This window comes from Pseudomonas sp. R5-89-07, assembly GCF_003851685.1.
In the GTDB taxonomy this organism is placed as follows: Bacteria; Pseudomonadota; Gammaproteobacteria; order Pseudomonadales; family Pseudomonadaceae; genus Aquipseudomonas.
In genome coordinates this window covers 1,144,004-1,258,112 of record NZ_CP027727.1, presented here as the reverse complement: position 1 = coordinate 1,258,112, position 114,109 = coordinate 1,144,004, and the positions used below count along the sequence as shown (strand labels likewise).

Sequence of the window (114,109 nt, the reverse complement as noted above, 5' to 3'; positions counted from 1 at the left end):
GCAAGGCGCTGAGCATCAGCACCGCGCACCACTCCACCAGGCCCTGGCCCCACCCCATCGCGACCACCGCAGGCCACGGCGACAGCGTCAGCAGCAACCAGCCGGCCCCGCGCAACACCAGACGCCGTGCAGGCGAGGGTTTGCGGCGCAGCAACTCGCCGTGATGACGGTCGGTCGACAGGCACAGCGCGGTAAACCCGGCGTAACACAGGAGCAGCGCGAGCAGCATTCAGCCGGCCTCCTGCTTGAGCGTCAATGAACGGGCGCGTTCAGCCTTGGGCTGCAATGCCGTGCGATGCCACATCTTCCAGGCTGCCCAGGCCAGGAACACGCCGCTGGCCAGGCACGTCAGGTCGAAGCCGGCCATGGCCCAGTCGCCCTGCACCAGTGAAACGCCCAGATGCTGCGAAGTGGTCAGCGCATTGACCAGCGGGAGGGCGACAAACAGCAGCGCAGCCAGGCTCAATTGCTCGACCCACGCCTGAGCGCCGCGACGCACCAGCGCGTGCAGCAGGCTCAAGGCCCAGGCGATGAAGAAGGCTTGCACCTCCCAGTCGGAGCGTTCGGCGAAGCGCACCGGCAACCAGCGGTTCGCCCAGAAGAACGCTGCGATGGCGATCACCAGGCCGGACATGCTGGCGATATTCAGCACTTCTACCAGGCGCAGCTCAAACGGCATGACGCCGGTTTTGGCGTGCTTGAGTTGGCGCTTGCCGAGCCAGATCACCAGCCCGGTTCCAATCATCGCCGTGCCTGCCAGGCCGCAGATAAAGTACAGCCAGCGCAACACCGGGCCAGCGAAATGGCCCATGTGCAAGCCGTAAAAACTGCCGCCAATCACCGCCGGCAAGGACGGCTCGCCACTGGCCCGCAACAGCTCGCCGGTGGTGCCGTTGAACGAGACGCTGCTGCCGAAATCATGCACCAGGCTGTCGGACCCGGCGCGGAACACATTCACCGAGGCATTGGCGTCACTCGGATTATTCACCGCCAAACGCTCCACATGCCCACCCGCCCACTGTTGCTGCGCCTGTTGGTACATCGGCCATAACGGCAGCAAGGTGCCCGGCTGGCCAAGGGCCGGCGCATTCTCGGAATTGGGGAATACCTCGTTGAAGAACGCACGGCCGTCGTTGCCATAGGAGGCCAGGATCGGCGCCGGCATCACCATGTTCATGAAGATCACCAGGCTGCTGTAGGTGATCATCAGGTGGAACGGCAACACCAGCACACCCACCGCGTTATGCCCGTCCAGCCAGGAGCGCTGGCCTTTGCGCGGGCGGAAGGTGAAGAAGTCCTTGAAGATTTTCTTGTGGGTGATGATGCCGGTGATCAGCGCGACGAACATCACCATGGCGGCAATCGTGGCCAGCCAGCGGCCCCACGGGTAAGGCATTTGCAGCTGGAAGTGAAAACGGTAGAAGAATTCGCCGCCCTTGCTCTCGCGGGCCTGGACTGCCTGCCCGCTGACTGGGTCGAGGACTTTCTCGATGAAGGCGCCGCGCTTGCCGGGCTCGACCTTGTCTTGCCACATCACTGACAGGCCGGGGTCGCGGTGGGTGGGCAAGGTGATGAACCAGCGCGCGGCCGTGGGCGCCTGTTGCTGCAGATAGCGTTGCGCCACGGCGAGGCTGCGTGCGTCGTCCAGCGGATGGGCCTGTATTTCTGGCTGCATCCAGTGGGTTATTTCGTCTTTGAAATAGGCCAGGGTGCCGGTCAGGAAAATCGCGAACAGCAACCAGCCGAAGATCAACCCCGCCCAGGTGTGCAGCCAGGCCATGGCTTGGCGAAAGCCCTCCTTCATGTGCGCACCATCCAGAAGCCAATGCCCGCCAGGGTGGCGAACAGCGCACTGGCCAGCATCACCCCCGCCCATGCGCGCCACGCCGTGCGGCAGGCGAAGCACCAGAGCACCGCCAGCAGGTAGAACACGAACGAACTCATCATGCCGGTGATCACTGCATCGGCGCGGGAGGTTGGCAGCCACAGCGCGAGGCAGATTGCCGCCAGGGAGGCCATCAGGTAACCGCCAACCACAGCTGCCAGCACCCGCGAGGTGACGGCGAGGCGATAAGCGGCGGGCAGTGAGGTTTTGCTTTTCATGCGGCAGGCGCCAAGTTCATCAGCGCGCAATATTAATGATAAATATTCTCATATGCAAAAGAGAACGGATGAATCACCGGTCATGGCCGATTGCCGAACCGCGTCTCCGGCCCTACAATGCGAACAATTCTTGTTCTCTAAAGCACGCCGATGCTGATGGAGTGATCACGTTGCCGCCGTCCAACACCGTCGAAGTGCTCTACAACGACCATCACCACTGGCTTACCGGCTGGTTGCGACGCAAGCTCGGCTGCCCGGAAAGCGCGGCCGACCTGGCGCAGGACACTTTCATCCGCCTGCTCAGCGCCCGCGAAGCGCCAACGCTGAACGAACCCCGCGCCTTTCTCGTCACCGTCGCCAAGCGCGTGCTGTTCAACTTCTACCGTCGCCAGGACCTGGAGCGCGCCTACCTCGATGCCCTGGCGCAAATGCCGCAGCACGTGGCGCCGTCGGAAGAAGACCGCGCCATTATCCTGCAAACCCTGCTGGAGCTGGACCAACTGCTCGACGGTCTGCCGGTGCAGGTCAAACGCGCCTTCCTGCTGGCCCAGCTCGATGGCCTGACCTACGCGCAAATCGGCGCACAACTGGGCATCTCCATTGCCACCGTCAAACGCCACCTGACCAAGGCCGCCCTGCGCTGTTACTTCGCCCTATGAACGTCTCCTCTCAAGTGGCCGAACAAGCCGTGCTCTGGTGGCTGGAAATGCAACAAGGCCGGCTCACCCCACGCCAGCAGTTGGCCTGGCAGCAATGGCTGGAGGCGCACAGCGAACACCAGCGCGCCTGGGACCAGATCCAGCGCGTCAACCAGCGCCTGCGCGGCATGCCTTCGCCGCTGGCGCATGCGGCGTTGAATGCACCCACATCCAACAGCCGGCGTCAGGCGCTGAAGCTGCTGTTGATTCTCGGCGCCGGGTCGGCGGCAGCCTGGAGCCTGCGCCAGCAACATATCCTGCCGCCGCTGACGGCCGACTACCGCAGCCCGGTTGGTCAGCGCCGCACCGTACAGTTGGCCGACGGCAGCCAGTTGCAGCTCAACACCGGCAGCGCCGTGGACGTGCATTTCGATAGCCAGCAGCGCCTGGTGCGCCTGCTCGAAGGTGAAATCCTGCTGACCGCCCGCGCAGGCGCCACGCCGCTGCGCGTCCTCACCGGCCAGGGCCTGCTCAGCAGCCAGGCGGCGCGCTTGAATGTGCGGCAGTTCAACGACCATTCCCAACTGTCGGTGCTCGACGGCCACGTCGAGGTAATGCCCAACCACTACAGCGGCCTGCCGCTGACCGTCACCGCCGCGCATCAGGTCAACTACACCCGCAAAGGCTGGGACAGCCCTCGCCCCACCGACGCCAACAGCGGCGCCTGGGCTGACGGCATGCTGGTGGCCGCGCACATGCGCCTGGAAGATTTCCTCGGCGAACTGGGGCGCTACCGCCGTGGCCAGCTCAAGTGCGACCCGCAGGTGGCCAACCTGCTGCTGTCGGGCAGTTATCCACTGGAGGACAGCGAACGCATTCTCGACCTGCTGGAGGTCAGCCTGCCGGTCACCGTGCGGCGTTTTACCCGCTATTGGGTGACGGTTCAGGCCCGTGCCTGAACGTTTTTAAAAAACAGTGAGCTGTTTTCCAGCCCTCGCGTGACAGAGAAGGAAAGCCACCTTGACCCTTCCTTCTCAGGACCGCCCTTCATGCCCCTGCAACCGACGCTTCTTGCCCGCACCCTGCGCCAACTCCTGCTCGGCGCCAGCCTCAGCCTGACCGTACTGCCCCCGGCAATGGCGGCCGAAGCGAAGACCTATCACATCGCGCCCACCAGCCTGGAAGCGGCGCTGAACCAGTTCGGCCGCGAAGCCGGCGTGCTGGTGTCGTTCGGTTCCGAGGTCACCGCCGGCCTGCAAAGCCCAGGCTTGTCGGGCAATTACAGCGCCGCCGAGGGCCTGCAAAAACTCTTGGAAGGCAGTGGCCTGCAAGCCCGTGCCGAGGGCGACAATGCCTACAGCCTGCAACCCGCCAGCATCCCGGCCACCCTCGAGCTGCAGACGTCCAACGTGGTCGGCGACTGGCTCGGCGATGCGGCGCAGACCAACGTGTTCGAACACCCCGGCGCACGCGACGTGATCCGCCGCGAAGAATTCGAACGCCAGGGCGCCACCCAGGCCCGCGACGTGCTCAACCGCATCCCCGGCGTCAATGCCCCAGACAACAACGGCACCGGCAGCCATGACATGGCGCTGAACTTCGGCATTCGCGGGCTCAACCCACGCCTGGCCTCGCGCTCCACGGTGCTGATGGACGGCATCCCCGTGCCCTTCGCACCTTACGGCCAGCCACAACTGTCCTTCGCCCCGATCAGCATGGGCAACATGGACGCGGTCGACGTAGTACGCGGCGGCGGCGCAGTGCGCTACGGCCCGCAGAACGTCGGCGGCATCGTCAATTTCGTGACCCGCGCAATCCCGCAGGCGCCCACCGTCAAAGGCGGCCTGCAGACCGAAACCAGCCCGTCCTCCAGCCACGATGGCTTCAAGACCACCGGCAACCTGCTGGCCGGCGGCACCGCCGACAATGGCCTGGGCGGCGCGCTGCTGTACTCCGGCACCCGCGGTGGCGACTGGCGGGAAAACAGCGACACGCGCATCGATGACCTGATCCTGAAGGGCAAATACCAACTGGATGACGCCAACAGCTTCAACGCCATGGCGCAGTACTACGAAGGCCAGGCCGATATGCCCGGCGGCTTGAACGTCAAGGACTACAAGGCCGATCCCTACCAGTCGACCCGCCCCTACGACAAATTCTGGGGCCGCCGTACGATGTTCAACTTAGGCTACCGCTACGAGCAGGATCGCCGCGAATTCACGGTCAACAGCTTCTTCACCAAGACCCTGCGCAGCGGTTACCTCGATCAGGGCAGCTTCCTCTCGCTGTCACCGCGCGAATACTGGGTACGTGGCCTGGAAACCCGCTTCGCCCAGGGCTTCGACCTCGGCCCCACCCGCCACGAAGTGGGCGTCGGCTACCGCTACATCAACGAAGCCGGCCACGAGTTGCGCTACCGCACGCCGATTGCCGCCAACCAGCCAATGCCGAGCACCGACAGCCGCAACGACCGCGACACGCGCGGCGGCACCGAAGCCAATGCCTTCTTCATCGACGACCGTATCGATATCGGCAAGTGGACGATCACGCCGGGCATGCGCTACGAGATGATCAAGTCCCAGCAGAGCAACAACCTCACCAACGTCAACTACAAGGGCGACTACAACACCGCGCTGCCGGCGTTGAACGTGCTCTACCACCTCACCGAGGACTGGAACCTCTACGCCAACACCGAAGGTTCGTTCGGCAGCGTGCAGTACAGCCAGATGCCCAACCGCGTGAACAGCGGCGAAGTGAAACCGGAAAAAGCCCGCACCTGGGAGCTGGGCACGCGCTATGACAACGGCAGCCTGCGCGCGGAAATCGGTGCGTTCCTGATTAATTTCGACAACCAGTACGACAGCAACCAGACCAATGACACCGTAATCGCGCGCGGTGAAACCCGGCACCAGGGCATCGAGTCGAGCATCAACTATGCCCTCGACGGCCTGAGCCCGGCGCTGGCCGGTTTCGATGTGTACGCCACTTACGCGTATGTCGACGCGACCATCCGCGAAGACGGCCCGAACAAAGGCAACCGCGTGCCCTTCTCGTCCAGGCACAAAGGCACTCTTGGCGTGGGTTACACCGAAGGGCCGTGGAAGCTCAACCTGGACAGCAGCTACCAGAGCAGCCAGTTCGCCGACAACGCCAACACCCAGGCCGAAAGCGCCGACGGTGCGAATGGGCGCATCCCCGGCTACATGCTGTTCAGCAGCCGCGCAGCCTATGACTTCGGCCCGCAGCTGTCGGACCTGAACGTAGCGGTGGGGGTGAAGAATATCTTCAACAAGCAGTACTACACACGCTCATTCGACGATAACAACAAGGGCAAGTACGTGGGTGAGCCGCGCACGGTGTATGTGCAAACGTCCATCGCGTTCTGACTGGCTGCCTTCAATTTGCAGGCCACCACACATCCAAATGTGGGAGGGGGCTTGCCCCCTCCCACATTTGATACCCAGCATGCTCAGGAACGAAAACGGGCCTGCATGTGCAGGCCCGTTCATGGGGGGTGGAAAAACCGTCAGCTGTTAATGGCAGCGTTTTCGTTTTCCAGAAATTCCTCTTCAAGCGCGTCTTCATTCACTTTGTTGATCGGCTGGTTTTTACCGGCAGCGCGGGGCTTGCCTTGCAGTTTGCCGAACAGATGCTCCAGGGCGTGATCGAGCTTGGTGGCCGCGCCATCGATCGCTTGTTCCAGCGTATCGGCTTTATGGCAGACCGAAACTGCTTGATGGCCCTTTGGCCGTGCTTCCAGACGGCAACTCAGATCATGGGGGCCAGGCTTGTCGCCGTTCTCATCGCGCAGGTAAACCTCAACGCGGGTCAAGTCTTCTTCATAACGTTCGAGCGTGCTCTCAATGGTGGTACGTACCCACTCCTCCAGTCGGATGCTGCTTTCAATATGGTTATCGCTATTGACTTGGATTTGCATAGTTCTTCCCTTATTTCAGCTAGCTCGCCAGAGATCACAAACTGCAACACCGGGGTGGTGAAACCATGACCTCTTGATTACACAATTGAGCACTCGCTGAAACAATTCAACCCCTTTGCAAAGATAAATCCTACATTACAAATTAACCCTGACGACAAGCAAAAACGCTGTTAGGGTGGGGAGTTAGTTACATCTTCCTGCGCTCCGTGATCCTCACAATTGCCCCTCTCCCAGGGGGTGCAATGCACGAAAAATCCCCGCCTCCTCCACCAGCCAATCATGCACCGCGCGTACGCCCGGATGGCTCAGTGCGCCTGGCGCATACAGCAGCACATAGCGTTTATGGTTGGGCACGGCCAGGCCGAACGGCACGATCAGGGTGCCGCGTTCCAGTTCGTCGTTGAGCAAGGTGCGCCGCGCAATCGCCACGCCCATGCCCGCGATGGCGGCTTCGATGGTCAGGTGGTTGCGGTTGAAGGTGTGCCCGCGGCGCACATCGGCGTCGTGGTAACCGATGGCATTCAGGTAAAACTCCCACTCGGCGTACTCATAGCTCCCACGCCAGGCGGTAATGTCGTGCAGCAGCGGGAAGTGCGCCAGGTCCGCCGGCCCATGCAACGGCGGGCGCCCGCGCAGCAGGCTGGGGGCGCACACCGGAAAAATCTGCTCGTCCAGCAGCGCTGTGGATAACAGGCCCGGGTAGCTGCCGTCGTTCAGGTCGATGGCCAGGTCGAAATCGCCCTCATGCAAGGCGATGCTGCTGTCTTCGGCAACCATGCGCAGCTGGATGTCCGGAAAGCGCTGTTGCAGACGTGGCAGACGCGGGGTCAGCCACTTGCCGAGAAACGATGGGATCGAACGCAGGCGCAAGGTGCCGCTGATCATCCCGGCGTCCAAGCGCTGTAACTCGGCATCAATGCTGCCGTAAGCCTCCCCCACCACCGCTGCCAGGCGCTGCCCTTCGGCACTCAGTTCCACGCCCCTGGCCCGCCGGTGAAACAGCCGGAAGCCCAGGCGGTCCTCCAGTTGGCGAATCTGCTGGCTCACCGCCCCCGGCGTGATGTGCAGTTCTTCGGCGCAGCGGGTGAACGACAAATGCCGTGCAGCGCAGGAAAACACGTGCAGCCAGACGTACGTCTGGCCATGAAGCGGGCGGGTCATAGCGTTTAGTCCTGCTAAAGGGTGTCTTAGGATAATTCGTTGGTCAGTGCTGATCCAGAGGCTCAGTATCGCGCCAATTCCGCCTGCTCTACAAAACATGGCAGCGATTTCTACTCCATTGCTTGTAAGGCTTTAGCATGGCTATCAGTGTTTTCGATCTATTCAAAGTGGGCATCGGCCCATCCAGCTCCCATACCGTCGGCCCGATGCGTGCTGCGGCAACCTTTGCCCAGGCGCTGACCGACCAGCAGTTGCTTGGCCAGACCCGCCGCGTCGAAGTGCGTTTATACGGTTCGCTGTCTGCGACAGGCGTCGGTCACGCCACCGACCGCGCCTGCGTGATGGGCTTGATGGGCGAATGGCCGGATCGCGTCGACCCCACCTCGATCAACGCACGCATCCAGCAACTGCGCGAGTCCGGCCAGTTGCTCCTCGCCGGCCACCACGCCGTTGCCTTCAACTGGCACACCGACCTGCTGCTGCTCGATGAAAGCCTGCCCTACCACCCCAACGCCATGTCCCTGCACGCCTATGGCGACAGCGGCCTGTTAAGCGAGCAGACCTACTATTCGGTGGGCGGTGGTTTCATCATCGAGGCTGCCGAAGCCGCGTCAGGCATTGCGCCGACCAGCGACGTGCAGTTGCCCTACGACTTTTCCAGCGCCGTCGAGCTGCTGACCTTGTGCAACCAACACGGCCTGCGGGTTTCGGAACTGATGATGGCCAACGAACGGGCCTGGCGCAGCGACGAGGAAATCCGCAGCGGCCTGCTGCACATCTGGTCGGTGATGCGTGAGTGCGTGGAACAAGGCCTGCGCGATGAAGGCATTTTGCCTGGCGGCCTCGACGTGCCACGCCGCGCGGCGAAACTGCACCGCAGCCTGCTGGAAATCGGCAAGCCGAACGTGATCACCTCGACCTTGTCGGCCATGGAGTGGGTCAACCTGTTCGCCCTCGCCGTCAACGAAGAGAATGCCGCCGGTGGGCGCATGGTCACCGCGCCGACCAATGGCGCGGCGGGCATCATCCCGGCGGTGTTGCACTACTACATGAAGTTCAACACCGACGCGTCCGACGACGACGTCGTCAATTTCTTCCTGGCCGCCGCCGCCGTCGGCATCCTCTGCAAGAAGAACGCCTCGATTTCCGGTGCCGAAGTCGGCTGCCAGGGCGAAGTCGGCTCGGCCTGCGCCATGGCCGCCGCCGGGCTGGCCGATATCCTCGGTGCTACCCCGGAGCAACTGGAAAACGCCGCCGAAATCGGCCTGGAACACAACCTCGGCCTGACCTGCGACCCGGTCGGCGGCCTCGTGCAGGTGCCCTGCATCGAGCGCAACGCCATCGCAGCCGTCAAAGCCATCAACGCCACCCAGATGGCCTTGCGCGGCGACGGCAAGCACTTCATTTCCCTGGACCGGGTGATCCGCACCATGCGCGATACCGGCGCCGATATGCATGACAAATACAAAGAAACTTCACGGGGCGGCCTGGCGGTCAGCTGGGTGGAGTGCTGATCGGAGCACTTTCACCCGCCCCAACGTGAGCCCGCGCAAAAATAATAACGAGGCAATATCGATGACTGATGTACGTACACCTGCTGCCGAAAATCCCGCTGTAGAGAGCACTGTCACCACCGGCTGGACCAAACACGACACCACCTGGATGCTCGGCCTCTACGGCACCGCCATTGGCGCAGGCACCTTGTTCCTGCCGATCAATGCCGGCGTCGGCGGCTTCTGGCCGTTGATCGTGCTGGCGCTGCTGGCCTTCCCGATGACCTTCTTCGCCCACCGTGGGCTGACGCGCTTCGTGCTGTCGGGCAAATCCGGCGACATCACCGAAGTGGTTGAAGAGCACTTCGGCGTGGGCGCAGGCAAGCTGATCACCCTGCTCTACTTCTTTGCGATCTTCCCGATTCTGCTGGTGTACAGCGTGGCGCTGACCAATACCCTGGGCAGCTTCATGCAACACCAGTTGCACATGACCCCGCCGCCGCGGGCGATCCTGTCGCTGGTGCTAATCCTCGGCCTGATGGCCATCGTGCGCTGCGGCCAGGGCGTGATCGTCAAGGCCATGAGCGTGTTGGTGTACCCGTTCGTCGCCGCCTTGCTGTTGCTGGCCGTCAGCCTGATCCCCAACTGGAACGGCGCATTCTTCGCTTCCGCCAGCGAAGGGATGCCGCTGCCGCTGTTCTTCAAGACCCTGTGGCTGGCGATCCCGGTGATGGTGTTCTCGTTCAACCACTCGCCGATCATCTCCGCGTTCGCCGTCGACCAGAAGCGCGTGTACGGCGCCCAGGCCGAACGCAAAAGCAGCGGCATCCTCGCCACCGCCCACGGCATGATGGTGGTGACCGTGATGTTCTTCTGCTTCAGTTGCGTGCTGGCGCTGTCACCGGCTGACCTCGCCGCGGCCAAGGCACAGAACATCTCGATCCTGTCGTACCTGGCCAACCACTTCCAGACCCCGGTGATCGCCTACGCCGCGCCGTTGATCGCGCTGGTGGCGATCACCAAATCCTTCCTCGGCCACTACATCGGTGCCAGCGAAGGCTTCCAGGGCTTGATCGTCAAATCCCTGCGCGGGCGCAATCGCTCCCTGTCGTCCAAAGGGCTGGAGCGCTGCACCGCGCTGTTCATGGTGCTGGCCTGCTGGGCCGTGGCCACCTTCAACCCAAGCATCCTGGGCATGATCGAAACCCTGGGCGGGCCGATCATCGCGTGCCTGCTGTTCCTGATGCCGATGTACGCGATCCAGCGCGTGCCAGCTCTGCGCCAGTATTCGGGCCAGGTGTCGAATGTGTTCGTAGTGGTGATCGGCCTGATTGCGCTGTCTGCGATCGTTTTCTCCGTGCTGCCCTGAAACGGGTCACCGCCCCCAGGAACAACCCAGGTCTGATGTGGGAGGGGGCTTGCCCCCGATAGCGGTGTATCAGCCAACAAATACTCGGCTGGAACACCGCAATCGGGAGCAAGCCCCCTCCCACATTTAAAGCTTCAGCGCCTGTACGGCACGGCCCTTGCTGTACAGCCTGTGAGGAAAACGGACTTTGGCCGGTGGTCAGGCAACACGAACTATTCCCGACACCGGTCGTCAATGACTGCATGTTCTTATCAGGCGGTAGCGCACCATGGACAATCCTTTTCAGATCATCACCGACACCTTCAGCCCGCAATACCGCGTCAACCTGAGCATCCAGCGGCTGGACGGCAGCATCATGCTCACCCTCTCGGATGAAACCGGCGTGGTGGCCAAGCGCATGATCAGCGCCGAACAGCGCAACGACCCGCAGCGGCTCAAGCGCCTGGTGCAAAGCATTCAGTTCGGCATCGCCATCGAGCAGGGCCACAGCGCCATGGAAATCCTCGCGGTGATGACGGATGGGGACAGCCACGAGCTCCTGCAGCGCCCGCCCACCCGTGACCTGCCGTTCAGCGTCGGACTTTAAAGCTCGCCCTTCTCCGTCTCCAGGCTCGCCTCGCCCTTGCGACGCGGGCCTTCGACCTTCACCGACGGAAAAGCCGACGACGCATAGCGCACCACCAGAATCGCGAAGGCCAACAGCAGAATCCCACCGCACAAATAGATAATGCCCACATCGGGCGGGTTGTGATGGGACACGTTGGAAATCAGCAGACGCGTCAGCGCAGTGATCGCCACGTAGATCAGGAAGCGCACCGGCATGTGGTTGGTCTTGAAATAGATCCCGACCATGGCGCCCAATTCCAGGTAGATGAACAGCAGCAAGATGTCATCGATCTTGATGTGCCCGTTTTCCAGCATCCCCAGAAACTCCATCACCGCCGCCCAGGCGGTCACCGCTCCGATGGCGAACAGCGCCAGGTAGTGGAACGACTCGACAAATAGATTGCCCAGCGACTCGGCCAGCCCATGGACTTGCTGGCGCAGCTTTTCGGCCCAGTTGATTTTCACGATGATGCTTCCTTAGGTCGGCTCGACCGGATAATGCGGGGTGGACGTGACGATTGTTCTGTATGCAGAAAAAAGGCCAGAGGCAGGGTAGTGAGATGGTGGCAGGCTGATATTAGGCACTTAATCGGCTTGATGGAGGGAAAGCTTCGACTCGATGAGTGCGTTCATCTCGCTCATGACTTCTTCATGAGAAATGCCTGAGCATGGGTCATCCAAGGCTTTTTGCACCTTGGCTCGAAACCATTGGTCGTAGGCCGAATCGTCATTCCAGCTTTGAGGGCTTTCAAAACACTCATTTTTCATATGAACGCCTCTTGTGTGGCGAGGGAGCTTGCCCCCGCTGGAGTGCGAAGCGCCCCCACAAACTGTCACTGGGATTTTTTCTGAAAGCACACCTTTGCCTGAATTGGGCTGCTACGCAGCCCAGCGCGAGCAAGCTCGCTCGCCACGTCCAACGCATTCGGCAAAGGTGTCGTTGGGACTCAGACTGGTGCGACGTGTTCCAGCGCTCGGTCGACTAACAAGCCTCCCAGCTCCACCAGTTGGTGAATCCCCAATACCAAGCTTCGCTGAGGACCTTCAAGGTCGAAGGCTAGCGTGTTGGCCATTTCACAGGCGCTGCGCAAGGTTTCGCTTGCGTTAGCAAGCAAGGCCTCTGTGTCAGTGTTGGGCGTTACACTGAAAAGCGTGACAGGCGGCTCTGGATTCAGATGGTCGGTATTGACTGAGGTATTTCTTTCCATGGTACGACTCCAAAAGTAAACACGTAGGTTCTCCTTCCCTTAAATCGAGCCGCCAAGCTCGGCCATGCGAATGCACAGCTCGTGAAAGGTAAGCCACCGTAGGATTGCTCAGCAACCTCGACGTGCTGTGCGAAATTTCCGCTGTAGCAAACCCCCATTTCCCAACTACATTAAAAAACCTACTATCCAAACCCCAGCGTTTGGCTTATCCTTTTCACTGTATGTAAATACAGTAGTCGCAAAGACAACTATCGTGAAGGCATGTGAGGTGGTGAATGGCCGTCGAAGTGGTATACCGCAGCAGCCGAGATCTGGAGCGTTTGTTCATGGATAAAGCCGAAGCTGACCGTCATGACAAGATGCTTGAACTCGCTGAGTTGCTGGCAGAAGTGTTGCAAAAAGCCGTGCCATCCCTGAGTGAGCAGCAGGTGGAAGAAGCCGGGATCTACATGGCGAAGAACCGCGATGTATTTGCCAAGGCGTTCAAGAGCCAACCGGACGCGCTGTCCGAGTTGCTGAACGCGGCGGCGGAATAAAGCCCGAATTGAACAGGCCCTGAATCATGGATTCAGGGCCTTTTTAATGCCCGGTTATTGGTAAAGCAAGCGCTCGGCAAGCTCGTCCGCAACCCGCGCCGGAGAGCGTTTTTCCGCCTGGGCATGGGCGTAGATTTCGGTGAGGCGCCGGGCGATGTTGGACAGGTGCGCGGTGATGCTCGGCAGCTCGGCGCCGCTGTGTTTGAGCGCGACGTAGATCAGCCCGCCGGAGTTGATCACGTAGTCCGGGGCGTAGAGGATGCCGCGCCCTTCCAGTTGGTCGGCCACTTGCAGGTTGGTCAATTGCGCACTGGCGGAGCCGGCCACCGCGGCGCAGCGCAGTTGGCCGACGCTCTGACGGTTGAACACCGCCCCCACGCCGCAGGGCGCGAGGATATCGCACGGGGTGCTGAGCAAGGCGTCGTTGGCGATGGGGTGGGCGCCCAGTTGTTCCATGGCCAGTTGCACCTTGCCGTGGTCGATGTCGCTGACCAGCAGTTCGGCGCCCGCCGCATGCAGCTGTTCGGCCAGGGCGTAGCCGACGTTGCCCAGGCCCTGCACCGCCACGCGCAGGCCTTCGAGGTTGTCGCTGCCCAGGCGGGCCATGGCGGTGGCGCGGATACCGGTGAACACGCCCATGGCGGCATGGGGCGCCGGGTCGCCGGCGGCCGTGGTGCTGGTGACGAAGCGGGTGTGCTGGGCGATGCAGTCCATGTCGGCGACCGAGGTGCCGCTGTCGATGGCGGTAATGTAGCGCCCGCCCAGTTGTTCCACACAGCGACCGAAGGCTTCAAACAGCGTTGCGCGGCTCTCCACATGGGCCGGGCGCAGGATCACCGCCGTGCCGCCTCCCACCGGCAAGCCCGCCAGGGCGGCCTTGTAGCTCATGCCTTGGGCCAGGCGCGCGGCATCGGCCACGGCGCTGTCATCGTCGGGGTAGGCAAGGTAGCGGCAGCCGCCCAGAGCCGGGCCGAGGCGGCTGTTGTGAATGGCGATGATTGCCTTCAGCCCGCTCACCGGGTCGACGCTCAGGTGCAGCGATTCAAGGCGGGTGCTGTGCATGAGCGCAAACATCAAGGGCTCCCGAATCACTTCTGGTAGTGGCCCAAGTATAGGCTTACGCCAGCAATCTGCTGGATTGCGCTGGAATAAGCGCCCCCATTTCATGGGACCTGCGGCATAAGCGCGTGGGATATTTACTTAAGATGCTGGACGAAAATTCGCAGCAAGGCTAAAACGAGGCATACGCCGGAGAACGCAATGAAGCCCCGCCAAGCCTTTTTCGCCTGCCTGGACCGCTCGCCCCCAGCGCTGTTTGAAGCCGCGCTCTGGATTGCGGCCGAGCATGACGCCGCCGTGCAGCCAGCGCTGATCCTGCAGGCGTTCGGCGCCCTGCAACAACAGGTCAGCCTGGGCATGCCGCTGCTGCCGGCCGATGAATTGGGTCAGCCGCTGCTGCGGCGCATGAACGACCTGGGGTTTGCTCAGGATGATTTCACCCCGCTACGCCCCGCCGCTGCATTGCTGGATAAGGTGTTGCAACGTAAACGCGGGCAACCCCTGGCCATGGGCCTGATCGCGCTGGAGCTGGCGCGGCGCCTGGAAATCCCCATGGTCGGCGTGAATTTCCCCGGCCACTTCCTGTTGCGCGTGCCGGGTGCCGATCACCTGCTGGACCCGTGCGGCGGCCGGCGTCTATACCCCAACGACTGCCGCGAACTGCTGCACCGCCAGTACGGGGCCAATCTCAAGCTGCAGGCCGAGCACCTGCAGAGCGCCGAGCCCCGCGCGATCCTGCAGCGGCTGTCACGCAACCTGCGCCAGTTGTACCTCGCCAACGACGAACCGCTGGCCGCCCTGATAGATGCCGAGCGCGTGCTCGAACTGGGCAATGCCAGCGCCGCCGACTACCTGGCGCGGGCCAGCCTGTATCAGCGCCTGGACTGTCCCAGTGCTGAACGCTTCGACCTCGAACATGCGCTGATGCTCAGCGAAGACCCTATCCAGCGCCTGCGCCTGACCGAGCGGCTGGGCCATCTGCCGCCCAATTCAGTGGTGCATTAGGGCGCCTTGAGAATATCGCCCTGCACCGGGTTGACGGGCGCGCTCACGCTGGGCGAACGCACCTGGATGATCAACAGTGCGGCAATCACCGCCGGAATCCCACAGAAGAAGAAAATCTGCTGCACCGGGATATGCATCGCCAGCAGCATGCTGCCCAGCAACGGCCCCAGGATCGAACCGAATCGACCCACCCCCAATGCCCAGCCCGTACCGGTGGCGCGTACGTGTGCCGGGTAGAAATTACTGGCGAACGCATTGAGGGTCAGTTGCCCGCCGATGATGCAGAACCCGGCGGCGAACACACAGGCCACCAGATAACGCGGGTTGTCGTGATTCAGGCCCAGCAATACCGTGCACACCGCCGCCGCGGCCAGCACCGCGGACAGGAGGCGCACTTTGCTTTTGAGCCGGTCGGCGAACCAGGCCATGGCGATGGCGCCCAAGGTGCCGGCGAACAGGAACATCGAGGTCACCAGGTTGGCCTCGTTCAGCGCCAGCCCGCTTTCGAGCAACAGCGAAGGCAGCCAGCTGATCATGAAATACAGCAGGATCAGGCTGACAAAAAAGGTCGCCCAGATCAGCACGGTCGGGCGGGCATAGCCGTTACGGAACAGTTCCACCACGGTCAATGGGCTGCCCTGCTCCTGGCGGTTTTGTGCCTCGCTCGCCAGGGGCGCCCGCCAACCGGGCAGCATGCGCGCCGTGACCTTGTGCAGCCGCACATAGGGCGGTGCATCGCGCAGCAAGCGCGGCAGGGATTCGGGCAACAGCCACAGCAAAAACGGAAACAACAGCAGCGGCGTTACACCGCCCGCCAGGAACACCGCCTGCCAGCCAAACCCGTCGATAAACCCCGCCGCCACAAACCCGCCGGCCGCGCCGCCGAACGAGAAGCCACATGCGGCCAGGGTCACCATCAAGGTGCGCAGGCGCGGCGGTGAATATTCCGACATCAACGCCATGGCGCTCGGCATCGCGCCGCCCATGCCGATGCCGCAGATAAAGCGCGCGGCCATCAACGTCGTCAGGGAGTTGGCGAACACCATCAATACCGTGAGGCTGGCGTAGATCAGCACGCAACCCAACAGGATGCGCCGCACGCCGAACCGATCCGCCAGCGGCGTCACCAGCAGCGAGCCGAAGGTAAGACCGAGCAGGTTGGCACTGAACACCGGGCCGAACGCGGCCTTTTCCAGGCCCCAGTCCTTGGCCAGCGCCGGCACCACATAGCCCAGCACCTGGGCGTCGTAACCGTCGGTCACCAGCAGCAAGGCCAGCAGCAGGAGAATCAACCACTGATAGCGCGACACCGGACGGGCGTCGAGTGCCGCGCGAAAGCTGGCAATCTGGTTGTGCATCGCAAGGTACCTTTAATTATTTTTATTGGCCGAGGCTGATCAAACATGTGGGAGGGGGCTTGCCCCCGATTGCTGTGTGTCAGTCGGCACATTCATAGCTGACCCACTGCTATCGGGGGCAAGCCCCCTCCCACATTGGCCTGAGTGTTTCAGGGGGTATCGGGTTGATTGGCAGGGTGCGCCTGCACGAAGGCCGGATGCTGCGCCGCCAGTGCCGCGACCCTGCCGATACGCGGGTACGCCGCCAGCGACACCTTGAAACGCTCGGCCGCGTAAAGCTGCGGGATCAGGAACGCGTCGGCCAGGCCCGGCTGCTCGCCAAGGCAAAATCCATGGTCGCCGATCAACTGCTCCACCGCGCCAAGGCCCTGGCTGATCCAGTGCCCGATCCACTCAAGCAGTTGCTCCTCGGTGTGCCCCCACTGGCGCAGCAGGTTCTGGGTGCTGGAGTTGTGCAACGGGTGAATGTCGCAGGCGATGATCGACGCCACGGCGCGCTCATGGGCTCGGACTGCAAGGTCCGTGGAGAGCAGCGGCACCTGTGGATAACGTTCGTCCAGGTATTCGATGATCGGCAATGACTGGATCAACAGCTCGCCGTCATCGGTGCGCAAGGCCGGCACGCGCCCTTGCGGGTTGATCGCCAGGTACTCGGGCTGGCGATTGGCGCCACCCGCCGGCACCAGCAGATTGACCGGCACAGCCGTGAAATCCAGGCCCTTGAGCGCCAGGGCAATCCGTACCCGGTACGATGCGGTAGAACGGTAGTAAGTATAGAGTTCCATCACCCTGCCCTCTCAGCGTGCGGCGACCACGGTGCCGCGGCATTCACCGAAACCGATGGAGGCAAAGCCTTCGCGGTTGCAACGCGCGCGCAGAATGATTTCGTCGCCGTCTTCGAGGAACTTGCGCACCTCGCCGGACGCCAGCTCAATCGGCTTCTTACCGCCTTCGGTGATCTCCAGCAGGCTGCCGAACTGCCCCGGCTGCGGCCCCGACAACGTACCCGAGCCGAACAGGTCACCGGCCTGCAGTTGGCAGCCATTGACGCTGTGGTGCGCAACCATTTGCGCCACGGTCCAGTACATATGTTCGGTGTTGCTCAAGGTCAGGCGATGGGCCGGCAGGTTCTGTTCACGCATCGCTGCGGTGGTCAGCAGCACTTGCAGTTCGATATCGAAGGCGCCCGCCTTCTGGTCGCGAGGGTCCAGCAGGTACGGCAACGGTTGCGGATCGCCTGCGGGGCGTGCCGGTTGGGCCTTGCGGAACGGTTCCAGCGCTTCGGCCGTTACCACCCAGGGCGAGATGCTGGTGATGAAGCTCTTGGACAGGAACGGCCCCAGCGGCTGGTATTCCCAAGCCTGGATGTCGCGGGCCGACCAGTCGTTGAGCAGGCAGAAACCGGCGATATGCTCGGCCGCATCGCCGATGGCAATCGCGTCGCCCATGGCATTGCCCTGGCCGATCCAGATGCCCAGTTCCAGTTCATAGTCCAGGCGAGCGCAGGGGCCGAACGTCGGCTCGGCCTGGCCGGCGGGCAGGGTCTGCCCTTTGGGGCGACGTACCTCGGTGCCCGACGGGCGGATGGTCGAGGCGCGGCCGTGGTAACCAATCGGCACGTACTTGTAGTTGGGCAACAGCGGGTTGTCGGGGCGGAACAATTTGCCGACGTTCTGTGCGTGTTCGATGCCAACGTAGAAGTCGGTGTAATCGTTGATTTTGGCGGGCAGGTGCATCTGGCAGTCGGCGGCGCGGTGCAGCACCTGCGCCTCGCGGGTCTTGAGCTTGCTGCCTTCGGCAAGCAGTTCCAGCAGGCGCTCGCGCAGGGCCACGCGGGGGCCGCGGCCGAGTTCGAAAAACGCGTTCAGTTGGCCGCCGGCAGTCGCCTCAACGGCACGTCGGGCTTCACCGTCAAATTCATCCAGCGCGGCGTGCAGGTCGAGGATCGCTTCGCCAATCGCCACGCCACTGCGCGGCGCCGAGCCGTTGATACTGAACACCCCCAGCGGCAGATTCTGCAGGGGAAAATCCGCGTGGCCGTTGGCGGAGGCGACCCAGCTGCGGGCGTGTGTGGGTTGAGTCATGGGTTATCTCCGATTCGGGTTGAAGGTGGCGGGCAGCGAAGCCCAGCACGCGTCATAAGCGGGTTGCAGTTGCGGGCATTCCAGCGCGAACTGGGTGGGGCGCAGCACCTGGCTGGTTTCGAACATGAACGCCATGGTGTTATCGATTTTGTGCGGCGCCAGCTCGGCGTTGATCGCCTTGGTACAGGTCTCGCCATCAGGCCCGTGGGCGCTCATGCAGCTGTGCAGCGAGGCGCCGCCAGGCACGAAGCCCTCGGCCTTGGCGTCGTAGGCACCCTGGATCAGGCCCATGTATTCGTTCATCAGGTTGCGGTGGAACCACGGCGGCCGGAAGGTGTTCTCGGCCACCATCCAGCGCGGCGGGAATATCACGAAGTCGAGGTTGGCCAGGCCATGCACGCTGGTGGGCGAGGTCAATACGGTGAAGATCGACGGGTCCGGGTGGTCGAAGCTCACCGTGCCGAGGGTGTTGAAGCGGCGCAGGTCGTATTTGTACGGCACGTTGTTGCCGTGCCAGGCCACCACGTTCAGCGGCGAGTGGTCGAGCTCGCAGGCCCATAGCTCGCCGAGGAATTTCTGCACTAGGGTGGTCGGCTGCTTGAGGTCTTCGTAGTGGGCGACGGGGCTGAGGAAGTCGCGCGGGTTGGCCAGGCCATTGCTGCCGATGGGGCCCAGGTCCGGCAGGCGCAGCGGCGCGCCGTGGTTTTCGGCGATATAGCCGCGCGCCTGGGCGTCGAGCAATTCGACCCGGAACTTGAGCCCGCGTGGCAGCACGACGATTTCCAGCGGCTCGACCTCGAGCACGCCCAATTCTGTCGCTATACGTAGGCGACCCTGCTCGGGCACGATCAACAACTCGCCATCGGCATTGAAGAACACCCGCTCCATCGAACGGTTGGCGCGGTAGTTGTAGATGCTGATGCCCGAGGGGTTTTCCAAGCCCGAATTGGCCACCGTGCGCACCAGCCCGTCGATAAAGTCGGTCGGCTCGCCGGGCATGTCCAGCGGGTTCCAGCGCAGGCGATTGGGCGTCACGGCGCCCAGCGGCCCGCCTGCCAATTGCCTTTGCAGCTTGATGAAGGCCGGGTGATTGGCCGACGGCTGGATGCGGTACAGCCAGGTGCGCCGGGCTTCGCTGCGGGCCATGGTGAAGGCCGTGCCGGAGAACAGTTCGGTGTACAGACCGTAGGGGGCTTTTTGCGGGGAGTTCTGGCCAACGGGCAATGCGCCAGGCAGGGCTTCGCTGGCGAATTGATTGCCAAAGCCCGATTGGTATTCGAGGTTCATGGACCATCCTCAGGCGGAAGTTGTTTTTATCGTAATCCGGTTACGCATAACGTAATTTGATCACTGTCGACCGTCAAGCTATAAAGACGCCCACTCATCTCTCGGATTCCCGCTCCCCCATGGAAAAGCCCCGCGACACCGGCAAACAGAAAGTCCGCTCGGCCGAAGTGGGCACCGATATCCTCAAGGCCCTGGCTGAGTTGTCACCGGCCACGTCGCTGTCGCGCCTGGCCGAGCATGTGCAGATGCCGGCAAGCAAGGTCCACCGCTACCTGCAGGCCCTGATCGCGTCGGGTTTTGCCGAACAGAACGCCGCCACCAACCATTACGGCCTGGGCCGCGAAGCCTTGCGTGTAGGCCTGGCCGCGCTGGGCAGCATGGATGTGTTGAAGGTTGGCGCGATGCCCTTGGCGGAGCTGCGCGATGAACTGAATGAAACCTGCTTCCTGGCGGTATGGGGCAACCAGGGGGCGACCGTGGTGCAGATCGAACCGGCGGTGCGCGCCGTGACGGTGGTGACCCAGCTAGGCTCGGTGTTACCGCTGCTCAGTTCTTCCACAGGGCTGGTGTTCAGCGCCTACCTGCCCACGCGGGAAACCGTGGAACTGCGCGAGCGTGAGATTCAAGCCGGCCTGGCCCACAGCCTGGCGAATGACGCCGCCTACGTCACTGTCTGCGAACAGATCCGCCGCCGAGGCCTGCACTTCGTGCATGGTTTGCTGATGCCGGGGGTGGATGCGCTGTCGGCCCCGGTGTTCAACGCCATCGGGCACGTGGCGGCGGTGATGACCGTGGTCGGCCCCACCTCGCTGTTCCATGCCGATGAAGACGGCCCGGCGGCCCAGCGATTGCTGGCGGCGACCAAGGCCGTGAGTTGGCGCATGGGCTATCAGCCCTGAATCAATCGTCCCAGCCTGACAGGGCCACCGCCACCCGGTTCTCCAGCGCCTTGACCTGCGCGCCGGCGACCACGTAGTTGTTGGCCACCATGGCAAACGCCAGCTGGCGCCCGTGGGCATCGGTGACATAGCCACTCAAGGACGACACGCCGCTCATCGAACCGGTTTTGCCATGCAGATTGTTTTCCGCCGGGGTGCCGCGCAGGCGATAACGCAAGCTGCCACCGCTCATGCGCTCGCTGTTGCCGGCAATCGGCAGTGCGTTGTACCAGGCGTCGAACCACGGTTGCTTGCGCGCAGCCAGCAGCAGGTCGGTGAGGGTTTGCGTCGACACCAGGTTGCGGCGCGACAGGCCGGAACCGTCTACCTGGCTCAGCGTCGTCGCATCCAGGCCCTGACGCTTGAGGAACCCCGCCACCGCCAGTGTGCCCGCCGCCGCCGTGCCGCTGTTGGCGGTCTGCCGGCCCATGGCCTTGAGCAAGGCTTCGGACATGGTGTTGTTGGAAAGCTTGAGCAGCGGCGTGATCAACGCCTGCAAGGGCGCCGATCGGTGCTCGGCCAGCAGCGTCGCCGTGGCCGGGCTTGCCCCGCCCATCACGCGACGGCCCTGCACTTTGATGCCCTGTTGCGCCAGCGCCTGTTCAAACAAATTGGCCACCCATTGCGTCGGCTCCCATACGCTGACCAGTTGCTCGCTCTGCTTGCCCGGCGCAACAGTGCCACTGAACTGCAACAGGTTGGTGCCATGCCGGCGATTGATCCCATAGCTGTTGCCCGGCCCACTGACGGCGCGGTTACTCAATTGCAGGTAATCGCTGGGCGGGAACAGGTCGACGCTCACCGGCAGGCCAGCGAGTACCGGCGCCTTGGCCGTGACCAACACACTGCCCGCGTCAAAGTCCGTATTGGGGGACACGGTCAGCGCGGAGATCTGCGCACCGTAGTAGGTGGTTTCATCATCGTGGGACCAATCGACGCCCAGGCGTTCGGCGTCGAACCAGGTATCGTCGAACACCAGATCGCCCTGCACCTGGCGCACGCCCTGGCTGGCCAGTTGCGCCGCCAGCGCTTGGTAGTCGGCGTACTGAATGCTCGGGTCGCCCAGGCCGCGCAGGTAGAGATTACCGGTCAGTCGGTCGCCCTGGCGGATGCCATCGCTCAACAGTTGCGTGGCAAAGCGATATTGCGGGCCCAGCACATCCATGGCCGCCGCGGTGGTCAGCAGCTTGAGGTTGGACGCCGGCACCAGGCGCGTGCCAGGGTTGTGCTGGTAGAGCGTGCTGCCGCTGCGGGCGTCGCGCACCATCAGCGAGACGCTGGCGCCGTGCAGCGCCGGGTCGGCCAGCAGTTTGTCCAGCGTGGCGGGGGTGGAGGTGGATGAAACGCTGGCGCAGCCGCCCAGTAGAACGCTCAAGCCGACCAGCAGGGCGCTGGTGTGTAACCATCTTCCAAAGTGCATCAGTAGCGTTTTCCGTAGGCGTCGAATGCCGGCAACGCTAACAGCTCAGGTGTCAATGTGGGAGGGGGCAAGCCCTAATGCAGGTCAGTTAAGCGAAAGAGGTTCACTGTAGGAGCGAGCTTGCTCGCGAAAAACGTCCAGGCAACGCGTTCATTCTGGATAAACACGGTGGCCTTGAGTTCTTCGCGAGCAAGCTCGCTCCTACAAAAAGCACATCCGGTCAGAAGGTAAGAGTGCTGGACACCGATACCTGCCGTGCATCGCCGATGGACACGAACTGGGTGTTCACTGACGAGGTGTAATAGGTACGGTCGAACAGGTTCTTCACGTTGAGCTGGAACTTGACCTTCTGCCCGTCGAGCCGGGTGTCATAACTGGCGAACACATCGGCCACGGTGTAGCTGGGCAATTCGAAGCTGTTGGCCGCGTCCCCTGCCCGCTCGCCCACATAGCGCGCACCGGCCCCGACGCGCAGTTGATCGCCGCCCAGGAGGCTGCCGAAGTCATACACGGCCGACAACGAGGCGGTATTTTTCGCCACGTTCTGCAGGCGGTTGCCCTTGAGGGTCGGGTCTTCGGTGACCTCGGCATCGGTGTAGGCGTAACTGCCGATCAGGCTCCACTTGTCGCTCAACTGGCCACTGGCATCCAGCTCCAGGCCACGGGAGCGAACCTTGCCCGCCACGCTGTAGACCGAGGTCAACCCCTCGCCCACCTGCACCAGCACGTTGCGCTTGTCGATGGTGAACAGCGCCGCGCTCGCGGTGATGCGCCCCGGCAAGTCGAACTTGGTGCCCAGCTCCCAGGCCTTGGATTCTTCCGGCTGGAGGCTGCCATCGAGCACGGTTTTGTTGGCCAGCGGCGCGATGGTGGAGTTGGGTTTGAACGATTCGGTGTAACTGCCGTAGAACGAAAGCTCATCGGTGTAGCGATACACCAGCCCGGCACGCGGCACCCATTTCTGGCCGTTACCATCGGTGTTGGCGGTGAACGGCACGCCCTTGCCGGCATATTGGTCGTACATCTGGTAGCGCGCGCCGCCCACCAGGATCCACTGGTCGTTCAGGTGGATGGCATCCTGAAAGAACAGCGAATCGCTGCGCAGCAGATCGGTCTGGTTGCTGTCCGGCGCGCTGACGTTGGTGCCCGCCACTTCGTTGCCGTAGACCGGATCGTGGTAGTTGAAGTTGCCGCGTGGCGCCTGGCGGATCAGGTCGGCGCGGTAGATCTTGCGGTACTCATCGTCCAGCCCGAACACCAGGTCGTGCTGCATGCCGGCAACGTCGACCTTACCTTCGAGGCTGGCGGTGGCGAAGCGGTCGGTGGTCAGCGCGCCCTGGGTGCCATCCATGCTGCGGGTCAAGGTGCCATTGGTGTTGACCTTGACCACACGCACCTGGCTGGCGTCGTAGGTTTCGCGGTTCCAGCTGTAGCCAAAGTGCGCTTTCCAGTCGTCGTTGAGGTCGTGATCGACCGTCAGGCGATACAGGTCGGAGCGGCCTTCCATATTGTTGAAGGGCTCATCCAGGCGGCGCGTTGCGGGGATGTTCAGCGGGTGATTGGTTTTTGGGTCGATGGCTGTGCCACGGTCGAACGGCGACAGAAACTCGCGGTGTTCATAGGCAAACACCACTTGGGTGACGTCGCCATACCAGCCCAGCGACGGCGCCACCAGGGTTTCGCGGTGGGTGCCGTAGTTGCGCCAATAGTCTTCGTCTTCATGGTCGACGATGAGGCGATAGGCCAGGCCGCTGTCGCCTATCGGGCCCGTGGTATCGAGGTTGCCGCCACTGCCGTTCTTGCCGCTGCCGAAGGTGGAGCCGCGCGCGGTCAGGGAAGTGGATTGTACCAACTCGGGCTTTTTACTGACGATGTTGACCACGCCGCCCGGGTCCTGGATGCCGTACAGCAACGACGACGGGCCCTTGAGCACTTCCACGCGCTCGGCGGTGGCGTTCAACGCACGGCCCTGCACCAGCGGCATGCCGTCCTTCATGATCGAGCCATTGCGGTTGTCGCCGAAGCCGCGCAGCATCACCGCGTCCTGGGTGCTGCCCAGGGTGTTGGACTGGGTGATGCCGCTGACATTGCCCAGCGCATCGTCCAGGTTGCGCGGTTGCTGGTCGCGCAGTACCTGGGCGGGCACCACGTTGACGGTTTGCGGGGTTTCCAGCAGCAAGCCGCGCGAGCGCATCACCGAACTGGTCGGCGGCGGCTGGTAGCTGGTGCTGTCCTGGCCAGGGCTGGCGGCGCTGATGGTGGTGGCCCCGAGATTGACCGCGCCATCGGCGGGCAGCGGCTCCAACGCCAGGGTACGGGCGTCGATCTGGCGGAAGGTGAAGCCGGAATTGCCCAGCAGGCGTTGCAGCGCCTGGGTCGCGCTCATGTGCCCGTTGAGCGCCGGGGCGCTGAAGCCGTAGGGCGCTTCGTCGGTGTAGATCACGCTGATCCCGGTGACCCGGCTGAAATCACTCAGCGCCTGGGGAAGTGGTTTGGCCGCCAGGGCAAAGTTGAACTGGGCGCTTTGCTGTTCCTGCGCCTGCGCCACGGCAAGGGGCAGCAACGCCAGACCCGAGACTGAAAATACCGAGGCTCCCAGCCACTGTTTGACCCAACCGCCCGCCGTCGATTTCATGCTGTGAGAACCCGTGTAGAAAATGTTGTTAATGCGAATAAATCGCAGTTTCAAGCACTACACGGATGGGCCTGGGGTTTACCTCACTCCGGTTTGAAAATAATTGCGGGTTCCGCAGCGCAGAGCGCCTCAGTCATATCGAAGAGCCGCTGGCCGCCAGGCATTCCTTGGCGCTCTTCTTGAGTTTCTTGATCAGCCGCTCCTGGCGCAACGCCTCGCCTTTGCTGGCGCATTGCTCGGTGTACACCAAGGCAACGGCAGGGCTGGACAAAAAGAACCGCGCGCCCTTGCCGCTCTGGTGGGCGGCAAACCGGCGGTGCGGGTCATTACTGATGCCGCAATACAGCGAGCCGTTGGCGGCACGCACCAGGTAGACGAACCAGGGTTTGGCTTCAGTGGGAGTCGTCACGGATCGATTCGGCGGGCCAGAGGAGCGCCAATCTTATCAACGACCGGCCTGAAATGCCTTCAGGCCTTTGAGGGCCTGGGCGCGCACGGCGTTTTTCAGCGCCGGCGACCAGCCCAGCAGCAGCCCCTTGATGCCCAGCGCCTGGCGAGACCAACGCCACAGGTCGAAGTGATCGTGATGCTCGCAGATCTTGCCGTCACGAAACACAAAGCGCGCACCGATATCGTTGACGACGGTATTGCCGGTCGCGCTGAACAGGTAAGTCGCCACCCAGTGCGCACTGCCGTGGGTGTCATCGCTGCGCACGTGGTCGAACGTCAGCGAGAAGTCCTTGGCCCGAGTGGTCAGCATGCGCCACATATCACCGGCATCGCGGCCGCGCAGTTCGCCGAACGCCGGGTCGCTGAACAGCACGTCATCGGTATAGCAGGCCGCCATGGCCTCGGCGTCCAGGCGCTGAAAAGCGCTGTAGAACTCGGTGATCAAGGCGTTATGGGCATCACTCATGGGCAGGTTCCGGGCGTTGAAAAGGTAGGCGCACGATAAGCCGCCCGCGCCGCCAAGGCTACCGACATTCGCAGCGCAAATACTTGGGGTCAGGGCACCATGCCACTGTGCCGGGCATAGGCGAATAGATCCACGTCCGTGGAAATGCTCAGTCGGCTCATGGCCGTGCTCTTCTGCTTGCTGATGGTCGAGATGCTGCGATTGACCCGTGCCGCGATCTGGCTGACGGTCATGCCGCTGGCCAACATGCGCACCACCTCGCGTTCCTTGCCGGACAACTGCGGCTGCAGCGCCGGGTCAGTCTCGCCGGCCTGGGCCATTTGCGCGCGCAGGGCCTCACTGATAAAGGTCCGCCCCCGGATCACTGCGCGGATGGCCAGCGGCAGCTCCCTGGCGGATGCGCTTTTGGCCACAATGGCCCGGGCGCCGAGGGCAAAGGAGGCACGCAGGGTGGCGATATTGGCGAACATGGTCACCAGGATCACCGGCACGGTCGGATGGTTGCGATGCAACAGCCCGAGCAGGCTGTAACCGTCGGCCTGGTGGTCGCCCGGCATGGCGAAGTCGGTGACCAGTACATCGCAAAGGGTATCGCGCATCAGCGCCAGCAGTTGATCGGGGCCGTCGGCCTCGCCGACGACCTTGTAAGTACCCGAAGCTTCAATCACCACTTTTTGCCCGATGCGAACGATAGGGTGATCGTCAGCAATAATTACGCGAATCATGGAGAACCACTCGTGATGGTTAGTTGAATCAACGCAAAGTACCGCCCTTGACGACAGGCAACAACCGTCGCCAATCCGCGGCCTGTGGCTGCACCCAGCGTTTGCGGGAAAGATTGTTGTTTCCCACAAAACAAAGAGAAAAGGCCTACACGAAGAGTTAATAAACCGCGTACCGACTCCGACGATGCCGATTGCCAAAAACAGCTTTCACAGCTCTGCCAGGTAGTCGAGGTAGATACAAACGTCCTTGAGCAACTGCTCCAGAACCGACCGGTTGGCCCGCACCCCCTTGCTGCGCAGGTCCGCCATCAGTGCCTGGCAACGCTGCTCCAGCTCCACCGCGCCGAGAAACGCCAGGCTGCCCACCAACCGGTGCAAGCGCTCGCCGACCAGCCCGGCGTCAAGGCTGATCTGCCCTTGCAGCAAAGCCTGCTGATCGGCCCGGGCTTCCTGCACCAGACTCTTGAGCATCGCATCGACGACGCTCTGGGAGCCGAATGTCTCGATCAACTGTGCGCGCGTCGGCCAATCGGCGCAGGCTCCCACCACCCAGCGACCCGACGTCGAGCGCTGGCCGTGAGCATCGGGCAGCCAGCTTTCGAGCAACTCGCGCAAGCGTGGCAGACTCAGGGGCTTGACCAGGCAGGCGTCCATGCCGGCGTCGAAACAGCGTGTGATTTCATCCGGAGTCAGGCTGCCGGTAAGTGCCACGATCGGCACCCTGGGCAGATCCAGCGCGCGCTCGCGACGGCGTATCTTGTTGCTCATGGTGTAACCGTCCATGACCGGCATCCGGCAGTCGCTGATCACCAGGTCTACGCGCACCGAGGCCAGCACTCGCAGCGCCGATTCCCCCTCGCCGACCACCACATGCCTGACGCCCAGTGTGTCCAGGAAAGCCTCCATCAGGCTGCGATAGGTGCAATGGTCCTCGACCACCAGCACCCACAGGTGCTGCCAGTGGGCGGGAGGGTTAGCTGAAGGCATGGTTTTCTCGAAAGTGGCGGTGGCGGCGACGCCCCAGCGCACTAGAGATCGACCGAGCAGCAAGAAAGCGAGTTGAACTATTCATTCGAATAATTCGCGGTCGGAAAAACGCAGGAAAATACAAAAAAACACACCAATTCCACGATACAACTATTACGAAAACCCGCGATTTGCCATCACTGTGCCATTCTCGTAATTGTTGTATTTCCCGGTGCAGCGCCAGGCTATAAATTTTCTCCATCCCCATCGCGGGAACCGAACGCGCCGGCCGATGCCGCGCCGTCATTCAATCAACCGCCACGGTCGCTCTCCCACGCCAACCCATGCGGGCCAGGCGCTGCGAAGCTGTACCCGGCACACCGCACTGCACCGGAACCTCATCATGAAAGCCTCCCTGATAACCCTGAGTACCGCCCTGCTGCTGGGCAGTATTTCTTCAGCCTTCGCCACCAGCACCGTCGAGCTGACCGTCAAGGGTTTGATCACACCCAGCGCCTGCACCCCCAGCCTGTCCAATGCCGTGATCGACCACGGCAAGATTTCCGCCAAGGACATCGATCAGGATCGCGGCAAGGTCTTCAACAACATCCTCACGATGCGCGTGAACTGCGATGCCCAAACCCTGTTTGCGCTACGCGGCATCGATAACCGCGCCGCCTCCTCCAGCTTGCCCACGGTGGGCTATGGCCTGGGGCTGATCAACGACACCCAGAAAATCGGCTATTACACCTTCGAAGTGCGCGAAGCCAACGCTGACAACACCCCTGTCATGCCGCTGGAGTCGATCGATGACGGCATCAGTTGGAGCGATATCGACGGTGCCGTCTGGCAACAGGCCAACCTGGCGGGTTTTGGTGATCGCGCCAGCGGCCAATGGTCGCCAGTTGCTATTAAAGACCTGATCAGCGAACTGCATGTACAGACCCGTATTGCCCCTGCCCGCGACCTGGACCTGAGCAATGAAGTGTTGATCGACGGTTCGGCCACTATCGAAGTGAAGTACCTGTAACAGCCCCGCGCCCAAGCAGGCGGGGCCCAGGCCATCGCCCGTTGTACTCACCACAGGAACACGCCCAGTCATGGATACCTCAACGCCCTATCTGCTGGCGCCGCTGCTGCTTGCCTGCGCCTTGCAAGCCACTGCCGCTAGCTCTGCGCAACTGGCCGTCCAGGGGGCCATCACCCCGAGTGCCTGCCTGCCCACCTTGACCCATGACGGCAACATCGATCACGGCAAGATCACCGCCAAGGATCTCGACCCGGAAAAACCCACGGCCCTCAAACAAGGTGAGCTGGGGCTGCAGGTGGTTTGCGAAGGGCCGACGTTTTTCGCCCTGAGCACCATCGATAACCGCGCCGGTAGCTCGGCGATGAATGTCGCGCACCACGGCCTGGGCGTCATCAACGGCAACGAGCGCGTAGGCAGCGCAGCGTTCGGCCTGATGAACGCAGTGGCCGATGACAGCGTCGCCGTGCGCACCATCCTTTCCAGCGACGCGGGCGTCAGTTGGCATGAAGCGATGGTGCTGGGCCATGGCACCTTGACGGCCTTCGCCCTCAAGGACGGCCTGCCGCGTCCAATTGCACTGACCAAGGTCAGCGCCGAACTGCGGGTGTACACCACTATCGTCGGGGCCAGTCAGTTGACTCTCACCGACGAGGTGCCTATCGACGGGCACGCCACGCTGGAAATGAAATACCTGTAACGCCCTGCACCCCTTCTTCTTCCCGGAGTACCTCAGCATGTTTTCCCGCATCAAATTCCTGACCGCCACCGCTACCCTGCTGGCTTGCGTTCCCGGCGCATTCGCCGCATCCACCGTGGAGCTGACCGTCAAGGGCCTGATCACGCCCAGCGCCTGTACACCCAGCCTGTCCAAGAACGGCGTGATCGATCACGGCAAAATTTCGGTCAGTGACCTGGCACCTGACCGACACACTATTATCGGCAACGATGTGCTGAGCTTGAGTGTGCTCTGCGATGCGTCAACGCTGATCGCCCTGCGGGCTATCGACAACCGCGCCGGTACCGCTATCGGTACCACCGACAACAAATATGGCATCGGCCTGGTCGACGGCAAGAAACTGGGCGGGTATTTCCTGACCTGGAGCAACTCACTGGCGGACAACGTGCCCGCCCAGTCGATCGGCTCCGAAGACCAGGGCCAGACCTGGTACAGGGAGTGGGTCTGGTACCCCAACACTTATATGTCCGCAGCTGATCCAGCCGACCTCAGTGCGCCAATCGCCATGCAAAAGCTCGACGTTGAACTGGGCATACAAACCATTATCGACCGCACCGATGGGCTGGACCTGAGCAACGAAGTGCCGATCGACGGTTCCGCCACCCTCGAAGTGGTCTACCTGTAGAAGGCCACCATGAACCTCTGCCCACCCCTTGCGTTGATGCTGCTGTGCCTGACCGCCAGCCATGCCGCCCTGGCGCAGACCACGGACCTGCAGGTCAGCGGCCTGATCACCCCGGATGCCTGCACCGTCCAGCTCTCCAGGGACGGCCTGATCGATCACGGCACAATTGCCGCCAGCAGCCTGGACCCGGACCAGTACAACGTGCTGGTCCCGTACATCCTGGAGATAGATATCACCTGCAGCGGCCCGATGCTGTTTGCCCTGATGGGCGTCGATAACCGCGCCGGCTCGTCCCAGGCGCCGGACTACTTTTATGGCCTGGGCATGAACCCCCATGCGCCGACGGAGCGCCTGGGATCGGTGGCCTTGTCCTATCGCGAACCGATGGGCGACGGACAGCCTCTGCAATCAATGGCCTCCCGGGATTTCGGCGCCAGCTGGTTCGCCGAGACCAACGCCTACCCGCGCGCGCTGATGGGCTTTGCCCGGCCGGGCGGGCGCATGCCGTCGCCCCTGACGCAACTGACCACGCTGCTGCGCATCGATACGTCGATCAACCCGGCCATGTACCTGACGCTGGACCAGGAGGTGCCCCTCGACGGATCGATCTCGCTGGACCTGCACTACCTCTAACCTCGCACTATGAAGGAGCCCTGCGATGACTTGGTTTTTCTCGCCCATCGGCCTGCTGGCACTCGCCCTGTGCACGACCGCCAGGGCCGACGGCATGGTGCCGGATACGTCGGTGGTCATCGTCCACGAAGCCGAGGGCGAAACAGCGATTTCGGTGACCAACACCGATGACAAGCTGGCCCTGCTGCACGTCACCCTCCAAGATATTCCCGAAGACCCCGAGCCTCTGCTGTTTGTCACGCCGCCACTGTCGCGAGTGGAGCCGTCGAAAAGCCAACTGGTGCGGTTCATCCTGCAATCCCCGCAACCACTGCAAACCCAGCGCCTCAAGCGCGTCACCTTCGAAGGCATGCCCCAGGGCCGCGCGCCGACCCAGGCCGGGCACGCCCGGGTCGGCGTGACCGTACGCCAGAACCTGCCGGTGATCCTGCACCCCAAGGGGCTGGCGCCCAACCGCACGCCGTGGGAAGGCTTGCGCTGGTCGCTGAACCACCAGCAATTGCAGGTGCACAACCCCAGCGCCTATGTGGTTCGCCTGGCACAGGAGCTTCAACTGCAACCGGGCAGCGGCCGGGCCATGCTGCCACGCACCTACGTACTGCCCGGCGAAACCCTGAACATGGCGGCCACGGCGGCGGGTGCGCAGTCGGTACGCCTGCAACCGGCGACGATCTACGGATTCACCGTGGCGCCCTACGATGCGCCGCTGGTTCAAGGCAACCATGAACAACCGTGAAAGCCGTGTGCCAACCTCGCTGGCCCGCGCCTTTGTGCCATTGATCAATGTATTGCTGGCCTGGGATGCCTGGGCTGAACCTGACGCCAACGCCGCCGCCTTCGACGCCCAGACCCTTGGCCATCGCGGCATCGATCCGCAACTGGCCGAGCTGCTGCTGGCCGCGCCGCGCTTCAGTCCCGGGCAACATGCGGTCAATCTGATGGTGAATGGTCAACGCCGGGGCCGGGTGCAGGCAACATTCGATGCGCACGGCACGCTGTGCTTCAACACCGCGCTGCTGGACGCCGCGCGCCTGACTGTCCCTGGCGCAAAGGCTGCCGCACCGTGCGCCGATGTGCTCGGCACTTATCCCCAGGCGCTGGTGGAGCAGGACCCCGCCAGTCTGACCCTGTCGCTGGTGGTGCCGACACAAGCGCTGCGCACCCGCGAACAGGACATCTCCGGCTACCAGACCGGCGGCTTCGCGGCCCTGCTCAACTATGACCTCAGCGGGCTGTACAACAGGGATGAAGACGACAGCAGCGGCTTTGGCTCAGCCAACACCGAAGCCGGGGTCAACGCGGGCGACTGGATCCTGCGCAGCCGCCAAGTGCAGACCTGGCAGCAAGGCCGTTCGCGCAGCACCCACTTGGAGGCATACGCCCAACGCACCTTCGCCCGCCAGCAGGCCGTGCTGCAGGCGGGCCAGATCAACCTGTACAACCCGGTGCTGGCTGGAGCGCAGATCACCGGCCTGCAGGTGTTCACCGAACAGGCCCTGCAGGACCAGCAACCCGGCGCGACCATTACCGGCATCGCCAACAGCCCGGCCCAGGTGGAAATCCGGCAGAACGGTGCGTTGATCCATTCCACCGTGGTGCCCGCCGGGCCGTTTTCCCTGAGCGATGTGCGCCGTCTCAACAGCCGCTCAGAGGTGGAAGTGACGGTCAAGGAAAGCGTCGGCGGCGAGCGGCGGTTTACCGTCCCGGCAGCCATGCTCGGCATGAGCCTGCCGGCGCCGGGCTATTCGATGGGCGCCGGCCGGGTGCGCAGCACGGGCGCCGATGCTGGCCAGGACCCATGGGTGGTCAGCGCCGGCTGGAGCGGCGCGATGTATCGCCAGGCCAGCCTGAGCAGCGGGTTGCTGGCAGCCGAGGATTATCGCTCGGCGGGGCTCGGCGTGACGTTTCTGCCATGGCTCGACAGCCAATTGCAAGTGACCGCACAGCTCGCCGACAGCCAAGTGTTCGAACACACCAGGGGCATGCAGACAGACCTGGGATTTTCCCAGCGCCTGGGCGAGCAGTGGTCAGTCAGCGCCGGGATGTCCTATCGCACCCCTGGGTACCGCGAGCTGGAGGACGCCAACTCCGCGAACGAACAGGATGATCGACGCCGTTCGCGTTACCGCGATCAACAAAGCGCCAACCTGTCCTGGTCCCACCCGTGGCTCGGCGCCTTCAGTGCCGGTGTTTCCCGCTCCAGCACCTACGACAACCAGCCCAGCAGCCGCGCCCTCGCCGCCTGGGGCACGAGCGTGGGCGGCGTATCGATTGCCACCAGCGCCGAATGGCAACTGGACGGGCGCGAGCAGCAGGAAGACGGCTTCTACCTGAACCTCAGCGTGCCCCTGGGGAGCAATCGCCGGGGGCGCAGCTGGGTGCGCAACTCCGGCGGCGAGCATCGCACCGGCGTGGGCCTGAACGAGCAGGTCAATGAACAATTGAGCTACCGGGTCGGGGCCGAGCACGACACACGCGACGGGCAGGTGGAGTCCTCCTTCGGGGTATCGATGCTGCCGCGCTACGCCCAGCTGGACCTGAACTACACCCGCTCGGACGCCGAACGTTCCAGTTACCAGGGCGCAGCAAGAGGTGCCGTGGTAGTGCACGGCAATGGCCTGACGCTGTCGCCCTACCCCGTACGCGATACCTTCGCCGTGCTGGCGGTGAGCGACATGCCCGGTATTCAGGTTTCGACGCCCAGCGGCCCGGTCTGGACCGACTGGCAGGGCCAGGCCATCGTGCCGCAAGTGGCCGCCTACGGCCGCAGCCAGGTTCAGGTTCAAACCCGCTCTCTGCCGCGCAACGCCGACATCGATAACGGCCTGGCGACGCTGAGTACCGGGCGCGGCGCGGTGGATCGCGTTGAATTCGGCGTGACCATGACCCGTCGCGCGCTGTTGCAGGTGCAGACCGAACGGGGTGCGCCGCTGCCCCGTGGCGCCAGCGTCAGCAGCGCGGACGGCGAGTTCATCACCCTGGTCCAGGAAGGCAGTCAAGTGTTTCTGGGTAATATCCTCGACCTGCCGCCCTTGTGGATCAAGGCGCCCGGCCAACCGGCCTGTCGCTTGCGGTTCGAGTTGCCGGACAAGGCCGATCCCGAGCTGTACTACGAAACTGCGCCGGCCCGCTGCGGGCAACCCTGAGGAATGCACTGATGAAACGTCTGCCGGCGGCCTGCGCCGCCCTGCTGGCCTCGACCGCCATGGCCGAAGACTGCCGCCTCACGCTGAGCGAATCGCGCATCGACTTCGGCCTGATCAGCCGCATGGGCGCGCTCTACTCAGGCCCCGAACGCCTGCTCGGTGAAGGGCGTTTGAACGTCAGCCTCAACTGCCCTGACACGCGCGACATGAGCCTGTTCTACCGCGCCGTGACGGCTGGCGCGCAGCGCTTGCGCTTTACCGAGCGCGGCAGCTACGGCCTGCAGGTACAAGACGCTGTGCTCGATGGCCAGGCCGTTGAACTGGGTGTGCTCAACGGCAGGGGCGTGGCGCCGACGGCTCGCGGTAATGCGCTGTCCTGGCAGGCCGGCCAGGCTGTCGCGCCGTTGCGCGACGGGGTACCGGCGATGGGCAAAAGCTTGGCTCTGACCCTTCAGGTAAAGGCCTGGGCACCCCATGAAGCAACGCAGGTGCGCGATGCGACCACCTGGGAAACCATCGGCCTGATCGACGCGCCGGGCACTGGCCAAAACCGCGAGCTAAGCCTGACAGCCCGTTTTGCCCCGGCATCGTGCGAGCCGACCCTTTCCGACAACGGCCTGGTGGACTATGGCCTGATGCACGCCAGGGACCTCAACCCCGACAAGGATACAGTGCTGCCAACCCGCAGCCTGCTGTTGAACATCGCCTGCGACGGCCCGGCCCACTACGCCTTGCGCATGGTGGACAACCGTGACGGCAGCGCCACCGGCGGCACCAGTGAAACAGCCTATGGGCTGTCGCTGGACAACAGCCAAAACAAGATCGGTCGTTTCTACGTGTACATCGACCCGCTGCAAACCCGCGCCGACGAACTGCCCCAGGTCTACCGCACCGACTCCACCACCGCCGGCAGCGCCTGGAGCAGCGCCAGCGCGTTCCAGATTCCGCTGGGCGCTCGCAGTTACCTGGGCTTTACCGACACCGCCGGCAGTACCCATGGCCCGGTGGCGATCCAACACCTGAACACCACCCTCAGCGTGAGCACATTCCTGGCCCCCATGAACAGCCTCGACCTGACCGCCGAGGTGGAGCTGGACGGCTCGGCCACGCTGGAAGTGATCTACCTATAAGCGCTCACTGCGCACGTTGACATACAACGCGCGGCCCGCGCCAAGCCCGGCGATCATTGCGCCCACGCCGAGCACGGCGAACACCCAGCCGGTCGCGCCCCAGCCGCCGGTCCAGTCATGGAGCACACCCACCGCCAGCGGCCCCATGGACGCCAGGGTGTAGCCAATGCCCTGGGCCATGCTCGACAAGTTGGCAGCCACATGGGGATCCCGCGAACGCAACACGATCAAGGTCAGCGCCAGGCTGAAGGTGCCGCCCTGGCCCAGGCCCAGCACAATCGCCCAGCCCCACAGGCCATCGAGTGGCGCATACAGGCAACCGAACAGACCGCCCAGCGTGAGCAGCATCACCACCACGATCGCCAGCCGCTGGTCCTTGCCCCGTGTGGCCAGCCATGGCGCGGCCAGGGAACTGAACAGCTGCACGATGATCGAGCCGGACAGCGCCAGCCCGGCCTCGGTGGCGCTCAGGCCGCGACCGATCAGGATCGACGGCAACCAGCCAAACACAATGTAGGCCAGGGAGGATTGCAGGCCCATGTACAGGGTCACTTGCCAGGCCAATGGGTCGCGCAGCAGGCCTTTGACTCCGTAGGCAACTCGGTGGGCGCCGTGTTTGTGCCCAATTTGCGGCAGCCAGAACAGCGCCGCCACCAGGGCCGGCACGATCCAGAAGCCCAGGCCCATCGTCCAGCTGTCGCCGAAGTAGTGGCTCAGCGGCACAGTGGCGCCGGCAGCCAATGCGGCGCCCAAGCACAGTGCCATGGTGTAGACACCGGTCATGGCGCCGGCCTGCCTTGCGAAATCACGTTTGACGATGCCGGGCAGCAGCACACCGATAATGCCGATACTCGCACCGGCAATCAGGCTGCCGGCAAACAATCCCACTTCGCCGAACGAACTGCGCAGGATGATCCCGGCGGCCAGGGTCAGCAGGATGCCGAGCACCACGCGCTCGGCACCAAAGCGTCGCGCCAGGATCGGCGCCGTGGGCGCGAACAGCCCCAGGCACAGCACCGGCAATGTCGTCAGCAGCCCGGCCCTGGCCGCCGACAACCCCAGGCTGCTTGAGACCTCGGCCAGCAACGGCGACAGGCTCGATAACGCCGGTCGCAAGTTCAGCGCCACCAGCACCAGGCCCAGCAGCAACAGCCAAGGGCGAGCGACGGTCGGATGCGCCTGTTGCACCGCCTCATCGTCGGCCTCGGCGTCGATCAACAGTTCGTCCAGGTCGGGCATGGATTTGGTTTCAAGGTTCATTGATCAACTGCCGGCAGAGGGATTTGGCGCGTTGCGGGTCTTGTTGTTCCACCGCATCGAGCAGGGCGCCGTGCAGGTCGAAGACCGCCTGGCGTCGTGGCGAGGTGTTCAGGGTCTGGCGCAACTGTGCGCCGACGATGGCGGAAAAGTAGTGGTACAGCTCGCTCAAGGCCGGGTTGTGGGCTGCGTCCACCAACTGTTGGTGGAACAGCAGGTCGGCACTGATATAGGCCTCCAGGTCACCCTGAAACAGCTCGGCACTGGCAGTGAGTGCTTTACGCAGCCGGTGCAGATCCTCATCGGTACGGCGCAGCGCCGCGAGCCCGATGGCCTCCACCTCCAGAATCCCACGGGTCTCCTGCGCCTGCTCCAGGGTGCAATGGGACAACGCCCGCATCGTCCCCAGCGGATCGGTCATCGAACGCAAGTAACTGCCGTCGCCCTGGCGAATATCGATCAGCCCGGAAAACGCCAACACCCGCATGGCTTCACGCACGGTATTACGACTAATGCCCAGCTCGGCGGACAGCTCCGGCTCGGTGGGCAATCGCTCGCCGATCGCCCACACGCCCTGGGCAATGCGCAGGCGCAGTTGCTCAAGGGCCTGGTCGACCAGGGAACGTTTGATCAGTGGGGCGATGTCTGTCATGGATTTTTAGCTTTCGTCCAATCATAGGATGAATTTTCCTACAGCCTATTCGGAGTGGCCTACAAAGGCAACGCACTAGGGTTCCTAAGCAGGAAAACGAGCAGTATTTTCGATTGGTAAAATTACCCTTAAAGGGTAATTATTGGACTCAGGTGTCTTATGGAAAAGTACACACCTCATTACGATCTGGCGGTGATCAAGGCGGATGTCAGGCGGCTTGGGCGCAGAGCCTTTACCCACTCGGCACAACGCTGCGGCTGGGAACTGGGTTTTAGCCTTGAGGAAATGAAAGATGTCATCTATGAGCTGCAAAACTGGATGTTGTACAAGTCGATGACCACGTATGGCGACCATCGGGTCTGGCAGGACGTGTACCACGCTCATTCTGAAGGCAGGGAGATTTACATCAAGGTCACTTACCGCGCAGACGGTAGGCCTCCGGTAATCTCCTTCAAGGAGAAAAACCCATGAAAAAAACAGAGCTGTGCTACATCTGTGGCGCGCCTGATGCGTTGGTCTATTTCGAGGGCCACAGTGAAACCATCAGCATCAAAGGCATGGAACGTCGAGTCGACGACCTTGCTGGCTGGAAATGCGAGGTATGCGGCGACGGCTTCTGGGACCCGGATACCGACAGTGCCGATCGCTATGGAGAAGCAGGTGAAGAGCTAGCCCTCACCGCCAGGAAAATGATCGGCGCGGAGATGAAGCGCATCCGCCGAAAACTGCACCTTACGCAAAAGGAAGCAGTGAATCTGCTGTCCGGTGGCGGCCACAACGCATTCTCGCGGTACGAACGCGGCGAACTTTTTGCCCCGAAACCCTTGGTGCTGCTGATGCGGTTACTGGATCGGCATCCGCATCTGCTTGTAGATGCAAAAGCCCTGGCAGAAGGCGCTGATATGCGTGATGCATTCACTTACACAGTCAACGACGTGCCTGAAACACTTGAAGCGTCGTAGCCCCCCAATAAATAAACCCGGCGCGAGGCCGGGTTTATTCTTTCAAGCATCCATCAATGCAGAATCTGGCTCAGGAACAACTTGGTCCGCTCATTCTGCGGGTTGTCAAAGAAGTCATTCGGCGCCGCCTGCTCCACGATTTCGCCCTTGTCCATGAAGATCACGCGGTTGGCCACGGTGCGGGCAAAGCCCATCTCGTGGGTCACGCACAACATGGTCATGCCGTCTTCGGCCAGGCCGATCATGGTGTCCAGCACTTCCTTGACCATTTCCGGGTCGAGGGCCGACGTCGGCTCGTCGAACAGCATGATCTTGGGCTTCATGCACAGCGCACGGGCGATTGCCACGCGCTGTTGCTGGCCACCGGACAGTTGCCCCGGAAACTTGTGGGCCTGTTCCGGAATACGTACGCGCTCCAGGTAGTGCATGGCAATTTCTTCGGCCTTGCGCTTGGGCATCTTGCGCACCCACATCGGCGCCAGCGTGCAGTTCTGCAGGATGGTCAGGTGCGGGAACAGGTTGAAGTGCTGGAACACCATGCCGACTTCACGGCGGATCGCCTCGATCTGCTTGAGGTCGTTGGTCAGCTCCACCCCATCGACCACGATGCGGCCTTGCTGGTGCTCTTCCAGACGGTTGAGGCAGCGAATGGTGGTGGACTTGCCCGACCCCGAAGGGCCGCACAACACAATGCGCTCGCCCTGCTTGACGTTCAGGTTGATGTCTTTCAACACGTGGAACTGGCCGTACCACTTGTTGACGCCCTGCATCTGGATAATGCCTTCAGGGCTCACAGGCTGTTTGATCGCTTCGCTCATCACATCAACTCCTAACGCTTGTGGCCTGTGTCGAGCTTGTGTTCCAAATGAATGGAATAGCGCGACATACCAAAACAGAAAATCCAGAACACCAGGGCGGCGAACACATAGCCTTCAGTGGCCATGCCCAGCCATTTCGGGTCGGCGGCGGCTTGCTTGACGCTGTTGAGCAGGTCGAACAGGCCAATGATGATCACGAGGCTGGTGTCCTTGAACAACGCAATAAACGTGTTGACGATCCCGGGGATCACCATCTTCAAGGCTTGCGGCAGGATCACCAGGCCCATCGAACGCCAGTAGCCGAGGCCCATCGCTGCGGCCGCTTCGTACTGGCCCTTGGGAATCGCCTGCAAACCACCGCGCACCACTTCGGCCACATAGGCCGACTGGAACAGGATCACGCCGATCAACGCCCGCAACAGCTTGTCGATGCCCATGCCTTCGGGCAGGAACAACGGCAGCATCACCGAGGACATGAACAGCACGGTGATCAACGGCACGCCGCGCCAGAACTCGATGAAAGTCACGCAGACCACACGAATGGCCGGCATGTTCGAACGCCGCCCCAGCGCCAACATGATGCCCAGGGGCAAGGCGCCAGCGATGCCGACGGTGGCAATCACCAGGGTCAGCATCAGCCCGCCCCATTGGCTGGTCGCCACGTTGGCCAGGCCGAAGATCCCGCCGTGCAGCAGGAAAAACGCGATGATTGGGTACAGCACCAAAAAGCCCAGGCCATAGATCGCCTTGCGCGGGAAGCGCGAGATGAACAATGGCGCCACGCCGACAATCGCCAGCCATACGGTCAGGTCCACGCGCCAGCGCAGGTCGCCGGGGTAGTAGCCGTACATGAACTGCCCGAAGCGCTGTTGGATGAACACCCAGCAGGCGCCCTCCTTGGTGCAATCGGCGCGCGTGGTGCCGACCCAGTTGGCGTCGATGATCGCCCAGCTCAGAATCGGCGGCACCACCAGGTAGATCAGGTAGAACGCCAACAACGTCAGCAGGGTATTGAGCCAACTGGAAAACAGGTTGGCGCGCATCCATGCCATCGGCCCGAAAACTTTGCTCGGCGGCGGCATATCAGGTTTGAACGTATGCGAACTCATGCAGGTTTCCTCACCGCTCGATCAGCGCAATGCGCTTGTTGTACCAGTTCATCAGCAGGGAAATGCTGATGCTGATCGCCAGGTACACGCTCATGGTGATGGCAATGACTTCGATGGCCTGGCCGGTCTGGTTGAGCACCGTACCGGCGAACAGCGAAACCATTTCCGGGTAACCGATACCGGCGGCCAGCGACGAGTTTTTCGCCAGGTTCAGGTATTGGCTGGTCAGCGGCGGAATGATCACCCGCAACGCTTGCGGGATGATGACCTTGCGCAGCGTCGGCCCGGGGCGCAGGCCCAGGGAGCGTGCGGCTTCGGTCTGGCCGTGGCTGACGGACTTGATGCCCGAACGCACGATCTCGGCGATAAACGCCGCGGTGTAGACGGTAAGCGCCAGGGTCAGCGCCAGCAGTTCCGGGATCAGCACCCAGCCACCGACAAAGTTGAAGCCTTGTAGCTTCGGCATTTCCCAATGCAGCGGCGCACCGAAGATCAGCGCGCACAGCGCCGGGATCAGGATGAACAGTGCCAGGCCCGCCCAGAACTTGTGGAACGGCACACCAGTGGCTTCAAAGCGCTTATTAGCCCAGCGGCTCATCAGCACAATGGCGACAATCGCCACCACGACGCTGGCCACGAACGGCCAGAACCCGTCGGCGGCCAGCGCGGCCGGCATGTTCAGGCCGCGGCTGCTGACAAAGAAAGTGTCACCGAAGTTATGGCTGTTGCGCGGCCCCGGCATGGTCAGGAACACCGCGAAGTACCAGAACAGGATCTGCAGCAGCGGTGGAATGTTGCGGAACACTTCCACGTACACCGTCGCCAGCTTGTTGATCATCCAGTTGGGCGACAGGCGTGCCACGCCGATGATGAAGCCGAGCAGGGTCGCCAGCACCACACCGATCACGGTCACCAGCAAAGTGTTGAGCAGGCCGATCACAAAGACGCGGGCATAGCTGTCCGATTCGGTGTAATCGATCAAATGCTGCGCGATGCCGAAGCCGGCACTGCGCTCAAGAAAGTCGAAACCCGAGGTGATGCCCCGGTGTTGCAGGTTGGTCTGGGTATTGTTGAAGAGGTACCAGCCCAGCGAGACCACCGCCACTATCGTGATGATCTGGAAGAGCCACGCACGCACTTTGGGATCGCTGAAGCTGAGCTTCTGCTTTGGTGCGCCGATTTGATTTTGCATGAAGTGCCCCGGAAAGAATGGAACAGAACATCACCCGGCGGTTGGCCCACCGGGTGACAGAACCATCAGCGATCAGCGCACAGGCGGTGCGTATTGAATGCCGCCGTTGTTCCACAGCGCGTTCAGGCCACGGTCGATTTCCAGCGGGGTGCTCTTGCCCAGGTTGCGCTCGAACACTTCGCCGTAGTTACCCACCTGCTTGACGATCTGTACGACCCAGTCCTTCTTCACTTTCAGGTCTTTGCCGTATTCGCCGTCGGCACCGAGCAGACGTGCGACGTCCGGGTTCTTGGTGGACTTGGCTTCAGCTTCGACGTTTTTCGAGGTGATGCCGGCTTCTTCAGCGTTGAGCATGGCGTAGCCTACCCAGCGCACGATGGCCAGCCACTCGTCGTCGCCGTTACGCACGACCGGGCCCAGCGGCTCCTTGGAGATGGTTTCCGGCAGTACCACGTAGTCCTTCGGCGAAGCCAGCTTGCTGCGCTGGGCGAACAGCTGGGATTTGTCGGAGGTCAGCACGTCGCAACGCCCGGATTCCAGCGACTTGGCGCTTTCGTCAGAGGTGTCGAAGGTGATCGGGGTGTACTTGAGGTTGTTGCCGCGGAAGTAATCCGAAACGTTCAGCTCAGTGGTGGTACCGGCCTGGATGCAGATGGTTGCACCGTCCAGTTCCTTGGCGCTTTTTACGCCCAGCTTGTTGTTTACCAGGAAACCGATGCCGTCATAGTAGGTGATGAAGCCCGGGAATTTCAGGCCCATGCCCGCATCGCGCGAGCTGGTCATGGTGGTGTTGCGCGACAGGATGTCGACTTCGCCGGACTGAAGCGCGGTGAAACGCTCCTTGGCATTCAACTGGCTGAATTTGACCTTGGTCGCATCACCGAAAACGGCGGCGGCCACGGCGCGGCATACGTCGGCGTCGATCCCGAGGATCTTGCCGCTGGCATCCGGCACCGAGAAGCCCGGCAAGCCGTCACTCACGCCACATTGCACAAAGCCTTTCTTCTGCACGGCGTCCAGGGTGGCGCCAGCCTGGGCAAAACCACTGACGCCCAGTACAGCGGCCGCGGTCACGATGGCCAGGGTGGATTTCAATACCTTCATTCAAACCTCCAGTTGCTCTTGTTGTGTCGAAGCTCGAACCTCAGCGCACCCTTATGAGGCGATATCGACCCGTGTTGGCTTTTTTTAGGGTCAAGCGGCATGAGGCTGTCGCGGTAATTCCAGTGGCTATCCCACAAGCGGCAGTCACTGATAGTGTTACCGTCATCGGATAGTCCTGACATCGAGCTACACATAGCAAGCCCCGTACCAGAGTGCCGGCTGACTCGTTTCAGCCCGTGGTCAATAGAAAAAGATTCAACCGTGCGACATTCTCTTAACAGATCAATCCGTCGCGCACCGTTCCGACGCACCCAATCGGAGCGCCCGCACATCTATGGAGCAGACATGACCGAACCCTTGATTCTTGAGCCCGCCAAGCCCGCCGACGCCTGCGTTATATGGCTGCATGGCCTGGGCGCTGATCGCTACGATTTCCTGCCAGTGGCCGAAGCGCTGCAGCAAAGCTTGCTGTCCACGCGCTTCGTATTGCCCCAGGCGCCCACCCGTGCGGTGACGATCAATGGTGGCTACGAGATGCCGAGTTGGTACGACATCAAGGCCATGAGCCCAGCCCGTTCGATCAGCCTGGAAGAGCTGGAAGCGTCGGCAAAAATGGTTACGGATTTGATAGAGCGGCAGAAGAGAACCGGGATAGACGCTTCACGCGTTTTCCTTGCGGGGTTTTCCCAGGGCGGCGCGGTGGTTTTCCATACAGCGTTCAAAACCTGGCAGGGCCCCTTGGGTGGCGTGATCGCCCTCTCCACCTACGCGCCGACCTTCGATGATGAGCTTGAGTTATCCGCCAGCCAGCAACGTATCCCCACCCTGTGCCTGCATGGCCAGTACGATGACGTGGTGCAGAACGCCATGGGCCGCAGCGCCTATGAGCATTTGAAGCAGCGTAGTGTCACCGTGACATGGCAGGAATACCCAATGGGCCACGAAGTGTTACCCGAAGAGATACGCGATATCGGCACGTGGCTGGCCGAACGCCTGCGCTGAAACGCGCCTCTATGTAGTTGTATGACAGACGCACTACGCCGCGCCCGATTCTTGCATTACACTGGCCGGCGTACATTCCTTAATCAATTAATGAGATGACCGTGCTCAAAGCACTCAAGAAGATGTTCGGCAAAAGCGAGGCTGAGCCGCTCGCGCCTGTTCCCAGTGCTCCCGTTCCCAAGCCCGGCAACCGCCATGACGGTATTCGGCCCGACCGGATCGCACCTGCCGCCTCACCGAAAACAGCCCCGGTGACGCCGCCTGAACAGGCAAAGCCTGCGCAAGCCGTCGATGCGCCTGTTGCCAAACCACGCCGCGAACGCGCGCCCAAGCCGCCCGTGACGCCGTGGAAACTCGAAGACTTCGTCGTCGAGCCCCAGGAAGGCAAGACCCGCTTCCATGACTTCAAGCTGGCTCCGGAACTGATGCACGCCATCCAGGACCTGGGCTTCCCGTACTGCACGCCGATTCAGGCGCAGGTGCTGGGTTTCACCCTGGCGGGTAAAGATGCCATCGGCCGCGCCCAGACCGGCACCGGCAAGACCGCCGCGTTCCTGATTTCGATCATCACCCAGCTGCTGCAGACGCCGCCACCCAAAGAGCGCTACATGGGTGAGCCGCGTGCGCTGATCATCGCCCCGACCCGGGAACTGGTGGTGCAGATCGCCAAGGACGCCGCAGACCTGACCAAGTACACCGGCCTCAACGTGATGACCTTCGTCGGCGGCATGGACTTCGACAAGCAGCTCAAGCACCTCGAAGCCCGCCACTGCGACATCCTGGTCGCCACTCCTGGCCGCCTGCTCGACTTTAACCAGCGCGGCGATGTGCATCTGGACATGGTCGAAGTGATGGTGCTGGACGAAGCCGACCGCATGCTCGACATGGGTTTTATCCCTCAAGTACGCCAGATCATTCGCCAGACCCCGCCAAAGGCCGAACGTCAGACCCTGCTGTTCTCCGCGACCTTCACCGAAGACGTGATGAACCTCGCCAAGCAGTGGACCACCGACCCGTCCATCGTCGAGATCGAAGCACTCAACGTCGCCAGCGAAAACGTCGACCAGCATATCTACGCCGTCGCCGGTGCCGACAAGTACAAGCTGCTCTACAACCTGGTCAACGACAACGGTTGGGAGCGGGTGATGGTATTCGCCAACCGCAAGGACGAAGTGCGCCGCATCGAAGAGCGCCTGGTGCGTGATGGCGTCAACGCTGCGCAACTGTCCGGCGACGTGCCACAACACAAGCGCATCAAGACCCTGGAAGGCTTTCGCGAAGGCAAGATCCGCGTGCTGGTGGCCACCGACGTGGCAGGTCGCGGGATCCACATCGATGGCATCAGCCACGTGATCAACTTCACCCTGCCGGAAGTGCCGGACGACTACGTGCACCGTATCGGCCGTACCGGTCGCGCCGGGGCTGCGGGTGTGTCGATCAGCTTTGCCGGGGAGGATGATTCGTATCAGCTGCCGTCGATCGAGACGCTGCTGGGACGCAAGATCAGTTGCGAGACGCCGCCGACGCATCTGCTGCGGGCTGTTGAACGCAAACGTCCCTAAGCCGAAACCCGATCAAAATGTGGGAGGGGGCTTGCCCCCGATAGCAGTGAGTCAGTCAACAGAGATGTTGAATGTGCCGCAGCCATCGGGAGCAAGCCCCCTCCCACATTTACTTCCAACGATCCGCTGCGGCGTGGTCGCTGCTGCGCCCCTCCACCCAGCGCGGCCCTTCACTGGTGTTTTCCTTCTTCCAGAACGGTGCCCGGGTCTTGAGGTAATCCATCACAAACGCACACGCATCGAACGCCGCCTGGCGATGTGCGCTGGCGGCTGCGACAAACACGATCGGTTCGCCCGGCTCCAACGCGCCGATGCGGTGCAGCACTTCCAGCTTGAGCAGCGGCCAGCGTTGCTCGGCCTCGACGGCAATCTTGGCCAGGGCTTTTTCGGTCATGCCGGGGTAATGCTCCAGGAACATCCCGGCCACATCCAGACCGTCATTGAAGTCGCGCACATACCCGACAAAGCTCACCACCGCGCCCACGCCCACATTGGCCGCGTGCATGGCGTTGACTTCGGCACCGGGATCAAAGGCTTCGACCTGCACACGAATGGCCATGCTCAGCCTCCGGTTACGGGCGGGAAAAACGCGATTTCGTCACCGGCCTGGACCGGCTCGTCGAGATTGCACAGCTCTTCGTTGCGCGCGCACATCAGACTCGCCTCGTTGAGTACTGCGAACTCCGGGTCAGCGGCCAGTGCCAGGCGCACGGCATCAACGGTGGCAAACTCACCTTCCATCTCCAACGAATCAAAGCCCACCGCTTCGGCATATCGTGCGAAAAACAGTACGTTGATACTCATTGCTGATCCGCCTTGAAATGCCCGCTCTTACCGCCAAGCTTTTCCAGCAGGCGAATACTTTCGATGGTCATGCCGCGATCCACCGCCTTGCACATGTCATAGATCGTCAATGCCGCCACGCTGGCGGCGGTCAGGGCTTCCATCTCCACGCCGGTCTGGCCGGAGAGTTTGCAGCGCGCCAGGATGTACACCGCGTCGTCGCCTTCGGCCCGCAGTTCAACCTTGACGCCAGTGAGCATCAGCGGGTGACACAGGGGGATCAGGTCACTGGTTTTCTTTGCCGCCTGGATCCCGGCGATGCGGGCCACGGCGAACACGTCACCCTTGGGATGGGCGCCGTCGACGATCATTTTCAGGGTGTCGGGCAACATGCGCACCCGCGCTTGCGCCACCGCTTCACGGAACGTCACGGCTTTGTCGGTGACGTCGACCATATGGGCGCGGCCTTGGGAATCGAGATGAGTCAGCACAGCGATACTCCTGATCAGGAGCAGCGATTGTAAACCCAACACAGAAAAAATGTGGGAGGGGGCTTGCCCCCGATTGCTGTGGGCCAGTCAACAGAGATGTTGAATGTGCCACCGCCATCGGGGGCAAGCCCCCTCCCACATTGACCGCGTTTTACAAATGGGACTCTGCGTATTCGGCCAGTATCGAACGAGGTACCCCTTGCAGCGCGATGTGCACGCCGTTCGGGAAGTCTTTGAAGCGTTCCGTCAGGTAGGTCAGCCCGGAGCTGGTCGCGGACAGGTAAGGGGTGTCGATCTGCGCCAGGTTGCCCAGGCACACCACTTTGGAACCGGCGCCGGCACGGGTGATGATGGTTTTCATCTGGTGCGGGGTGAGGTTCTGGCATTCATCGATCAGAATCAGGCTTTGCTGGAAGCTGCGACCTCGAATGTAGTTGAGGGATTTGAACTGCAACGGCACTTTGCTGAGGATGTAGTCGACGCTGCCATGGGTGTTTTCGTCATCCATGTGCAAGGCTTCGAGGTTGTCGGTGATCGCCCCCAGCCACGGCTCCATTTTTTCCGCTTCGGTGCCAGGCAGGAAGCCGATTTCCTGGTCCAGGCCTTGCACGCTGCGGGTGGCGATGATGCGGCGATAGCGCTTGGTCACCATGGTCTGCTCGATAGCGGCGGCCAGGGCGAGGATGGTCTTGCCGGAGCCGGCGGCGCCGGTCAGGTTGACCAGGTGGATGTCCGGGTCGAGCAGCGCATACAGCGCCAGGCTCTGGTAGATATCACGCGGTTTCAGGCCCCAGGCTTCCTGGTGCAACAGGGGTTCCTGATGCAGGTCGAGGATCAGCAGCTTGTCGACCTGGATCTCTTTGATCCAGCCCACGAAGCCTTGCTCGTCGACGATGAATTCATTGATGTGCACGGCCGGCAGGTTGTCGATCAACTGCACCTGATGCCAGGTGCGGCCATGATCCTGGCGGGTCTCGACCTTGCTGACGCGGTCCCAGAACGAGCCGGTCATCATGTGATAACCACGCGACAGCATCGAGACGTCGTCGACCAGTTGGTCGGTGCTGTAGTCCTCGGCGGCGATCCCACACGCTCGGGCCTTGAGGCGCATATTGATGTCTTTGGTCACCAGCACCACACGCAGGTCCTTGTCGCGCGCATGCAGGTCGATCAATTGGTTGATGATCTTGTTGTCGTTGAGGTTTTCCGGCAGCAAGCTGTTGGGCTCGCTGCGCTTGCTCATCAGGATGGACAGCAAACCCTTGGGCCCGCTCTTGCCGCGCTGGATCGGCACGCCAAGTTCAACGTCCTCGGGCGAAGCTTCACCCAGGGTCTTGTCGATCAGGCGGATGGCCTGGCGGCATTCGGCGGCGACGCTGTGGTGGCCGCTTTTGAGCTTGTCGAGCTCCTCCAGCACGATCATGGGAATGGCGACGTGGTGTTCTTCAAAGTTAAGCAGTGCGTTTGGATCGTGGATCAGTACGTTGGTATCAAGCACATAAAGGATTGGCTGGTCGGAAGAAGGGGTGCGTCCATGATCATCCATACTCGGTCACCTTTGTGGGAGCCAGTCGACGCAATACCTGGGCGGTGCTGCGCCTCGATTCGACCACCGATCGCACCTGAGTGACGTCAAGTGCGGTACCCACAGGAGGAGTCTTGGAAGACGCCACCTGTGCTGCAGGTTTCGGCGATCTGACTTCGTAATACCGCAAAACCCATGACAGGAAAAAGCACTTTGACGCTTTTTTGAAGTTTATTTTTCAGGATGACGAATAGCACTAGCCGAGTGCCAGCTACCCCGTTAAAGTCGGAAGTCCGCCTGCATCGAAATGTCGCAGCAAATCGCCCCAGAAATCCGCCTTACCCAACAGGGCCGGGCATTTCAGCGAAATGCCTCGCGGCACTCCTGCCAGCCCAGGCCACTCTGCGCCGTGGCCTGCAGCAACATCGGCAACGCCACCCGCGCCTTGTCCTGGGTGTCGTGAAACACAATCACGCCTTTGCGCCACAACGCCATCAGCGTCAGCACCCGTTGCGCCGATTCCTCGGCCTTGAGCTTGCCCGGATCGTCCTGGGAATCGATGTCCCATAATGCCACCTGCAGGCCCTGGGCCTGGAAGAACCCCTGGCTGTCCGCGCGACGTTGCCCGTAGGGCGGCCGGAACAGCGGCACGTAGTTTTCCGGCATCAGGTTTTGCACCAGTGACGCGCTGCGGGTGATGGAATCCTGCCAGTCAACCCAGTGGCTGTGGGAGCGATATTGCCAACCCTGGATGCCCACGCACTGCCCCTGGTACAACGCCTGCACATCGGCAGCCGAGCTTCGCTCCACGCGAGTCTGCAGGCTGCTGCCGAGGGCGAAGAACGTGGCGTTGATCTTTTGCTTGCGCAGGTAATCGGCGAGCCAGTCGGTATTGCCGTTGACCGGGGCCGGGCCGCCGTCGAAGGTCAGCAGGAACATCCGGTCATTGAGCTCATCGCCGTTGCGTTCGTGGTCACCCAAGCGCGCCACTTCGCTGCTGATCTGCGGCAGCAGCGCGGCCTTGCGCAGCAGCTCGTCCAGATAGCGTTCATGGAACTGCCGGCTGGGGGCGGCCCAGCCTATATAGAACGAATTGTCACTGACTTCGAATTTGCCGGCCTGCTCGCGCAAATCTTCGATGTTTTCCACCAGGTAGCAGAACGAGGCGTCCTCCTCGCAGCTCTGCTGGGCCAGGGTGTAGTTCTCCAGCAAACGCTGCCAGAGCTGGCGGCGCAGGTCGTCGATGGCCGCCAGGTTAATGATCTTCAGCCCCAGGCGTTGCTTGAGCGCGGTTTCATCCTGGGCTTCGCTGGCGATCAAGCCATGGGCGAACATGAGGATTTCCGCGCGCGAGGCCACATCGAACAGCGCCGGGCTGCTGAGTTTTTCCGGCCAGACGCTGCGGTCGAGGCTGGCGACATCAACCGGCGCGGCCTGCACGCTCAGGCCCAACAGGCACGCTGTCACAAAAAGCGCTAATCGCACGTGGGGTCTCCCTCTCCAGAGTTGCCGCCCATCATAGCGGATCGCGCCTATCACCATCATAGGTGGAGTCAAACCGCCCCAACCCCTAGAATCGCGCCCACGCTACACGCCACGATTCCAGGAGCCAACTTCATGCTGATGGTGATTTCCCCCGCCAAGACCCTCGATTTCGAGTCAAAGGCGGTAACCCCGCGCTTCACCCAGCCGCAGTACCTCGACCACTCCCAAGAGCTGATCGAGCAACTGCGCGAGCTGAGCCCGGCGCAGATCAGCGAGCTGATGCATGTGTCGGACAAGATCGGTGGCCTCAACGCCGCCCGTTTCGGTAGCTGGACGCCCGCTTTCACGCCTGCCAATGCCAAACAGGCGCTGCTGGCGTTCAAGGGTGACGTGTACACCGGCCTCAATGCCGAAACCTTCAATGATGCCGACTTCAGCTACGCCCAGGACCACCTGCGCATGCTTTCGGGCCTGTACGGCCTGCTGCGCCCACTGGACCTGATGATGCCGTACCGCCTGGAGATGGGTACCAAACTGGCCAACGCCCGCGGCAAGGACCTTTACGCTTTCTGGGGCACGCGCATCAGCGAGTGGCTCAATGAAGCCCTGGCCGAGCAAGGCGACGATGTGCTGCTCAACCTGGCGTCCAACGAGTATTTCTCGGCGGTCAAGCGCACAGCCCTGAACGCGCGGATCATCAACACCGAGTTCAAGGACCTCAAGAACGGCCAGTACAAGATCATCAGCTTTTATGCGAAAAAAGCCCGGGGCATGATGAGCCGGTTTGTGATTGAAGAGCGGATCAGCGACCCGGCCAGGCTCAAGCAGTTCGACGTGCAGGGTTATCGCTTCAATGCGGAGCAGTCCACGCCGGATAACCTGGTGTTTCTGCGCGATCACGCACCGGAATAAGGCCCGACAGGCACTCATTTACAAATGTGGGAGGGGGCTTGCCCCCGATGGCGATGCAACAGTCACCTCTCCAGGGATTGATACACCGCTATCGGGGGCGAGCCCCCTCCCACATTTTGTATTGCATTCAAACCTGAAATCGTCATTTATTTGACGTCAAAAAAATATCCAGACACAACCCTAACATTTTATTCACTCGACATTCGTCGGTTTTTTTCGTAGTGGCACCACTTTTTTTTATCAGTAGTGGCACAAAACTATCCCTCCGTGCCAACTCCCCACAACTACTGGCCTGAATAGCAAGTGCTATCAATATAGTACTAGTGCCATCTTTTCTAATATTTCAAAAAATTTCGGGAAACAGGATGAGCGGCCAGGAACTTCGTCCTGAAGCACCGCTCATACCACCGGTAACGAAATTCTCTGCTTCTGTAAGAGATGACTTACATAACGACCAAGGGAAGTAGTCAAGTTGTCGTAAAACACTTTGACTCTATGGTCACAACATCAACTGATCGAGTTAAGGGTGGCGATAATACGCATTGCTATCCCCTACAGGCCAGGGCAGCGCTGACCTAAATGAGCCCGTGCATGCATCCAAGGCTTTGATAAAAAAGGCATTTTGCCTGTATCAAAACCTCGCAGCACCGGCGCCGGAGCCTTCCTCCAAGGGAGCCCGGCCGCATTTCAGGGCAAGCCCCAATAATAAGGCCTGGTTGCGCACAACTTGAGTGCAATAGTTAGTCACTCGTTATTCAACATGCCTATACGCGGTTAGTCGGCGTCTATTCGCCTAACTTTTCGCGGCATCAGTGACGCTTGCAAACATGAACTCCGGCCATCTAATGGCATGATTTAAATACAGAGGTAATTGCGATGCGCATCAGCATATTTGGTTTGGGTTACGTTGGCGCAGTGTGTGCCGGTTGCCTGTCTGCCCGTGGCCATGAAGTGGTCGGCGTAGACATCTCCAAGGAAAAGATCGACCTGATCAACGCCGGTAAATCGCCGATCGTCGAGCCGGGTCTGGGCGAGCTGTTGAGCCAGGGTATCCAGACGGGTCGACTGCGTGGCACCACCAACTTCGCCGAAGCCATCCGCGATACCGACGTGTCGATGATTTGCGTCGGTACGCCGAGCAAGAAGAACGGTGACCTGGAACTCAACTACATCGAATCGGTATGCCGCGAGATCGGTTTTGTCCTGCGCGACAAGAGCACCCGCCACACCATCGTAGTGCGCAGCACCGTACTGCCGGGCACCGTTGCCAACGTGGTGATCCCGATCCTCGAAGACTGCTCCGGCAAGAAAGCCGGTGTCGACTTCGGCGTTGCGGTCAACCCGGAATTCCTGCGCGAATCCACCGCCATCGCCGACTACGACCTGCCGCCGATGACCGTTATCGGCGAATTCGACACAGCCTCCGGCGACGTTCTGCAGTCGCTGTACGAAGAGCTCGACGCGCCGATCATCCGCAAGGACATCGCTGTCGCCGAGATGATCAAGTACACCTGCAACGTGTGGCACGCCACCAAGGTCACCTTCGCCAACGAGATCGGCAACATCGCCAAGGCCGTCGGCGTCGATGGTCGTGAAGTGATGGACGTGGTCTGCCAGGACAAGACCCTCAACCTGTCCCAGTACTACATGCGCCCAGGCTTCGCGTTCGGCGGCTCGTGCCTGCCAAAAGACGTGCGCGCCCTGACCTACCGCGCCGGTTCCCTGGACGTGGAAGCGCCGCTGCTCAACTCGCTGATGCGCAGTAACGAGTCCCAGGTACAGAACGCCTTCGACATCGTTTCCAGCCACGATAAACGCAAAGTCGCCCTGCTGGGCCTGAGCTTCAAGGCCGGTACCGACGACCTGCGTGAAAGCCCACTGGTAGAGCTGGCGGAAATGCTGATCGGCAAGGGTTACGACCTGAGCATCTACGACAGCAACGTCGAATACGCCCGCGTACACGGTGCCAACAAGGACTACATCGAAGGCAAGATCCCCCACGTGTCGTCCCTGCTCAACTCGGACTTCGACGAAGTGATCAACAACTCCGACGTGATCATCCTGGGTAACCGCGACGAGAAATTCCGTGCCCTGGCGCACAACGCCCCGGACGGCAAGCAAGTGGTCGACCTGGTGGGCTTCATGTCCAAGGCCACCAGCGTGAGCGGCCGTACCGAAGGTATTTGCTGGTAACAGCAACGGCAAGTTTCAGGCTGCACGTGTCTGACCCCAGCGCTTGCAGCCTGAAACCTCCTCTCCTTGCGGATGACGCTTATGTCCAAGTTAAAACATGTATTCCTGCAAGCCGCCGGTTGGCTGTTGTTCCTCAGCCTGCTGATGGGACTCGCCCTGCTGTTGCCGGCGAGCACCTTCGATTCGCAATCGAAGAATTTTATTTTCCTGATTGGTGCCGTCGGTATCTGGCGCTACTCGATGGGTGCAACGCATTTCTTTCGCGGCATGCTGTTTCTCTACGTGGTGTACCCGCATCTGCGCCGCAAAGTGCGCAAGCTGGGCAAGGCCGCCGACCCATCCCATGTGTTCCTGATGGTCACCAGTTTTCGTATCGATGCGCTGACCACCGCGCAGGTCTACAGCTCGGTGATTCGCGAAGCCATCGAATGCGGCTTCCCCACCACCGTGGTCTGCTCGCTGGTGGAAATGTCCGACGAACTGCTGGTCAAGAGCCTTTGGGAAAAACTCAACCCACCGGCTCACGTCAAGCTCGACTTCGTGCGCATCGCCGGTACCGGCAAGCGTGACGGCCTGGCCTTTGGTTTTCGCGCCATCTCGCGCCACCTGCCGGATGACCGCGCCGTGGTGGCCGTGATCGATGGCGATACCGTGCTCGCCGAGGGCGTGGTGCGCAAGACCGTGCCGTGGTTCCAGCTGTTCGGCAATGTCGGCGGCCTGACCACCAACGAGTTCTGCGAAGTGCGTGGCGGCTACATCATGAGCGAGTGGCACAAACTGCGCTTCGCCCAACGCCACATCAACATGTGCTCCATGGCCCTGTCCAAGCGCGTGCTGACCATGACCGGGCGTATGTCGGTGTTCCGTGCCAGCGTTGTAACCGACCCAGGCTTTATCGCCGACGTGGAAAGCGACTCGCTGCAACACTGGCGCCTGGGCCGCTTCAAATTCCTGACCGGCGACGATAAATCCAGCTGGTTCAGCCTGATGCGCCTGGGCTACGACACCTTCTACGTGCCGGACGCCGCGATCAACACCGTGGAACACCCGCCGGAAAAGAGCTTTATCAAGGCCAGCCGCAAGCTGATGTTCCGCTGGTACGGCAACAACCTGCGCCAGAACTCCCGCGCGCTGGGCCTGGGTATGCGCCGCCTCGGCCTGTTCACCAGCGTGGTGCTGTTCGACCAGCGCGTGTCGATGTGGACCTCCCTGCTCGGCCTGACCGTGGCGATCATCGCCACCTTCAAGTACGGCGGCGCGTTCATCCTCGCGTACCTGCTGTGGATCGGCATCACTCGCCTGATCCTCACCCTGCTGTTGTCGTGCTCCGGCCACAAGATCGGCCCGGCCTACCCGCTGATTCTCTATTACAACCAGATCATGGGCGCGTTGGTGAAGATTTACGTGTTCTTCCGCCTTGATCAACAGTCCTGGACCCGCCAGGACACCAAACTGACCCGCGATTTGGCCAGCTTTCAACGTTGGTTCAACACCTGGTCGTCTCGGACCATGACCTTCTCTGCCGGCAGCATCTTCGTTGCTGTGTTGCTGATGATGGTCTGACCCTGCCAAGCCTGAATTAACTTAAGGAAATTGCCCTGATGAACAGCCAAGTAAACGCCAACGTAGTCCACGAATCCGAAGCCCAGCGCCAGCACGCCCGGGTCAAAATCCCGGCCAAGCTGCGCTTTTTCAACAGCGACCGCACGCCGACCGAAGCGCGGGTGATCGACCTGTCCGCCGGCGGCCTGGCGTTCACCGCCACCCAGCCGCTGACCGTGGGCCAGGTACACAAGGGCCGCCTGCAATTTGTCATCGACAACCTCGGCCTGGCGATGGACGTGGAACTGCAGATTCGCTCCTACGACCGCCAGACCGGCCGCACCGGTTGCCAGTTCCAGAACCTCGACGCCCAGGACATTTCCACCCTGCGCCACCTGATCACCTCGCACCTGTCGGGCGACATCGTGACCATGGGCGACGTGCTCGCCACCCTGCAACGCGACAACTTCACCAAGGCACGCAAGGTCAAGGACGGTGGCAGCGGCATGAGCGCATTCGGGCGTCTACGCGCCGTGACGTTCAGCCTGGCGATCTTTTTGGTGGGCCTGGCGGCGTTCGGTTTTGTGTTCAAGTCGCTCTACGGCATGTACTTCGTCAGCCACGCCCAGGCCGGCCTTGTCAGCGTACCGGGCATGAACGTGACCATGCCGCGCGACGGCACCGTGCAGAGCCTGCTCAAAGGTGACTCGGTAGCGGCCAAGGGCGCGCCACTGGCTACCTTCAGCACCAGCATGCTCGATGTACTCAAGGGCCATCTGGACGAAGACCAGCTGCAACCGGCCAAGGTCGAAGAGCTGTTCGGCAAGCAAATGACCGGCACCCTGACCTCGCCGTGCGATTGCGTGGTGGCCCAGCAACTGGTCGCCGACGGCCAGTACGCCAGCAAGGGTGATGTGATCTTCCAACTGGTGCCGCGCGGCAGCCAGGCCAACGTGGAAGCACGCTTCACCTATCGCCAGTTCGGTGACGTGCGCCCAGGTACCCCGGTGAGCTTCCAGGTCGCCGACGAAGAACAGGTGCGCACCGGCACCATCGTCAGCAGCACCAGCCTGAACAGCGCCGACCTGTCTTCGGACATCCGCGTGCAGATCAAGCCAGACGCCCCGCTGGACAGCACCTACGCCGGCCGTCCGGTTGAAGTCACCAGCGACCGTGGCCCTTCGCTGAACTGGCTGATCGATAAAGCCATGGCTCACGGTCTGTAAGCGAGGACATGCCTGTGAACCCTATTTCAAGAACAACACAATCCCTGTGGGAGCGGGCTTGCTGTGGCGAGGGAGCTTGCTCCCGCTCGACAGCGCAGCTGGAGCCGGCTCTTGGGGGCGCTTCGCACCCCAGCGGGAGCACGCTCCCTCGCCACAAACGCCGGTCCCACATGGGTTCCGTAGCGTTGCTCGCTGTTGCGGTCAGCCTGGCCGGTTGCGCCGGCCTGCCCGACCAGCGTCTGGCCAACGAAGCCCTCAAACGCGGCGACACCGTCACCGCGCAGCAGAACTACCAGCAGTTGGCAGACCTGGGCTACAGCGAGGCCCAGGTGGGCCTGGCCGATATCCAGGTCGGCACCCGCGACCCGGCGCAAATCAAACAGGCCGAAGCCACATACCGCGCCGCGGCAGACACTTCGCCCCGCGCCCAGGCGCGCCTGGGCCGCCTGCTGGTGGCCAAGCCCGGCGCCACCGAAGCCGAACACCATGAAGCCGAAAGCCTGCTGAAAAAAGCCTTTGCCAATGGCGAAGGCAACACCCTGATTCCGTTGGCGATGCTGTACCTGCAATACCCCCACAGCTTCCCCAACGTGAACGCACAACAGCAGATCAGCCAGTGGCAGGCCGCCGGTTATCCGGAAGCCGGCCTGGCCCAGGTGCTGCTGTATCGCACCCAGGACACCTATGACCAGCATCTGGATGATGTGGAGCGCATCTGCAAGGCCGCGCTGAACACCACCGATATCTGCTACGTCGAACTGGCCACGGTCTATCAGAAAAAACAGCAGCCCGAACAACAGGCCGAACTGCTCAAGCAGATGGAAGCAGGCGTAAGCCGTGGCACGGTTACCGCCCAGCGTGTCGACAGCGTTGCCCGCGTGCTGGGCGATGCCACCCTCGGCACCCCGGACGAGAAAACCGCCCAGGCCCTGCTGGAAAAAATCGCCCCTGGCTACCCGGCGTCCTGGGTCAGCCTGGCACAACTGCTTTACGACTTCCCCGAACTGGGCGACGTCGACCAGATGATGAAGTACCTCGACAACGGCCGCGCCGCCGACCAGCCGCGCGCCGAACTGTTGTTGGGCAAGCTCTATTACGAAGGCAAGTGGGTGCCGGCCGACGCCAAAGCCGCCGAAGCCCATTTCGAGAAAGCCGTGGGCCGTGAAGTGGCCGCCGATTACTACCTCGGCCAGATCTACCGCCGTGGCTACCTGGGCAAGGTCTACCCGCAAAAAGCCCTGGACCACCTGCTGACCGCTGCGCGCAACGGCCAGAACAGCGCCGACTTCGCCATCGCCCAACTGTTTTCCCAAGGCAAGGGCACCAAGCCCGACCCATTGAACGCCTATGTCTTCAGCCAGTTGGCCAAGGCCCAGGACACGCCGGAAGCCAATGAGCTGGCCACCCAGCTCGAAGCCCCGCTCACCCCTGAACAACGCGCCGAAGGCCAACGCCTGGTGCAACAGGAACTGGCGGCCCGCGGCACCCTGGCCCAGAGCACGCTGCAACTGCACGCCCTGCAAGAAGAAGACGGCGAGGAATCCCTATGAAGCTCAACCCATTCGTCAAGGCCGGCATCGGCCTGTCCTTCGCCCTGCTGTGGTCGTGCCCGACCCTGGCCGCGCTGACCGAAGCGAAGAACTTCGGCCTGGAAGTCAAAGCCACCGCGCAGTCCGAAGATGACCGCGACCTGGGCACCCAGAAAGGCGGCGACGTCAACGGTATCGGCCTCGATCTGCGCCCGTGGATCTACGGCGAAAGCGGCGCGTGGAGTGCCTACGCCATGGGCCAGGCCGTGGTGTCCAGCGACATCATCGAGACCGACACCCTGCAACAGTCGGCCGACGACACCACCGAACAATCGAGCAACGACGACCGCAAGGCCAAGAAGAACTACCTGGCCCTGCGCGAGTTCTGGGTGGGCTACAGCGGCTTCACGCCCTACCCCGGCGAGATCCTCAAGTTCGGTCGCCAGCGCCTGCGCAATGACGACGGCCAGTGGCGCGACACCAATATCGAAGCGCTGAACTGGACCTTCGACACCACCCTGCTCAAGGCCAATGTCGGCGCCGCCGAACGCTTCAGCGAATACCGCACCGACCTCAAGGAACTGTCGCCCAAGGACAAGGACCGCCAGCACTTCTACGCCGACGCCGCCTACCAGTGGACGCCGGGCCAGTGGATCGGCCTGCGCGGCCACCACACCCATGACGACGGCAAGCTCGACTACGCCGAACCGGGCGTGGCCAGCGACCCGTTGGACAAACGCGAGAACGGCGACCTGACTTGGCTTGGCATCGAAGCCAACAGCGACGCCTACAACTGGCGCAACACCAACACCGTCAACTACTGGGCGAGCATCACCGGCATGCGCGGCGACCGCGACACGGTCAACGCGCTGAACGCCGACGGCACCCGCCCAACCAACGCCAAGCGCAGCGATGACGTGAGCGGCTGGGCCACCGATATCGGCGTGCGCCTGCGCCTGGATCCGCAGTGGCAAGTGGGTGCGGCCTATTCGCGCGCCAGTGCCGAGTACGAACAGAACGGCCTGCAAAGCAACCGTTCGAACTGGACCGGCACCCAGTCCCGCGTGCACCGCTTTGGCGAAGCCTTCCGTGGCGAGATGAACAACATGCAGTCCATGAGCCTGTTCGGTTCCTGGCAGTTGCGCGAGGACTATGACGCAAGCCTCGTCTACCACAAGTTCTGGCGCGTGGACGGCAACAAGCCGGTAGGCAGCAATGGCATCGATGCGGTGCAGAACAACACCGATGACGTGACCGGCGCGATCCTGTCCAGCACGTCGCTGCCGCTGGAAGACGGCAAGAAAGACCTGGGTCAGGAAATGGACCTTGTGGTCACCAAGTACTTCAAGAAAGGCCTGTTGCCAGCCGGGCTCAGCCAGTCGATCGACGAGCCGTCGGCCCTGGTACGCCTGCGCGCCGGTGTGTTCAAGCCGGGCGATGCCTATGGCAGCCAGGTCGACTCGTACATGCACCGCGCCTTTGTCGACGTGATCTGGAAATTCTGATGGGAGCCTGCGCAATGAATGCTCAAAGCCTACTCGTCGCGGCAATGCTGGTGGCCAGTGCCCCCGCGTTTGCCGATACGGCGGCCAAGGCGCCGACCATCGCCAAGGAACTGCAACAGGCCAAGACTTACACCATTTCCAGCCCGCCGACCGCGCCGCTGGAAATGGCCAAGCCGGCGCTGCCCGACCTGTCGGGCTACACCGCCGCGGCCATGGAAAAGAAAATCGTCAGAACCAAGCCGGGCAAAATCAGCATTCGCCGCATGATGCAGGAAGACGCCCTCAAGGACTTTATCGGCGGCGATAACAAGATGGCCGAATGGGTGGTGCGCCAGCACGGCATTCCCCAGGCGATCTTTGTCGACGACGGCTACATGAACCTCAAGGACTTGCTGGGCAAGGTGCCCAAGCAGTACTTCAGCGAAACGTCGCCGGGGGTATTCCTGGCCAAGCTGCCCATCGTGGTCGGCCGTAAAGGCATCCTCGACATCGACAAAGAGACCCAGGAGCTGCGCCTGTCCCAGCAAGCCGGTTCGTTTTTGATCAACGACGGGCAACTGTTCGTGCGCGACACCAAGGTCACCGGCTGGGATGAGAAAACCAATGGCCCGGCGCTGTTCAAGTCGCCCAAGGAATTCCGCCCGTTCCTGCTGGCCTGGGGCGGCACCGAGACCTACATCTCCAAGACCAAGATGGCCAGCTTCGGCTACGCCAACAGTAAGTCCTACGGGGTGAGTATCTCCCAGTACACGCCGAACATGGCCAAGGTGCTCAAGCGTCCGGAACCGACCGGCTGGATCATCGATTCCGAGTTCTCGGACATGTGGTACGGCTTCTACTGCTACGAAACCACCGGCTTCGTGATCAAGGGCAACACCTACAAAGACAACATCGTCTACGGCATCGACCCTCACGACCGTTCCCACGGCCTGATCATCGCCGACAACACCGTATACGGCACCAAGAAGAAGCACGGCATCATCATTTCCCGTGAAGTGAACGACAGCTTCATCTTCAACAACCGCAGCTATGACAACAAGCTCTCGGGCCTGGTGATCGACCGTAACAGCGTCAACAACCTGATCGCCGACAACGAGATCTACCGCAACCACACCGACGGTATCACCCTCTATGAGAGCGGTGACAACCTGCTGTGGGGCAACAAGGTCATCAGCAATCGTCGCCACGGCATCCGCGTGCGTAACAGCGTGAACATCAAGCTCTACGAAAACACTGCCATGGCCAACGGGCTCACCGGCGTGTACGGCCACATCAAGGACTTGACCGACACCGACCGAGACATCGCCCTCGACCCGTTCGACGCCAAGGTCTCGCTGATCGTGGTCGGCGGTGAGCTGGCGGGTAACGGCAGCGGGCCGTTGTCGATTGACTCGCCGCTGAGTATCGAGCTGTACCGCGTGTCGATGCTGGCGCCAACCAAAGCCAGCGGCATCAGCTTCTCCGGCGTTCTTGGTGATCGCCAGGAAGAGATTCTCGACCTGCTGGTGCGCCAGCAGAAAGCCGTGCTGATCGACCCTGTCGAACGCCAGACCGAAATGCAGGACTGAGGATGACCCTTATGCACCCACACATGATCAAACTGCTGAGCCTCTCGGGTCTGACCCTCGGCCTGCTCGCGGCCAGCCAGGGCGTGCGCGCCGACGAAGTCAAGGCGCCGACCTTCACCGCCGAACCGTGCTGCAGCCTCTGCCCGGCCGCCCATGACGCGAAGAACTACACCACGCGCTATCAGCAGAACTTCACCACCCTGGTACAAGCCCAGGGCGACTGGTTGTTCCGTACCCAGGAAGACCTGCGCACCGAATTCGACACTTCTCCGGCCGGCTACAAGCGCATGCAGCAGTTGCACGATGCGTTCAAGAGCAAGGGTGTGGAACTGGTGGTGGTCTACCAGCCGACCCGTGGCCTGGTAAACCGCAACAAGCTCAACCCCGAGGAAAAGGCCAAGTACGATTTCGACAAGGCCTTGAGCAACTACAAGACCATGCTCGGCCGTTTCGCCAAGATGGGCTACGTGGTGCCGGACCTGTCGCCGTTGACCAACGAGCAGTTGCCGGATGAATTGCCGGCCCACGACTTCTACTTCCGCGGTGACCAGCACTGGACGCCGTACGGCGCCCAGCGCACCGCGAAAATCGTCGCGGCCAAGGTCAAGCAGATGCCCGAATTCGCCGATATTCCCAAGCGCGAATTCGAGACCAAACGCTCGGGCCGCATGGGCAAGACCGGTACCCTGCACAACATGGCCGGGCAACTGTGCGGCACCAGCTATGCGATCCAGTACATGGACCAGTTCACCACCGAGCCCAAGGGCGAAGCCGGTGACGGCGACCTGTTCGGCGATTCGGGCAACCCGCAGATCACCCTGGTGGGCACCAGCCACAGCGGCAAGAACTACAACTTCGCCGGTTTCCTGGAAGAAGAAATCGGTGCCGACATCCTCAACGTTGCCTTCCCCGGCGGTGGCCTGGAAGGTTCGATGCTGCAGTACCTGGGCAGTGACGAATTCCAGAAGACCCCACCGAAGATCCTGATCTGGGAATTCTCGCCGCTGTACCGCCTCGACCAGGAAACCATCTACCGCCAGATGATGGCGCTGCTCGACAACGGCTGTGAAGGCAAGACCGCGCAGATGTCGGCCAGCACCACGCTCAAACCGGGCAAAAACGAACTGATGGTCAACAGCGCGAACAAAGACTTGCGCAACGCCAACCATCAGGTCGATATCCGCTTCGCCGACCCTTCGGTGAAAACCTTGCAAGCCACCCTCTGGTACATGAACGGGCGCCACGAGGACATCAAGATCGAAAAACCCGAGACATCCGATACAGACGGGCGTTTCGCCTTTGAACTGCGCACCGATGAAGACTGGGCTTCGCAGAACTTGCTGGCCGTGGAAGTGCAGGGCCCGGAAAAGGGCGCTGCGGCGCAGAAGGTCGAAGCGAAAATTTGCACACGCAACGTATTCCCAAGCGGCGGTCAGCAGACCGCCCAACTCGGGAAGTGAGGTTACCTATGCAAAAGTTATGGCTTCCTACCCTGTTGGGCCTGGCGATGTTCGCAGGCTCCGTCAATGCGGCCGCGCCACTGCGTCCGCCTCAGGGCTATTTCGCCCCGATCGAAGCGTTCAAGACCGGCGACTTCAAGGAAAACTGCGACGCCATGCCGACGCCCTACACCGGGCCTCTGCAATTTCGCAGCAAATACGAAGGCTCCGACAAGGCCCGCTCGACCCTGAACGTGCAGTCGGAAAAAGCCTTTCGCGACAGCACCGCCGACATCACCAAGCTGGAAAAAGACACCAGCAAGCGCGTGATGCAGTTCATGCGCGACGGCCGCCCACAGCAGCTCGAGTGCACGCTGAACTGGCTGGTGTCGTGGGCCAAGGCCGACGCCTTGATGTCCAAGGACTTCAACCACACCGGCAAGTCCATGCGCAAATGGGCGCTGGGCAGCATGGCTTCGGCCTATGTGCGGTTGAAATTCTCCGACTCGCACCCGCTGGCCAATCACCCGCAGGAATCACAACTGATCGAGGCCTGGTTCAACAAGCTGGCCGATCAAGTGGTAAGCGACTGGGACAACCTGCCGCTGGAAAAAACCAACAACCATTCGTACTGGGCCGCCTGGTCGGTGATGGCAACGTCCATCGCCACCAACCGTCGCGACCTGTTCGACTGGGCCGTGAAGGAATACAAGGTCGGCGTGAACCAAGTCGACGACCAGGGCTTCTTGCCCAATGAATTGAAGCGTCAGCAACGGGCCTTGTCGTACCACAACTACGCCCTGCCGCCGCTGTCGATGATCGCCAGTTTTGCGCTGGTCAACGGTGTTGATCTGCGCCAGGAAAACAACAGTGCGCTCAAGCGCCTGGGCGACAAGGTGCTGGCCGGGGTCAAGGACCCGGACATCTTCGAACAGAAGAACGGCAAGGAGCAGGACATGAAGGATTTGAAGGAGGCCATGAAATTCGCCTGGCTCGAACCTTTCTGCACCCTCTACACCTGCGCCCCGGATGTGCTCGAGCGCAAGCACGGCATGCAGCCGTTCAAGACGTTCCGCCTGGGCGGCGACCTGACCAAGGTCTACGACCCGACGCACGAAAAAGGTAACAAAGGCTCCTGACGAGGCACGGTTGAAACTGTGGGAGGGGGCTTGCCCCCGATGGCGGTGTAACAGTCGCCATCTGTGTTGAATGACACAGCGCTATCGGGGGCAAGCCCCCCTCCCACATTTGAAGCCGGTTGCGTCAGTAGGAATGTTGTACCGCCCTCCCCCGAAATCGTGGGGGGGTTTGGGGGGGCTCTGGCCCTTGACTGTTGGTTAAACATGGAGAGATCGGGATGGTTTTCTCGTCCAATGTGTTCCTGTTTCTGTTCTTGCCGATCTTTCTCGGCTTGTACTACTTGAGCGGGCAACGCTATCGCAATCTGCTGCTGCTGATCGCCAGCTACGTGTTCTACGCCTGGTGGCGAGTGGACTTCCTGGCGCTGTTCGCGGCCGTCACGCTGTGGAACTACTGGATCGGCCTCAAGGTCGGTGCGGCGGGCGTGCGCACCAAGCCGGCCCAACGCTGGCTGCTGCTTGGCGTGGCGGTCGACCTGTGCATCCTCGGCTACTTCAAGTACGCCAACTTCGGCGTCGACAGCATCAACGTGATGATGAAGTCGATGGGCCTGGAGCCGTTCATTCTCACCCACGTGCTGTTGCCGATCGGTATCTCGTTCTACATCTTCGAGTCCATCAGCTACATCATCGACGTGTACCGTGGCGATACGCCAGCGACCCGCAACCTGATCGACTTCGCGGCGTTCGTGGCGATCTTCCCGCACTTGATCGCCGGCCCTGTGTTGCGTTTCCGTGACCTGGCCGACCAGTTCAACAACCGCACCCACACCCTCGACAAGTTCTCCGAGGGCTGCACGCGGTTCATGCAGGGTTTCATCAAGAAGGTCTTTATCGCCGACACGCTGGCGGTGGTCGCGGACCATTGCTTCGCCCTGCAAAACCCGACCACGGGCGACGCCTGGCTCGGCGCGCTGGCCTACACCGCGCAGCTGTATTTCGACTTCTCCGGCTACAGCGATATGGCCATCGGCCTGGGCTTGATGATGGGTTTCCGCTTCATGGAAAACTTCAAGCAGCCGTACATCAGCCAGTCGATCACCGAGTTCTGGCGCCGTTGGCACATCAGCCTGTCGACCTGGCTGCGCGACTACCTGTACATCACCCTGGGCGGCAACCGCAAAGGCACGCTGATCACCTACCGCAACCTGTTCCTGACCATGCTGCTCGGAGGCCTGTGGCACGGCGCCAATATCACCTACATCGTCTGGGGCGCCTGGCATGGCATGTGGCTGGCGATTGAAAAAGCCATCGGCCTGAACACCGCGCCGCGCAGCTTCAATGTGCTGCGCTGGGCCTTCACCTTCCTGCTGGTGGTGATGGGCTGGGTGATCTTCCGCGCCGAAAACCTGCACGTCGCCGGGCGTATGTACGGTGCGATGTTCAGCTTTGGCGAGTGGTCGCTGTCGGAACTCAACCGCGCCAACCTCACCGGCCTGCAAGTGGCGACGCTGGTGGTGGCCTACGCAACGCTGGCGTTCTTCGGCCTGCGCGATTTCTACACCAATCGCCCTGCCGAAAAAACCAAGCCGAGCGATCCGAGCCTGATCAAGGCCGTGCCCGGCGACAACCCCGGCAGCATCCACGAGCCTGGCTTCACCGTGGGCCGTGACGCCGCCGTGCAACCGGCCTACTGGACCGCTGACTGGCCACGCTACGCCATGCGCGCCGCGGTGCTGCTGCTGTTCGTGGCCTCGATCCTGAAACTCTCGGCGCAAAGCTTTTCGCCGTTCCTTTACTTCCAATTCTGAGGGAGCCGACCATGACCCGTTCATTACGCGTCCTCTATATCGCCCTGTTCCTGGTGCTGCTGTTGGCACTGGGGGCCTGGTCGCTGCGCAGTTTCTTCGGCTTCAGCACCAATGCCGACGCAACGGTGCTCAACGGCCGCTGGACCAAGGCCGTCGAGACCCATTACGACGACGAGTTCCCGATCAAGCGCCTGGGCACCAACCTGTGGGCGGCGCTGGACTACAAGCTGTTCAATGAAGGCCGCCCTGGCGTGGTGCTGGGCCGCGATCACTGGTTGTACAGCGACGAAGAGTTCAACCCTGCCGTCAACGAAGACCAGAACCTGCAAGGCAATTACGCGCTGGTCGAAGGCGTGCGCCAGAAGCTCAAGGCCCAGGGCATCCAATTGGTGATGGCGATCGTGCCGGCCAAGGTGCGCCTGTATCCGGAGCATCTGGGCGAAGTGAAACCGGCGAGCGTCCACGCCAACCTGTACCAGGACTTCCACGCCCGTGTCGCGGCGGACAACATCATTGCCCCTGACCTGCTCGGCCCGTTGCAACAGGCCAAGCTGAGCGGCAAGCAAGTGTTCCTGCGCACCGACACCCACTGGACCCCGGACGGTGCCGAAATCGCCGCCAAGCAACTGGCCAAGGCGATTGCCGACAAGACCCCGCTCAGCGGCGAGCCGCAGCGCTTTGTCACCGAAGCGGAAAAGACCGAACCGCATAAAGGCGACCTGCGTCTGTTCCTGCCGCTGGACCCGCTGTTCGAAAACCTGATGCCGCCTAAAGAACCGTTGGAAAAACGCGTCACCCACCTGGCCCAAACCCAGGGCGACGACGCGCTGTTCAGCGACAGCGAAACCCCGGTGGCCCTGGTCGGCACCAGCTACAGCGCCAACCCCAACTGGAACTTCGTCGGCGCCCTCAAGCAAGCCCTGGGCAGCGACGTGGTGAGCTACGCCGAAGACGGCCACGGCCCGATCCTGCCGATGCTCAGCTACCTGAAAAGTGACGATTTCAAGAACAGCCCGCCGCAGGTGCTGATCTGGGAGTTCCCTGAACGCTATCTGCCTATCAACAACGAAATCGGTGATGCCGACCCAGCGTGGGTTGCGCAGCTTAAACAAGCCGGTTCGCGCCAACAGAACATGGCAAGCAACACCCCTGCTTTTAAAAATCAGAAACCCGAGACGCCCGACCGGGCGCAAAACTGAAAGAGAGGTAACTCACATGACTTTCACTACAACTCCTCGTCGTCTCGCCAAGACCTTGGCTATCGCCGCCGGCCTGAGCTTCGTATCGATGTCTGCCCTCGCCGGTGGTGACGCCGCGCTCTACGGCCCGACCGCGCCAAAAGGTTCGAGCTTCGTGCGCATCTACAACGCCAGCAACCAGGAAGTCAGCGCCACCGTGGGCAGCACCAACCTCAGCGACGTCGCACCGCTGGCCAGCAGCGACTTCAGCTTCATGCCGGGCGGTGACTACAGCGCCAAGGTCGGTAGCCAGACCGTACCGGTCAAGCTCGCCGCCGATCACTACTACACCTTGGTCAACAACAGCAGCGGCCAGCCGCAACTGATCGAAGAGCCGCCGTTCAAGAACAAGCAGAAATCCCTGGTGCGCGTGCAGAACCTCAGCGACAAGGCCCTGACCCTGAAAACCGCTGACGGCAAGACCGACGTGGTCAAGTCGGTGGCCGCCAAAGGCCGTGGCGAACGTGAGATCAACCCGGTGAAGGTCAGCCTGGCGCTGTATGACGGTGACAAGAAAGTCGGCGATGTGAAGCCGGTTGCGCTGGAACGGGGTGAAGCGGCGGTGCTGTATGTCACCGGTTCCGGTTCGAGCCTGTCGCCAGTCTGGGTGAAACGCCCGGTGTCGACCCGCTGATTATTTCCCGAACTGAACGCAATCTACTGTAGGAGCGGGCTTGCCCGCGAAGAACGTCAACGATGACGCAGCGCTTCTGGTTTATCGCGGTGCTCTCAGGTTTTTCGCGAGCAAGCTCGCTCCTACAGGGGATCGAGGCGCCGGTTCGGATCGAGACAAAAACAAGAGTGAAACGACAAACCTTCGTAGCTCTGACCCAAACTGATTCAAGGAGAAACACCCATGATCCCAGTAATCCTTTCCGGTGGTAGCGGCTCACGTCTTTGGCCGCTTTCCCGTAAACAGTTCCCCAAGCAATTCCTGGCCCTGACCGGCGAGCACACGCTGTTCCAGCAAACCCTGGAGCGCCTGGTATTCGAAGGCATGGACTCCCCCATCGTGGTCTGCAACAAAGACCATCGCTTCATCGTCAACGAACAGTTGAGCGCGCGTAAGCTTGAATGCCAACGCATCCTGATGGAACCGTTCGGCCGCAACACCGCGCCGGCCGTGGCCCTGACCGCGATGATGCTGGTCAACGAAGGCCGTGACGAGTTGATGCTGGTGCTGCCCGCCGACCACGTGATCGACGACCAGAAAGCCCTGCAACGTGCCCTGGCCCTGGCCACTGTGGCAGCCGAGCGCGGCGAAATGGTGCTGTTCGGCGTACCGGCCACGCGTCCGGAAACCGGCTATGGCTACATCAAGTCCACCAACGACTCGCTGCTGCCCGAAGGCGTAAGCCGCGTGCAGCAGTTCGTGGAAAAACCCGATGAAAAACGCGCCGTCGAGTTCGTCAAAAGCGGTGGTTACTTCTGGAACAGCGGCATGTTCCTGTTCCGCGCCAGCCGCTTCCTGGAAGAGCTGAAAAAGCACGATCCAGACATCTACGACACTTGCGTGCTGACCCTGGAGCGCAGCGAGCAGACCGCCGACACCGTGACCTTCGACGAAGCCACCTTCGCCTGCTGCCCGGACAACTCCATCGACTACGCGGTGATGGAAAAAACCCAACGCGCCTGTGTCGTGCCACTGAGCGCCGGCTGGAGCGACGTAGGTTGCTGGGCCTCGCTGTGGGCAGTCAACGACAAGGACGCCAACGGCAACGTGAGCAAGGGTGACGTGGTCATCCAGGACAGTCGCAACTGCATGGTGCACGGCAACGGCAAGCTGGTCTCGGTGATCGGCCTGGACAACATCGTGGTGGTGGAAACCAAGGACGCGATGATGATTGCCCACAAGGACAAGGTCCAGGGCGTCAAGCAGATGGTCAACACCCTCAATGAGCAGGGCCGCAGCGAAACCCAGAACCACTGCGAAGTCTACCGTCCGTGGGGCTCCTACGACTCGGTGGACATGGGCGGGCGGTTCCAGGTCAAGCACATCTCGGTCAAGCCGGGCGCGTGCCTGTCGCTGCAGATGCACCACCACCGCGCCGAACACTGGATCGTGGTCAGCGGCACCGCTGAAGTGACCTGTGACGACAACGTGTTCCTGCTGTGCGAGAACCAGTCCACCTACATCCCGATCGCCTCGGTGCACCGCCTGCGCAACCCGGGCAAGATCCCGCTGGAGATCATCGAAGTGCAATCGGGCAGCTACCTGGGCGAAGACGATATCGAGCGGTTCGAAGATATCTACGGTCGCTCGACGCCGATTGAGCGTGGTGTTTCGGTGAAAACTATCGCGCAGTAAAACAGTCGTAAGAGAAGCCCCCGTCTGACCGACTGCGTCCCCTATCCGCAGCCGGTCAGGCGGGGGCTTTTCATTTCAGCAGGCCTCCAAGCCTATGGCTTTCATCACCTCGGTGTTTTAGAACCCCAGTTCGATGGGGAATAGGCGTTATAGTTGCCGTTACTGCTGCCGCCCGCGTTACTGTATCTGTCCTTGCCGGCTTCCTCCGCGCCCCTACCCATCCATGTGAGTGCTGCACCCGCAATTTTCGTGGCGGCACCGCCCGACCTGGACAACTGCCTTCCGACGCCTTGCATCGCCGCGCCAGCCACCGATATGGCGGCGCCAGTGGCTTTTTCCTTGGTGTCGTTGCCGTTAAGTGCTGTGGGAAAGCGAGAACTCATCTGCTCGCTGAGGCTTTGCATGACGGTCTGCCGCAAGTTCGTCAGCCCCAGGTCCTGCATACGCGGCAATGACGTTGAGCCGAGCTCTTGGCTGGGCGCTTGGGTGATTGCTGCCAATACCGCTGGCGGTGGCGGGGCAACCGGTGCGCTGAGGGAGGTCAATACGGGTGTGGCAATGTTCGAGACGGTCATAAAGCACCTGACTTCATCAATCTAAGGTTGGTATCTCCCTGAATTTTCCGGCCATTCCTTGTAAATAGTTTGTGGCAAAACCACCCAATGCAGTTCCTGCATCAGAGGAAACAGATACCTCTGCATGAGGGAAAGCATCGCCGCACCATAGGCAATCGGCCCGCCCCCCGAGTAGGATGTTTTATCCCTGTGCGAGGTTATGTGTATGTTCTTTGGTGTGTTGCTGGTCATCACCTGGCTGGTCCTGCTGCTGCGTTATCCGGCCAAGGCCCTGCCGGTCTCCCTGGCCGCGTTGGCAGGCCTGGCCTGCGTCGCCGTCTGGGTGGTGTGGCTGGACAACCGCGAAGCCGCGCAACTGGCCCGCCTGGAACTGCGCATCAGCTACGCCGCGCAGGAATGCCCCGCCGACCGCCCGCTGAAACTGACCCTGAACAACGGCAATGACGTCCCACTGACCGAGTTGCGCTGGCGCGTCGCCGCCTATGCACCGGGCGACACGGTGAACCTGGCCGATAACGTTTACGCTGCCCCCCGCTATCGCGGCCCCGGCGAACTGCAGGCCGGCGCCACCTGGGACGACTGCCTGCCCGTCCCGCCATTGCGCCCCGGCTACCGCCCACAAACCCTGGAGTTTCGTGCCGAGCGCCTGCAAGGCAGTTTCTCGGACTGACAAAGGATTGCCCCATGCCCAACGTACTGATCACCGGTTGTTCCAGCGGCATCGGCCGCGCCCTGGCCGACGCCTTCAAGGCCGCAGGCTACGACGTGTGGGCCAGCGCCCGCCGCACCGACGATGTCGCCGCCCTGGCCGCTGCCGGCTTCAACGCCATGCCGCTGGACGTCAACGACCCTGCTGCCTTGCAGCGCCTGGCCGAACAATTGGGTGAGCTGGATGTGCTGGTCAACAACGCCGGCTACGGCGCCATGGGCCCGCTGCTCGATGGCGGCACCGAGGCGATGCAACGCCAGTTCGAGACCAATGTGTTTTCCATTGTCGGCGTGACACAGGCGCTGTTTCCCGCCTTGCGTCGCAGCAAAGGCCTGGTCGTTAATATCGGCAGCGTCTCCGGTGTATTGGTCACCCCGTTCGCCGGGGCCTATTGCGCATCCAAAGCCGCCGTCCATGCGTTGAGCGACGCCCTGCGCATGGAACTGGCGCCGTTTGGCGTGCGCGTGCTGGAAGTGCAGCCCGGCGCAATCAATACGCACTTTGCCAAAAATGCCGGCGCCCAGGCCGAGCTGTTGATCAACGAACAGTCACCCTGGTGGCCGTTGCGCGAAGGCATTCGTGCGCGCAGCCAGGCCTCCCAGGACAAACCCACTCCGGCCACCGAGTTTGCCGCAGATGTGCTCAAGGCCGTGCAACGCGCGCAGCCACCGCGCCTGTTGCGCGCGGGCAATGGCAGCCGCGCCTTGCCGTTGATGGCGGCGCTGTTGCCCAAGGCGTTACTGGAGACGGTGTTGAAGAAGCGCTTTGGCTTGGGTGGCCGCCTTTAACCCTTCATGAAATCGATGAACGCTCGCACTTTAAGCGGCAAATGCCGTGTATCCGGATACATCGCGTAAACCCCTTGGGGCGCGAATCGATGGTCCGCCAGTACGCGCACCAGCCGCCCCGCGTCCAGGTCCTCCTGCACCAGCCAGTGCGGCAGAATCGCCACGCCATGGCCACGCACGGCAAATGCCTGGAGGACCGCAGCGCTGTCGGCCACCAACGCGCAAGGGCCAGCGCGGTAGAGGTGCTCGACGCCAGCCGGGTCGGTCAGGCTCAATGCCGTCAACCGGCCATGGCCTAGCCTCGGCACCTGCTCCAACTCATCCAGGGTTTGCACCCCGGCAAACTGCGGTGCCGCAACGGCCAACACCTCGAATGTCGACAACTGCACGGCGCGATGATTGGAGTCCAGCAAGCGCCCCAAGCGAATCGCCACATCAAAACGCTCGGAAATCAGATCGGCGTGGGTGGAAGAAGTGGATAAGTGGATATTCAGGTCCGGGTGCAGATGCCGGAAGGCTTCCACCGCCGGCGCCACCACGGCCAGGGCATATTCCACGGTGGTGGTGACGCGCAGCGTACCTTTGAGCTGGGCATGCTCGCTGCGGGCCTCTTCCACGGCCAGGTGGGCCTCTTCGAGCATGCGCGTGCAGCGCAGGTAAAAACGTTCACCCGCGTCGGTCAGTGCCAACTGGCGGGTGTTACGCGTGAGCAGGGTAACGCCGAGTTCCGCCTCCAGGCGCTTGAGATTGAAGCTGACCACCGCCCGCGTCTGCCCTAGCAAATCCGCTGCAGCGGTGAGCGATCCCGCCTCGACCACCGCTTTGAACGTGTCGAATCGATCCAGACTGACCATGGCTGACCGGCTCCTTTGTCAAAATATTTTTGACAAACTAGCAGGCAAACCGGCGTATCCCAAGCCCGGTAACTTGCCTACCCTGCCCGCTCCACTCGCAGGATCGCGTTCATGACCTACCGCTCGAAAGTTGCCTGGATCTTTCTACTGGGCTTCGCCCTGGACCTGGTGAACATGTTTGTCGCCACCGTCGCCTACCCGGATATCGCCGTCGAACTGCACGCCTCGGTCACGCAACTGGCATGGATCAGCAACGCCTACATGCTCGGGCTGACGCTGATCATTCCGTTGAGCGTATGGCTGGCGGCGATGGTGGGCGAACGGACACTGATTGCGATGAGCCTGCTGTTGTTCGCCGGGGCCTCCATGCTGGTGGGCCAGGCCGCAAGCATCGACGCGCTGATCGGCTGGCGCGCCCTGCAAGGCTTGGGCGGCGGCTTGCTGATTCCCGTGGGGCAAGCCATGGCCTACCGACACTTTCCAGCGGCGCAGCGCAGCCAACTGACGGCGCGGGTGATGTCGGTCGCGCTGCTGGTGCCGGCATTGTCCCCGGCGCTGGGCGGGGTGATTGTCGACAGCCTGTCCTGGCGCTGGATCTTCTACGCCAACCTGCCGCTGGCCTTGATCACCCTGGCGCTGGCGTGGCTGTGGATAAAACCTGACGTGCCCGTGACGGTGCGCCCGCGCCTGGCGCTGGGCAGCCTGGTCACACCACTCGCCAGCCCGATGCTGCGCGTGGCCATGCTGGTCTACCTGTGCATTCCCGGCGTATTTATCGGCACCAGCCTGATCGCCATTCTGTACGTGCGCGGCCTAGGCTTTGACGCCACCCAGACCGGCGCGCTGATGCTGCCATGGGCACTGGCCTCGGCACTGGCGATTTACCTCAGTAAAAAACTGTTCAATCAGTGCGGCCCCAAACCGCTGCTGCTGGCGGGCATGGCACTGCAATGCAGCGGCATCCTGCTGCTCAACCAGCCCGCCCTGATTATTCCCGCCTATGCCCTGATGGGCCTGGGCGGCAGCCTGTGCAGCAGCACCGCGCAGACCCTGGCCTTTCTCGATATCCCCAGCGAACGCATGGGGCACGCCAGCGCCTTGTGGAATATCAACCGGCAAGTGAGTTTCTGCCTCGGGGCCGCCCTGCTCAGCGCCGTGCTGTCGACCTTGGATTCTTTCGCCATAACCTTCACGATAGCCGCAGCCCTGACCCTGCTGCCTCTCTTCGCAGTGCTGCGCCTCGATACGCCCAGCGTGCACGCACTGCTTCACCCTGCCAGCGAGCCTGACCGATGATTGACTACAGCGATTTTTTTGAAGAAGTGATCCAGACCCACGTCGAGATCGAGCAATGGTTTGCCGGCGTCGCGCCTGAGGGCACCTTGCAGAATCTGCTGGCGCGCTTCTCGCCGGAGTTCAGCATGGTGGCCCCTGCCACCGGCACAAGGGTCAACGCGGCAGGCGTTAACGCACTGTTCACGCGCCTGGGTGGGATGCGACCCGGCTTGAAAATCACCCTGAGCGAAATGAGCGGAATTGACCGGCATGCACGCGGTGCGACGGTGACCTACCGCGAACATCAGATCGACGACAGCGGCACCCAGACCGATCGACGGGCCACGGTGGTGTTCGAGAAGCAGGCCAGTGGCGCGCTGTTGTGGCGGCATCTGCACGAGACCTTTATCAAGGCCTGACTCGATTAAAGAATGTAGGAGGGGGGCAAGCTCTAATTGCCAGTCAGTTAAGGCGAACACCAAACCTGTGGCGAGGGAGCAAGCTCGCGCTGGACTGCGCAGCAGGCCCATTGTTTGGGGCCGCTTCGCGGCCCAGCGGGAGCAAGCTCCCTCGCCACAGATGCTTCTCGCTTCTGCTGCTTCTTAACTAACTGGCATTAGGGCTTGCCCCCTCCCACATTTTAGTTTTGTGTTGGATTGACGATCACGGTGCAGGTGATGCCGGCCGCCAACAGCACGCCGTCCGGCACTTCATCGATGTGAATGCGCACCGGCACGCGCTGGGCCAGGCGTACCCAGTTGAACGTCGGGTTCACATCGGCGATCAGCTCGCGACTCTCGGGGTTGTCGCGATCGTAGATGCCACGGGAGATGCTTTCCACGTGGCCTTTGAGGGTCTCGCCGCTCATCAATTGCATATCGGCTTTGTCGCCAACGTTCACGTGAGGCAGCTTGGTTTCTTCGAAGAAGCCGTAGACCCAGAACGAGTTCATGTCTACCACGGCCATCTTCGCCTCGCCGATGCGCGCATAGTCGCCGCGGTGCACATTGAGGTTGGTGACATAGCCGTCCACCGCCGCCACCACGTGCGTGCGTTTCAGATTCAGTTCAGCCGCTTCCAGTTGCGCCAGCGCGTGCTGGTAATCGGCCAGGGCCGAGTCGGCGATGTTGCTGGCGTCGTCGCGGTTTTCCCGGGAAATCACCAGGGCATCGAGGTCGGCGCGGCGGTGGGCGTTGAGCTTGCGCATTTCCCAGGTGGCCTTGCGTGAAGCCACCAGCGACTGCGCCTGTTTGACCGCAATGCGGTAGTGCTCGGGGTCGATCTGCATCAGCAAGTCGCCTTTCTTCACCAACTGGTTATCGCGTACCGGCACGTCCACCACTTCGCCGGTCACGTCGGCCGCGACGTTGATGATATCGGCACGCACACGGCCGTCGCGGGTCCAGGGTGTTTCCATGTAGTGCACCCACAGCGTGCGGCCAATCCAGATCGCCAACGCCAGCACCAGCAGGGTTGCGAGCAGGCTGAAAAACTTTTTCATCGGGGCATTCTCAACGGTAGACGCTCAGCGCCAGGGCGCCGAACAGGCAAACGAACAGGCTCAGGCGCAGCAACGCCGGGTGCCAGAAAAACCGGTACAGGTCCAACCCCGCCAGGCAGCGGTCCAGGGCCCAGGCCAGGGCAGCCGCGATCAGGAACATCAGGGTCATGCTCGGCATATAAATGCCGTGGAAGGCGATTTCACGAGGCATTCATGGCTCCTTGCGTGGCGCCTTTGAGGGCCGCCAGTGGCGATTGCGGGTCGAGCAGCGAGGTGCGGATAAAGTGCAGGTAGCTTTTTACCCGGCGCAGGGCCGACGTATCGAAGTGCGGGGCGAAGGGTTCATCGGTGGCCTGCACGCGGCTGATTGCGTGGTCGACGGCGATCAACCCGCGCTCCAGGTTGCTGGCGCTGGGCTGCAGGAACAGCCGCACCAGCGAGCGTCCCATTACGCGGATTGCCTGGCGCCAGGGCTGGGATTCGGCGTACGCCGGATGCACCGGCAGGATCGCCTGTTCCTTGCGCAATTCGATGATCGCGTGGCCGACCTCCAGCACCACGAACATCCAGCGCAGCAGATCGCGCTGCACCTGCGGCTGGCCGGCGGCGAGGCCATAGGCCTGGTGCAGCAGGTCACGGGTGCGGCTTTCGAAACTCGACGCCAGGCCCTTGAGCTTGCCGCTGATCGCATACACCACTTGCTCGCGCAGGTCCTGTTCGAGGCGACGCCACAGCCAACGGCTGTTGGGCGGCAGGATGATCGCCCCGGCCGCCGCGCACACCAGCATGCCGATGACCATAGCGATGTAGTCGTTGATAAAGCTGTAAGGGTTGTAGGCCGTCAGGTTGTCCGGCACCGAACCGGTGCTGAAGAAAATCAGCAGCCCCACGCCGACCCCGGCGTACTGCGGGCGCGAGGCGAGGAAGGCGCCAAAAATGATCACTGGCGCGAGCATCACGCACAGCAGCGGGAAGCCATCGATCAGGGGAAACACGAAGAACATTTCGACAAAGCCCACCAGCGCACCGATCAAGGTGCCGCAGGCCATCTGGAAGGCCATGCGCTTGGGGTTGGGCGTGGCAGCGGACAAGCCAACGGTGGCGGCGGCGATCAAGGTCATGGTGGCGCCGCTGGGCCAGGCGGTGGCTACCCAGTAACTGCCGAGCACGATCAGGATGAACGAGGCACGCAGGCCGGCGGCGGCGCAGGCCAGCCAATTGGTTTTCGGCGTATAGGCCTGGTCCCAGTCTTCCCGCGCGTGGCGATGATCGGCCAGGGACGCGTGGGTTTGCGCATAGTTGTGCAGGTCGTCGACGAAGCGGTACAGCAGCTCGTAGGCGGTGTGAAAGTCCAGTTGTTCGGCTTCGGTAGGGTCAGTTTCCTGGAAACCCGCGCGCAGGCTGCGCACCTTGGCGGGCAAGCTGTCCTTGTAGATGCTGAGCAGGCTGACCAGTCGCGCCGCGTCGGGGCTGGTCAGGGCTCGGCCGGAAAAGCCGTCGAGTACTTCGGCCAAATCCTGCAAGCCGGGCTTTATCGCCGCCACCACGTGATCGGCTTCGTCGGCGCGCAGCCGCGCCAGCAATTGGTGCAACGCGTTGAAGCGCGTGGTGATACTCATGAACTCGCTGTTGAGGCGACTGAGGCGGCCATTGCGCCGACGCATGTGCGGGTCTTCGAACACCGTGACACTGCGCAAGCCTTCCAGGCCCACCGCCTCGGCGATAAAGCGCACATTGGTGCTTTCAAACCCCTCGCGCTGGCTGCGACCTCGCAGGCCGTCGGTGACGAACAGTGCGAACACCCCAAAGCGTTGATAGAGCGCATTGCGCATCGCGGCGCTGGAGGTCTGCGGCAGGATCGCGGCGCTGACCAGCGTCGAACAGAGAATGCCCAGGGAAATTTCCAGCACTCGCCACACCGCCGCCATAAAGGCGCCGTCCGGGTGGGCCAGGGCCGGCAAGCCGACCATCGCCGCCGTGTAGCCGGCAAGCACGAAGCCATAGGCGCGAAAGTTACGGTTGCGCGTGGCACCCGCGGTGCAGATCCCCACCCAGATGGCCAGGGCGCCGAGGAACAGTTCAGTGTTCTGCGCAAACAACGCGATCAGCAGCACCATCACCGCCGACCCCGCCAGCGTGCCGAGGAAGCGGTAAAAGCTCTTGGCAAACACCTGGCCGCTCTGCGGTTGCATCACGATAAACACCGTGATCATGGCGGTGCGCGGCTGCGGCAGTTCCAGGCGCATCGCCAGCCACAGCGTGAGGAACGCAGCAAGCAGCACCTTGAAGATGTACACCCAGGTCACGCCATCGCTGCGCGCCCAGTCGAAAAAACCACGGCGCCACTCCAGCGAGTGCAGCCAGCGCAGGGGGGCAGGCAAGGGAGTCATCGCTATCTACTCAGTGATCGAACACGGCCAGCGCCGCCGGAGTCTTGCTGGGGAGGGTCTTGCCGTCCTGCGGTACGTCGTCACCGGCACCCAGGCCACCGCCCAGGGCGGTCACCAGTTCGGCGTGAGCACTCAGGCGGGCGGCCTGCACCTGTTGCTCGACCTGCTGCTGGCGAAACAGCTGGGTCTGGGCGTTCAGCACATTGAGGTAGTCGGTGAGGCCGCGTTGGTAGGCGATGGTCGCGATGTCGTAGGTTTTCTGCGCCGACGCCACCGATTGCGCGGCGAACGAGGCCTGTTTGTCCATGGACTCGCGGCGGATCAACTGGTCGCTGATGACCTTGAGCGCATTGACCAGGGTCTGGTTGTAATGCGCCACGGCGCTGTCATAACCGGCGCTGGCTTCACCCAGCTGCGCCCGCAGGCGCCCACCGTCGAAGATCGGCAGGGTGATGGCGGGACCTGCGTTGTAACTGAATTTCTTGCCTGCAAGAAACGCCAGCATGCCGCCACCAGTGGCCATGAAACCCAGGCTGCCGACCAGGTCGACGTTGGGGTAGAAGCCTGCATGGGCGACGTCGATGCCACGCGCCTGCGCTACCACCTGCCAGCGACTGGCAACCACATCCGGACGCTGGCCGAGCAATTGCGCGGGCAAATTCGACGGCAATTTGAGCGCGGCGGCGAGCGACAGGCGTGGGCGCTGCAACTGCGCGCCCTCCCCCGGACCTTTGCCGGCCAGCGCCGCCAGTTGGTTGCGACTCAGGGCAATCTCCTCATCGAGCGCGTCCAACTGACGGTGGGTTTCCGGCAACGGGGTTTGTGCCTGGCTGACGTCCAAGTGCGTGCCGAGCCCGGCGTCCAGGCGCTTGTTTGCCAGGTCAAGAATCTGCTCTTGCTGGGTCAATGTGGCGGCGACGATGTCGCGATTGGCGTAATGCAGGGACAGCTGGATATAGGCGCGCACCACGTTGTTCTGCAGTTCGAGCTGGGCTTGACGCGCTTGGGCGACGCTCATGTGGGCCAGGTCGACGGCACGCTCGGTGGCATTGCTTTCGCGGCCCCACAGGTCAAGTGCGTAACTCAAGCCCAGGGACGAGTTGTTATCCCAGGTAGTGGCACCGCTCAGTTCGCCGGGGCCGTAGAACTGATCCTTCGGCCAGTTGTGGCGTTTGAGGGCAGTGTCGCTGTCGATCTGCAGGGACTCGGCCGACTCAGCCACCCCGGCCATGGCCCGTGCCTCACGCACCCGTGCGGCGGCCATGGCCATCGTGGGGCTGCCTTGCGTGGCGAGTTCGACCCAGCGGTCCAGTTGCGGATCGCCGTAGGCCTGCCACCAGTGGACGGTGGGCCAGTGAGCGTCGCTGGCGGCGCTCTGGATCGCTTCGTCGGTGGCCAGATGGTTGGCGTCAAGGGACTCGGCCTGTGGGCCGATGCCTCCGGTTCCGATGCAGCCGCTGATTGCTAACGATAAAGCCCAAACACTGAGAGTCTTCAGCTCTCTGCTGATGCGACGCGGCACGGCTTGCGAATTCCTGAGGTGGGTGTTGCCGGGAGAGGTGGCGCAATTCTAGGGGGCACGGTGAGCGCCGATAAGCTGTCATTCCTGTGAATCTTTGTTACCGTTAAGGCGATAATCCGTTGGTAGGGATCACTGGACGGCGTAACTTTCTGTCACAATTTGCTATCTCCCTTGAGAACACCCCATGGACACTTTGCAAAACATGCGCGCCTTCAGTTGCGTTGCGGAGGCCGGCAGCTTCACTGCCGCCGCCGTGCAACTGGACACTACCACTGCCAACGTCTCGCGCGCGGTCTCCAACCTTGAGGCCCACCTGCAAACCCGCTTGCTCAACCGCACCACCCGCCGCATCGCGCTGACCGAGGCCGGCAAACGCTATTTGCTGCGCTGCGAGCAGATCCTCGCCTACGTCGAGGAAGCCGAGGCAGAAGCCAGCGACGCCCATGCGCGCCCGGCCGGGCAACTGAAAGTGCACACCATGACCGGCATCGGTCAGCATTTCGTGATCGACGCGATTGCCCGCTACCGCCGCACCCACCCCGACGTCACCTTCGACCTGACCCTCGCCAACCGCGTGCCGGACCTGCTCGATGAGGGTTATGACGTATCCATCGTGCTGGCCAGCGAGCTGCCGGACTCCGGTTTCGTCTCGCAGCGCCTGGGCATCACCTACAGCATCGCCTGTGCTTCGCCGGAATACGTCAAAGCCAAGGGCTGCGCACAACGGCCCCAGGACCTGCTCAATCACGCCTGCCTGCGGCTGGTCAGCCCGGTGATCCAGCTGGACAAATGGACCTTCAACGGGCCCGAAGGCCAGGAAAGCGTTGCAGTGAACAGTTCGCCGTTCCTGGTCAACTCGGCCGACGCGATGAAAACCGCGATCACCAGCGGCATGGGTGTCGGCCTGCTGCCGGTGTATGCCGCGATAGAAGGTTTGCGCAACGGCACGCTGGTGCGGGTAATGCCCAACTACCGTTCCCAGGAGCTGAACCTGTACGCCATCTACCCGTCGCGCCAATACCTGGATGCGAAGATCAAGACCTGGGTGGAATACTTGCGCGGTTCGTTGCCGGAGATCCTCGCGGCGCATCAGGCCGAACTGGTGGCGTACGAGCTAAGCGGCAGCCTCAGCGGTGCACGTTTGGCCAACTGATTCCTGGCTGGCAATAAGTACCCATGTGGGAGGGGGCTTGCCCCCTCCCACATGGGTTCAACGGGGTCCTGACAATATGTTAGCTTGCTTGGCATTCTTCCGTAGTCGATGAGCCCGCCTGCCATGAAAAAGACTGTCCTGGCCTTCAGCCGTGTCACCCCGCCAATGATCGAACGCCTGCAACAGGATTTCGAGGTAATCGCCCCCAACCCCAAGCTGGGCGACATCAACGCCCAATTCAACGAAGCCCTGCCCCATGCCCACGGCCTGATCGGTGTAGGCCGCAAGCTGGGCCGCGAACAGCTTGAAAGCGCAGGCAAGCTTGAGGTGGTATCCAGTGTGTCGGTGGGCTACGACAACTACGACGTCGCGTACTTCAATGAACGCGGGATCATGCTCACCAACACCCCGGACGTGCTTACCGAAAGCACCGCCGACCTGGCCTTCGCCCTGTTGATGAGCAGCGCGCGCCGCGTGGCCGAGCTGGACGCCTGGACCAAGGCCGGCCAGTGGAAAGCCAGCGTCGGCGCACCGTTGTTTGGCTGCGATGTGCACGGCAAGACCCTGGGCATCGTCGGCATGGGCAATATCGGCGCCGCCGTGGCCCGGCGCGGGCGCCTGGGCTTCAATATGCCGATCCTCTACAGCGGCAACAGCCGCAAGAGCGCGCTGGAACAGGAACTGGGCGCACAGTTTCGCAGCCTGGAGCAGTTGCTGGCCGAGGCGGATTTCGTGTGCCTGGTGGTGCCGTTGAGCGACAAGACCCGCCACCTGATCAGCCGCCGCGAGCTGGGGCTGATGAAATCCAGTGCGATCCTGATCAACATCTCCCGTGGCCCGGTGGTGGACGAACCCGCGCTGATCGAGGCCCTGCAAACCCAGCGCATTCGTGGCGCCGGGCTGGATGTGTATGAGAAGGAGCCGCTGGCCGAGTCGCCACTGTTTCAATTGAGCAATGCGGTGACCCTGCCGCACATCGGTTCTGCAACCCACGAAACCCGCGAAGCCATGGCCAACCGCGCCCTCGACAACCTGCGTAGCGCCTTGCTCGGCCAACGCCCGCAGGACCTGGTAAATCCGCAGGTGTGGAAGGGCTGACACCCCGCCCAACTGTAGGAGCGCGCTTGTTGTGGCGAGCGAGCTTGCTCGCGCTGGAGTGCGCAGCGCTCCCAGGCTTTTTGGGGCCGCTTCGCAGCCCAGCGGGAGCAAGCTCCCTCGCCACAGGTCACACCTTTAGTTTTTCGTGGGAGGGTCGATAACCTTCCATAGATCGCCACCCCTGATCCACAGAAGGTTTTTATGTCCACCACCAAAGCCCGCGCAGACTCACTGTCGCTTCTGCTCTTTACCTTGCGCAGCGGCAAGCTGATGGCGATCAACCTGCTGAAAGTCAGCGAAATCATCCCCTGCCCTCCGCTGACCAAACTGCCGGAGTCGCACCCCCACGTCAAAGGCATTGCCACCTTGCGCGGTAACTCGCTGGCCGTGATCGACCTCAGCCGCGCCCTGGGCGAGATGCCGTTGCAGGACCCGGACGGCGGTTGCCTGATCGTCACCGATATCAGCCGTTCCAAGCAGGGCCTGCATGTGCAGGCGGTGAGCAAGATCGTGCATTGCCTGACCACCGATATCCGCCCACCGCCCTATGGCTCCGGCGGCAATCGCGCATTTATCACCGGGGTGACCCAGGTGGAAGGTGGCCTGGTGCAGGTGCTGGATATCGAGAAAGTCATCCATGGCATCGCCCCGGCGCCGATAGAAGCCGCACCGACCGACCTGACCATGGAAGAGGCCGAGGTGCTCGGCCATGCCCGTATCCTGGTGGTCGACGACAGCCAGGTGGCGCTGCAGCAATCGGTGCACACCCTGCGCAACCTCGGCCTGACCTGTCACACCGCGCGCAGCGCCAAAGAGGCGATCGATGTGCTGCTGGAGCTGCAAGGCACCGGCGAGCAAATCAATGTGGTGGTGTCAGACATCGAAATGTCCGAGATGGACGGCTATGCCCTCACCCGCACCTTGCGCGAAACCCCCGACTTCCAACAGCTCTACGTGCTACTGCACACCTCCCTGGACAGTGCGATGAACAGTGAAAAAGCGCGCCTGGCCGGTGCCGATGCGGTGCTGACCAAGTTTTCATCTCCCGAGCTGACCAAGTGCCTGGTGGTGGCGGCGCAAACCGTGGCGCAACAGGGTTTGTGAACCTTGGCTGAGTATTTCCAGCTGCTGCGACGCGACCTTACCGGCAGCCTGCCCGCACCGCAGTGGCCGGCCAATACGCAGCTGGATCACTACCGCGATGAACTGGCCCCGGCGATTCACGCGGTGTTGCGCATGACCCAGGATCAGGGCGGTGGCCGTGTCGCGAGCCTTGAGCAATGGCGCCGGCAATTCGTTACCGATGCCGAGTTCGACCCCATGCTATGCCTGGTGGCCAGTAACGCCGACGGCATTCTCGGCGTGGCCCACTGCTGGACCAGTGCCTTTATCAGGAACCTGTCGGTACATCCCTGCGCCCAGGGCCAGGGGCTTGGCCGAGCGTTGTTGCTTCATGCCTTCCACATATTCAAACAGCGCGGCGAACCTTATGTGGATCTCAAGGTGCGGGAAACTAATCTGCGCGCTCGGCAGCTGTATGAAAGCACAGGCATGCGATTCGTCCTACGCGACGTGCTAGCCGAGGACTGACCTTCACTGGCGCATAACTTGCTTTCAGAGAGCCCAGGCAGTGAATAGAGGTAAAAACCCGTCACTGCTCAGCCTGCCCTCTGACCTTGCCTGGTAAAAGATCCGCCATGAACACTCACTTTTCCTGCGTAGGTTGCGGCAAATGCTGCTCCGATCACCACGTGCCCCTGACCCTCGACGAAGCCCGACACTGGGCGGCGGACGGCGGCAATGTGATTGTTCTGGTTGAAGGTTTCCTCGCCAGCGGCCTGGGTTTGCCCCAGCAGCAGCGCGAACATGCCGAACGCCGTTCAGTGGTGGTGCCCAGCGGCGACACCCAGGCATGGGTGGCAATCACCTTCGCCGCCTACAACGCCGGACGCTGTCGGAATCTTGACGATGACAATCGCTGCAGCATCTACGAACGACGCCCGCTGGTGTGTCGGATCTATCCGATGGAGATCAATCCGCACATTCCGCTGAACCCGAGCGCCAAGGAATGCCCGCCAGAATCGTGGGAACAGGGGCCGGCGTTGATTGTCGGCGGCGAGCTGATGGATGCTGAACTGGCTGAATTGATTCGCCGTTCACGCCAGGCCGACCGTGACGATGTGCAGACCAAAGAGGCCGTGTGTGCCTTGTTGGGGATCCGTACCACAGCGCTCAAGGGCGACGGCTTCACGGCGTACCTGCCGGACATGCAGGCGTTTACCCAAGCCATTACGCTGGCAACCACCCAGCCCATCACGGCCAATGAGTGGGTGTTTCATGTCTCGGGGATGGACATTGCCGAACAACTGCTGGATGCCGGCGCGCAGATTGCCACCGAGGTGCCGGCCAACTACGCGTTTATCCCGTTGCGGGCGGCTTGAGATTCGGGGGGTTGATCGGGGTCGTGTCGAGGCGGTAGGGCTGGAGGATGCGCTGGTATTCGCCGTTTTGCTTGAGCTCTTCAAGGGCATGGTTGAGTTCAGCGCGCAACAAGGTATCGGTTTTGCGCAGTGCGATCGCGACGCTGTTGCCCAATAGGTCAGACGACACCGGGGGGCCCAGGAAGTCGAAAGCCATCCCTTCAGGCGTATCGAGCAATGCCTCGCGGATTTCCACCGCGCCCTGCAGCGTCGCATCGATCTCGCCCGCCACCAGGCTGCGCACCAGTTGGTCATTGAGCCAGTAGCTCTCGATGATCACGCCCGCCGGCGCCCACTGCGACAGGGCAAAGGCTTCGCGGTTGCTCCTGACCAGAACCCCGACCCGCTTGCCTTTGAGTGAGCGCCGGTCGGGGCTCAAGCCGGAAGTTTTGCGTGCCACCAGCCGAGTGGTGATTGGGTAGAGGTCATCGCTGAAATTGACCCACTGCTGCCGACTCAAGGTAGGAGCCATCCCCATGATCGCGTCAAATTGCCTGGCGTCGAGGGCGGGGAAGTTTTCCATGACGACCTGGTCGACCCAGGTGCAATGCACATTGAGCTGCACGCACAGGGCGGTACCCAGTTCGATATTGAGCCCCACCAATTGCCCTTGTCGATTGCGGCTTTGAAAGGGCGGGAAATGCGCGGCAACAGCGAAGCGAATTTCGCGTCGCGGCGGCTCGGGTGCGGCCAAGGCCTCCACGGACAGCAAGAGGGCAAGTGCCACACAGAGATGTATCAGGGCCACGGGAAACGTCCTTTTCCGAAGAGAGCGGCGTCGCCATGTCCCGATACGGATGATCAGGGCGCGGCGATGCTGGGCAAGCTTTCAAGAAACGGTCGCGGACCTACAAGCAGAAATATCGACGCACGTTGTAGGCAACAGCCTATACGGTGCGCCTGAGTCTTACTCTCAACGTTTACCCATTGAACGGCGCGTACCCGGCGGCGCCATGCCTGGCGTTTTGGTGTGGCCATTCTTGGCGCCGCCTTTGTACCAAGGCTGGGCAGCTTGCTTGGCCCCGGCCAGCTCACCTGGCTTGAAGGGAAACTTGAACGCCGGGATTTCGGCTTTTTCTACGCCGTCGGCATCGACCGAATCGACGGAGTCGGCCGCGTCAACGGGGGGTTGGATCGGGGAAGTCATAAGTGCTCCGGCACAGCAAAGGGTGTAAAGCCGTGAGTATACGGGGCCGGAGCTTTCAGCGGTAAGCTTCACGCCGCACGGTAAAATCGCTCAGCTGTCGCTGCTGTCAGTTTGCAGTCACCGTACTGACCGGCTTATCGGGTTATAAGGCACTCACACAAACTTGCAGCTTGCGGCTTGCAGCTGCACCTCCGGCGCTCCTCCTATGCACATAAAACGAAACACGGCCCTGCTGGTGGGCGCCCTCCTGGTTCTGGCAATCGCCGCCTGGACCTTGACCCGACCCGCCAAGGCCAGGCTGGCGGCACCCAGTGCGATTCCGGTACGCGTGGTGAGCGTTGCGCAACAGGATGTTCCGCGGTTCGTCAGCGGCATTGGTTCAGTGTTGTCATTGCACAGCGTGGTAATCCGCCCGCAGATCGACGGCATCCTCACGCAGCTGCGGGTCAAGGAGGGCCAGCAGGTGAAGGCCGGCGACCTGCTGGCAAGCATCGATGACCGCTCGATCCGCGCCAGTCTCGACCAGGCCAGGGCGCAACTGGGGGAGAGCCAGGCGCAGCTGCAAGTGGCGCTGATCAACCTCAAGCGCTACAAGGAACTGAGTGTCGACGACGGCGTGTCGAAGCAGACCTACGATCAGCAGCAGGCACTGGTGAACCAACTCAAGGCCACCGTGCAGGGTAACCAGGCCGCGATTGATTCGGCTCTGGTGCAACTTTCCTATACTCAGATTCGCTCTCCCGTCAGTGGGCGCGTCGGCATTCGCACGGTGGATGAAGGCAACTTCCTGCGCATGAGCGATACCCAAGGGTTGTTCTCCGTCACCCAGATCGACCCGATCGCCGTTGAGTTCTCCCTGCCCCAGCAAATGCTGCCGACCCTGCAGGGCCTGATCGCCGCCCCCGACAGAGCCAGCGTCGATGCCTACCTCGGGGCCGATACCGACGGCCAGACCGGCGACCTGTTGGCTGAGGGCCACTTGAGCCTGATCGACAACCAGATCAGCTCCACCACCGGCACCCTGCGCGCCAAGGCCGAGTTCCCGAACAGCGCGCAGAAGCTGTGGCCGGGACAGCTGGTGACCATCAAGATCCAGACCGCCATCGACAAGAACGCTCTGGTGGTGCCGCCGACGGTGGTGCAGCGTGGCCTGGACTCGCATTTCGTGTACCGGTTGAACGGTGACAAGGTGGAAGTGGTGCCCGTGCAGGTCACCTACCAGAACAGCGCGGTGAACATCATCAAGGGCGTGCAGGCCGGGGACCTGCTGGTCAGCGATGGCCAGTCGCGGCTCAAGGCCGGCGCCCAGGTGGAGGTGCTCAAGGAACCGCCGCAAGTGATCCAGACCGCTGACGCCAAGGTGCAGCCATGAGCGGCAGCCGCTCGCCCTCGGCCTGGTGTGTCGATCACCCGGTCGCCACCCTGCTGCTGACCTTTGCGCTGGTGCTGCTGGGGATCATTGCCTTCCCGCGCCTGGCCGTGGCGCCACTGCCGGAAGCGGAATTTCCGACGATCCAGGTCACCGCCCAGCTGCCCGGCGCCAGCCCGGACACCATGGCCTCGTCGGTGGCGACTCCGCTTGAAGTGCAATTCAGCGCCATCCCCGGCATGACCCAGATGACCTCCAGCAGCGCCCTGGGCTCAAGCCTCTTGACCCTGCAGTTCACCCTGGACAAAAGCATCGACACCGCCGCCCAGGAAGTCCAGGCCGCGATCAACACCGCATCGGGCAAGCTGCCCAGCGATATGCCAAGCCTACCGACCTGGAAGAAGGTCAACCCGGCCGACAGCCCGGTACTGATCCTCAGCGTCAGCTCCGACAGCATGCCGAGCACCGAACTGAGCGACTACGTGGAAACCTTGCTGGCGCGCCAGATCAGCCAGATCGACGGCGTCGGCCAGATCAACATCACCGGCCAGCAGCGCCCGGCGATTCGCGTGCAGGCCTCCCCCGACAAACTCGCGGCGGTCGGCCTGACGCTGGCGGACATTCGCCTGGCCATCCAGCAGTCAAGCCTGAACCTGGCCAAAGGCGCGATCTACGGCGCCAACAGCGTGTCGACCCTGGCGACCAACGATCAATTGTTTCACCCCGACGAATACGGCCAGTTGATCGTGTCCTACAAGAACGGCGCGCCGGTGCAGCTGCGCGATATCGCCAAGGTCATCAACGGTTCGGAAAACGCCTACGTACAGGCCTGGTCCGGCGATACACCGGGGGTCAACCTGGTGATTTCGCGCCAGCCGGGGGCGAACATCGTCGACACGGTCGACCGCATCCAGCAAGCACTGCCGCGCCTGGAAGCCATGCTGCCGGCCACGGTGCAGGTCAGCGTATTGACCGACCGCACCAAGACCATCCGCGCCTCACTGCATGAAGTGGAAATGACCCTGCTGATCGCCATCCTGCTGGTGGTGGCGGTGATGGCGTTGTTCCTGCGCCAACTGTCGGCGACGCTGATTGTGTCTGCCGTGCTCGGCGTATCGCTGGTGGCCAGTTTCGCGCTGATGTATGTGATGGGCTTCAGCTTGAACAACCTGACCCTGGTGGCCATCGTGATTGCCGTGGGCTTTGTGGTGGACGATGCGATTGTGGTGGTGGAGAACATTCACCGTCACCTGGAGGCGGGCCTGGGCAAGCGCGAAGCGGCGATCAAGGGCTCGGGTGAAATCGGCTTTACCGTGGTATCCATCAGCTTCTCGCTGGTGGCGGCATTTATTCCGCTGCTGTTCATGGGCGGCGTGGTCGGGCGGCTGTTCAAGGAATTTGCGCTGACGGCCACCTCGACCATCCTGATTTCGGTGGTGGTCTCGCTGACCCTGGCGCCCACCCTCGCCGCGCTGTTCATGCGTGCGCCGACCCATCACGCCCACGCCAAACCCACCTTCAGCGAGCGCCTGCTGGCCGGTTATGCGCGCAACCTGCGGCGTGCCCTGGCCCATCAACGCACCATGGCGGCGATCTTCGTGGTGACCCTGGCCCTGGCCGTGGTCGGCTACGTCTTTATCCCCAAGGGATTTTTCCCGGTGCAGGACACCGGCTTTGTGCTCGGCACCAGCGAGGCGGCGGCCGATGTGTCGTACCCGGACATGGTCGCCAAGCACAAGGCACTGGCCGACATCGTCAAGGCCGACCCGGCGGTGCAAGCCTTCTCCCACTCCGTGGGTGTCACCGGCAGCAACCAGACCATCGCCAACGGCCGCTTCTGGATTGCCCTGAAAGACCGCGCTGACCGCGACGTTTCCGCCAGCCAGTTCATCGACCGCATCCGCCCGCAACTGGCGAAGGTGCCAGGCATCGTGTTGTACCTGCGCGCCGGCCAGGACATCAACTTGAGCTCCGGCCCCAGCCGCGCCCAGTACCAGTATGTGCTCAAGAGCAACGACGGCCCGACGCTGAACACCTGGACCCAGCGCCTCACCGAAAAACTGCGCGGCAACCCGGCGTTCCGCGACCTGTCCAACGACCTGCAACTGGGCGGCAGCATCACCCACATCAGCATCGACCGCCAGGCCGCCGCACGTTTCGGCCTGACCGCCACCGACGTCGACCAGGCCCTCTATGACGCCTTTGGCCAGCGCCAGATCAACGAGTATCAGACCGAGATCAACCAGTACCAAGTGGTGCTGGAGCTGGACCGCCAACAGCGCGGCAAGGCGGAGAGCCTGAACTATTTCTACCTGCGCTCGCCGCTGACCAACGAGATGGTGCCGCTGTCGGCGCTGGCCAGGGTCGACCCGCCCAGTGTGGGGCCGTTGTCCATCAGCCATGACGGCATGTTCCCCGCCGCCAACCTGTCGTTCAACCTGGCCCCCGGCGTGGCGCTGGGGGATGCAGTGATCATGCTCAACCAGGCCAAGAACGAGATTGGCATGCCCAGTACCATCATCGGCAATTTCCAGGGCGCGGCGCAGGCGTTCCAGAGTTCGCTGGCCAGCCAGCCCTGGCTGATCCTCGCGGCACTGGTCGCGGTCTATATCATCCTGGGCGTGCTGTACGAGAGCTTCGTGCACCCGCTGACGATCATTTCCACCTTGCCCTCGGCGGGCCTGGGTGCGCTGATCATGCTGTGGCTGTTGGGGCAGGATTTTTCGATCATGGCGCTCATCGGCCTGGTGCTGCTGATTGGTATCGTCAAGAAAAACGGCATCCTGATGATCGACTTCGCCCTGGAGGCCCAACGCGTACGCGGCCTGGCGCCTGAGGAAGCGATCTACGAGGCCTGTGTGACGCGGTTCCGGCCGATCATCATGACCACCCTCGCCGCCCTGCTGGGCGCGGTGCCCTTGATGCTCGGTTCAGGCCCCGGCGCGGAGCTGCGCCAGCCATTGGGCATCGCGGTGGTCGGCGGCTTGCTGGTGAGCCAGGCGCTGACGCTGTTCACCACGCCGGTCATATACTTGTACCTTGAAAAGTTTTTCCATCGGCCCACACCAGCGCTCCCGCTGGCGACCCCACACTGAGGCCAAGGCCCCGCCCAGGAGCAAAAGGCTCATGCGAGTCCTGATTATTGAAGATGAAGAAAAAACCGCGGACTACCTGCACCGCGGCCTGACGGAGCAAGGCTACACCGTCGACGTTGCGCGCGAAGGCGTCGAGGGTTTGCACCTGGCGCTGGAGAACGATTACGCGGTGATCGTGCTCGACGTGATGCTGCCGGCGCTCGATGGTTTTGGCGTGTTGCGTGCATTGCGCGCACGCAAACAGACGCCGGTGATCATGCTCACCGCCCGCGAACGCGTGGAAGACCGCATTCGCGGCCTGCGTGAAGGCGCCGACGACTACCTGGGCAAGCCGTTTTCGTTCCTGGAGCTGGTGGCACGCCTGCAAGCGCTGACCCGGCGCAGCGGCGGCCATGAGCCGGTGCAGGTCACGGTTGCCGACTTGTGGATCGACCTGATCAGCCGCAAGGCCAGTCGCAACGGCGTGCGCCTGGACCTGACCGCCAAGGAGTTCTCGTTGCTCAGCGTCTTGGCGCGGCGCCAGGGTGAGATCCTGTCCAAGACGGCAATAGCCGAGATGGTCTGGGACATCAATTTCGACAGCGACGCCAACGTGGTCGAAGTCGCGATCAAGCGCCTGCGCGCCAAACTCGACGGGCCGTTCGAGCACAAACTGCTGCACACCATCCGTGGCATGGGCTATGTGCTGGAGAACCGCATGGTGGAAAACCAAAGTGGTCGCTAACTCCATCGCCCTGCGCCTGAGCGGCATGTTCACCCTGGTGGCGCTGGTGATCTTCGTGCTGATCGGCGGCGCGCTGTATCAGCAGGTGGATCGCGGCCTGGGCCTGTTGCCGGGGGCGGAGCTGGATGCGCGCTACAGCGTGCTCGAATCCTCGGTGAACCGCTTCGGCACGCCGGAGCATTGGGTCAAGATCAAGGCCAAGCTCAAGCTGCTGGGGGAAGAGGACAAGCGCATTCGCTTCTGGGTGGTCAGCAGCGACCCGAGCTACGAATACGGTGAACCGGACGCGCAGATCCGCGCCTTTGCCCAGGGCCCCACCGGTAAACGCGACCTGCACCTGCCCGGCCACGATTACCCGTTCAAGGTGTTGGTGAGCCAGTTTGCCGCCAAGGACCAACGCCCGCCGCTGCGCTTCATGATCGCCATCGACACCGAGAATTTCCGCGCCACCCAGCACCATCTGCTGGTGGCACTGATCAGCCTGGCGCTGGTCGGTGTGGTCATGGCCTCGTTGCTGGGTTTCTGGGTGTCGCGCATCGGCCTCAAGCCACTGGAAAAACTCTCGGACGAAGCCCAGAAACTGGCACCACCGAAGCTCTCCGGGCGCTTGCAACTGTCGCCGCTGCCGCCGGAACTGAGCCAGTTCGTCAACTCGTTCAACGCCACCCTCGACCGCGTCGAACACGCCTACTCGCGCCTCGAATCCTTCAATGCCGACGTGGCCCATGAACTGCGCTCGCCGCTGACCAACCTGATCGGCCAGACCCAGGTCGCGCTGACCCGCGGGCGTTCGGCCGAGCATTATTTCGAAGTGCTGCAGTCGAACCTGGAAGAGCTGGAACGGCTGCGTTCGATCATCAACGACATGCTGTTCCTCGCCAGTGCCGACCAGGGCAGCAAGGCCACCAAACTGACTGAAAGCTCCCTGGCTGACGAAGTCGCCACCACCCTCGACTATCTGGACTTTATCCTCGAAGACGCCCAGGTTCAGGTACGGGTGCACGGTGACGCCCAGGTACACATCGAAAAAGCCCACCTGCGCCGCGCACTGATCAACCTGTTGAGCAACGCGGTGCAGCACACGGCGCCGGGGCAGGTCATCGAAGTGAACATTGATGTACTGGAGCATCAGGTAGCGATCGGGGTAACCAACCCAGGCGAGGTGATTGCCAGCGAGCACCTGCCTCGACTGTTCGAACGCTTCTATCGCGTGGATGCGTCGCGCAGCAACAGCGGGGCCAATCACGGACTAGGGCTGGCCATCGTCAAGGCGATTGCCCTGATGCACGGCGGGGATGTGTTCGTGCGCAGCGAAGGCGGCGGCAATACCTTCGGCATCACCCTGCCCATCTGAGCACGCCTCGGTCAAAATGTGGGAGGGGGCTTGCCCCCTCCCACAATATGTATCACCGCATGCTCACTGTTGCGGTTTGGGCAACAGTCATTATCTTGTTACACTCTATATCGCACCGCTCGCCTGCGTTACTTTGACGCACCGATGAGCGCGACGGCAAAGGCAGCTAACCCGCTCACCCGAATTTCCCTCGACTTATTTCCAGGGCTCTACACTGGGAATCTGTCTTAAAGCCGCTGACTTCAGCGGCTTTTTTTTGCCGTAGAAAAAGGCCAGGCACACCCCACGACATTGGCCGTTCATGATTGACCCAAGGAGCTCCAACCGGTGAAGAACTCGCTGACGTTCACCCCGTTATTCCTCGCAATCGCAGCAACGATCATCCCTCATGCCCACGCGGCAGACACCTCACCCGAAGAAGGTTTTGTCGAGGGCTCGCACCTCAAGGTCGACACCCGCAACTACTACATGAATCGCGACCGTCGCGACATTCACACCGATGACAGCAAGGAATGGGGCCAGGGCTTTATCGGCACCTTCGAATCCGGCTACACCCCAGGCACCGTCGGTTTCGGCCTGGACCTCAACGCCATGCTCGGCCTCAAGCTCGACGGCGGCGGTGGCACCGACGGTTCCAGCATCCTTCCTTACGGCAGCGGCAACGGCAAGGCGCCCGGCGCGTTCTCTACCGCTGGCGGCACCCTGAAAATGCGTGCGTTCGATACCGAATTGAAAGCCGGCGACCTGTTCCTCAACAACCCGGTGATCGCCGGCGGCATGACCCGCATGCTGCCCCAGACGTTTCGCGGCGTGAGCCTGACCAACCACAGCCTCGATGGCTGGATGTTCGAAGGCGGCCAGGCCAGCTTCACCAAGCTCTACAACCAGAGCGGCCACCAGCGCATCGGCACCAGCTACGGCACATTGCCGGCCAATGCCGACAGCCAGCACCTGGACTGGGCGGGCGTTTCGTTCAGTGGTATTGCCGGGCTGACCAGCAACCTGTACGCCTCCGAACTCAAGGACGTGTGGCACCAGTACTACTACGACCTCGAGTACACCTATGCCCTGAACGATCTGGTCAGCCTGACCCCCGGACTGCATTACTACCACACCCAGGACACTGGCCAGGCACTGCTGGGCGATATCGACAACAACACCTACAGCCTGCATCTCACCCTGGGCATGGGCAACCACAGCGTCACCGCTGCTTACCAGCGGGTCAACGGCAACACGCCGTTCGACTACATTACCCAGGGCGACAGCGTGTACCTGGACAACTCCCAGCAGTACTCGGACTTCAACGGCCCCAACGAGCGTTCGTGGAAGCTCAAGTACGCCTATGATTTCGCCGGCCTGGGCCTGCCCGGCCTGACTTCCGCCGTGTCGTATATCAGCGGCAAGACCGACTTGACCCGCGTCGACCCGAACAGCCGCGGCTACAGCAACTGGTACAGCACCGACGGCAAGAACGCCAAACACTGGGAGCGGGATATCGACGTGAAATACGTGGTGCAAGGCGGCAAGGCCAAAGACCTGGCGGTACGCCTGCAATGGGCGACCAACCGCGGTGGCAATGGCTACTCGGCGGTGGATCGGGATGTGGATGAATACCGCGTGATCGTGGATTACCCGATCAACGTGTTCTGACCTCTGACAATGAAAATCCAATGTGGGAGGGGGGCTTGCCCCCGATAGCGGAGTGTCAGTCGATAACACTTTGACTGATTCGCCGCCATCGGGAGCAAGCTCCCTCCCACATTTCTGGTTCTGCGCATCTTCCAAAGTTGCTACTACGCTAAAGGCATCCTCAGAGCAGAAGTACGCACGATGAGTTCAAGCCTTACCCGCCCTACCCGCCGCCCGGAACGCTTGCTGATTCTAGGCAGCACCCTCACCGTATTGCTGATCGTGGGGATCGTCACCGCACTGTTGATTCGTGAGCACGCCAACACCTTGCAGACGGCCAAGCGCACTGCCAATACCATCACTCAGTTGATTGACGCCGACGTGCTACGCAACGTCGAACTCTATGACACGGCCCTCAAAGGCCTGATCGCCGCGACCGAGCGCCCTGACCTGCAGGGCGTATCCCCAAGCATCCGGCATCTGGTGCTGTTCGACCGTTCCGCCGCAGCGCCGTACAAGGGCGATATCTTGCTGCTGGACGCAAGCGGCGAGGTGATCGCCGACTCGTCCCTGCTCACGCCCAAGACCGGCAACTTCGCCGACCGGGACTATTTCCAGGTTCATCGTGACCATCCCGACATCGGGCTGTATATCAGTCGCCCGTTCACGGCCCGTTGTGAATGCGATGACCCGTGGCGCATTGCGTTCAGCCGCCGCGTTTCATCACCGGACGGGGGCTTCCATGGGGTGGCTGTCGCCTCCATGCGTCTGTCGTACTTCCACCATCTCTTCAGCAGCCTGAATATCGGCAGCAACAGCACCATCAACCTGCTCAACCACCAGGGCATCCTGCTGGCGCAAGAGCCGTTGCTGGAAGTGGATATCATCAACAAGGACCTGAGCCAGCGGCCCAATGTGGCACGCATGCTGCGCGAGCGGGACGGCAGTTTCCACAGTGTTTCCAGCGTCGATCACCAGCCTCGGCTCTACAGTTTCTCGAATGTGGGCGACTTGCCGCTGATCGTCGCGGTGGCCCTGGCCAGCGATGACGTCTTCGCGCCATGGCGACGGGCGGCGTGGCTGGTCAGCGTAGCCACAGGGGTGTTATGCACTGGCCTGTTGTGGCTGACCTGGGCGCTGTGCATGGAACTGCGACGGCGCCACCGCGCCGAGCAGGTGCTGTCAGAACTGGCAGGCACCGACGCCCTCACCGGCCTGGCCAACCGCCGCACCCTTGATGAGCGCCTGCGCCTGGAATGGGACCGCGCCCAACGCTCAACCGAGCCGCTGACGGTATTGATGATTGACGTGGACCACTTCAAGGCCTTCAACGACCGCCATGGCCATCAGGGCGGAGATGATGCGCTGCGTACGGTGGCGCAAGTGATCGACAGCAATATCCGCCGCCCGGCCGACCTGGCCGCACGTTACGGCGGAGAAGAATTCGCGGTGGTGCTGCCCAATACGGATGCCAAGGGCGCGTGGGTGATCGCCGAGCATATCCGCAGTGGTGTTCAGCACTTGCCGCGGCCGGCAGGGGACGAGGAGCCGATCACCGTGAGCATCGGCATGAGTACGTGGGAAAAACGCAGCGGTCTGTCTCTTGAGGACTTGCTGCTCAGGGCCGACCAGGCGTTGTATGAGGCCAAGCACAGTGGCCGCAATCGGACGATCAACGCCGAGGCATAAAAAAAGGCCACCCGAAGGCAGCCTTTAAAAACTAAAGAAGAGAGTTGTTACTTACACCGCCGCAACGGGACGCATGTAAGAGATCGGTGCGGTGCTGGCATCTTCGAAGGTCACGACTTCCCAAGCGTCTGTCTGCTCAATCAACTTGCGCAGCAGCTGGTTGTTAAGGGCGTGGCCCGACTTGAAGCCTTTGAACTCGCCTATCAGGCTATTGCCCAGCAGGTAGAGGTCACCGATTGCATCGAGGATCTTGTGCTTCACGAATTCGTCTTCGTAGCGAAGGCCGTCTTCGTTCAGTACACCATCCGCGTCGACCACAATGGCGTTTTCAACGCTGCCGCCGAGTGCGAGGTTGTGCTTGCGCAGGTACTCGATGTCACTCATGAAACCAAAAGTACGGGCGCGGCTGACTTCTTTTACGAACGAAGTGCTGGAAAAATCCACGCTTGCACTTTGGGTGCGGTCACGGAATACCGGGTGATCGAAATCGATCTCAAAGCTCACTTTAAAGCCTTCGAACGGGACGAAGGTGGCGCGCTTGTCGCCGTCTTCTACTGTCACTTCCCGCAGAATGCGAATGAACTTCTTGGCTGCGTCCTGTTCTTCCAGGCCGGCAGATTGAATCAGGAATACGAAGGGTCCAGCGCTGCCATCCATGATCGGGACTTCGGACGCGGAGAGCTCGACGTAGGCGTTATCGATGCCCAAACCGGCCATGGCCGAGAGCAAGTGCTCCACCGTGTCCACTTTGACGTCACCGTTGACCAATGTGGTCGACATGGTGGTTTCGCCAACGTTTTCCGCGCGAGCAGGAATCTGCACCACAGGGTCCAGGTCGGCACGCACAAACACGATGCCGGTGTCGACAGGTGCAGGCTTGAGGGTCAGGTAGACCTTTTCCCCGGAGTGCAGACCTACACCTGTGGCACGAATAATATTCTTCAGGGTGCGTTGTTTAATCATGGCTTGGACCGCTTCAGCGCAAATTGCGAACTGGTATCAACAAAGGCTGGCGATAATAGCAGACCAGACCTTTGCTGAACACCAATCACCTTCATAGCCCTGATACATTCCATTAATCGGCCTGACGACGCAGGAATGCCGGAATGTCCAGGTAGTCCAGATCGTCTTGCGGATTCGGGCTACGGGACGCCGCAGCACCGGCCTGAGCCTGGTTGCGCATCACGGTCGGACGGTCCAGGTCACGGTAGTTCACCGACGGCAGTTCCTGACGAGCAGGGGCTGGAGCGGCGGCTGCCTGGCTGGCCTGGCTGTTGTGCAGGGTGTTGTCGATGACCTTCACAGGCTTCTCGATCTTGGCACCCAGTCCGGTCGCAACCACGGTCACGTGCAGTTCGTCGCGCATGTCCGGATCGATAACGGTACCGACCTTGACCATGGCGTGCTCGGACGCGAAGGCTTCGATGATGCTACCCACGTCGGAGTACTCACCCAGGGACAGGTCGGGACCGGCGGTGATATTCACCAGGATGCCGCGTGCGCCTTGCAGGTTCACGTCTTCGAGCAACGGGTTGCGGATGGCCGCTTCGGTGGCTTCGCGTGCGCGGTTCGGACCGCTGGCGCAGCCAGTGCCCATCATCGCCATGCCCATTTCGCTCATGACAGTACGCACGTCGGCAAAGTCGACGTTGATCATGCCTGGACGCTTGATGATGTCGGAGATACCGCGAACGGCACCGGCCAGTACATCGTCAGCCTTGGCGAACGCGGACAGCAGGCTGGCGTCCTTGCCCAGGATGGTCAGCAGTTTCTCGTTGGGAATGGTGATCAACGAGTCGACGCTTTCAGACAGCAGACGGATACCTTCGTCGGCGATCTGCATACGCTTGCGGCCTTCGAACGGGAATGGACGAGTCACCACAGCGACAGTCAGAATTCCCATTTCCTTGGCCACTTCGGCAATGATCGGCGCTGCACCGGTACCGGTACCGCCGCCCATGCCAGTGGTGATGAACACCATGTTGGTGCCTTGCAGCACTTCGGCAATGCGCTCGCGGTCTTCCAGGGCGGCTTGACGGCCGACTTCCGGATTGGCGCCTGCGCCGAGGCCCTTGGTCACGGCTGTGCCCAATTGCAGGATGGTCCGCGCGCCGATGCTTTTCAGCGCCTGGGCATCAGTGTTGGCGCAGATGAATTCAACGCCTTCAATGTTGCTCTTGACCATATGGTTGACAGCGTTGCCGCCGCCACCGCCGACACCGATTACTTTGATAACCGGGCTAGCGGGGATGTTGTCTACGAGTTCAAACATGTTCCCTCTCCTTTCGTTTTCTCTAGTTTTTTCGCCTACTGCATGGAACGGTGTTGCGGTGTCACGTTGAATCTTTAGAAATTGCCTTTTACCCAAGCCTGCAAGCGCTCGAACAACGGCGCTTTCGCGTCGTCATCGCTGCGGTAGCTGTCACGGATGCTCGGCCCCGACAGGGAAATCCCGTCGGTCTGCTTCTGCAGCCCGTACAACAGCAAGCCCACACCGGTGGAATAAATCGGGTTGCGCACCACGTCGCCGAGGCCTTTGACGCCATGGGGCACGCCCAGGCGAACCGGCATGTGGAAGATCTCTTCGGCCAGTTCGACCGCGCCTTCCATCTTCGAGGTGCCACCGGTCAGCACGATGCCGGCCGGGATCAAATCTTCGTAGCCGCTGCGGCGCAGCTCGGCCTGGATCAGGGTGAACAGCTCGTCGTAGCGCGGCTCGACCACTTCGGCCAGGGCCTGGCGCGACAGCTCACGCGGTGGACGGTCGCCGACGCTAGGCACCTTGATGGTCTCACCGGCACCGGCCAGCTTGGCCAGGGCGCAGGCGTAACGGATCTTGATTTCTTCGGCGTACTGGGTCGGTGTACGCAGCGCCATGGCGATGTCGTTGGTGACCTGGTCGCCGGCAATCGGGATCACGGCGGTGTGACGGATCGCACCCTCGGTGAAGATCGCGATGTCGGTGGTACCGCCGCCGATGTCTACCAGGCACACGCCCAGTTCTTTTTCGTCGTCGGTCAGTACCGAGTAGGCCGAGGCCAATTGCTCGAGAATGATGTCGTCGATTTCCAGGCCGCAGCGGCGCACGCATTTTTCAATGTTCTGTGCGGCGTTGACGGCGCAGGTCACCACGTGGACCTTGGCTTCCAGACGTACGCCCGACATGCCCAGCGGCTCGCGAACACCTTCCTGGTTATCGATCACGTAATCCTGCGGCAGGGTGTGCAAAACGCGCTGGTCAGCCGGGATCGCCACGGCCTGGGCGGCGTCAAGGACGCGCTCAAGGTCGGCCGCACTGACTTCGCGGTCGCGGATCGCCACGATGCCGTGGGAGTTCAGGCTGCGGATATGGTTGCCGGCCACGCCGACGAACGCCGAGTGGATCCGGCAACCGGCCATCAGCTGCGCTTCTTCAATGGCGCGCTGGATCGATTGCACGGTGGACTCGATGTTCACCACCACGCCCTTCTTCAGGCCCCGGGACGGATGCGTGCCAATACCGACGATTTCGATCGTGCCGTCTTCACCGACCTCGCCCACCAGCGCCACCACCTTGGAGGTGCCGATATCGAGACCGACGATCATTTTGCCGCTTTGCACGTTTGCCATGGGTCCTGCCTCTTCTTAATTCTTCGCGACAGCGGGTTGTGCTGCCGTGGGCGCCGCCGGTACACGCCAACCGACGGCCAGGCCGTTGGCGTAACGCAGGTCGACGCTCGCAATGTTCGTGATCTGTTCTTTCAAGGTTTTTTCATAGATGGCAATAAAGCGGCGCATCTTTTCCACCAAGCGGTCGCGTCCCAGCAACAACTCGATGCCCGGGCCGGAACTGCCTGCCCCGGTCGTCAGAAACCAGCTGCCCCGCTCACGCAATTCCAGGCGTGCGATGGAGAAGCCCAGTGGCCGCAGCATCTGGCTCAAGGCCTGGTACTGCTGCATCACTTGCTGTTGCGCCCGCTGCGGCCCGAACAGCTGCGGCAGGTGCTCATAGTTCGCCACTTCACGCGGCGCGAACGCCTGCCCTTGGTTGTTCAACAGCGCACCATCACCCCAACGGGCCACGGGCAGTTGTTCCTCCAGGCGGATCGTCACCTGGTCCGGCCATACCCGGCGGACTTCGGCGTGAGCGATCCACGGCATCTGTTCCAGCTCCGCACGCATGCCGGCCAGGTCGATGGTAAAGAAGCTAGCCGCCAGGAACGGGCTGATACGCTGCTGCACCGCTTGCTGGCTGATGTAGCTCAAGTCGCCCTGCACGCTGATCTTGGTGATCGGTCGGTCGGCATACGGCAACAGGCGCTGCGCACCCTCGTAGGTGCCGAAGCCCAACACCACCAGCAACACCGGCCAGAACAGCGCCTTGATGAAACCAAAATTGGCTTTGGGCAGGCGCGCCGACATCGGCTCTTTGGCCACCATGCGGCTGGCACCCCGTGGCACCGGCTTGCGGCTCGGTGCTTGTGGGGGCTGATGACGAAGCGATGCGCCTTTCATGTGCTTAGCCTCTTGGCTCAATGCTGTCGGCCAGGATCGCCAGCACCAACTGCTGGAAATCCAGACCGGCGGCACGGGCGGCCATAGGTACCAGGCTGTGGTCGGTCATCCCGGGTGCAGTGTTGACTTCCAGGAACCAGAAATTCCCTTGGTCATCCTGCATCACGTCTGCCCGCGCCCAACCGGCGATACCCAGCGCCTCACAGGCTTGCGCCGTGAGGTCCATCAATTGCTGTTCCCTGGTTGCGTCAAGGCCGCATGGAATCCGGTACTGGGTATCGGAAGCCACGTACTTGGCGTCGTAATCGTAGAAAGTGTGGGGCGTGCCCAATGCGATGGGCGGCAATACCTGGCCACGCAGGGTGGCGATGGTGTACTCGGGACCCTGGATCCACTGTTCCACCAACACTTGCGAATCGTAGGTACTTGCCGCTTTCCATGCGTCGATCAATTCGGCGGCCGAGTTCACTTTGGCCATGCCGATACTGGAGCCTTCATGGGCTGGTTTGACGATCAAAGGCAGCCCCAGTTCCTTGGCTGCGCAAATACAATCGTCTTCGCTGCGCAATACGCTATGACGCGGGGTCGGAATGCCCAGGCTGTGCCACACCTGCTTGGTGCGCAACTTGTCCATCGCCAGGGCCGAAGCCAGGATGCCACTGCCGGTATAAGGAATGCCGGCGCACTCGAGCAGGCCCTGCATGCTGCCGTCTTCACCGCCACGGCCGTGGAGAATAATGAAGGCGCGGTCGATCTTTTCGGCCTGCAGGCGGGCGAGAAAATCATCGCCCACGTCGATGCCGAATGCGTCCACACCAGCGCTTTGCAGCGCCTCGAGCACGGCATTGCCGGACTTGAGCGACACTTCGCGCTCGGCGCTCTTGCCGCCGAACAGCACGGCGACGCGGCCGAAGTCGGCAGGCGTGATGGTGGAGAACAGGGAGGCGTAGTCAGTGATCATTTCGACTTCCCCTGCTCAACCGCAAACAGCGGGCTGGCCAGCAATTTAGGCGCAAGACCACCGATATCGCCGGCACCCTGGCACAGCAGGATGTCGCCGGCGCGCAGCAGCGGCTTGACGATAGGGGCCAGGTCGACGCCCCGCTCGATATAGATCGGGTCCAACTGGCCACGCTGGCGGATGCTGTTGCACAGCTTGCGGCTGTCGGCGCCCGGAATCGGCTCTTCGCCGGCCGGGTAGACTTCCATCAGCAGCAGCACATTGGCATCGGCCAATACATTGACGAAGTCGTCGTACAGGTCGCGGGTACGGCTGTAACGGTGCGGCTGGTAGACCATCACCAGGCGGCGCTCCGGCCAGCCACCGCGTACGGCCTTGATCACGGCGGCGACTTCGGTCGGGTGGTGCCCGTAGTCGTCCACCAGCATCACGTCACCGCCTTCAACCGGCAGCTGGCCGTAGACCTGGAAGCGTCGGCCGACACCGGCAAAGCGCGACAGGCCTTCGACGATGGCTTCATCGCTGACGCCTTCATCGCTGGCGATGCAGATGGTCGCCAGCGAATTCAGTACGTTGTGGTTGCCCGGCATGTTGACCGAGACATCCAGCGGCTCGCGGTCGGGGCGCAGCACAGTGAAGAAGGTTTGCATGCCTTCCTGACGCACATTGATCGCGCGCACGTCGGCGTCTTCGCTGAAGCCGTAGGTCACGGTAGGGCGTTTGACCTGCGGCAGAATCTCGCGCACCACCGGGTCGTCCAGGCACACCACCGCCAACCCGTAGAACGGCAGGTTGTGCAGGAAATCGACGAAGGTTTTCTTCAGTTTGTTGAAGTCACCGTCGTAGGTCGCCATGTGGTCCTCGTCGATGTTGGTGACGACGGCGACCAGCGGTTGCAGGTGCAGGAAGCTCGCATCGCTTTCATCGGCTTCGGCGATCAGGTAGCGGCTGGTGCCGAGCTGGGCATTGGTGCCGGCTGCATTCAGGCGGCCACCGATGACGAAGGTCGGGTCCAGGCCACCGGCGGCGAACACCGAGGCGATCAGGCTGGTGGTGGTGGTCTTGCCATGGGTCCCGGCGACGGCGATGCCGTGGCGATAGCGCATCAGCTCGGCGAGCATCTCGGCACGCGGCACCACTGGAATACGGCGCTCAAGAGCGGTGGCCACTTCCGGGTTGGAGGTGTTCACAGCGCTGGACACCACCAGCACGTCAGCCTCGGCAGCGTTCTCGGCGCGGTGGCCGATGAAGATCTGCGCGCCAAAGGATTTCAGGCGCTCGGTAACCGGCGACTCTTTAAGGTCAGAGCCGGACACCTGATAGCCCAGGTTCAGCAATACTTCGGCAATCCCGCACATGCCCACGCCGCCGATACCGACGAAGTGGATGCGACGGATGCGGCGCATTTCCGGTTGCGGCATGGCTTTCTGATTCTCAACCATGGGCCACCTCCAGGCAGATATCGACCACGGTGCGGGTTGCGTCAGGTTTGGCCAGGCGGCTTGCGGTGCTCGCCATGCTGTTGAGTCGTTCCGGTTGCATCAAAACCTCGGTCAGGCGTGCGGCCAAATCGGCGGCGCCAGTCGTTCTTTGCGGCAGCAGGAAGGCAGCGCCCTCCCCGGCCAAATATTCGGCGTTGCGGGTCTGGTGATCGTCGATTGCATGGGGCAAAGGCACCAGCAACGACGGCAGACCGGCGGCGGCCAGTTCACTGACGGTCAGCGCACCAGCGCGACAGACCACCAGGTCGGCCCAGCCATAGGCTTGGGCCATGTCTTTGATGAAGGGCTGTACATTCGCCTCGACACCGGCTTGGCGATAGCGCGTGGCGGTGGCTTCACCATGTTGCTTGCCCGCCTGATGGAACACCTCAGGGCGCACGTGCATCGGCAGTTGCGCCAGCGCTTCAGGCAGCAGTTTGTTCAGCGGCTCGGAGCCCAGGCTTCCGCCCATGATCAGCAGGTGCGCCTTGCGTCCGGCCAGTGCTTCACGGGCGATGCCCATGAACAGTTCGGTGCGCACCGGGTTGCCGGTGGTGCGCAGTTTGCTCGAAGTGCCGAAGGTATTCGGGAAGGCCTCGCATACACGCGCCGCCAGTGGCACCAGCAGGCGGTTGGCAGTCCCGGCGACCGCGTTCTGTTCGTGCACGATAACCGGCACGCCCGAAAGCCTGGCAGCGACGCCACCAGGGCCGGTCACATAGCCACCAAACCCGAGCACGCAGACAGGCTTCAACTCACGGATGACCTTGCGCGCCTGCCATACCGCCTTGAGCAGCACAAAGGGCGCCTTGAGCAGCGACAACTTGCTTTTGCCGCGCAAGCCGGTGACGTTGATCAGGTGCAGCGGCAAACCGGCATTCGGCACCAGTTCGTTCTCGATGCCGCGCGGCGTGCCCAGCCAGTGCACGGTGTAGCCACGGTTCTGGAATTCACGCGCGCAGGCCAGGGCCGGGAACACATGGCCCCCGGTGCCGCCCGCCATGATCAGCACGTTAGCGCCCATGGGTCGGCTCCTCGGCGAAGTCGCTCTCGCTGAACTCCATCTCTTCGCTGCCCAGGTGAGTGCGACTCTCCCACTCGATGCGCAACAACAAGCCAAGACAGGCACAGCAAATCACCAACGAACTGCCGCCGTAGCTGAGGAACGGCAAGGTCAGGCCCTTGGTCGGCAGCAGCCCGACGTTCACCCCGATGTTGATCAGGAACTGGCCGATCCACAGGAACGACAAGCCGTACGCCACATAGGCGGCGAAATACTGTTTAGCCTTTTCGGCCCACAAGCCGATGTACATGCCGCGAACGCATACGAACACGAACAGTGCGACGGTGCACAGCGAACCGACCACGCCGAGTTCTTCGGCAAGTACCGAGAACACGAAGTCGGTGTGGGCTTCCGGCAGGTAGAACTGCTTCTGCACGCTGTTGCCCAGGCCCACGCCCAGCCACTCGCCGCGACCGAAGGCAATCAGCGCCTGGGTCAACTGGTAGCCGGAACCGAACTGGTCGGACCACGGGTCGGTAAAGGTGATCAGACGAGCCATCCGGTAGGGTTGCGCCTGCACCAGAATCGTCACGGCCGCGACCGCCAGCACCACCATCAAGGTGAAGCGGAACAGGCCGACACCGCCAAGGAACAGCATCGCTGCGGCGGCACCCATCATTACTACGGTGGCACCGAAGTCCGGCTCCATCAGCAGCAGACCGGCCATGGGCAGCAACACGATGAACGGCTTGAAGAAGCCCATCCAGCTTTCGCGCACTTCTTTCTGGCGGCGCACCAGGTAGCCGGCCAGGTAGATCACCACGAACACCTTGGCGATTTCCGACGGCTGCACGTTGAACGCACCGAAGCCGATCCAGCGCATCGAACCGTTCACTTCGCGGCCGATGCCGGGCAGGATCACCATGATCAGCAAGCCAAACGCCCCGATCAGCATCAGCCAACCCAGGCGCTGCCAGGTGGCGATCGGGATCATCATGGTGACGATGCACGCGCCGAGGCCGATCACCAGGTACACCAGGTGGCGGATCATCATGTACAGGGTGTTGCCCGACTGCACGGCGGCCACTTCGGAGGACGCCGAGGTGATCATCACCAGGCCCAGGCCGAGCAGCGCCAGGCAACCGGCGAGCATTGGGAAATCAAGGTCGATGCCGCGCCCGGTAATGATCGGCGACGGGTACGGCTTGATGATGTTCTTCAGGTTGAGGCTCATGCCAAAGCCTCCACGGCGCGGGCGAACAGCTGGCCGCGCTCTTCATAGTTCTTGAACATGTCGAAACTGGCACAGGCCGGCGACAGCAGCACCGCATCGCCCGGCAGGGCCAGGGCTTTGCATTGGGCAATCGCGTCATCCAGGGAAGTGGCGCGCACTTGCGGCACCGCGTCGCCCAGGGCGGCGGCGATCAGGTCCGCATCGCGGCCCATCAGCACCACGGCGCGGCAATGCGCAGCGACCGGCGCCTTGAGGTCCTTGAAGTCGGCACCCTTGCCGTCGCCACCGGCGATCAGCACCAGCTTGCCGTCGATATCGGCACCGAGGCCTTCGATGGCGGCCAGGGCAGCGCCGACGTTGGTGGCCTTGGAATCGTTGTAGTAGCTGACGCCATCGAGGTCGCGTACCCACTGGCAGCGATGCTCAAGGCCGGCGAAGGTGCGCAGGCTGGCGAGCATGGCATCAAACGGCAGGCCCACCGCGTGGCCGAGCGCCAAGGCGGCCAGGGCATTGGACTGGTTATGGGCGCCACGGATTTTCAGATCGCGCACCGGCATCAGGTTCTGGAATTCGAAGGCCAGGTATTTCTCGCCGTTCTCTTCGCGAATACCGAACGCCTTGAAATCGGGTTTGCTCAGGCCGAAGGTCCAGCACGGCAGGCCCTCGCCCATCAGCGGACGGCTAAGGGCATCCTGACGGTTGACCACCACTTGCTTGGCGCCACGGAAAATCCGGTGCTTGGCCAGGTGATAGGCCGGCAGGCCGCTGTAGCGGTCCATATGGTCTTCGCTGACGTTCAACACGGTAGCCACTTCGGCACCGAGGTCGTGGGTGGTTTCCAGCTGGAAGCTCGACAGCTCCATCACGTACAGCTCGACGTCGTCGCTGAGCAGGTCCAGCGCAGGCACCCCAAGATTACCGCCCACCGCCACACGTTTGCCGGCAGCCGCGGCCATTTCGCCGACCAGGGTGGTCACGGTGCTTTTCGCGTTGGAACCACTGATGGCCACGATCGGTGCCTTGGCGTTACGCGCAAACAGGTCGATGTCGCCCGACAACTTCACGCCACGCGCGGCGGCGGCTTGCAGGGCCGGTGTCGCCAAGGCCAGGCCTGGGCTTACGTAAAGCTCGTCGGCGCGGCACAGAAATTCGACATCCAATTCGCCACAACGCACTTCCACGTGCGGGTAGTCACGGCGCAGCGTGACCAGCTCCGGTGGATTTTCCCGCGTATCGGCCACGGCAAACGACGTGCCCCGGTTCGCCAGGAAGCGAACCAGGGACATGCCGCTCTTGCCGAGGCCGACAACGATGCGGAAGTGGTCTGAAGCGATCAGGGACACTCGTTTCTACCTCAGTTTCAGGGTGGCAAGGCCGACCAGTACCAGAATCACGGTGATGATCCAGAAACGGACGATCACGCGTGGCTCGGGCCAGCCCTTGAGTTCAAAGTGGTGGTGAATCGGCGCCATGCGAAAGACGCGGCGCCCGGTCAACTTGAAGGAAGCCACCTGGATGACCACCGACAGGGTTTCCATCACGAACACACCGCCCATGATGAACAGCACGATTTCCTGGCGCACGATCACCGCGATAGTGCCCAGGGCCGCGCCCAGCGCCAGTGCACCGACGTCGCCCATGAATACTTGAGCGGGGTAGGTGTTGAACCACAGGAACCCCAGGCCGGCACCGATCAGCGCGCCGCAGAACACGATCAGTTCACCCGCGCCCGGTACATAGGGAATCAGCAGGTATTCGGCGAATTTCACGTTACCCGACAGGTAGCAGAAAATGCCCAGCGCGCCGCCCACCATCACCGTTGGCATGATCGCCAGGCCGTCCAGGCCATCGGTCAGGTTCACCGCGTTGCTGGAGCCGACGATGACGAAATAGGTCAGCACCACGAAGCCGATGCCCAGTGGAATGCTGGCGTCCTTGAGCATCGGGATGATCAAGGTGGTTTCCACGGCGCTTGGCGCGGTGGTGTACAGGAAAATCGCCGCCGCCAGGCCGAAGACCGACTGCCAGAAGTATTTCCAACGGCTTGGCAGCCCCTTGGAATTCTTCTCGATCACTTTGCGGTAGTCATCCACCCAGCCGATGGCGCCGAACAGCAGGGTCACCAGCAGCACCACCCATACATAGCGGTTGTGCAGGTCGGCCCAGAGCAAGGTACTGACACCGATGGACGACAGGATCAACGCGCCGCCCATGGTCGGAGTGCCGGACTTGGACAGGTGCGACTGCGGGCCGTCATTGCGAACCGATTGACCAATTTGCAGGTTCTGCAGGGTGCGGATCATCCACGGCCCCAAAAACAGCGACAAACACAGCGCGGTCAGCACACCCAGGATCCCGCGCAAGGTCAGGTACTGAAAGACCGCGAAGCCTTTGTGGAACTGTTGCAAATACTCAGCCAGCAGCAGCAGCATTAATGTTTCTCCGTACTTGAGCCACACAAGGCTGCGACGACGTTTTCCATCACCGCGCTGCGCGATCCCTTGATCAAAATGGTTGTGTGTTTATCGTGTTCAGCCGCAGTCAACGCCTGGATCAATTCGGCTTGGCTGGCGAAATGCCGCGCGCCGGGGCCGAAGGCGTTTACTGCATGAGCCATGTTCGGGCCGACGGCGTAGAGCGCATCGACTTTGCCGGCGGCATAGGCGCCGACTTCGCGATGGCCTTGTTCAGCCCAGTCGCCCAACTCGCCGATATCGCCAAGTACCAGCACCTTGCGTCCATCGAAACCCTTGAGCAGGTCCACGGCGGCGTTGATGGAAGACGGGTTGGCGTTGTAGGTGTCATCGATCACGCGCATGCCGTTAGTGGCCAGTTGCGCCACGGTGCGGCCCTTGACCGGCTGCACGGCGCCCAGGCCTGTGGCGATACCGAACAGCGACACGCCCAGGGCGTGGGCGGCAGCGGCGGCGGCCAGGGCGTTGGCGACGTTATGGTTGCCCAGCAGGTTCAACTGCACGTGCTCACTGCCTTGCGGCGTGTGCAAGGTAAAGGAAGGGCAACCGCGCGCATCGACAGTAATATCGGAGGCGTGGAAATCGGCCGCAGCGTTGTGCACGGCGAACGTCAGTACCTTGCGCCCGGCAGCGCGTACGCGCCAGGTTTCGAAAGCCTTGTCATCCAGATTCAGTACAGCGGTGCCCGAAGCGTCGAGACCTTCGAGGATTTCACCCTTGGCTTCGACGATTTTTTCCGGGCCGCCGAATTCGCCGACGTGGGCGGTACCGGCGTTGTTGATAATCGCGACGTGGGGCTTGGTCAGCGCCACGGTGTAGGCAATTTCGCCGATGCGTGAAGCGCCCAGCTCGATCACGGCCGCCGTGTGTTCCGGGGCCAGTTCGAGCAGGGTCAGCGGTGCGCCGAAATCGTTGTTCAGGTTGCCACGGGTGGCGAGGACCGGTCCACGGGTGCGCAACACGCCAGCCAGCAGTTCCTTGACGGTGGTCTTGCCGCTGGAACCGGTGATGGCAGCAACCGGCTTGTCGAAAGCGGCACGGTTCAGCGCGCCCAGTTGGCCCAGGGCCAGGCGGGTATCGGCGACCAGCAACTGCGGCAAGGTGGCGTCGGTCACTTCACGTTGTACCAGGGCACCCACGGCGCCTTTGGCGGCGACTTCGTTCAGGTAGTCGTGACCATCGAAACGCGGGCCTGCGAGTGCGACGAACAACTGGCCTGGCTGGATGTTGCGACTGTCGATACTGACGCCGTCGAATGTGCAATCGCTCGACAGCACGCGGGCCGACAACGCCTGTGTCAGTTCGCTGAATGTCATCGACTTAAGCATGGGCGACCTCCCAGGCAGTCAGGGCATGATCAGCCTCGACCAGATCGGAGAAGGCATGGCGGTCGCCGTTGATTTCCTGGTAATCCTCATGGCCCTTGCCGGCCAGCACCACCACGTCATCGGCGCTGGCGCTGGCGATCAGTTGGGCAATGGCTGCGCCGCGACCGGCCACGAAAGTGACGTTGGCAGCGTCTTTGAAGCCTTCGCGGATATCGTCGAAAATCCGGCTCGGGTCTTCGCTGCGCGGGTTGTCGTCGGTCACCAATACGCCGTCGGCCAGGCGCTCGACGATTTCGGCCATCAACGGACGCTTGCCGCGATCGCGGTCGCCGCCGCAGCCGAACAGGCACAACAGTTTGCCCTTGGCATGCGGGCGCAGCGCCAGCAGGACTTTTTCCAGTGCATCCGGGGTGTGGGCGTAATCGACCACCACCAGCGGCTGCGTACCGCCACCCAGGCGCTGCATGCGGCCGGCCGGACCTTCCAGCTTGGGCAGCACTTTGAGAATTTCGTCGAGCGCGTAATCCAGGCCGAGCAAGGCGCCGATCGCCGCCAGTACGTTGCTCAGGTTGAAACGCCCCAGCAGCGTGCTGCGCAAATGATGCTCGCCCTGCGGCGTGACCAGTGTGGCGCGCACGCCCTCGTCGCTGAACTGCGCTTGGCGGCAATACAGGTAGGCACTCGCATCTTCCAGGCTGTAGCTGATCAACCGCGCTTCGCTGTCTTGAGCAGCCAGTTCGCGGCCGAAGGCGTCATCCAGATTCACTACGCGGCACTTCAGATCGTTCCAGGCGAACAACTTGGCCTTGGCCGCTGCGTACGCTTGCATCGTGCCGTGGTAATCGAGGTGATCGCGGGACAGGTTGGTCATCACCGCCACGTCAAACGCCAACGCAGTCACGCGGCCCTGGTCGAGACCATGGGACGAGACTTCCATGGCAACCGCCTTGGCACCGGCCTTTTTCAGGTCGGCCAGGGTCGCTTGCACGGCAATCGGGTTCGGCGTGGTGTGCAGGCCGCTTTGCAGCGCGCCATAGAAGCCGGTACCCAAGGTACCGACGATGCCGCAATGCTGACCCAGCAGGTCCAGCGCCTGGGCAACCAGCTGAGTCACGCTGGTCTTGCCGTTGGTGCCGGTCACGCCCACCAGGTTGAGGTGGCGGCTCGGCTCACCATAGAAGCGCCCGGCAATGTCAGACAGCTGAGCAGCCAGGGCCTTGACCGGAATCAACGGCACATCGGTGATCGGCAGCACGGTGGCGCCTTCCACTTCATAGGCCACAGCGGCAGCACCACGTTGCAGGGCGTCGGCAATATGTGCACGGCCATCGAACTTGCCACCGGGCACCGCCAGGAACAGGTCACCGGCGCGCACATTACGGCTGTCCAGGCTTAACTCGCGAATCAGCAGATCGCGGCCGGCATGGGCAAAAATCTTGTTCAGGCTAAGAGACATCAGCCGCGCCCTCCATTGGCTTTGACCGCAGCGGCCGGTGGCGTGGCATTCGCCTGCTGGGTCGGCGGAAGATTGTCCGGCGTGATGTTCATCAGGCGCAGGGTGCCGGACATCACTTTGCTGAACACCGGCGCCGACACCAGGCCACCGAAGTAGCCGGCCTTGCTCGGCTCATCGATGACCACGACGATGGCATAGCGCGGGTCGCTCATCGGGCCGAAACCGGCGAACAGTGAGCGATAGGAATTTTCGGCGTACCCCTTGGTGCCCACCGAGGTTTTACGCGCGGTACCGGACTTGCCGGCCACGTGATAGGCCGGCACTTGGGCGCGGAATACGCCACGCGGCGCCTCGATCACTTGTTGCAGCATGCCTTGCATGGTCTTGGCGACTTTTTCCGGAATCACCTGGGTGGCTTTCGGCGCTTCGTCCACGTGGATCAGGCTCAGCGGAACCATGCGGCCATTATTGGCCAATACAGAGAAAGCATGAGCCAGCTGGATCGCGGTCACCGACAAGCCGTAGCCGTAAGACAGCGTGGCGGTCTCGGCTTTTTTCCAGTCGCGATAGTTCGGCAGGTTGCCGACGCGTTCACCTGGGAAATCGAGGCCAGTGGGTTGGCCCAAGCCGATTTTTTGCGCGAGGTGATAAATGGTTTCGCCGCCGATATCGAAAGCGACCTTACTCATGCCCACGTTACTGGAGTTGATCAGGATGCCGGTCAGGTCCAGCACCGGCCCCTCGGTGCGGGACACGTCACGAATGGTGTATTTGCCCAACTGCAACGTACCCGGATACACCTCCACCTTGTCACTGGGCTTCCAGCGTCCGGTTTCCAGGGCGGCACTCATGGAGATGGCTTTCATGGTCGAGCCCGGCTCGAACACATCGATCATCGCGCGGTTGCGCATCATCGCCGGCTGCAGGTTGCGACGGTTGTTCGGGTTGTAGGTCGGCTGGTTGACCATGGCGAGGATCTCGCCGGTCTTGACGTCCATGATCACCAGGCTGCCGGCTTTGGCGCCGTTCTCGATGATCGCGTTACGCAGTTCGCGGTTGGCCAGGTATTGCAGGCGCAAGTCGATTGACAACGCCAAGGGCTTACCGGCCTTGGCGTTCTTGGTGACCTGTATGTCCTTGATCAGCCTGCCACGCCGATCCTTGATGACCTGGCGCTTGCCGGGAACGCCGGCCAGCCACTCGTCGTAGGCCAGCTCGACACCTTCGCGGCCATGGTCATCGATATCGGTAAAACCAACCATGTGCGCGGTAGTTTCACCGGCCGGGTAGAAACGACGAAATTCCTCGATGCCGTAGACACCAGGAACTTTAAGGTCGAGCACTTGCTGACCCTGCTCAGGGGTGAGCCCACGAACCAGGTAGATGAATTCTTTATTGGCCTGGGCTTCCAGACGCTCGGTCAGCGCCTTGCGGTCTTGCCCCAGGGCGGCTGCGAGTTCCGGCCACTTGTCCTTGGCAACCTGCAGCTCCTTGGCGTTGGCCCACAGGGTGGTCACCGGGGTACTCACGGCCAGGGGTTCGCCGTTGCGGTCGGTAATCAGGCCGCGATGCGCAGGAATCGGAATATGCCGCAGGCTGCGGGCATCGCCCTGGCCGATCAGGAAGTCACGGTCGACGACCTGCAGGTCGAAGATGCGCCAGACGATCGCGCCCACCATCAATGCCAGCAAGCCGAGCATCAGGCGGAAGCGCCATGGGTAGAGTGCGCCTTCAAGCTTCATCATGGCGCCACCATGCGCACGTCAGCCGCGCCGGGGATGTGCATTTTCAACTGTTCGGTAGCCAGCACTTCGATACGGCTATGGGCCGTCCAGGTGCTCTGTTCCAGGATCAAACGTCCCCACTCCGCCTGTGCCTTGTCACGCACGCTCAGCTCCCCGTACAGGGTATTGAGCAACTGGCGGTTCCAATGCGCGCTGTAGGACACCGCAATCGCGGACACCAGCACGCCGATAAACAGCAGCAACATAAAGAAGCTGCCGCCCGGCAGGGGTTTGGCGAAAAGCTTGCTCACCGCAACTTCTCCGCGACGCGCATGACGGCGCTGCGGGAACGTGGGTTGGCCTTGAGTTCGGCTTCGGAGGCGAACTGCGCTTTGCCATGGATTTTGATTTTCGGCACAAAGGCTTCGAAACGCACCGGCAGATTGCGCGGCAGGTTGTCGGACTCGCCCTTGACCAGACGACGCATGAACAGTTTGACGATGCGGTCTTCCAGGGAGTGAAAACTGATCACCACCAGGCGACCACCCACTTCCAATGCGTCCAGGGCAGCCTCGAGGCCAGCCTCCAGGTCACCCAGTTCGTTGTTGACGTGAATGCGCAAGCCCTGGAACGCACGGGTAGCCGGGTTCTTGCCCTTCTCCCATGCCGGGTTGGCGACCTTCAGTACTTCGGCCAGGTCAGCGGTGCGCTCGAACGGCTGGATCTCGCGGCGCTCGACCACGGCACGGGCCATGCGACCGGCGAAGCGTTCCTCACCGTATTCCTTGAACACCCGGGCAATTTCTTCAACGGGCGCCGTAGCGATGAACTGCGCGGCACTGACGCCACGGGTGGGGTCCATGCGCATGTCGAGGGGGCCGTCGTTCATGAAGCTGAAGCCGCGTTCCGGGTCATCGAGCTGCGGCGAAGACACGCCCAGGTCGAGCAAAACCCCGGCCACTTTGCCCGCCATGCCGCGCTCGGCGACTTCGGCGCCCAGCTCGGCAAAGCTGCGCTGCACAACGACAAAGCGGCCGTCTTCGGCCGCTAGCGCTTGCCCGGTGGCAATCGCTTGAGGGTCTTTGTCGAACCCGAGGAGTTTACCGTTGGGCCCGAGCTGGCTGAGTATCAACCGACTGTGCCCGCCCCTGCCGAAGGTGCCATCCAAATAGCAGCCATCCGCGCGTACGGCGAGAGCCTCAACGGCTTCGTCAAGCAGTACGGTGATGTGGTTAAAGCCGCTATCAATAGTCACAGGATCAAATCACGCAGTTCGTCAGGCATGGCGCCCGGTTGTTGAATAGCAGCCAGGTCAGCTGCAGAAACAGCATCCCAGGCATCTTCGTCCCACAATTGGAACTTGTTCAGTTGGCCTACCAGCATTGCGCGCTTGTCGAGCCTGGCGTATTCGCGCAAACGCGGAGGCACCAGGAACCGACCGCTGCCATCGAGCTCAAGGTCGACGGCATTACCGATCAGCAAACGCTGGAGGCGGCGGTTTTCTTCACGCAATGAAGGCAGAGCGCGCAACTTGGTTTCAATCAACTCCCACTCATCGAGGGGGTAAACACATAAACAAGGGTCAACAGCGTCAATCGTGATGATTAACTGCCCGGAACTTCGCGAAATGAGCTCGTCACGATACCGGCTCGGCATAGCGAGACGGCCTTTTGCATCGAGACTGATAGCGTTAGCTCCGCGAAACACAGGTGCGTTTCTCCAAATTTTAGCGTTTTACGTTCAAAAAACCCACTTTGTGCCACTTTCCGCCACTTGCGCACACTATAGGAATGCGCCCACCACACCGTCAAGGCACGGATACAAGGAAAAGCCTTACAGAACGGAGATTTACGAGCGTAACGAGAGGAGAAACCCGACTTCAGCGTTGTTTTTGACTCAACAAGCACAAACAACTCAAAGAGCTGTAGCTCAAAGTTAAAGTAATTTGTTAAGAGTAAGATTTTTTTGGTATTACGAAGACGCATCTGCCAATGATTTGGCAGGGAGGGATTCTTGCGTTACTACCGGTTTTCCGCCCGAGATTCGGACGGAAGGAAAAAGGTGGAGAGTCGATCTGTAAGCCGGGTTCTGTCTTGAACAGTCATTCGTCTACGATGGCCATCACTGGACACCTTTAGCAACCTACCCGGTCCCAGCGCGGGCCACGCCTTGGGACCCTATTTGGTCTTGCTCCAAGTGGGGTTTACCTAGCCACGAACTGTTGCCAGTCGTGCGGTGCGCTCTTACCGCACCTTTTCACCCTTACCGGCACCGAAGTGCTTAGGCGGTTATTTTCTGTGGCACTTTCCGTAGGCTCACGCCTCCCAGGCATTACCTGGCACTTCGCCCTATGGAGCCCGGACTTTCCTCCCCCCCCTAATTTTCATAGAGGGCAGCGACTGTCCAATCGACTCTCCGCCGCGCAGGTTAACGGCACGACGGCCTCAGGACAAGTACTAAAAGTGCAGCATTGCCATCACGTTCGGACGAAACACCGGCCCGGCCCCGGAACTATTCGGCTTTCTGTTTATCGAGCGCAACCTGATACAACACATTCTTGCGCACCCCGGTAATCTCCGCTGCAAGGGCGGCGGCACGCTTGAGCGGCATTTCCTTGAGCAGCAAATCGAGAATGCGCATGGCTTCACTGCCGACGGCATCTTCACTCTCCGGAGCCGTCCAGCCGGCCACCAGCACGACGCACTCTCCGCGCTGCTGATTGCTGTCACCTTCGACAAACCCACGCAGCGCTTCCAGTGGCAGGCCCTTGAGGGTTTCAAAGGTCTTGGTCAACTCACGGGCCAATAGCGCCAGGCGTGCACCACCGAACACCAGCTCCATATCCTGCAGGCACTCCAGGATGCGATGGGGAGCCTCGTAGAAAATCAGGGTGCGCGGCTCTTCCTTCAATGCCTGCAGACGCGCGCGACGTCCCACCGCCTTGGCGGGCAGGAAGCCTTCGAAAATAAAGCGGTCCGACGGCAAGCCGGCCGCAGATAACGCAGCAATCAGCGCGCACGCTCCCGGAACAGGCACTACATTGATACCAGCAGCGCGCGCCTGGCGGACCAGATGGTATCCAGGGTCGGAAATCAGCGGCGTGCCCGCATCGGAGATCAGTGCAACATCATCACCGGCCAGTAAACGGGTGATAAAACGGCTGCCCTCCTCACGTTCATTGTGCTCATGGCACGCCGCCAGTGGCGTGCTGATTCCAAAATGCTGCATCAACCGTTGGGAGTGCCGCGTGTCTTCTGCCGCGATCAATTTAACCTCGCGCAACACCTTCAGTGCCCGGGCGCTGATGTCGTCCAGGTTGCCAATGGGCGTCGCCACGACAAAAAGCGAGCCTGCAGTGGAATTCAAAGGACCTGGAGCAGTCAAAACGCACACCTCGATGGTTGGCAAAAGCCACATTGTAGCGCGTCGACACGCTGAAAATATGCCGTCACGGCGGATGTCGTTTCAGCCACTGTTAGCCAATCGCAACAATTGCACGACTTAAATCCACGGTTTCACGCCACGAACATCGCGCCTGGGCCAGTGCTTGGGTACACTTCCACGCTAATTTGATCGGTATCAGGAACACTTACATGATCGCTTGCCTGCGGCTGCTCTCCGCCCTCTGCCTCGCTGCCTTGCTGGCCGCTTGCGCCAGCTCGCCCTCGTCCAGCCTTGGCGACCTGCCACGTACGCCCGACGCCAGCATCGAGCAACTGCTCGAACAGGCCACCTCCGCCAAAACGCCGGAAAAGGCCGCGTTGCTGCGCCTGAGTGCGGCTGACCTGGCTTACCAGCAGAACAACCCTGGGCGCTCCTCGCAGATTCTTGCGCAGGTGCCCCTGGATGTCCTGAAGCCGGCCGCGCAGGTATTTGCCAGCACCCTGGCCGCCGAACTGGCGATGAGCCGCAACCAGCCCAAGGCTGCGTTGACGGCGCTGAACCACCCCAGCCTGCAAAGCCTGAAGCAGTTGCCGGTCGATCAGCAGATCCGCACCGGCACCGTGCATGCCCGCGCCTATGAAGCCGACGGCCAGACCCTGGCGGCGGCTCGCGAGCGTGTCGACATGGCGCCCCTGCTCAGCGGTGATGCTGCCAACAGCAACCACGAAGCAATCTGGGCGTTGATCGCCGCACTGCCGACCGAACAACTGCAAGCCAGCGGCAACCCGACACTGGACGGCTGGATCACCCTGGCCCAAGCGGTGAAGGGCGCCGGCACGCTGGAGCAGCAACAAACCGCCATTGATACCTGGCGCGCACGCAACCCGGGCCATCCGGCAGCCGTGCAGTTGCCAACGCCCTTGACCAAACTCAAGGAGCTGGCCAGCCAGCCGCTGAACAAGATCGCCCTGCTGCTGCCGCAGGAAGGCGCCCTTGCGTCGGTTGGCAAGGCGTTGCGCGAAGGCTTCATGGCCGCCCACTACCAGGCCGAACAGGCCGGGCAGAAGCCGCCAGTGATTGAGTTTTACGACAGCTCGCGCCTGACCTCCATCGACGACTTCTACGCCAAGGCCCAGGCCGCTGGCGTGCAACTGGTGGTTGGCCCGCTGGAAAAGCCGCTGGTCAAGCAACTCAGCGCACGCCCGCAATTGCCAATCACCACCCTGGCCCTGAACTACAGCGAGACCGATCAAGCCCCGGCGCAGCTGTTCCAGTTCGGCCTGGCCGCTGAAGACGAAGCCCGTGAAGTGTCACGCCGCGCCCGCGCCGACGGCCTGCATCGCGCCGCCGCCATGGTGCCCCGTGGCGAATGGGGCGAGCGTGTCTACAAAGCCTTCCGCCAGGACTGGGAAGCCAACGGCGGCACCGTGATGGGCGTCGAGTATGTCGATCAGCCCGTGGCACTGGCCCAGCAGATCGCTGACCTGTTCCAGTTGCGCAAAAGCGAAGGTCGCGCCAAGAGCCTGCAAAGTACCGTCGGCACTGACGTTGCAGCCCAGCCTTCGCGTCGCCAGGACATCGAGTTCATCTTCCTGGCCGTCACGCCGCAACTGGCCCAGCAGATCAAGCCGACCCTGAACTTCCAGTACGCCGGTGATGTGCCTGTCTATGCGACCTCCCACGTCTTCAGCGCCAGCGGCGACCGCAACCAGTACCTGGATATGACCAACGTGATGTTCTGCGAAACCCCTTGGCTGCTCAACACCACCGACCCGCTGCGCAACCAGGTCGCCGCACAATGGCCGCAAGCCAATGGCAGCCTGGGCCGTCTCTATGCGATGGGCGTGGATGCCTATCGCCTGGCGCCGCGCCTGGGCCAGCTCAAGGCGTTGCCGGACACCCGTGTCGACGGCCTCTCCGGTAACCTGGGCATCAGCGCCAACCAGCGCGTTGATCGCCAGATGCCGTGGGCGAAGTTCGTTGGCGGCGAAATCCAGCGCCTTCCGGACACCCCTCGATAATGCCCGAGCGGTCCAGCGCACAAAGCGGCAAGGATGCCGAACTCCACGCGCTGAGCTATCTGCAACAACAGGGTCTGCGCCTTCTGGCGCAGAACTGGTTATGTAAACGCGGCGAGCTTGATCTGGTCATGCTTGACGGCGATACAGTAGTATTCGTCGAA

At 62.0% G+C, this 114,109-nt stretch carries 105 protein-coding genes and 1 other RNA gene (2 of these 106 cut by a window edge); 50 read left to right on the top strand and 56 right to left on the bottom strand.

Going from position 1 to position 114,109, the window contains the following annotated elements:
• The 3 genes in view from C4J94_RS05710 to C4J94_RS05700 are tightly spaced (each overlapping or abutting the next) and all read right to left on the bottom strand, a layout consistent with a single transcriptional unit that may run on beyond the window.
• A protein-coding gene (locus C4J94_RS05710; RefSeq protein ID WP_124385285.1) for a DUF3325 domain-containing protein crosses the window boundary here: on the bottom strand, nucleotides 1-229 show its 5' portion. The gene continues 98 nt to the left of window position 1, outside the view; the window shows 229 of its 327 coding nt (coding positions 1-229); the start codon lies at nucleotides 227-229; its stop codon lies beyond the left edge, outside the window.
• On the bottom strand, nucleotides 230-1,804 hold the full coding sequence (locus tag C4J94_RS05705; RefSeq protein ID WP_124385284.1) for a PepSY domain-containing protein: 1,575 nt from the start codon (nucleotides 1,802-1,804) through the stop codon (nucleotides 230-232).
• A complete protein-coding gene (locus C4J94_RS05700; RefSeq protein ID WP_124385283.1) occupies nucleotides 1,801-2,103 on the bottom strand; it encodes a DUF3649 domain-containing protein in 303 nt (100 codons plus the stop codon). Before C4J94_RS05700 ends, C4J94_RS05705 begins: the two co-directional genes overlap by 4 nt.
• Before the next feature lie 170 nt (nucleotides 2,104-2,273).
• On the opposite strand from C4J94_RS05700, the gene C4J94_RS05695 reads away from it, so the two are divergent.
• The 3 genes from C4J94_RS05695 to fecA all read left to right on the top strand — a co-directional run bounded on the left by C4J94_RS05695 (nucleotide 2,274) and on the right by fecA (nucleotide 6,127).
• A complete protein-coding gene (locus C4J94_RS05695) occupies nucleotides 2,274-2,762 on the top strand; it encodes a sigma-70 family RNA polymerase sigma factor (protein WP_124385282.1) in 489 nt (162 codons plus the stop codon).
• The gene (locus C4J94_RS05690) at nucleotides 2,759-3,700 is read left to right on the top strand and encodes a FecR domain-containing protein (RefSeq protein ID WP_124385281.1); all 942 of its coding nucleotides are present in this window, start codon (nucleotides 2,759-2,761) and stop codon (nucleotides 3,698-3,700) included. Before C4J94_RS05695 ends, C4J94_RS05690 begins: the two co-directional genes overlap by 4 nt.
• Nucleotides 3,701-3,790: 90 nt before the next feature.
• Entirely contained in the window at nucleotides 3,791-6,127 is a 2,337-nt protein-coding gene (gene fecA, locus C4J94_RS05685) for a TonB-dependent Fe(3+) dicitrate receptor FecA (RefSeq protein WP_124385280.1), read from the top strand.
• A gap of 140 nt (nucleotides 6,128-6,267) precedes the next feature.
• Here fecA and C4J94_RS05680 read toward each other — a convergent pair whose 3' ends face one another.
• Both C4J94_RS05680 and C4J94_RS05675 read right to left on the bottom strand, forming a co-directional pair.
• Nucleotides 6,268-6,678 (bottom strand): HPF/RaiA family ribosome-associated protein, encoded by a 411-nt coding sequence (locus C4J94_RS05680; protein WP_124385279.1) that lies wholly within the window; start codon nucleotides 6,676-6,678, stop codon nucleotides 6,268-6,270.
• A gap of 213 nt (nucleotides 6,679-6,891) precedes the next feature.
• Nucleotides 6,892-7,839, bottom strand: coding sequence for a LysR substrate-binding domain-containing protein (locus tag C4J94_RS05675; RefSeq protein WP_124385278.1), 948 nt, complete (start codon nucleotides 7,837-7,839; stop codon nucleotides 6,892-6,894).
• A 137-nt stretch (nucleotides 7,840-7,976) separates the two neighbouring features.
• Between C4J94_RS05675 and C4J94_RS05670 the strand changes: the two genes are divergently transcribed.
• The 3 genes from C4J94_RS05670 to C4J94_RS05660 all read left to right on the top strand — a co-directional run bounded on the left by C4J94_RS05670 (nucleotide 7,977) and on the right by C4J94_RS05660 (nucleotide 11,287).
• The gene (locus tag C4J94_RS05670) at nucleotides 7,977-9,353 is read left to right on the top strand and encodes an L-serine ammonia-lyase (RefSeq protein WP_124385277.1); all 1,377 of its coding nucleotides are present in this window, start codon (nucleotides 7,977-7,979) and stop codon (nucleotides 9,351-9,353) included.
• Between the two features lie 61 nt (nucleotides 9,354-9,414).
• Nucleotides 9,415-10,701 (top strand): serine/threonine transporter, encoded by a 1,287-nt coding sequence (locus C4J94_RS05665; RefSeq protein ID WP_124385276.1) that lies wholly within the window; start codon nucleotides 9,415-9,417, stop codon nucleotides 10,699-10,701.
• Between the two features lie 268 nt (nucleotides 10,702-10,969).
• The gene (locus tag C4J94_RS05660; RefSeq protein WP_124385275.1) at nucleotides 10,970-11,287 is read left to right on the top strand and encodes a DUF3509 domain-containing protein; all 318 of its coding nucleotides are present in this window, start codon (nucleotides 10,970-10,972) and stop codon (nucleotides 11,285-11,287) included.
• On the opposite strand, the gene C4J94_RS05655 is transcribed toward C4J94_RS05660, so the two are convergent.
• The 3 genes from C4J94_RS05655 to C4J94_RS05645 all read right to left on the bottom strand — a co-directional run bounded on the left by C4J94_RS05655 (nucleotide 11,284) and on the right by C4J94_RS05645 (nucleotide 12,515).
• Entirely contained in the window at nucleotides 11,284-11,772 is a 489-nt protein-coding gene (locus C4J94_RS05655) for a phosphate-starvation-inducible protein PsiE (protein ID WP_057724703.1), read from the bottom strand. The two genes, C4J94_RS05660 and C4J94_RS05655, sit on opposite strands and share 4 nt — an antisense overlap.
• Before the next feature lie 120 nt (nucleotides 11,773-11,892).
• Complete coding sequence (locus C4J94_RS05650) at nucleotides 11,893-12,075, bottom strand: antitoxin (protein WP_124385274.1); 183 nt, start codon at nucleotides 12,073-12,075, stop codon at nucleotides 11,893-11,895.
• A gap of 179 nt (nucleotides 12,076-12,254) precedes the next feature.
• Nucleotides 12,255-12,515 (bottom strand): DUF6124 family protein, encoded by a 261-nt coding sequence (locus C4J94_RS05645; RefSeq protein ID WP_124385273.1) that lies wholly within the window; start codon nucleotides 12,513-12,515, stop codon nucleotides 12,255-12,257.
• A gap of 275 nt (nucleotides 12,516-12,790) precedes the next feature.
• On the opposite strand from C4J94_RS05645, the gene C4J94_RS05640 reads away from it, so the two are divergent.
• The gene (locus C4J94_RS05640; protein ID WP_003171979.1) at nucleotides 12,791-13,051 is read left to right on the top strand and encodes a YebG family protein; all 261 of its coding nucleotides are present in this window, start codon (nucleotides 12,791-12,793) and stop codon (nucleotides 13,049-13,051) included.
• 54 nt (nucleotides 13,052-13,105) lie between these two features.
• Here the strand turns inward: C4J94_RS05640 and C4J94_RS05635 are convergent, their stop codons facing one another.
• On the bottom strand, nucleotides 13,106-14,125 hold the full coding sequence (locus C4J94_RS05635; RefSeq protein WP_124385272.1) for a Glu/Leu/Phe/Val dehydrogenase dimerization domain-containing protein: 1,020 nt from the start codon (nucleotides 14,123-14,125) through the stop codon (nucleotides 13,106-13,108).
• A 186-nt stretch (nucleotides 14,126-14,311) separates the two neighbouring features.
• Here C4J94_RS05635 and C4J94_RS05630 point away from each other — a divergent pair, with 186 nt between their 5' ends.
• A complete protein-coding gene (locus tag C4J94_RS05630; protein ID WP_124385271.1) occupies nucleotides 14,312-15,115 on the top strand; it encodes a SirB1 family protein in 804 nt (267 codons plus the stop codon).
• On the opposite strand, the gene C4J94_RS05625 is transcribed toward C4J94_RS05630, so the two are convergent.
• The 4 genes from C4J94_RS05625 to hmgA all read right to left on the bottom strand — a co-directional run bounded on the left by C4J94_RS05625 (nucleotide 15,112) and on the right by hmgA (nucleotide 19,844).
• Complete coding sequence (locus tag C4J94_RS05625; protein ID WP_124385270.1) at nucleotides 15,112-16,473, bottom strand: aromatic acid/H+ symport family MFS transporter; 1,362 nt, start codon at nucleotides 16,471-16,473, stop codon at nucleotides 15,112-15,114. The two genes, C4J94_RS05630 and C4J94_RS05625, sit on opposite strands and share 4 nt — an antisense overlap.
• Before the next feature lie 149 nt (nucleotides 16,474-16,622).
• Nucleotides 16,623-17,258, bottom strand: coding sequence for a maleylacetoacetate isomerase (gene maiA / locus C4J94_RS05620; protein ID WP_124385269.1), 636 nt, complete (start codon nucleotides 17,256-17,258; stop codon nucleotides 16,623-16,625).
• Nucleotides 17,259-17,270: 12 nt separating this feature from the next.
• Nucleotides 17,271-18,557 carry a fumarylacetoacetase gene (gene fahA / locus C4J94_RS05615; RefSeq protein ID WP_124385268.1) on the bottom strand — a complete coding sequence of 429 codons (1,287 nt, stop codon included), beginning with the start codon at nucleotides 18,555-18,557 and terminating at the stop codon, nucleotides 17,271-17,273.
• 3 nt (nucleotides 18,558-18,560) lie between these two features.
• Nucleotides 18,561-19,844 (bottom strand): homogentisate 1,2-dioxygenase, encoded by a 1,284-nt coding sequence (gene hmgA / locus C4J94_RS05610; RefSeq protein ID WP_124385267.1) that lies wholly within the window; start codon nucleotides 19,842-19,844, stop codon nucleotides 18,561-18,563.
• 119 nt (nucleotides 19,845-19,963) lie between these two features.
• Between hmgA and C4J94_RS05605 the strand changes: the two genes are divergently transcribed.
• Entirely contained in the window at nucleotides 19,964-20,743 is a 780-nt protein-coding gene (locus C4J94_RS05605; protein WP_124385266.1) for an IclR family transcriptional regulator, read from the top strand.
• A gap of 1 nt (nucleotide 20,744) precedes the next feature.
• Here C4J94_RS05605 and dacB read toward each other — a convergent pair whose 3' ends face one another.
• The 6 genes from dacB to C4J94_RS05575 all read right to left on the bottom strand — a co-directional run bounded on the left by dacB (nucleotide 20,745) and on the right by C4J94_RS05575 (nucleotide 27,465).
• Nucleotides 20,745-22,202, bottom strand: a complete 1,458-nt coding sequence (dacB, locus tag C4J94_RS05600; RefSeq protein WP_124385265.1) for a D-alanyl-D-alanine carboxypeptidase/D-alanyl-D-alanine-endopeptidase — start codon at nucleotides 22,200-22,202, stop codon at nucleotides 20,745-20,747.
• Between the two features lie 220 nt (nucleotides 22,203-22,422).
• A complete protein-coding gene (locus C4J94_RS05595; RefSeq protein ID WP_124385264.1) occupies nucleotides 22,423-24,837 on the bottom strand; it encodes a TonB-dependent receptor in 2,415 nt (804 codons plus the stop codon).
• 133 nt (nucleotides 24,838-24,970) lie between these two features.
• A complete protein-coding gene (locus C4J94_RS05590; protein WP_124385263.1) occupies nucleotides 24,971-25,246 on the bottom strand; it encodes a GIY-YIG nuclease family protein in 276 nt (91 codons plus the stop codon).
• Between the two features lie 36 nt (nucleotides 25,247-25,282).
• Complete coding sequence (locus tag C4J94_RS05585) at nucleotides 25,283-25,753, bottom strand: nuclear transport factor 2 family protein (protein WP_124385262.1); 471 nt, start codon at nucleotides 25,751-25,753, stop codon at nucleotides 25,283-25,285.
• A gap of 89 nt (nucleotides 25,754-25,842) precedes the next feature.
• Nucleotides 25,843-26,478 carry a response regulator transcription factor gene (locus C4J94_RS05580; RefSeq protein ID WP_124385261.1) on the bottom strand — a complete coding sequence of 212 codons (636 nt, stop codon included), beginning with the start codon at nucleotides 26,476-26,478 and terminating at the stop codon, nucleotides 25,843-25,845.
• A gap of 207 nt (nucleotides 26,479-26,685) precedes the next feature.
• The gene (locus C4J94_RS05575; protein WP_124385260.1) at nucleotides 26,686-27,465 is read right to left on the bottom strand and encodes a response regulator; all 780 of its coding nucleotides are present in this window, start codon (nucleotides 27,463-27,465) and stop codon (nucleotides 26,686-26,688) included.
• Nucleotides 27,466-27,847: 382 nt separating this feature from the next.
• Here C4J94_RS05575 and C4J94_RS05570 point away from each other — a divergent pair, with 382 nt between their 5' ends.
• The 7 genes from C4J94_RS05570 (at nucleotide 27,848) to C4J94_RS05540 (ending at nucleotide 34,744) form a co-directional block, all read left to right on the top strand.
• Complete coding sequence (locus tag C4J94_RS05570; protein WP_124385259.1) at nucleotides 27,848-28,474, top strand: DUF1120 domain-containing protein; 627 nt, start codon at nucleotides 27,848-27,850, stop codon at nucleotides 28,472-28,474.
• Between the two features lie 70 nt (nucleotides 28,475-28,544).
• Nucleotides 28,545-29,171: a DUF1120 domain-containing protein gene (locus tag C4J94_RS05565; RefSeq protein WP_124385258.1), complete on the top strand. Its 627-nt coding sequence runs from the start codon at nucleotides 28,545-28,547 to the stop codon at nucleotides 29,169-29,171.
• 37 nt (nucleotides 29,172-29,208) lie between these two features.
• Nucleotides 29,209-29,835 (top strand): DUF1120 domain-containing protein, encoded by a 627-nt coding sequence (locus tag C4J94_RS05560; protein ID WP_124385257.1) that lies wholly within the window; start codon nucleotides 29,209-29,211, stop codon nucleotides 29,833-29,835.
• Nucleotides 29,836-29,844: 9 nt separating this feature from the next.
• Nucleotides 29,845-30,468 (top strand): DUF1120 domain-containing protein, encoded by a 624-nt coding sequence (locus C4J94_RS05555; RefSeq protein WP_124385256.1) that lies wholly within the window; start codon nucleotides 29,845-29,847, stop codon nucleotides 30,466-30,468.
• Nucleotides 30,469-30,493: 25 nt separating this feature from the next.
• On the top strand, nucleotides 30,494-31,204 hold the full coding sequence (locus C4J94_RS05550) for a fimbria/pilus chaperone family protein (protein WP_124385255.1): 711 nt from the start codon (nucleotides 30,494-30,496) through the stop codon (nucleotides 31,202-31,204).
• Complete coding sequence (locus C4J94_RS05545; RefSeq protein ID WP_124385254.1) at nucleotides 31,191-33,614, top strand: fimbria/pilus outer membrane usher protein; 2,424 nt, start codon at nucleotides 31,191-31,193, stop codon at nucleotides 33,612-33,614. Before C4J94_RS05550 ends, C4J94_RS05545 begins: the two co-directional genes overlap by 14 nt.
• Nucleotides 33,615-33,625: 11 nt before the next feature.
• Nucleotides 33,626-34,744, top strand: coding sequence for a DUF1120 domain-containing protein (locus C4J94_RS05540; RefSeq protein ID WP_124385253.1), 1,119 nt, complete (start codon nucleotides 33,626-33,628; stop codon nucleotides 34,742-34,744).
• Here the strand turns inward: C4J94_RS05540 and C4J94_RS05535 are convergent.
• Together C4J94_RS05535 and C4J94_RS05530 are read right to left on the bottom strand one after the other, a co-directional pair.
• Nucleotides 34,739-36,004 (bottom strand): CynX/NimT family MFS transporter, encoded by a 1,266-nt coding sequence (locus tag C4J94_RS05535; protein WP_124385252.1) that lies wholly within the window; start codon nucleotides 36,002-36,004, stop codon nucleotides 34,739-34,741. The two genes, C4J94_RS05540 and C4J94_RS05535, sit on opposite strands and share 6 nt — an antisense overlap.
• Entirely contained in the window at nucleotides 35,994-36,653 is a 660-nt protein-coding gene (locus C4J94_RS05530) for a FadR/GntR family transcriptional regulator (RefSeq protein WP_124385251.1), read from the bottom strand. Before C4J94_RS05530 ends, C4J94_RS05535 begins: the two co-directional genes overlap by 11 nt.
• A 159-nt stretch (nucleotides 36,654-36,812) precedes the next feature.
• Here C4J94_RS05530 and C4J94_RS05525 point away from each other — a divergent pair, with 159 nt between their 5' ends.
• On the top strand, nucleotides 36,813-37,124 hold the full coding sequence (locus C4J94_RS05525) for a type II toxin-antitoxin system MqsR family toxin (protein WP_124385250.1): 312 nt from the start codon (nucleotides 36,813-36,815) through the stop codon (nucleotides 37,122-37,124).
• Nucleotides 37,121-37,615, top strand: coding sequence for a type II toxin-antitoxin system MqsA family antitoxin (locus C4J94_RS05520; protein ID WP_124385249.1), 495 nt, complete (start codon nucleotides 37,121-37,123; stop codon nucleotides 37,613-37,615). Before C4J94_RS05525 ends, C4J94_RS05520 begins: the two co-directional genes overlap by 4 nt.
• Nucleotides 37,616-37,668: 53 nt before the next feature.
• On the opposite strand, the gene C4J94_RS05515 is transcribed toward C4J94_RS05520, so the two are convergent.
• The 4 genes from C4J94_RS05515 to C4J94_RS05500 all read right to left on the bottom strand — a co-directional run bounded on the left by C4J94_RS05515 (nucleotide 37,669) and on the right by C4J94_RS05500 (nucleotide 41,838).
• Nucleotides 37,669-38,433, bottom strand: coding sequence for an amino acid ABC transporter ATP-binding protein (locus tag C4J94_RS05515; protein WP_010444394.1), 765 nt, complete (start codon nucleotides 38,431-38,433; stop codon nucleotides 37,669-37,671).
• 11 nt (nucleotides 38,434-38,444) lie between these two features.
• Nucleotides 38,445-39,542, bottom strand: a complete 1,098-nt coding sequence (locus tag C4J94_RS05510; protein WP_124385248.1) for an amino acid ABC transporter permease — start codon at nucleotides 39,540-39,542, stop codon at nucleotides 38,445-38,447.
• Nucleotides 39,543-39,552: 10 nt separating this feature from the next.
• A complete protein-coding gene (locus C4J94_RS05505) occupies nucleotides 39,553-40,734 on the bottom strand; it encodes an amino acid ABC transporter permease (protein WP_124385247.1) in 1,182 nt (393 codons plus the stop codon).
• Nucleotides 40,735-40,806: 72 nt separating this feature from the next.
• A complete protein-coding gene (locus C4J94_RS05500) occupies nucleotides 40,807-41,838 on the bottom strand; it encodes an amino acid ABC transporter substrate-binding protein (RefSeq protein ID WP_053254520.1) in 1,032 nt (343 codons plus the stop codon).
• 345 nt (nucleotides 41,839-42,183) lie between these two features.
• Between C4J94_RS05500 and C4J94_RS05495 the strand changes: the two genes are divergently transcribed.
• Nucleotides 42,184-42,840, top strand: a complete 657-nt coding sequence (locus C4J94_RS05495; RefSeq protein WP_124385246.1) for an alpha/beta hydrolase — start codon at nucleotides 42,184-42,186, stop codon at nucleotides 42,838-42,840.
• Nucleotides 42,841-42,935: 95 nt separating this feature from the next.
• On the top strand, nucleotides 42,936-44,402 hold the full coding sequence (gene rhlB / locus C4J94_RS05490) for an ATP-dependent RNA helicase RhlB (protein WP_124385245.1): 1,467 nt from the start codon (nucleotides 42,936-42,938) through the stop codon (nucleotides 44,400-44,402).
• A 109-nt stretch (nucleotides 44,403-44,511) separates the two neighbouring features.
• Here the strand turns inward: rhlB and moaE are convergent, their stop codons facing one another.
• From moaE to C4J94_RS05465, 5 genes are all read right to left on the bottom strand, one after another.
• Nucleotides 44,512-44,961, bottom strand: coding sequence for a molybdopterin synthase catalytic subunit MoaE (gene moaE, locus C4J94_RS05485; protein ID WP_124385244.1), 450 nt, complete (start codon nucleotides 44,959-44,961; stop codon nucleotides 44,512-44,514).
• 2 nt (nucleotides 44,962-44,963) lie between these two features.
• The gene (moaD, locus tag C4J94_RS05480; protein WP_124385243.1) at nucleotides 44,964-45,206 is read right to left on the bottom strand and encodes a molybdopterin converting factor subunit 1; all 243 of its coding nucleotides are present in this window, start codon (nucleotides 45,204-45,206) and stop codon (nucleotides 44,964-44,966) included.
• Nucleotides 45,203-45,676, bottom strand: a complete 474-nt coding sequence (gene moaC, locus C4J94_RS05475; RefSeq protein WP_124385242.1) for a cyclic pyranopterin monophosphate synthase MoaC — start codon at nucleotides 45,674-45,676, stop codon at nucleotides 45,203-45,205. The genes moaD and moaC overlap by 4 nt, the downstream gene beginning before the upstream one ends.
• Before the next feature lie 151 nt (nucleotides 45,677-45,827).
• Nucleotides 45,828-47,222 carry a PhoH family protein gene (locus C4J94_RS05470; RefSeq protein ID WP_124385241.1) on the bottom strand — a complete coding sequence of 465 codons (1,395 nt, stop codon included), beginning with the start codon at nucleotides 47,220-47,222 and terminating at the stop codon, nucleotides 45,828-45,830.
• Nucleotides 47,223-47,561: 339 nt separating this feature from the next.
• The gene (locus tag C4J94_RS05465) at nucleotides 47,562-48,686 is read right to left on the bottom strand and encodes a polysaccharide deacetylase family protein (protein ID WP_124385240.1); all 1,125 of its coding nucleotides are present in this window, start codon (nucleotides 48,684-48,686) and stop codon (nucleotides 47,562-47,564) included.
• Nucleotides 48,687-48,818: 132 nt separating this feature from the next.
• Between C4J94_RS05465 and yaaA the strand changes: the two genes are divergently transcribed.
• From yaaA to C4J94_RS05390, 13 genes are all read left to right on the top strand, one after another.
• Nucleotides 48,819-49,598: a peroxide stress protein YaaA gene (yaaA, locus tag C4J94_RS05460; protein ID WP_124385239.1), complete on the top strand. Its 780-nt coding sequence runs from the start codon at nucleotides 48,819-48,821 to the stop codon at nucleotides 49,596-49,598.
• An 876-nt stretch (nucleotides 49,599-50,474) separates the two neighbouring features.
• Nucleotides 50,475-51,791 (top strand): nucleotide sugar dehydrogenase, encoded by a 1,317-nt coding sequence (locus C4J94_RS05455; protein WP_124385238.1) that lies wholly within the window; start codon nucleotides 50,475-50,477, stop codon nucleotides 51,789-51,791.
• 81 nt (nucleotides 51,792-51,872) lie between these two features.
• On the top strand, nucleotides 51,873-53,354 hold the full coding sequence (gene alg8 / locus C4J94_RS05450; RefSeq protein WP_164485555.1) for a mannuronan synthase: 1,482 nt from the start codon (nucleotides 51,873-51,875) through the stop codon (nucleotides 53,352-53,354).
• A gap of 38 nt (nucleotides 53,355-53,392) precedes the next feature.
• The gene (locus C4J94_RS05440) at nucleotides 53,393-54,559 is read left to right on the top strand and encodes an alginate biosynthesis protein Alg44 (RefSeq protein WP_124385236.1); all 1,167 of its coding nucleotides are present in this window, start codon (nucleotides 53,393-53,395) and stop codon (nucleotides 54,557-54,559) included.
• A 170-nt stretch (nucleotides 54,560-54,729) separates the two neighbouring features.
• Nucleotides 54,730-56,109, top strand: coding sequence for an alginate biosynthesis TPR repeat lipoprotein AlgK (gene algK / locus C4J94_RS05435; RefSeq protein WP_124385235.1), 1,380 nt, complete (start codon nucleotides 54,730-54,732; stop codon nucleotides 56,107-56,109).
• Nucleotides 56,106-57,593 (top strand): alginate export family protein, encoded by a 1,488-nt coding sequence (locus C4J94_RS05430; protein ID WP_124385234.1) that lies wholly within the window; start codon nucleotides 56,106-56,108, stop codon nucleotides 57,591-57,593. Before algK ends, C4J94_RS05430 begins: the two co-directional genes overlap by 4 nt.
• On the top strand, nucleotides 57,593-59,161 hold the full coding sequence (gene algG / locus C4J94_RS05425) for a mannuronan 5-epimerase AlgG (RefSeq protein WP_124385233.1): 1,569 nt from the start codon (nucleotides 57,593-57,595) through the stop codon (nucleotides 59,159-59,161). The genes C4J94_RS05430 and algG overlap by 1 nt, the downstream gene beginning before the upstream one ends.
• Nucleotides 59,162-59,172: 11 nt before the next feature.
• A complete protein-coding gene (locus tag C4J94_RS05420; RefSeq protein WP_124385232.1) occupies nucleotides 59,173-60,621 on the top strand; it encodes an alginate O-acetyltransferase in 1,449 nt (482 codons plus the stop codon).
• A gap of 8 nt (nucleotides 60,622-60,629) precedes the next feature.
• The gene (locus tag C4J94_RS05415; RefSeq protein ID WP_124385231.1) at nucleotides 60,630-61,739 is read left to right on the top strand and encodes a mannuronate-specific alginate lyase; all 1,110 of its coding nucleotides are present in this window, start codon (nucleotides 60,630-60,632) and stop codon (nucleotides 61,737-61,739) included.
• A 218-nt stretch (nucleotides 61,740-61,957) separates the two neighbouring features.
• Entirely contained in the window at nucleotides 61,958-63,490 is a 1,533-nt protein-coding gene (locus tag C4J94_RS05410; protein ID WP_124385230.1) for an MBOAT family protein, read from the top strand.
• A gap of 11 nt (nucleotides 63,491-63,501) precedes the next feature.
• Nucleotides 63,502-64,689 carry an alginate O-acetyltransferase gene (locus C4J94_RS05405; RefSeq protein WP_124385229.1) on the top strand — a complete coding sequence of 396 codons (1,188 nt, stop codon included), beginning with the start codon at nucleotides 63,502-63,504 and terminating at the stop codon, nucleotides 64,687-64,689.
• Nucleotides 64,690-64,705: 16 nt separating this feature from the next.
• Nucleotides 64,706-65,362, top strand: coding sequence for an alginate O-acetyltransferase AlgF (locus C4J94_RS05400; RefSeq protein WP_124385228.1), 657 nt, complete (start codon nucleotides 64,706-64,708; stop codon nucleotides 65,360-65,362).
• Between the two features lie 222 nt (nucleotides 65,363-65,584).
• Nucleotides 65,585-67,036, top strand: a complete 1,452-nt coding sequence (locus tag C4J94_RS05390; RefSeq protein WP_124369708.1) for a mannose-1-phosphate guanylyltransferase/mannose-6-phosphate isomerase — start codon at nucleotides 65,585-65,587, stop codon at nucleotides 67,034-67,036.
• 104 nt (nucleotides 67,037-67,140) lie between these two features.
• On the opposite strand, the gene C4J94_RS05385 is transcribed toward C4J94_RS05390, so the two are convergent.
• On the bottom strand, nucleotides 67,141-67,611 hold the full coding sequence (locus C4J94_RS05385; protein WP_124385227.1) for a hypothetical protein: 471 nt from the start codon (nucleotides 67,609-67,611) through the stop codon (nucleotides 67,141-67,143).
• 205 nt (nucleotides 67,612-67,816) lie between these two features.
• On the opposite strand from C4J94_RS05385, the gene C4J94_RS05380 reads away from it, so the two are divergent.
• Nucleotides 67,817-68,281 carry a multidrug transporter gene (locus C4J94_RS05380; protein WP_124385226.1) on the top strand — a complete coding sequence of 155 codons (465 nt, stop codon included), beginning with the start codon at nucleotides 67,817-67,819 and terminating at the stop codon, nucleotides 68,279-68,281.
• A gap of 14 nt (nucleotides 68,282-68,295) precedes the next feature.
• A complete protein-coding gene (locus tag C4J94_RS05375; protein WP_124385225.1) occupies nucleotides 68,296-69,108 on the top strand; it encodes an SDR family oxidoreductase in 813 nt (270 codons plus the stop codon).
• Here the strand turns inward: C4J94_RS05375 and C4J94_RS05370 are convergent.
• A complete protein-coding gene (locus C4J94_RS05370) occupies nucleotides 69,105-69,962 on the bottom strand; it encodes a LysR family transcriptional regulator (RefSeq protein ID WP_124385224.1) in 858 nt (285 codons plus the stop codon). The genes C4J94_RS05375 and C4J94_RS05370 overlap by 4 nt on opposite strands.
• Nucleotides 69,963-70,073: 111 nt before the next feature.
• Here C4J94_RS05370 and C4J94_RS05365 point away from each other — a divergent pair, with 111 nt between their 5' ends.
• Together C4J94_RS05365 and C4J94_RS05360 are read left to right on the top strand one after the other, a co-directional pair.
• Complete coding sequence (locus tag C4J94_RS05365) at nucleotides 70,074-71,258, top strand: MFS transporter (protein WP_124385223.1); 1,185 nt, start codon at nucleotides 70,074-70,076, stop codon at nucleotides 71,256-71,258.
• The gene (locus C4J94_RS05360; RefSeq protein WP_124385222.1) at nucleotides 71,255-71,656 is read left to right on the top strand and encodes a DUF4440 domain-containing protein; all 402 of its coding nucleotides are present in this window, start codon (nucleotides 71,255-71,257) and stop codon (nucleotides 71,654-71,656) included. Before C4J94_RS05365 ends, C4J94_RS05360 begins: the two co-directional genes overlap by 4 nt.
• A 221-nt stretch (nucleotides 71,657-71,877) precedes the next feature.
• Here the strand turns inward: C4J94_RS05360 and C4J94_RS05355 are convergent, their stop codons facing one another.
• The 4 genes from C4J94_RS05355 to C4J94_RS05340 are packed head-to-tail and all read right to left on the bottom strand — an operon-like array spanning nucleotide 71,878 to nucleotide 76,650.
• The gene (locus tag C4J94_RS05355) at nucleotides 71,878-72,738 is read right to left on the bottom strand and encodes an HlyD family secretion protein (RefSeq protein ID WP_124385221.1); all 861 of its coding nucleotides are present in this window, start codon (nucleotides 72,736-72,738) and stop codon (nucleotides 71,878-71,880) included.
• A 10-nt stretch (nucleotides 72,739-72,748) separates the two neighbouring features.
• Complete coding sequence (locus tag C4J94_RS05350; RefSeq protein WP_124385220.1) at nucleotides 72,749-72,949, bottom strand: DUF1656 domain-containing protein; 201 nt, start codon at nucleotides 72,947-72,949, stop codon at nucleotides 72,749-72,751.
• Complete coding sequence (locus C4J94_RS05345) at nucleotides 72,939-75,128, bottom strand: FUSC family protein (protein ID WP_124385219.1); 2,190 nt, start codon at nucleotides 75,126-75,128, stop codon at nucleotides 72,939-72,941. The genes C4J94_RS05350 and C4J94_RS05345 overlap by 11 nt, the downstream gene beginning before the upstream one ends.
• A gap of 10 nt (nucleotides 75,129-75,138) precedes the next feature.
• Nucleotides 75,139-76,650: an efflux transporter outer membrane subunit gene (locus tag C4J94_RS05340; protein ID WP_124385218.1), complete on the bottom strand. Its 1,512-nt coding sequence runs from the start codon at nucleotides 76,648-76,650 to the stop codon at nucleotides 75,139-75,141.
• Between the two features lie 184 nt (nucleotides 76,651-76,834).
• On the opposite strand from C4J94_RS05340, the gene C4J94_RS05335 reads away from it, so the two are divergent.
• From C4J94_RS05335 to C4J94_RS05315, 5 genes are all read left to right on the top strand, one after another.
• Nucleotides 76,835-77,803 (top strand): LysR family transcriptional regulator, encoded by a 969-nt coding sequence (locus C4J94_RS05335; RefSeq protein ID WP_124385217.1) that lies wholly within the window; start codon nucleotides 76,835-76,837, stop codon nucleotides 77,801-77,803.
• Between the two features lie 123 nt (nucleotides 77,804-77,926).
• Nucleotides 77,927-78,901: a D-glycerate dehydrogenase gene (locus C4J94_RS05330; protein WP_124385216.1), complete on the top strand. Its 975-nt coding sequence runs from the start codon at nucleotides 77,927-77,929 to the stop codon at nucleotides 78,899-78,901.
• Between the two features lie 201 nt (nucleotides 78,902-79,102).
• The gene (locus C4J94_RS05325; RefSeq protein WP_124385215.1) at nucleotides 79,103-80,005 is read left to right on the top strand and encodes a chemotaxis protein CheV; all 903 of its coding nucleotides are present in this window, start codon (nucleotides 79,103-79,105) and stop codon (nucleotides 80,003-80,005) included.
• A 3-nt stretch (nucleotides 80,006-80,008) separates the two neighbouring features.
• A complete protein-coding gene (locus tag C4J94_RS05320) occupies nucleotides 80,009-80,491 on the top strand; it encodes an N-acetyltransferase (RefSeq protein WP_124385214.1) in 483 nt (160 codons plus the stop codon).
• Nucleotides 80,492-80,598: 107 nt separating this feature from the next.
• The gene (locus C4J94_RS05315; RefSeq protein ID WP_124385213.1) at nucleotides 80,599-81,342 is read left to right on the top strand and encodes a YkgJ family cysteine cluster protein; all 744 of its coding nucleotides are present in this window, start codon (nucleotides 80,599-80,601) and stop codon (nucleotides 81,340-81,342) included.
• Here C4J94_RS05315 and C4J94_RS05310 read toward each other — a convergent pair.
• Nucleotides 81,320-82,129, bottom strand: a complete 810-nt coding sequence (locus tag C4J94_RS05310; RefSeq protein ID WP_124385212.1) for a transporter substrate-binding domain-containing protein — start codon at nucleotides 82,127-82,129, stop codon at nucleotides 81,320-81,322. The genes C4J94_RS05315 and C4J94_RS05310 overlap by 23 nt on opposite strands.
• A 165-nt stretch (nucleotides 82,130-82,294) precedes the next feature.
• Nucleotides 82,295-82,528 (bottom strand): hypothetical protein, encoded by a 234-nt coding sequence (locus C4J94_RS05305; protein ID WP_124385211.1) that lies wholly within the window; start codon nucleotides 82,526-82,528, stop codon nucleotides 82,295-82,297.
• Between the two features lie 205 nt (nucleotides 82,529-82,733).
• Here C4J94_RS05305 and C4J94_RS05300 point away from each other — a divergent pair, with 205 nt between their 5' ends.
• From C4J94_RS05300 to C4J94_RS05275, 6 genes are all read left to right on the top strand, one after another.
• A complete protein-coding gene (locus C4J94_RS05300) occupies nucleotides 82,734-83,900 on the top strand; it encodes an efflux RND transporter periplasmic adaptor subunit (RefSeq protein ID WP_124385210.1) in 1,167 nt (388 codons plus the stop codon).
• A complete protein-coding gene (locus tag C4J94_RS05295) occupies nucleotides 83,897-86,992 on the top strand; it encodes a multidrug efflux RND transporter permease subunit (protein ID WP_124385209.1) in 3,096 nt (1,031 codons plus the stop codon). The genes C4J94_RS05300 and C4J94_RS05295 overlap by 4 nt, the downstream gene beginning before the upstream one ends.
• A 31-nt stretch (nucleotides 86,993-87,023) precedes the next feature.
• A complete protein-coding gene (locus C4J94_RS05290; RefSeq protein WP_124385208.1) occupies nucleotides 87,024-87,716 on the top strand; it encodes a heavy metal response regulator transcription factor in 693 nt (230 codons plus the stop codon).
• Nucleotides 87,706-89,070, top strand: coding sequence for a heavy metal sensor histidine kinase (locus C4J94_RS05285; protein ID WP_124385207.1), 1,365 nt, complete (start codon nucleotides 87,706-87,708; stop codon nucleotides 89,068-89,070). The genes C4J94_RS05290 and C4J94_RS05285 overlap by 11 nt, the downstream gene beginning before the upstream one ends.
• 327 nt (nucleotides 89,071-89,397) lie before the next feature.
• Nucleotides 89,398-90,720 (top strand): OprD family porin, encoded by a 1,323-nt coding sequence (locus C4J94_RS05280; protein ID WP_124385206.1) that lies wholly within the window; start codon nucleotides 89,398-89,400, stop codon nucleotides 90,718-90,720.
• 180 nt (nucleotides 90,721-90,900) lie between these two features.
• Complete coding sequence (locus tag C4J94_RS05275) at nucleotides 90,901-92,388, top strand: sensor domain-containing diguanylate cyclase (protein WP_124385205.1); 1,488 nt, start codon at nucleotides 90,901-90,903, stop codon at nucleotides 92,386-92,388.
• Between the two features lie 51 nt (nucleotides 92,389-92,439).
• On the opposite strand, the gene lpxC is transcribed toward C4J94_RS05275, so the two are convergent.
• The 18 genes from lpxC to rsmI form a co-directional block, all read right to left on the bottom strand.
• Nucleotides 92,440-93,351, bottom strand: a complete 912-nt coding sequence (gene lpxC / locus C4J94_RS05270; protein WP_003171886.1) for a UDP-3-O-acyl-N-acetylglucosamine deacetylase — start codon at nucleotides 93,349-93,351, stop codon at nucleotides 92,440-92,442.
• A 112-nt stretch (nucleotides 93,352-93,463) separates the two neighbouring features.
• Nucleotides 93,464-94,660 (bottom strand): cell division protein FtsZ, encoded by a 1,197-nt coding sequence (gene ftsZ / locus C4J94_RS05265; RefSeq protein WP_043050552.1) that lies wholly within the window; start codon nucleotides 94,658-94,660, stop codon nucleotides 93,464-93,466.
• Between the two features lie 74 nt (nucleotides 94,661-94,734).
• Entirely contained in the window at nucleotides 94,735-95,997 is a 1,263-nt protein-coding gene (gene ftsA / locus C4J94_RS05260) for a cell division protein FtsA (protein ID WP_124385204.1), read from the bottom strand.
• A 15-nt stretch (nucleotides 95,998-96,012) separates the two neighbouring features.
• Nucleotides 96,013-96,882 carry a cell division protein FtsQ/DivIB gene (locus tag C4J94_RS05255; RefSeq protein WP_065885829.1) on the bottom strand — a complete coding sequence of 290 codons (870 nt, stop codon included), beginning with the start codon at nucleotides 96,880-96,882 and terminating at the stop codon, nucleotides 96,013-96,015.
• A gap of 4 nt (nucleotides 96,883-96,886) precedes the next feature.
• Nucleotides 96,887-97,843: a D-alanine--D-alanine ligase gene (locus C4J94_RS05250; protein WP_124385203.1), complete on the bottom strand. Its 957-nt coding sequence runs from the start codon at nucleotides 97,841-97,843 to the stop codon at nucleotides 96,887-96,889.
• Nucleotides 97,840-99,285: a UDP-N-acetylmuramate--L-alanine ligase gene (gene murC / locus C4J94_RS05245; RefSeq protein ID WP_124385202.1), complete on the bottom strand. Its 1,446-nt coding sequence runs from the start codon at nucleotides 99,283-99,285 to the stop codon at nucleotides 97,840-97,842. Before murC ends, C4J94_RS05250 begins: the two co-directional genes overlap by 4 nt.
• Nucleotides 99,278-100,348 carry an undecaprenyldiphospho-muramoylpentapeptide beta-N-acetylglucosaminyltransferase gene (gene murG / locus C4J94_RS05240; protein WP_124385201.1) on the bottom strand — a complete coding sequence of 357 codons (1,071 nt, stop codon included), beginning with the start codon at nucleotides 100,346-100,348 and terminating at the stop codon, nucleotides 99,278-99,280. The genes murC and murG overlap by 8 nt, the downstream gene beginning before the upstream one ends.
• Nucleotides 100,338-101,561, bottom strand: coding sequence for a putative lipid II flippase FtsW (gene ftsW / locus C4J94_RS05235; protein ID WP_124385200.1), 1,224 nt, complete (start codon nucleotides 101,559-101,561; stop codon nucleotides 100,338-100,340). Before ftsW ends, murG begins: the two co-directional genes overlap by 11 nt.
• Entirely contained in the window at nucleotides 101,558-102,904 is a 1,347-nt protein-coding gene (gene murD / locus C4J94_RS05230; protein WP_124385199.1) for a UDP-N-acetylmuramoyl-L-alanine--D-glutamate ligase, read from the bottom strand. Before murD ends, ftsW begins: the two co-directional genes overlap by 4 nt.
• Before the next feature lie 6 nt (nucleotides 102,905-102,910).
• Nucleotides 102,911-103,993 carry a phospho-N-acetylmuramoyl-pentapeptide-transferase gene (gene mraY, locus C4J94_RS05225; protein ID WP_057724619.1) on the bottom strand — a complete coding sequence of 361 codons (1,083 nt, stop codon included), beginning with the start codon at nucleotides 103,991-103,993 and terminating at the stop codon, nucleotides 102,911-102,913.
• Nucleotides 103,993-105,363, bottom strand: coding sequence for a UDP-N-acetylmuramoyl-tripeptide--D-alanyl-D-alanine ligase (gene murF / locus C4J94_RS05220; RefSeq protein ID WP_124385198.1), 1,371 nt, complete (start codon nucleotides 105,361-105,363; stop codon nucleotides 103,993-103,995). Before murF ends, mraY begins: the two co-directional genes overlap by 1 nt.
• Nucleotides 105,356-106,819 (bottom strand): UDP-N-acetylmuramoyl-L-alanyl-D-glutamate--2,6-diaminopimelate ligase, encoded by a 1,464-nt coding sequence (locus C4J94_RS05215; RefSeq protein WP_124385197.1) that lies wholly within the window; start codon nucleotides 106,817-106,819, stop codon nucleotides 105,356-105,358. The genes murF and C4J94_RS05215 overlap by 8 nt, the downstream gene beginning before the upstream one ends.
• A complete protein-coding gene (locus tag C4J94_RS05210; RefSeq protein ID WP_164485607.1) occupies nucleotides 106,819-108,561 on the bottom strand; it encodes a penicillin-binding protein 2 in 1,743 nt (580 codons plus the stop codon). The genes C4J94_RS05215 and C4J94_RS05210 overlap by 1 nt, the downstream gene beginning before the upstream one ends.
• Nucleotides 108,561-108,854, bottom strand: coding sequence for a cell division protein FtsL (gene ftsL, locus C4J94_RS05205; RefSeq protein ID WP_124361353.1), 294 nt, complete (start codon nucleotides 108,852-108,854; stop codon nucleotides 108,561-108,563). The genes C4J94_RS05210 and ftsL overlap by 1 nt, the downstream gene beginning before the upstream one ends.
• The gene (gene rsmH / locus C4J94_RS05200) at nucleotides 108,851-109,798 is read right to left on the bottom strand and encodes a 16S rRNA (cytosine(1402)-N(4))-methyltransferase RsmH (protein ID WP_164485554.1); all 948 of its coding nucleotides are present in this window, start codon (nucleotides 109,796-109,798) and stop codon (nucleotides 108,851-108,853) included. Before rsmH ends, ftsL begins: the two co-directional genes overlap by 4 nt.
• Entirely contained in the window at nucleotides 109,795-110,250 is a 456-nt protein-coding gene (gene mraZ / locus C4J94_RS05195; RefSeq protein ID WP_004371993.1) for a division/cell wall cluster transcriptional repressor MraZ, read from the bottom strand. Before mraZ ends, rsmH begins: the two co-directional genes overlap by 4 nt.
• A gap of 354 nt (nucleotides 110,251-110,604) precedes the next feature.
• An RNA gene (gene rnpB / locus C4J94_RS05190) (RNase P RNA component class A) lies at nucleotides 110,605-110,958 on the bottom strand.
• Nucleotides 110,959-111,054: 96 nt separating this feature from the next.
• Nucleotides 111,055-111,960 carry a 16S rRNA (cytidine(1402)-2'-O)-methyltransferase gene (gene rsmI, locus C4J94_RS05185; RefSeq protein ID WP_124385195.1) on the bottom strand — a complete coding sequence of 302 codons (906 nt, stop codon included), beginning with the start codon at nucleotides 111,958-111,960 and terminating at the stop codon, nucleotides 111,055-111,057.
• A 176-nt stretch (nucleotides 111,961-112,136) separates the two neighbouring features.
• Here rsmI and C4J94_RS05180 point away from each other — a divergent pair, with 176 nt between their 5' ends.
• A complete protein-coding gene (locus C4J94_RS05180; protein WP_124385194.1) occupies nucleotides 112,137-113,948 on the top strand; it encodes a penicillin-binding protein activator in 1,812 nt (603 codons plus the stop codon).
• Nucleotides 113,948-114,109, top strand: the beginning of a protein-coding gene (locus tag C4J94_RS05175) for a YraN family protein (RefSeq protein ID WP_124385193.1). It continues 210 nt past the right edge of the window; only the first 162 of its 372 coding nucleotides appear in the window; it begins with the start codon at nucleotides 113,948-113,950; its stop codon lies off the right edge, out of view. Before C4J94_RS05180 ends, C4J94_RS05175 begins: the two co-directional genes overlap by 1 nt.

Bases quoted from the DNA above. Each gene is read 5' to 3' on its own strand.
- C4J94_RS05605 (WP_124385266.1), top strand. From the start codon at position 19,964: ATGGAAAAGCCCCGCGACACCGGCAAACAGAAAGTCCGCTCGGCCGAA.
- C4J94_RS05690 (WP_124385281.1), top strand. From the start codon at position 2,759: ATGAACGTCTCCTCTCAAGTGGCCGAACAAGCCGTGCTCTGGTGGCTG.
- C4J94_RS05520 (WP_124385249.1), top strand. From the start codon at position 37,121: ATGAAAAAAACAGAGCTGTGCTACATCTGTGGCGCGCCTGATGCGTTG.
- fecA (WP_124385280.1), top strand. From the start codon at position 3,791: ATGCCCCTGCAACCGACGCTTCTTGCCCGCACCCTGCGCCAACTCCTG.
- C4J94_RS05565 (WP_124385258.1), top strand. From the start codon at position 28,545: ATGGATACCTCAACGCCCTATCTGCTGGCGCCGCTGCTGCTTGCCTGC.
- C4J94_RS05510 (WP_124385248.1), bottom strand. From the start codon at position 39,542: ATGAGTTCGCATACGTTCAAACCTGATATGCCGCCGCCGAGCAAAGTT.
- C4J94_RS05470 (WP_124385241.1), bottom strand. From the start codon at position 47,222: ATGGATGATCATGGACGCACCCCTTCTTCCGACCAGCCAATCCTTTAT.
- C4J94_RS05380 (WP_124385226.1), top strand. From the start codon at position 67,817: ATGTTCTTTGGTGTGTTGCTGGTCATCACCTGGCTGGTCCTGCTGCTG.
- C4J94_RS05505 (WP_124385247.1), bottom strand. From the start codon at position 40,734: ATGCAAAATCAAATCGGCGCACCAAAGCAGAAGCTCAGCTTCAGCGAT.
- ftsA (WP_124385204.1), bottom strand. From the start codon at position 95,997: ATGGCAAACGTGCAAAGCGGCAAAATGATCGTCGGTCTCGATATCGGC.
- C4J94_RS05215 (WP_124385197.1), bottom strand. From the start codon at position 106,819: ATGTCTCTTAGCCTGAACAAGATTTTTGCCCATGCCGGCCGCGATCTG.
- fahA (WP_124385268.1), bottom strand. From the start codon at position 18,557: ATGACTCAACCCACACACGCCCGCAGCTGGGTCGCCTCCGCCAACGGC.
- hmgA (WP_124385267.1), bottom strand. From the start codon at position 19,844: ATGAACCTCGAATACCAATCGGGCTTTGGCAATCAATTCGCCAGCGAA.
- C4J94_RS05560 (WP_124385257.1), top strand. From the start codon at position 29,209: ATGTTTTCCCGCATCAAATTCCTGACCGCCACCGCTACCCTGCTGGCT.
- C4J94_RS05410 (WP_124385230.1), top strand. From the start codon at position 61,958: ATGGTTTTCTCGTCCAATGTGTTCCTGTTTCTGTTCTTGCCGATCTTT.
- C4J94_RS05515 (WP_010444394.1), bottom strand. From the start codon at position 38,433: ATGAGCGAAGCGATCAAACAGCCTGTGAGCCCTGAAGGCATTATCCAG.
- C4J94_RS05630 (WP_124385271.1), top strand. From the start codon at position 14,312: ATGAAGCCCCGCCAAGCCTTTTTCGCCTGCCTGGACCGCTCGCCCCCA.
- C4J94_RS05390 (WP_124369708.1), top strand. From the start codon at position 65,585: ATGATCCCAGTAATCCTTTCCGGTGGTAGCGGCTCACGTCTTTGGCCG.
- C4J94_RS05570 (WP_124385259.1), top strand. From the start codon at position 27,848: ATGAAAGCCTCCCTGATAACCCTGAGTACCGCCCTGCTGCTGGGCAGT.
- maiA (WP_124385269.1), bottom strand. From the start codon at position 17,258: ATGGAACTCTATACTTACTACCGTTCTACCGCATCGTACCGGGTACGG.
- rhlB (WP_124385245.1), top strand. From the start codon at position 42,936: ATGACCGTGCTCAAAGCACTCAAGAAGATGTTCGGCAAAAGCGAGGCT.
- C4J94_RS05400 (WP_124385228.1), top strand. From the start codon at position 64,706: ATGACTTTCACTACAACTCCTCGTCGTCTCGCCAAGACCTTGGCTATC.
- C4J94_RS05680 (WP_124385279.1), bottom strand. From the start codon at position 6,678: ATGCAAATCCAAGTCAATAGCGATAACCATATTGAAAGCAGCATCCGA.
- ftsZ (WP_043050552.1), bottom strand. From the start codon at position 94,660: ATGTTTGAACTCGTAGACAACATCCCCGCTAGCCCGGTTATCAAAGTA.
- C4J94_RS05360 (WP_124385222.1), top strand. From the start codon at position 71,255: ATGATTGACTACAGCGATTTTTTTGAAGAAGTGATCCAGACCCACGTC.
- moaE (WP_124385244.1), bottom strand. From the start codon at position 44,961: ATGGCCATTCGTGTGCAGGTCGAAGCCTTTGATCCCGGTGCCGAAGTC.
- lpxC (WP_003171886.1), bottom strand. From the start codon at position 93,351: ATGATTAAACAACGCACCCTGAAGAATATTATTCGTGCCACAGGTGTA.
- C4J94_RS05345 (WP_124385219.1), bottom strand. From the start codon at position 75,128: ATGACTCCCTTGCCTGCCCCCCTGCGCTGGCTGCACTCGCTGGAGTGG.
- C4J94_RS05275 (WP_124385205.1), top strand. From the start codon at position 90,901: ATGAGTTCAAGCCTTACCCGCCCTACCCGCCGCCCGGAACGCTTGCTG.
- C4J94_RS05625 (WP_124385270.1), bottom strand. From the start codon at position 16,473: ATGCACAACCAGATTGCCAGCTTTCGCGCGGCACTCGACGCCCGTCCG.
- C4J94_RS05430 (WP_124385234.1), top strand. From the start codon at position 56,106: ATGAAGCTCAACCCATTCGTCAAGGCCGGCATCGGCCTGTCCTTCGCC.
- C4J94_RS05440 (WP_124385236.1), top strand. From the start codon at position 53,393: ATGAACAGCCAAGTAAACGCCAACGTAGTCCACGAATCCGAAGCCCAG.
- C4J94_RS05365 (WP_124385223.1), top strand. From the start codon at position 70,074: ATGACCTACCGCTCGAAAGTTGCCTGGATCTTTCTACTGGGCTTCGCC.
- C4J94_RS05370 (WP_124385224.1), bottom strand. From the start codon at position 69,962: ATGGTCAGTCTGGATCGATTCGACACGTTCAAAGCGGTGGTCGAGGCG.
- C4J94_RS05255 (WP_065885829.1), bottom strand. From the start codon at position 96,882: ATGAAAGGCGCATCGCTTCGTCATCAGCCCCCACAAGCACCGAGCCGC.
- murG (WP_124385201.1), bottom strand. From the start codon at position 100,348: ATGGGCGCTAACGTGCTGATCATGGCGGGCGGCACCGGGGGCCATGTG.
- C4J94_RS05325 (WP_124385215.1), top strand. From the start codon at position 79,103: ATGTCCACCACCAAAGCCCGCGCAGACTCACTGTCGCTTCTGCTCTTT.
- C4J94_RS05665 (WP_124385276.1), top strand. From the start codon at position 9,415: ATGACTGATGTACGTACACCTGCTGCCGAAAATCCCGCTGTAGAGAGC.
- C4J94_RS05405 (WP_124385229.1), top strand. From the start codon at position 63,502: ATGACCCGTTCATTACGCGTCCTCTATATCGCCCTGTTCCTGGTGCTG.
- C4J94_RS05295 (WP_124385209.1), top strand. From the start codon at position 83,897: ATGAGCGGCAGCCGCTCGCCCTCGGCCTGGTGTGTCGATCACCCGGTC.
- C4J94_RS05525 (WP_124385250.1), top strand. From the start codon at position 36,813: ATGGAAAAGTACACACCTCATTACGATCTGGCGGTGATCAAGGCGGAT.
- C4J94_RS05700 (WP_124385283.1), bottom strand. From the start codon at position 2,103: ATGAAAAGCAAAACCTCACTGCCCGCCGCTTATCGCCTCGCCGTCACC.
- C4J94_RS05180 (WP_124385194.1), top strand. From the start codon at position 112,137: ATGATCGCTTGCCTGCGGCTGCTCTCCGCCCTCTGCCTCGCTGCCTTG.
- C4J94_RS05535 (WP_124385252.1), bottom strand. From the start codon at position 36,004: ATGAACCTTGAAACCAAATCCATGCCCGACCTGGACGAACTGTTGATC.
- C4J94_RS05540 (WP_124385253.1), top strand. From the start codon at position 33,626: ATGAAACGTCTGCCGGCGGCCTGCGCCGCCCTGCTGGCCTCGACCGCC.
- C4J94_RS05705 (WP_124385284.1), bottom strand. From the start codon at position 1,804: ATGAAGGAGGGCTTTCGCCAAGCCATGGCCTGGCTGCACACCTGGGCG.
- C4J94_RS05555 (WP_124385256.1), top strand. From the start codon at position 29,845: ATGAACCTCTGCCCACCCCTTGCGTTGATGCTGCTGTGCCTGACCGCC.
- C4J94_RS05670 (WP_124385277.1), top strand. From the start codon at position 7,977: ATGGCTATCAGTGTTTTCGATCTATTCAAAGTGGGCATCGGCCCATCC.
- C4J94_RS05315 (WP_124385213.1), top strand. From the start codon at position 80,599: ATGAACACTCACTTTTCCTGCGTAGGTTGCGGCAAATGCTGCTCCGAT.
- C4J94_RS05350 (WP_124385220.1), bottom strand. From the start codon at position 72,949: ATGCCTCGTGAAATCGCCTTCCACGGCATTTATATGCCGAGCATGACC.
- ftsW (WP_124385200.1), bottom strand. From the start codon at position 101,561: ATGAGCCTCAACCTGAAGAACATCATCAAGCCGTACCCGTCGCCGATC.
- C4J94_RS05300 (WP_124385210.1), top strand. From the start codon at position 82,734: ATGCACATAAAACGAAACACGGCCCTGCTGGTGGGCGCCCTCCTGGTT.
- C4J94_RS05355 (WP_124385221.1), bottom strand. From the start codon at position 72,738: ATGAAAAAGTTTTTCAGCCTGCTCGCAACCCTGCTGGTGCTGGCGTTG.
- C4J94_RS05530 (WP_124385251.1), bottom strand. From the start codon at position 36,653: ATGACAGACATCGCCCCACTGATCAAACGTTCCCTGGTCGACCAGGCC.
- C4J94_RS05335 (WP_124385217.1), top strand. From the start codon at position 76,835: ATGGACACTTTGCAAAACATGCGCGCCTTCAGTTGCGTTGCGGAGGCC.
- algK (WP_124385235.1), top strand. From the start codon at position 54,730: ATGGGTTCCGTAGCGTTGCTCGCTGTTGCGGTCAGCCTGGCCGGTTGC.
- C4J94_RS05415 (WP_124385231.1), top strand. From the start codon at position 60,630: ATGCAAAAGTTATGGCTTCCTACCCTGTTGGGCCTGGCGATGTTCGCA.
- C4J94_RS05550 (WP_124385255.1), top strand. From the start codon at position 30,494: ATGACTTGGTTTTTCTCGCCCATCGGCCTGCTGGCACTCGCCCTGTGC.
- dacB (WP_124385265.1), bottom strand. From the start codon at position 22,202: ATGCACTTTGGAAGATGGTTACACACCAGCGCCCTGCTGGTCGGCTTG.
- C4J94_RS05420 (WP_124385232.1), top strand. From the start codon at position 59,173: ATGCACCCACACATGATCAAACTGCTGAGCCTCTCGGGTCTGACCCTC.
- murF (WP_124385198.1), bottom strand. From the start codon at position 105,363: ATGCTTAAGTCGATGACATTCAGCGAACTGACACAGGCGTTGTCGGCC.
- C4J94_RS05645 (WP_124385273.1), bottom strand. From the start codon at position 12,515: ATGGAAAGAAATACCTCAGTCAATACCGACCATCTGAATCCAGAGCCG.
- moaD (WP_124385243.1), bottom strand. From the start codon at position 45,206: ATGAGTATCAACGTACTGTTTTTCGCACGATATGCCGAAGCGGTGGGC.
- C4J94_RS05385 (WP_124385227.1), bottom strand. From the start codon at position 67,611: ATGACCGTCTCGAACATTGCCACACCCGTATTGACCTCCCTCAGCGCA.
- C4J94_RS05305 (WP_124385211.1), bottom strand. From the start codon at position 82,528: ATGACTTCCCCGATCCAACCCCCCGTTGACGCGGCCGACTCCGTCGAT.
- C4J94_RS05595 (WP_124385264.1), bottom strand. From the start codon at position 24,837: ATGAAATCGACGGCGGGCGGTTGGGTCAAACAGTGGCTGGGAGCCTCG.
- algG (WP_124385233.1), top strand. From the start codon at position 57,593: ATGGGAGCCTGCGCAATGAATGCTCAAAGCCTACTCGTCGCGGCAATG.
- C4J94_RS05290 (WP_124385208.1), top strand. From the start codon at position 87,024: ATGCGAGTCCTGATTATTGAAGATGAAGAAAAAACCGCGGACTACCTG.
- C4J94_RS05330 (WP_124385216.1), top strand. From the start codon at position 77,927: ATGAAAAAGACTGTCCTGGCCTTCAGCCGTGTCACCCCGCCAATGATC.
- C4J94_RS05640 (WP_003171979.1), top strand. From the start codon at position 12,791: ATGGCCGTCGAAGTGGTATACCGCAGCAGCCGAGATCTGGAGCGTTTG.
- C4J94_RS05500 (WP_053254520.1), bottom strand. From the start codon at position 41,838: ATGAAGGTATTGAAATCCACCCTGGCCATCGTGACCGCGGCCGCTGTA.
- C4J94_RS05575 (WP_124385260.1), bottom strand. From the start codon at position 27,465: ATGCCTTCAGCTAACCCTCCCGCCCACTGGCAGCACCTGTGGGTGCTG.
- murC (WP_124385202.1), bottom strand. From the start codon at position 99,285: ATGGTTGAGAATCAGAAAGCCATGCCGCAACCGGAAATGCGCCGCATC.
- rsmI (WP_124385195.1), bottom strand. From the start codon at position 111,960: ATGTGGCTTTTGCCAACCATCGAGGTGTGCGTTTTGACTGCTCCAGGT.
- C4J94_RS05455 (WP_124385238.1), top strand. From the start codon at position 50,475: ATGCGCATCAGCATATTTGGTTTGGGTTACGTTGGCGCAGTGTGTGCC.
- C4J94_RS05635 (WP_124385272.1), bottom strand. From the start codon at position 14,125: ATGTTTGCGCTCATGCACAGCACCCGCCTTGAATCGCTGCACCTGAGC.
- C4J94_RS05660 (WP_124385275.1), top strand. From the start codon at position 10,970: ATGGACAATCCTTTTCAGATCATCACCGACACCTTCAGCCCGCAATAC.
- C4J94_RS05495 (WP_124385246.1), top strand. From the start codon at position 42,184: ATGACCGAACCCTTGATTCTTGAGCCCGCCAAGCCCGCCGACGCCTGC.
- C4J94_RS05210 (WP_164485607.1), bottom strand. From the start codon at position 108,561: ATGAAGCTTGAAGGCGCACTCTACCCATGGCGCTTCCGCCTGATGCTC.
- C4J94_RS05250 (WP_124385203.1), bottom strand. From the start codon at position 97,843: ATGATCACTGACTACGCCTCCCTGTTCTCCACCATCACGCCTGCCGAC.
- mraY (WP_057724619.1), bottom strand. From the start codon at position 103,993: ATGCTGCTGCTGCTGGCTGAGTATTTGCAACAGTTCCACAAAGGCTTC.
- yaaA (WP_124385239.1), top strand. From the start codon at position 48,819: ATGCTGATGGTGATTTCCCCCGCCAAGACCCTCGATTTCGAGTCAAAG.
- C4J94_RS05585 (WP_124385262.1), bottom strand. From the start codon at position 25,753: ATGAGTGATGCCCATAACGCCTTGATCACCGAGTTCTACAGCGCTTTT.
- C4J94_RS05675 (WP_124385278.1), bottom strand. From the start codon at position 7,839: ATGACCCGCCCGCTTCATGGCCAGACGTACGTCTGGCTGCACGTGTTT.
- C4J94_RS05580 (WP_124385261.1), bottom strand. From the start codon at position 26,478: ATGATTCGCGTAATTATTGCTGACGATCACCCTATCGTTCGCATCGGG.
- C4J94_RS05650 (WP_124385274.1), bottom strand. From the start codon at position 12,075: ATGAAAAATGAGTGTTTTGAAAGCCCTCAAAGCTGGAATGACGATTCG.
- C4J94_RS05545 (WP_124385254.1), top strand. From the start codon at position 31,191: ATGAACAACCGTGAAAGCCGTGTGCCAACCTCGCTGGCCCGCGCCTTT.
- C4J94_RS05375 (WP_124385225.1), top strand. From the start codon at position 68,296: ATGCCCAACGTACTGATCACCGGTTGTTCCAGCGGCATCGGCCGCGCC.
- alg8 (WP_164485555.1), top strand. From the start codon at position 51,873: ATGTCCAAGTTAAAACATGTATTCCTGCAAGCCGCCGGTTGGCTGTTG.